Below are 115,343 nucleotides of genomic sequence, written 5' to 3' on the forward strand. Positions count from 1 at the left end.
CCGCTGCCATTGTGCCTCGCGCGGCGCTACGGTCGGGGCATGACCGTGGACCCGCGTGCCGCTCTCGATCGTCTGGTGGCCGCCCTGGAGGCGCACTACACCGCCGTCGTCTCCAAGCACGGTGAGGACGACCCGGCGGTGGACGACGCCTACGACGTCCTCGCGGACGCCTTCGAGGTCTACGACGACGCGCTCGGCACTGTGCACGGCGAGGCGACGCCGTTCTACCTGGCCGAGGAGGACGACGACGACGACCTCGACGAGGACGACCTGGACGACGAGTCGGACGTGGACCTCGACGACGACGAGCTCGCGGACGCCGACGCCTGACGGCCGCTCAGCGCCGGCCGGACTGCTCGGGGTAGCCCACCGCGGGGGCCGTGATCTCGTCGAGGGCCGAGACGATCTCGGGGGGCAGCTCGAGGTCCTCGGCCGCGAGGGCCGCACGCAGCTGCACGGCGGTGCGCGCCCCCACGATCGCGCTCGCCACGCCGGCACGGCCGGTCAGCCACGCGAGCGCCACCTCGAGCGGTGCCCGCTCGAGCCCGGACGCGGCGGTCACGACCGCGTCGACGACGCCCGACGCGTCGGCCGTCAGGTAGGGCTGCACGAACCCCGCCAGGTGCGCGGAGGCGGCGCGCGAGTCGGACGGGATCGTCCGCCGGTACTTGCCCGTGAGGACCCCGCGCCCCAGGGGTGACCAGGCCAGCAGGCCCGCGCCGAGCGCCTCGCACGCCGGCAGCACCTCGCGCTCGACGCCGCGCTGCAGGAGCGAGTACTCCGCCTCCACGGCGGCCAGCCCCGGCTCCGGCTCGAGCAGGGTCGCCACGCGTGCGACCTGCCAGCCGGCGTGGTTGGACAGCCCGACGTAGCGGGCCCGCCCCGTGGCCACGGCGTACCGCAGCGCCGACACGGTCTCCTCGAGCGGCGTGCGGGGGTCGGGAGTCGCGAGCCACAGGTCGACCCGGTCGGTGCGCAGCCGGCGCAGCGAGGCGTCGAGGGAGTCGAGCAACGCACCGCGCGACGCGTCCACGGCGGCCCCCGCCGACGTGCGCCGGACGCCGGCCTTCGTGCACAGCAGCACGTCGTCGCGGTCCACGACGTCCCCCAGCAGCGCGCCGAGCAGCTGCTCCGAGCCGCCGTCCGCGTAGGACGCCGACGTGTCGATCAGCGTGCCGCCCGCGTCGACGAAGTCCCGCAGCTGCTCCGCGGCCTCGTGGTCGTCGGTGTCGCGGCTCCACGTCATGGTCCCGAGGCCGAGCCTGGACACGCGAAGTCCCGTGCTGCCCAGCCGGCGGTGCTCCATGGCGCGCCAGCCTAGTGGTGCCCGCCGCTATCGTTGCGCCTCGTGACGACGGGCATCGGTACGGGCGACGGCATCATCCTCGGGCTCGTGCAGGGCCTCACCGAGTTCCTCCCGGTCTCGTCCAGCGCCCACCTGCGGGTCGTGGGCGAGCTGCTCGGCGCCGGCGACCCCGGTGCCGCGTTCACCGCGATCACCCAGCTCGGCACGGAGACCGCCGTCCTGCTGTACTTCCGCGGGGACATCAGGCGGATCGTCCTGGCGTGGTGGCGGGCGGTGCGTGGCGCGTACGGCACGGACCTGCGGTCCCGGCTCGGCGCGCCCGCCGGCCGGCCCGCGGACCACGACGCGCTCATGGCCTGGTTCATCACCCTCGGCACGCTGCCGATCGTCGTCCTCGGGCTGGCGTTCCAGGACGCCATCGAGAGCCCGTTCCGCAACCTGTGGCTGGTGGCGCTGACCCTCACCGTCTTCGGCCTGGTGCTGGGGTGGGCCGACCACGTCGGGACGAAGCGACGGGGCCTGGAGGAGCTGACGCCCCGGAACGCGGTCGCCTTCGGCTTCTGGCAGGCCCTCGCGCTCGTCCCGGGCGTCTCCCGCTCGGGGGGCACCATCACCGGCGGCCTGCTCATGGGCTACACGCGGGAGGCCGCCGCGCGGTACTCGTTCCTGCTCGCGATCCCCGCGGTGTTCGGCTCGGGGCTCTTCCAGCTCGCCAAGAGCGTCGGCGACTTCGGGCAGGCGGGCACGCCCACGTTCGGTGTGACGCTGGTCGCGACGCTCGTCGCCTTCGTCGTGGGCTACGTCGTGATCATCGCGTTCCTGAAGATCGTCTCCACCTTCAGCTACCGCCCGTTCGTGTACTACCGGATCGGTCTCGCGCTGGTGATCGTGCTGCTCCTGCTGACCGGCGTCCTCGAGCCCGTGTCCGCGCCGGCGAACGCCTGACGCCCCACCACCCGGAGCGGCGGAACTGGAGCCACAGCACGACCGCGGACGCGGCCATGGCGGCCAGGGCGACCGGGTAGCCGTAGCGCCAGCCCAGACCGGTCATGTGCTCGAAGTTCATGCCGAACACGCCCGCGATGAACGTGGGCACGGCGATGATCGCCGCCCACGCCGAGATCCGGCGCATGTCCTCGTTCTGCTGGACCGACACCTGCGCGAGGTGCACGTCGAGCATGTCGGACAGCAGCCCGTCGTCCTGGTCGAGGTGCTGGTCGATGCGTTCCACGGTCGACTCGAGGCGCTCCAGCCAGCGCGGACGGCGGTGGCCCGGCTCGGCGTCGACCAGGCGGTCGACGAGGTCGGGAAGCGCGGTCGCGAGCGGCGTGACGGCCCGCCGCGCCTCGGCGATCTCCCGCTTGAGGTCGTAGACCTGCCCGGCGATCTCGTCCTCGGGCGCGTCGGAGAACACGGCGCGCTCCGTGTAGGCGACCGCGTCGGCCACCGACGACTCGACCTCCGACGCGGCGTCCACGAGCGCGAGGAGCGTCGCTGCGAGGACCGGGTGCCCCGCGTGCGCGGCCCGCTGCTCGTCGTCGACGAGGCGGTGCGCCGCGGCCGCCAGGACTCCGGCGTCACCCTCCTCGAGCATCACGACGACGCGCCCGCCGAGCACGGCCGTGATCCACCCGGTGCGCACGTCACGGGTGTGCTCGACGAACGAGACCGTCGGGACCGTGAACACCACCTCGTCTCCCGTGCCCTGGTCGACGCGTGCGCGTCGCGCGCCGTCGGCGGCCAGGTGCCGCGCCAGCGACTCCGCCGTGTGCCGGCCGACGCCGACGAGGCGGCCTGCCGCGAGCAGCGCGTGCCGGTCGTCGACGACGGCCCACACCGGGCCGTCGACCTGGGCCAGCGCGCCCTGGACGGTGCTCGCGCCGCCGTCCGCCGGGTTCCAGGGGCGCCAGCCCACCGGGTCCTGGGCCCACACGCGCGCTCGCACCTCGTCGGACGGGACGGTGCCCCGGGCGGTGGGCCCTGCGGTCGGGCGCTGTGTCGTCACCTCGCCATTGTGGCCACGGTCACGCGCGCGCCGCCGGTTAGGCTTCCGGACGTGCTCACCTGGCCCGCCCCGTCCATCCCACGACTGCCCGGGACGGGTGGACCGGTCCTCGTCCGCGACACCTCCAGCGGCCGGTTGGTCGAGGCGGCCCCCGGCCCCCGGGCCGGCCTGTACGTCTGCGGCATCACCCCGTACGACGCGACCCACCTCGGCCACGCCGCCACCTACATCGCGTTCGACGTGCTCGTGCGCGCGTGGCGCGACGCCGGCAAGCAGGTGACGTACGCGTCGAACGTCACCGACGTCGACGACCCGCTCCTCGAGCGGGCAGCCGCGACCGGCGTCGACTGGCGCGACCTCGCCGCCGACCAGAGCGCGCTGTACCGGGCCGACATGACGGCCCTCGCGGTCGTGCCGCCCGACGTCTACCGCGGCGTGGTCGAGACGGTCCCGGAGATCGCCGACGCGGTGCGCCGGATGCTCGCGGCGGGCGCCGCCTACACGGTCGACACGCCGGGCACGGTCGGTGACGACGTGTACGCCGACCTCGCGGCCGACCCCGCGTTCGGGACCGTCGCCGGACTGGACGAGGCGACGATGCGGGCGCTGAGCGCCGAGCGCGGTGGCGACCCCGACCGGCCCGGCAAGCGGTCGCCGCTCGACCCGCTGCTCTGGCGCGCCGAACGGGACGGCGAGCCCGCATGGGACGCGCCCGGTCTCGGCACCGGCCGGCCCGGCTGGCACATCGAGTGCGCCGTGATCGCCGCCGACGCCCTCGGCGTGCCGTTCGACGTGCAGGGCGGCGGCTCCGACCTCGTCTTCCCGCATCACGAGTGCAGCGACTCGCACCTGCGCGTCCTCGACGAGGGCGCCGCGGCGCGCGTCCACGTGCACACGGGGATGGTCGGGTACGAGGGGCAGAAGATGAGCAAGTCGCTGGGCAACCTCGTGCTCGTCTCGCGGCTCGTCGCCGACGGGGTCGACCCGATGGCGATCCGGCTGGCCGTGCTCGCCCACCGGTACCGCGACGACTGGGAGTGGACGTCGGCCGACCTCGACGCGGCGCAGCAGCGGCTCGCGACGTGGCGCCGCGCGCTGGCGGGCAACGGGGGACCGGCCGCCGAGGCCGTCCTTGCGGCCGTGCGCGCCGCCGTCGCCGACGACCTCGACACCCCGGCGGCGCTCGCCGCCGTGGACGGCTGGGCGCGCACGGCGCTCGACGGCGGCGTGCCCCTCGAGACCGGGGCACCCGGCGTGGTCGCGCGGACGGTCGACGCGCTGCTCGGCGTGCGCCTCTGACGGCGGGAGCCGCCCGGGGGACCGGCCGCGCGGAGGGTCAGCCGCCGGTGCCCTTGTCGCGGCGCCGCAGGTAGCGCTCGAACTCCTGGGCGATCGCCTCGCCGCTCGCCTCCGGCAGCTCGACGGTGTCCTTCGCCTCCTCGAGCTGGCGCACGTACTCGCCGATCTCGCTGTCGTCGCCCGCGAGCTCGTCGACCCCGTGCTGCCACGCGGCGGCGTCCTCCGGCAGGTCCCCGAGCGCGACCGGCTCGCCCAGCAGGGACTCGATGCGGTGCAGGATCGCGAGCGTCGCCTTCGGGGACGGCGGCGCGGCGACGTAGTGCGGCACGGCCGCCCACAGCGACATCGCCTGCACCCCACGGGCCGCCGCCTCGTGCTGGAGCACCCCGACGATCCCGGTCGGGCCCTCGTACGTGTTCGGCTCGAGACCCAGGAGCTCGCGCACGTCCGGGTCCTCGCTCGTGGTGTTGACCGGGATCGGCCGCGTGTGCGGCACGTCCGCCAGCAGGGCCCCGACCGTCACGACCGTCCGCACGCCCAGGCCCGCCGCGATGTCCAGCAGCTCGCTGCAGTACCGGCGCCAGCGCATCGACGGCTCGATGCCGTGCACGAGGACCACGCGGCGGCCCGTGCGGCGCGTCGTGGTGACCGCCACCGCCGTCGTCGGCCAGGTGATCTCCCGGGTGCCGTCGGGGCCCGGCCCCACGACCGGACGGTTCACCTGGAAGTCGTGGTACTCCTCCGGGTCGAGCTCGTCGACCTGCTCCGCGTCCCACGCGTCGTGCAGGTGCTCGAGGGCTGCCGTCGCGGCGCCGCCGGCGTCGTTCCACCCTTCGAACGCGGCCAGCAGGACGGTCTCGCGCGCCGGCAGGTCGGCTGCGGTGGGCTCGGTCACCCACCCAGCCTAGGCCGCGGCGTCCGCGGCGGTGCGAAGGGGCCGCCGTGCGCGGCGCACCGCGCACACCGCGTCACCCGCACGGCTGCCGTGCGCGGCACCGGCACCCCGGTCCGGAGCAGGGCCCGGGGCCCACACGCACGGGCGGAGCGGGACCGACCTCGTCGACCGGCCGACGGGGGTGCGACGGCCCGTCCGGTTAGCCTGGAGGCCACCCCTCGCGTCCCGCCGGTCGTCGGCGCACGCCCGCACGCCCCGGAGGCACCGCTGACCAGCACCGACCAGATCCCCGCAGCCCTCGCTCCCGCGCTGCCCGCCGGCCTGCCCGACGCGGTGCTGTGGGACATGGACGGAACTCTCGTCGACACCGAGCCGCACTGGTGGGCCGCGGAGATCGAGCTCGTCGAGGCGCACGGCGGGACGTGGACCCGGGCGGACGCCGTCGGGATGGTGGGCAGCGCGATGTCGGTGTGCGCGGCGGCGCTGCAGGAGCGCGGCGTCGCGCTCGGGACGGAGGAGATCGCCCACGCCCTGAACAGCGCGGTCGGCGCGGCGGTGGCCGCCGGCATCCCCTGGCAGCCGGGCGCTCGCGAGCTCGTCGAGGCCCTGCACGCCGCGGGGGTCCCGCAGGCGCTCGTCACGTCCTCGTTCGCGGTGCTGGCGGACCCGTTCGCGACGGCCGTCGGCCTGTTCGACGTCGTCGTGGCCGGCGACCGCGTGCGCCGGCCGAAGCCCGACCCCGAGCCGTACCTGACGGCCGCACGGCAGCTGGGCGTCGACCCTGCCCGCACGGTCGCGGTCGAGGACTCCCGGTCGGGCATCGCGTCCGCCGTGGCGTCGGGCGCGCGCGTCATCGCGGTGCAGACGGCGGCGCCCGTCGCGCCGCCCGCCGGCGTCACGCGCACCGGGTCGCTGGCCGACGTCGACCTCGACGTGCTCGCGCGCGTGGTGGCGGGGGAGACGCTGGACCTGCGCCGCGCGGGCTGACGCGGCGGCTCAGGCGGCCGGTGCCGGGTCGGGCACGACGCCGAGGGCGCGCTCCACGGCACCCGGGGGGATCTCGGGCGGGGTCCCCCCGAACGCCGGGCAACGGTCGCGGAACGCGCACCAGTCGCACAGGCGCGACGTGCGCGTGCGCCACTCGCCCGAGCGCCCGGTGTCCTGGATGCCGGCCCAGATCGAGCGGACGCGCGTCTCGAGCGTGTGCATCTCCGGCTCCGTGGGCTCGTGCGTGACCACGACGCCGTCGCCGAGGTAGGCGAGCTGCAGCCGCTTGGGCAGCACCCCGCGCGTACGCCACACGACGTACGCGTAGAACCGCATCTGGAACAGCGCGCTGCTCTCGTACCCGGCGCGCGGGGACTTGCCCGTCTTGTAGTCGACGACCCGCACCCAGCCGTTCGGCGCGACGTCGACGCGGTCGATGACGCCCCGCAGCCGCGGGCCGTCCTCGAGGTCCACCTCGACGCGCAGCTCGCGCGCCCGCGGCTCGAGGCGGGTCGGGTCCTCGAGCGTGAAGTACGTCGTCAGGAGCCGCTCGGCCGACGCGACCAGCTCCGCGCGCTCCTCCTCGGTCGACAGCAGCGACGCGTACGTCGCGGACGACGCCACCAGCGTCTCCCAGTGCACCGGCACGAGCGCGTGCGCGACCTGCGGCGTGCGCTCGGCGGCCGGCAGCTCGTACAGGGCCTCGAGCACCGCGTGCACGAGCGTGCCGCGCGCCGCCGCGAGCGACGTCGGCTCGGGCAGCCGGTCGACCACGCGGAACCGGAAGAGCAGGGGGCACTGCAGGAAGTCGTTCGCGCGCGACGGCGAGAGACCCGGGACCGACGGCCGGGCGCCCGCGTCCGTGGGTGCACCGGCGACGGGTGCCGCGTCCGGACGGGCGGGAGCGGGGGAGATCTCGATGTCGACGGCCACGTCACGAGGGTAGGTGCCGCCACCGACAGCCCGGCCGCGTACGGGGCCGGACCGTACGCTGGTCGGCGTGAGCACCCCGCGTCCCGCGCGCCCGTCCGGCTGGGTCCTCGGGCACGTCGCCGGGGCACCCGTGGTCCTCGCCCCGAGCTGGCTGCTCGCCGTCCTCGTCCTGACGCTGCTGTTCGCGCCGTCCGTGCAGGCGTCCACGGGCCTGCCGCCCGCGGCCACGTACGCCGTCGCCGGGGTGTTCGTGGTGCTCCTGTTCGGGTCGGTGCTCGTGCACGAGCTGGCGCACGGGCTCGTCGCGCGGGCGCGCGGTCAGCAGCCGCACGCGTTCGTGCTCACGCTGATGGGCGGCCACACGACGTTCGGCGGGCTCGCGCCGACGCCGGCCACCGCGGCCCTGGTCGCGGCCGTCGGCCCGGTCGCGAACCTCGTGCTGGCCGGTGGCTTCCTGCTCGCCGCGAACGCGGCCACGACGGGGTCGGTGCTCGAGGTCCTGCTGTGGGCGGGCGCCGCGGCGAACGGGTTCGTCGGGGCGTTCAACCTCGTGCCCGGCCTGCCGCTGGACGGCGGCCGCATCCTCGAGGCGGCCGTGTGGGCGCTCACGCGCGACCGTCACCGCGGCGCGGTCGTCGCCGGCTGGACCGGTCGTCTCGTCGCGGTCGGCGTGCTCGTCGTCGCCCTCGCGGTGCCGTTCCTGGAGGGCCGGCCGCCGAGCCTCGTCACGGTCGCGTGGTCCGCGCTCCTCGGTGCCTTCCTGTGGTCGGGCGCGTCCGCGGCCGTGCGGGGCGGCCGCACCGGACGCGCGGTCGACGCGCTGACGCTGGGGGCCGTCGGACGCCCCGCCGTGGCGGTCCCCGCGACCGCCTCGCTCGCGGACGCACGCGCCGCGGCCCGGGAGGCGGGGGTCGAGGAGGTCGTCGTCACGGCGCCCGACGGCCGGCCCGCCGCGTACGTCGACCGCGAGGCCGCGGGCCGCGTGCCCGACGCGCTGGCCGGCACCACGACCGTCGCAGCGGTGGCCACGCCGCTGCCCGTCGGCGCGCTCGTCGACGGCACGCTCGCCGGCGAGCCGCTGCTCGCCGCGCTGGGCGCCGCGACGGCGCACGCACCGGTCGTCGCGGCGGTCGTGGACGGGCGCGTCGTCGCGCTCGTGCGCACCGTGGACGTGCTGGCGGCCCTCCGCGTGTGACGTGCACCCCCGGCCGTGCGCGGGGACGTCGCCGCCGCTGCGGCCGCCCGCCGCCGCGTCGGGCCGGGCAGGCACCGGCGCCTAGACTCGCGCCCCGTGACACACGACGACGCGCCCGTGCCCGCCCCGACCGGGGCCGCCCAGCGCCGCGGACCGTTCCGCACCGGTGAGCGCGTCCAGCTCACCGACCCGCGCGGCCGGCTGCACACGATCACGCTCCACCCCGACGGCACCTTCCACACGCACAAGGGGTACTTCCGGCACGAGGAGCTGATCGGCTCTCCCGAGGGCGTCGTCGTGCGCAACACGGCGGGCATCGAGTACCTCGCGCTGCGCCCGCTCCTGTCCGACCACGTCCTGTCCATGCCCCGGGGCGCGGCCGTCGTCTACCCCAAGGACGCCGGCCAGGTCGTCACCATGGGCGACGTCTTCCCGGGCGCGACGGTGGTCGAGGCGGGCGTCGGCTCGGGCGGGCTGACGCTGTCCCTGCTGCGCGCCGTCGGCGACGGCGGGCGCGTGCTGTCCGTCGAGCGCCGCGAGGACTTCGCCGCGATCGCGCGCGGCAACGTCGAGACGTTCTTCGGCGGACCGCACCCGGCGTGGTCGCTGACCATCGGCGACCTCGCCGACGCGCTGCCGACCCTCGCGGACCCCGGCACGGTCGACCGCGTCGTGCTCGACATGCTCGCGCCCTGGGAGAACCTCGACGCCGTGGCCGGCGCGCTCGCGCCCGGCGGCGTCCTCATCTGCTACGTCGCGACGACCACGCAGCTGTCCCGCCTCGCCGAGGACCTGCGCGCGGACGGCCGGTACACCGAGCCCCAGGCGTGGGAGTCGATGGTCCGCGGCTGGCACCTCGAGGGCCTGGCGGTCCGTCCGGAGCACCGCATGATCGGGCACACCGGCTTCCTCCTGACGACCCGGCGGCTCGCGGACGGCGTCGAGCCGCCGCAGCGCCGCCGCCGGCCCGCGAAGGGCAACTACCCGGTGGCCGCCGACGGCGCCCCCGCCGCCGACGAGGCGCTGTGGTCGCCGGAGGCGCTCGGCGAGCGCGAGGTCTCCGACAAGAAGGTGCGGCGCGTGCGGCGCGACCTGCACGTGGCGCCCGAGGACCTGCCCGACGGGCCCGCGACGAGCGCGCCGCGCGGCGCCGCACCGGGGGACCCGGGTGACGCCGCACCGGGGGACCCGTCCGGCGACTGACGCGCCCCGGTGGCAGGCGTCCACCCTCCGGGACGCCGCCGCGCGGGCGTGCCTGCGCGCGGCCGTGGTTGACACCTGCGGTTAGGGTCGACCAACCAGCAGCACAGCGGCGTGCACGGTGGACCGGAACGACGCAGCGCGACGCGGAACGGAGGCCGACATCATGACCGAACCGGCTGCCCCTGGACACGAGCTGCACCGCGAGCTCGCGGTGCTCGCCGCGAAGAACGAGCGACTCAGCGAGGCCCTGGTCGCCGCGCGCGAGCAGATCCTCGAGCTCAAGCGCCAGGTCGACGACCTGGCCAAGCCCCCCGGCACGTACGCGACGTTCCTCGCGGCGCGCACGGACGGCACGGTGGACGTCGTCTCCGCCGGCCGCAAGATGCACGTCGGCGCCAGTCCGACCCTCGACGTGCACCGCCTGCGCCCCGGGCAGGAGGTCATGCTCAACGAGGCGCTCACCGTCGTCGAGGCCGGCGGGTACGAGCAGGTCGGCGAGCTCGTCACGGTCAAGGAGGTCCTCGGCCAGGACCGCGCGCTCGTCGTGGGCCGCGGCGACGAGGAGCGTGTCGTGCGCTTCGCCGGGCAGGTCCGCGACGCGGGCGTCCGGGTCGGGGACGCGCTGACGATCGACTCGCGCAGCGGCTTCGTCTTCGAGGTGATCCCGCGCGCCGAGGTCGAGGAGCTGGTGCTCGAGGAGGTCCCCGACATCGACTACGGGGACATCGGCGGGCTCGGCCCGCAGATCGAGGCGATCCGCGACGCCGTCGAGCTGCCCTTCCTCCACCCCGACCTGTTCCGCGAGCACGGGCTCAAGCCGCCGAAGGGCGTGCTGCTGTACGGCCCGCCCGGCTGCGGCAAGACGCTCATCGCCAAGGCCGTCGCGCACTCGCTGGCCGCCACCGCCGCCGCCGCCCGTGGTGCGGACGTCGCCGACGCGCGCAGCTACTTCCTCAACGTCAAGGGCCCCGAGCTGCTGAACAAGTACGTGGGCGAGACCGAGCGGCACATCCGCCTGATCTTCGCCCGGGCCCGGGAGAAGGCGTCGCAGGGGCACCCCGTGGTCGTCTTCTTCGACGAGATGGAGTCGCTGTTCCGCACGCGCGGCACGGGCGTGTCCAGCGACGTCGAGACGACGATCGTGCCGCAGCTGCTGTCGGAGATCGACGGCGTCGAGCGGCTCGACAACGTCATCGTCATCGGCGCCTCGAACCGCGAGGACATGATCGACCCGGCGATCCTGCGGCCCGGTCGGCTCGACGTGAAGATCAAGATCGAGCGGCCCGACGCCGAGGGCGCGCGCGAGATCTTCGCGAAGTACCTGACCGCCGAGCTGCCGCTGCACCCCGACGACGTCGCTGAGCACGGCGGGTCCGCGGCGGCGGCCGTCGAGGCGATGATCGCCCGGGTCGTCGAGCGCATGTACTCGGAGAGCGACGAGAACCGCTTCCTCGAGGTCACGTACGCCAGCGGCGACAAGGAGGTCCTGTTCTTCAAGGACTTCAACTCCGGCGCGATGATCCAGAACGTCGTCGACCGCGCGAAGAAGACCGCGATCAAGGACCTGCTGTCGACGGGTCAGCGCGGCATCCGCGTCGAGCACCTGCTGACGGCGTGCGTCGACGAGTTCAAGGAGAACGAGGACCTCCCGAACACCACGAACCCCGACGACTGGGCACGCATCTCCGGCAAGAAGGGGGAGCGCATCGTGTTCATCCGCACGATCGTCCAGGGCAAGAAGGGCGTCGACGCGTCGCGCACGATCGAGAACGTCACGAGCACCGGCCAGTACCTCTGACGGCTTCGCCGCGGCCGGGCGTCGCGGGGTCGGCCTAGGGTGGACGGCGTGACCGTGCGCCGCGTGATGGGGATCGAGACCGAGTACGGCGTCCTGCAGCCGGGACGGCCGATGGCGAACCCGATGCTCCTGTCGAGCCACGTCGTCGCCGTCCACGCTGCGGCGCGCGAGTCGGGGCGCGCGCGTGCGCGCTGGGACTACGACGACGAGGACCCGCTGCACGACGCGCGCGGGTTCCACCTGCTGCGCGCGTCGGCCCACCCCTCGATGCTCACCGACACGCCGGCGGTCCCCGCACCGTCGGACGACGGGCCGCAGGAGATGCCGCGCGGCGCCGTCGAGGAGTACGAGGACCCGGGTGCCGCGAACGTCATCCTGACGAACGGCGCGCGGCTGTACGTCGATCACGCCCACCCGGAGTACTCGTCGCCCGAGGTGACGAACCCGCTGGACGCGGTGCGCTGGGACCGCGCCGGAGAGCTCGTCATGCTGCACTCGGTCCGCGCGCTCGCGTCGAACGGTGCGCTGCCCGACGTCGCGCTGTACAAGAACAACGTGGACGGCAAGGGCGCCACGTACGGCATGCACGAGAACTACCTCGTGGACCGTGCGGTGCCGTTCGGGGACCTGGCGGCCCGTGTGACGCCGTTCCTCGTCACGCGCCAGGTCTTCACGGGTGCCGGCCGCGTCGGCCTCGGCCAGCGGGGCGAGACGCCGGGCTTCCAGCTCTCCCAGCGCGCCGACTACATGGAGGCGGAGGTCGGGCTGGAGACGACGCTGCGCCGGCCCATCGTCAACACCCGCGACGAGCCGCACGCCGACCCGAGCCGGTGGCGGCGGCTGCACGTCATCATCGGGGACGCGACCATGCTGGAGGTCGCGACCTACGTCCGGCTGGGCACGACGTCCCTCGTGCTGTGGCTCGTCGAGCAGGCCGAGGCCGGTGCGCTCCCGCGCGACGTGGTCCGCGCCGTCGACCGGCTCGCCCTCCGGGACCCCGTCGGTGCGGTCCACGCGGTCAGCCACGACGTCACGCTGAGCGAGCGGCTGGAGCTGGTGGACGGGCGCCACCTGACGGCCCTCGAGGTGCAGGGCGAGTACCTCGCGGCGGTGCGACGCGCGCTCGAGGCGACGGGTGGCGCCCCCGACGAGCAGACGGCCGACGTCGTCACCCGGTGGGGCTCGCTGCTGGAGCGGCTGGGCACGGACCCGGCGTCGTGCGCGCGCGAGGTCGAGTGGCTGGCCAAGCTGCGCCTGCTCGAGGGCATGCGCCGCCGGGACCGCCTGGCGTGGGACCACCCCCGCCTGGCGGCCGTCGACCTGCAGTGGTCGGACGTGCGGCCGGAGCGCGGCCTGTACCACCGGCTCGTCGGTGCGGGAGCGGTCGAGCTGCTGGTGACGCGCGAGGAGGTCGCCGACGCGGTGCTGCACCCGCCGCGGGACACGCGCGCGTACTTCCGCGGCGAGGCGGTCGCCCGGTACGCCGGGGAGATCTCCGCGGCCAGCTGGGACTCGGTCGTCTTCGACGTCGCCGGAGCCGACACCCTCCAGCGGGTCCCGATGCGCGATCCGCTGCGCGGCACGCACGCGCACGTGGGGGAGCTGCTCGACCGCAGCCCCGACGCGGGCAGCCTGCTCGCGGCCCTGGGCGCCTGACCCGGCCTCACCTCATCGCGGCCACCACCCGGACGGCCTCCCGCGCCTCGCGCACCCGGCGCTCGTAGGTCAGACCCAGCGCGAGCACCGCGGCCCCGCCGAGGCCGAGCAGCACCCAGCCGTCCACGCGCGTCAGCGCGTCCGCGGCGAGCGGCGTGAGCAGCACCGCCGCAGCCGTGAGCGCCGCCGCCGCGCCGAGCAGGAACGGTGCCTGCAGACGACGAACCGCGCCGCCGACGGTCGCCGCGAGCGCCAGGGTCAGCGTCACCGTCGCACGCCACGGAGTCGGGGCGAGCAGGAGCCCGGCGAGCGGCGCCCCCAGCGTGACGGCGACCGGCACCCCGAGCGCCACCCAGGACCCGGTCCCCGCGTCGCGGTGCGCCCGGCGCAGGCCGAGCGCGACCGCGAGCAGCCCGACGAGGACGACGGGCAGCTCGATCGGCTCCGGGCCCCCGCGCAGCGCCGCGGCCGTGCCGGCGGCGGCGGCCACGACGAGCCCCAGGCCCTCGTCGTGCCGGGCACGCCCGCGCAGGGCCACGAGGGCGCCGAGGGCGAGGACGCCCGCCGCGCGGAGCGCGCCGACGTGCGTGGCGTCGACCGCGAGGACGAGCGGCACGACGAGCAGGGCGACGACGGCGGCGCGCCTCCACGGCGCCCGCACGGCGTCACCGGTGCCGAGGTGCAGTGCGGCGGCGACCAGGACCGCGACGAGCAGGGCGGGAACCTCCACGACGAGCGCCCCGGCGGTCGGCGCGCCCAGCGCCGTGCCGACGGCGGCCGTCAGCGCGTCGGCCCACGGCCCGAGGACCGCGACCCCGGCGGCCGCGGCGGCCAGGGTGCGTACGACGAGCGTCGGACCGACGGTCGCCGCCGCACGCGCGTGCGGGGACGGGGCGTCCGTCCCGGCGACCGGCTCACCGGTGGTCCCGGTGCCTGCGCTCGCGCCATGAGACCCCGCACCCTGCGGCTGCCGGGCGAGGTGGGCGAGGGCCAGGAGCAGAACCGCGCCGGCGACCCACGCCACCGGCCGCAGCTCGCCCGCCCGGACGAGCAGCGGGGGCGCCAGGGCGACGACCCCGAGCACGAGCCACCACGCGGGCACGTCGGTGCGCGCCCGTGCGGCGGTCGTCACCGTGACCAGCGCGACGAGCGCGACGGCGGCCGCGGGGACGTCGACCGCCGACGCGGGGACCCACGCCGTGGCGGCCGCCGCGGTGGCCGTGGCGAGAGCCAGGCCGAGGTCCGCGAGCCGGGGCCCCACGGCACGGGCCGCCCCGGGCGGCGCGGGCCGGGGGAGGACGGTGGACGCCCCGCCCGCCGGCACGCGACGCCCCTGCCGGGCCCCGAGGAGCGCGGCCGCGGTGGCGACGGCCGCCGCGGTGCCGAGCCGTGCGGCCCCGGCCGCGGTGCCGCGGTCCGCGGTGGCGAGCGTGGCCAGCAGCGTCGGACCGGCCGTCACGGCGAGCACGGCCCACGGCGCGAGGCGTGCCACGGGACGTCGCGCCGTCGCCGGCCACGTGCGCAGGGCCACGACCGCCCCGGCCACGAGCAGGGCCCCGGCGGCGAGGCCCCAGGGCTCGACCAGCCCGACCAGCCCCGCGCCGTCGGCGGCCCGGAGCCCGGCTGTCCCGTCCGGCGGGCGTACCGCGGACGTGACGGCGCGCCGTGCGGGACCGAGCAGGGCGAGGGTCACGGTGAGCCCGGCGAGCGCGCCGGCCGTCCTCGACGCGTCGGGAGCGGCACCGCGGCGGGCCAGCGCCACCGCGACCCAGGCGAGCGCACCGGCGAGCGCCGTCGTGAGCAGGCCGCGGTCGAGCCACCGCTCCCCGACGTCCAGCGCCGCGGGGAGCACCGCGGTGGGCAGGGTCGCCAGGGCGGCGCCGCCGGCCACGAGAGGCGCTGCCCCACCGGTCCGGCGCCGCAGCCTCAGCGCGCCCACGACCACGAGCGCGAGGCCCGGCGGCACGACGTACGGCTCGAGGAGGACCCCACCGGGAGCGCCGAGCACCACGCACCACGCGGCGGAACCGAGGCCCCACGCCAGCCACCACGCCGACCGGCGGTCGCGGTGTGCGGCCCAGCCGCCGGCCGCCGCAGCGGCGACCGCGAGGGCCGCGGCGGTCGCCGGACGGCCCACGAGCAGGGCACCGAGCACCCCGCACGCGACGACGCACCACCCGGCGAGCTCACCGGCCGTCCGCGCGTGCGGGCCGCCGCGGGCGGTGACCAGGTGCGCGGCGAGGACGGAGGTGGCGCCCACGGCCACCATCGCCAGGACGGTGCCGGCGGGCGGAGGCGCGCCGAGCGCGGTGCGCACGGTCGCGACGGCCAGTGCGGCGACCGGCGCGGCCGCGGCCGCGCCGGCGGTGACGGCGCCGCGGCCGCGGGTCGCCACGTCGGCGAGGAGCGCCACGACGACTGCGCCGGCAGCCGCGGCCGCGAGCAGCGCCCCGACGGTCGCCTCCCCTCCGGTCGACGGTCCGGCCGTCGCCGCCCATGCGGACATCCAGCCGGTCACCGCGACGGCGGCGGCGGTGACGACAGCGGCGTGCCGCTCGGTGCGCGGCGCGGTGCGGCGGCGCGCACGCGCCAGGAGGACGGCGACCACGACGACCGCGGCGAACCCGGCGCCGGGCGCGGGCGGCGTGCCGACGGCGACGGCGAGCGCCGTGCCCGCGAGCAGGCCCAGCCCGCCGGCGGTGGCGGTCGAGGCCGCGGCGGCGGCCGCCGTGCCGCTCCAGCCGCGGGCGTGCACCGCGACGGTGGTCGCGACCGCCAGGGCTGCGGCGAGCCACACGGGCGCACCCGCGCCCGCGACGACCCCGGTGGCCGCGGCCGCGACGACCCCCGCGTGCGCGGTACGCCGCCACGTGGCGGCGCGTGAGCCGAGCAGCACCCAGCCCGCCACGACGACCGCCTCGCCGGCCACGGCGAGCGCGGTCGGTGCGGAGGGCCCGACCCCGGGGGCGGCCGGGCCGAGCAGGAGCACCGGCACGGCCACCGACGCGAGCACGGCGGCGACGGCCCGTCCGGCGGCCGCGCCGCGGGCGACGGGTCCGGCCCGCCGCGCGGCGCGCTGGGCCGGCACGACGGCGGCGCCGAGCGCGGCCACGCCGAGCACGGACGCCGGCACCGACGGCCGCAGGGGGGAGACGAGCGCCACCAGCAGCGCGACGGCCACGGACGCTGCGACCCCGGCGGCCAGGACTGCCGCCGTGAGGGTCGCGGCGCGCGCGGCGCCGCCGACCCGCGGACGGCTCACGGACGGGACGGGCAGGCACGCGGCGCCGAGCACGGCCGCGAGCGCGGCGGCGTGCCAGGTCGCGGCACCGTCGAGGCCCAGAGCCCGGGCGGCCGCCGCGGCGAGCGCCGCGGCCGCGCCCGCACCGGTGGCACCGGCGGCGCCGGCCCACGCCGCTGCGGCGAGGCGAGGTGCGGCGTCCGACCCGGTGGCGCCCGGCGCCGGCCCGTCGGCGCGCGCCTGCAGCACGAGGACGGCGCACGCCGCGGCGAGCACGGCGCCCGCGGTCCACGGCGCGTCGCCGGTCACGCTGCGGACCGCCGCCGCGCCGGCCGCGACCAGGAGCGCCGGCACGGCGGTCGCCACGGCGATGCCCCGCAGCAGCACGACGTCGAGGCGGTGCGCGCGCCACGGCGGGACCGCGCGGGTCAGCGTGAGCACGGCCGCGGCGAGCAGCAGGAGCGCCACGCCCTCGGAACCGTCGGCGCGGCCGAGCCACACGAGGGGTGCGACGGGCAGCAAGGCGGCGGCCGTCACCGTGCCGGCGCGCAGGCGCGCACCGGTGCCCCAGCCGGCGAGCAGGACGGCGCACACCAGCACCGACGCGGTCGCCTGGCCGGGCCCGTCCCCGACGGCGACCACGCCCGTCGCCCGCACCGCCCAGGCGTCCAGCAGCAGCAGCGCGGCCGCGAGGGCGCCGACGGCCTCGGCGCCCTGCGGCAGGCCCCTCCGGCGCAGGACCGTGGCCAGGCCGAAGACGACGAGCGTGCCGGTGCCGACCACGGCGGCACGCGCGCCGAGCGTGAGGACGTCCCACGCGAAGACGAGGAAGGTGACGCTCGCGGCGACGAGGAGTGCCGCGCCGACCACCTGCAGCACCGTCTGCACGCGCCACGGTGCGCGCGTGCGCGGCGGGGCGGCGGACCCCGGCGGTGGGCCGCCCGGCCCCGTCGTCCGGTAGGAGCCGGCCGGCGGCCGCGGGAGGTCGCCCGCCGCGGACCGTGTCACGGGTGCGTGCACCGGTGCGGCGACCGGTGCGACGACCGGTGCGGTCGCCGACGGCGGGGCCCAGGGGTCGTCGCCGGCGCGCACGGGCCGAGCGACGTGCACCGGCACCGGCACCTGCACCGGCACCGGCGCCAGGGGCACCCGCGCCGCGGGCACCGCAGCGGCCGCGTCGGCACCCGCGGCCGCCGGGGCACCGGCCGCGGCGCGCATGGCAGCGATCCGCTCCTCGCGGCGGCGCAGGGCGTCGGCGGCGGCGACGCTGTCGTGCCACAGCAGCGCGGCCTCGGGCACGCCGAGGTCCAGCCCGCAGGCGGTGCAGCGCGCGCCGGGGAGCGTCGTCGCGCAGGCCGGGCAGCGGGTCGTGTCGAGCAGCGTGCGCAGGGTGCGGGCGTAGAGGGCGTCGGTCGGCGCCGATGGGGGCATGCCGCGCATCGTGCCAGTGCGGGGCCCTCGCGCCCGCACCGTCCACAGCCTGCGGCGAGTCCCCCCGTCCGCGTCCGGTCGCTGCGGCCCCCGGGGGGATGGGCCTAGGGTGGGTCACGTGGGCGCGCGGGACGCGCCGGCCCGGAGCTCGGAGGTCACCATGGCTGGTCAGGAACACGTCAGGCGCCGCGAGGACGACGAGCCGATCGACGAGCCGGGCACGCCCGCCCCGACCGCTCCCAGCGCGCAGACCCGCGACGCCGAGGTCGACGCGCTGCTCGAGGAGATCGACGACGTCCTGGAGTCCAACGCCGAGCAGTTCGTGCGCGGGTTCGTGCAGAAGGGCGGTCAGTGAGCGCCGATGACGTCGCACGTCTCGTCCGCGTCCGCTGCGTCCGGCCGGCTGCCGTACGCCTTCACGACCCCCGGCACCTCGTCGTTCGTCGAGTTCCTGTCCGGTCACGCGCCGGAGCTGCTGCCGGGCAACCGGCCGTTGCCCACGGGTGAGATCGCGGTGCCGCACGCCACGACGATCGTCGCCCTGACGTTCGACGGCGGCGTCGTGATGGCAGGTGACCGCCGCGCCACGATGGGCTCGATGATCGCGAGCCGGCACATCGAGAAGGTCTTCCCGGCGGACGAGTTCTCGGCGGTCGGCATCGCGGGCACCGCGGGGCTCGCGATCGAGCTCGTGCGGCTGTTCCAGCTGGAGCTGGAGCACTACGAGAAGATCGAGGGCAGCCTGCTGTCGCTCGACGGCAAGGCGAACCGCCTGGCGACGATGATCCGGGGCAACCTGGGCCTGGCGATGCAGGGGCTGGCCGTCGTGCCGCTGTTCGGCGGCTACGACCTCGACCGCGGCGTCGGCCGGCTGTTCTCCTACGACGTGACGGGCGGGCGCTACGAGGAGCAGGACCACCACGCGGTGGGCTCGGGCTCGGTGTTCGCCCGCGGCTCCCTGAAGAAGCGGTGGCGGCCGGGCCTCGACGCCGCGGGCGCGGTGCGGGTCGCCGTCGAGGCGCTCGTGGACGCGGCCGACGACGACTCGGCCACCGGCGGCCCCGACCGCGTGCGCCGCATCTGGCCGGTCGTCGCCACGGTGACCCAGGCCGGGTACCTGCGCGTCGCGGACGAGGACCTCGCGGCGGTCGCCGAGGGCATCGAGGCGGAGCGCCGCGTCGGCGGGACGGGGGAGGACCACCGATGAGCATGCCGTTCTACGTCTCGCCCGAGCAGCTGATGAAGGACCGCGCGGACTACGCGCGCAAGGGCATCGCGCGCGGGCGGTCGGTCGTGGTCCTGCAGTACGACGACGGCATCGCGTTCGCGACGGAGAACCCGTCGCGCGCGCTGCACAAGATCTCCGAGATCTACGACCGCATCGCGTTCGCCGCCGTGGGCAAGTACAACGAGTTCGAGAACCTGCGTGTGGCGGGCGTGCGCTACGCCGACCTGCGCGGCTACTCCTACGACCGCGTCGACGTCACCGCGCGCGGCCTCGCGAACGCGTACGCGCAGACCCTCGGCACGGTCTTCACCACGGAGTCCAAGCCGCTCGAGGTGGAGCTGGTCGTCGTCGAGGTCGGTCGCGACCCGGCGGGCGACCAGATCTACCGGCTGTCGTACGACGGGTCCGTGACGGACGAGCACGGGTGGGTGGTCATGGGGGGTCAGGCCGACCGCCTGGCGGGGCTGCTGGGTGGCGAGTGGCGCCCGGGGATGACGCTGGCGGAGGTCCTGGGCCTCGCCGTGCGCGTGCTGGGCTCCGCCGGTGACGACGGCGAGCCGCGTGCGCTGGGCGCGGCGCAGCTCGAGGTGGCGGTGCTCGACCGCACCCGTCCGCGGCGCGCGTTCCGTCGCCTGACGGGCGCGCTGCTCGAGGACGTGCTCGGGGCGTCCCCGGCCTGAGCAGGGGGCACCGGCCGTGCTGGGCGGCGCGGTGCGGCGAGGAACGGGAGGCACGCATGGACAGGCGGATCTTCGGTCTGGAGACCGAGTACGGCGTGACGTGCGCGGCGCAGGACGGGCGCGGGCTGTCCGCGGACGAGGTCGCGCGCTACCTGTTCCGCAAGGTCGTCGCGTGGGGCCGGTCCTCGAACGTGTTCCTGCGCAACGGGTCCCGGCTGTACCTCGACGTCGGCTCGCACCCCGAGTACGCGACGGCCGAGTGCGACGACTGGCGCCAGCTCGTCACGCACGACCGCGCGGGCGAGCGGATCCTCGAGGGCCTGGTCGCCGACGCCCAGCAGCGCCTCGAGCACGAGGGCCTGCCCGGGCGGATCCACCTGTTCAAGAACAACACCGACTCCGCCGGGAACTCCTACGGCTGCCACGAGAACTACCTCGTCCGCCGGCAGGGCGACTTCGCGCGCCTGTCGGACGTGCTGGTGCCGTTCCTCATCACGCGGCAGATCCTGACCGGCGCCGGCAAGGTGCTGACGACGCCGCGCGGCGCGGTGTACTGCCTCTCGCAGCGGGCCGACCACATCTGGGAGGCGGTCTCGAGCGCCACGACGCGGTCGCGCCCGATCATCAACACGCGGGACGAGCCGCACGCCGACGCCGAGCACTACCGGCGGCTGCACGTCATCGTCGGCGACTCGTCGATGGCCGAGACGACCACGATGCTCAAGGTGGCGTCGACCGACCTGCTGCTGCGCCTCGTGGAGGCGGGCGTCCCGATGCGGGACATGGCGCTCGAGAACCCCATCCGCGCGATCCGCGAGATCAGCCACGACATGACGGGCCGCCAGGAGATCACGCTCGCGTCGGGGCGCACGGTGACCGCGATCGACCTGCAGGAGGAGTACCTGGCCCGCGTCTCGGAGTTCGTCGACGCGGAGGTGGGGCCGTCGCCGGAGACGAAGCAGGTGCTCGACCTGTGGGAGCGCGGGCTGCGCGCGCTGCGCACGGGCGACCTGTCGCTCGTCGAGCGCGAGCTGGACTGGGTCATCAAGTACCGGATGATCGAGCGGTACCGGGCCAAGCACGGGCTCGAGCTGTCGGACGTGCGCGTGCAGCGCCTCGACCTCGCCTACCACGACATCTCCCGGACCGAGGGGCTCTACAACCTCATGGCCGCGCGCGGGCTCGTCGAGCGCGTGACGACCGACCTCGACGTGTTCGAGGCGACCGCCGTCCCGCCGCAGACGACGCGTGCGAAGCTGCGCGGCGACTTCGTCCGCGCGGCGCAGGACGCGCGCCGGGACTACACGGTCGACTGGGTGCACCTCAAGCTCAACGACCAGGCGCAGCGCACGGTCCTGTGCAAGGACCCGTTCCGCAGCGTCGACGAGCGGGTCGACCGGCTCATCGAGTCGATGTGACGGCCCCGGCGTGACCGGTCGCCGTCGCACGGGCGCCCGGCGGCGCACGACCGGCACGTAAAGTGAGGCCCCGGCACGCCCCCTGCCGGGGTCGCGCCGCCGCGACGCGCCCTGGCGCCGCGGCCCGTGCGGCGAGAGGAACACGACGTGGCGCGAGTGGCGCGTGCACGCCGGGTGGCGGTGCTGGCCGTCCTGGCGCTCCTGCTGGCGGCGTGCACCGGCGCACCCACCGCGGCGGACCCGGAGGTCACCGTGACCGGCGGCCCGGGAGGTTCGCCGACCGTCACGTACCTGACCCCGCTCACGGTCGACTCGACGTACCGCGAGACGGTGTGGCCGGGCACGGGTGCGGCACTCGTCGAGGGTGGGCCCGTGCTCATCGACTTCTGGCTCGAGAACGCCACCGACGCCAGCCTCGTCAAGGAGAGCTACACCACGAGCCCCACCCCCCGCCTGCTCACGGAGGAGGACCTCGGCACGGACCTGTACGAGACCCTGCGCGGGCAGCAGGTCGGGGCGCGCCTGCTGCAGGTCGCTCCCGGCGGGCAGGGCGCCGACTACCCGACGGTGACCGTGCTGGACGTCCTGCCGACGCGCGCGGTGGGGGAGCCGGTCGCGCCCGACCCGGCGCTGCCCGCCGTGACCGTCGCCGCGGACGGGTCGTCCACGCTGACGCCGACCGGGACGCCGCCACCGGCCGACCTGGTCGTGCAGCCGCTCGTGCGGGGGACGGGTCCGCAGGTCGCGCCGGGCGACGTGATCACGGTGCAGTACAGCGGCTTCGCGTGGGAGAGCGGTGAGCTCTTCGACGCCTCGTGGGCGCGCGGTCTGCCGGTGTCCTTCCTGCTCTCCGACGTGCAGGCGTGGGCGGAGGGGCTGGTCGACCAGCCCGCCGGCAGCCAGGTGATGCTGGTCGTGCCACCGAGCTACCCGCTGGGCGTCACGGACGCCGAGGACCTCGCGGGGCAGACGGTGGTCTTCGTCATCGACATCCTCGCCACCGGCAACGCGGCGGAGGCGGCGCGATGAGCCTCGCCCTGCGGGTGATCCCGTGCCTCGACGTGGACGCGGGGCGCGTCGTCAAGGGCGTGAACTTCGCCAACCTGCGCGACGCCGGCGACCCCGTCGAGCTCGCGCGGCGCTACGACGCCGAGGGCGCCGACGAGGTCACGTTCCTCGACGTGTCGGCGTCGTCGTCGGACCGCGAGACGACGTACGACGTGGTGCGCCGTACCGCCGAGGAGGTCTTCGTCCCCCTGACCGTGGGCGGCGGCGTGCGGTCGGCCGACGACGTCGACCGGCTGCTGCGGGCCGGCGCCGACAAGGTCGGCGTCAACACGGCCGCGATCGCGCGCCCGGAGCTCATCACCGAGATCGCGGACCGCTTCGGCTCGCAGGTGCTCGTGCTCTCGGTCGACGCGCGCCGGGTGACGGGCGACGCCCGCACCGCCTCGGGCTACGAGGTCACGACCCACGGCGGGCGTCGCGGCACGGGTCTGGACGCGGTCGACTGGGCGCGGCGGGCGGTCGAGCTGGGCGTCGGCGAGGTGCTGCTGAACTCGATGGACGCGGACGGCACGACCGCGGGCTTCGACCTGGAGATGATCCGCGACGTGCGCGCCGTCGTCCGCGTGCCGCTGATCGCCTCGGGCGGGGCCGGCACCGTCGAGCACTTCGTCGACGTGGCCCGCACGGGCGTGGACGCCGTGCTCGCGGCGAGCGTGTTCCACTTCGGCGCGCTCACGGTGGGGCAGGTCAAGGACGCGCTGCGCGCCGCGGGCGTCGAGGTGCGCTGACCCGCGCGACGGGAGCGGAACCGATCAGGGCCCGCTGAGCAGCTCGCGGACGGCGGCGACGTCGGCCGGGGCGCCCTCGAGGGCCACGTCGGCCGCCTGGAGGCGGCCTGACACGGCGAGGACGAGCTCGCCGACGTCGCCGCGCAGGACGACCGTGCCGTGGCCGGCACGCGGGCGGTGCACGGCCGAGCGCAGGTCGTCCGACCGTACGAGCACCACGCCGGGGCCGAGCCGGCGCAGCCGCACCGGCGCCATGCGCACGAGCTGGCGCCACAGGAGCTCGCGCAGGCCCTCGGGCAGGGCGCGCGGCTCGGCGTGGCCGGCGCCGCGACGCAGGTCCTCGGTGTGGATGAAGTACTCCGAGGCGTTGACGGCGTCACCGGCCCACGCGAGCGGGCTCCACCGGCGCGGCGGCGTCGCGAAGGCGTCGACGAGGCGGAGGTACTCCGTCGGCCCGTCGACGGACGCGGCCAGCCGCTGCGTCGCGGCCTCGGGCCCCTGCGTCGCCGCCGTGCGGACGGCGCCCGCCCCGGCGCGCGGGGCCTTCTCCCGCAGCACGAGGTGCGCGGCGAGGTGGCGCGCCTGCCACCCGTCGCACAGCGTCGGTGCGTCGAAGGCGGTCCCCCGGAGGGTGTCGGCCAGCCATGCGCGCTCGGTCTCGTGCCAGGTCATGCCACGGATCGTGCCACGCGCGAGCCTCCCGGGCCCGGCGCCCCGCACATGAGAGGATCGTGGCAATCCCTTTCCCGCAGGAGTGTGAATCCGTCGTGCCCACGCGCGCCCCATCGACCCCAGCAGCGCTGCAGGGGTCGGCCACCAGGCGATCAGCCGCCCTGATCTGGCGCGGCGTGCGGTCGCAGCCCCGTACCTACCTGCTCGCGGTCGCCACGTCGGCCGTCTTCGGTGCTGCCACCGTCGCCGTCAGCCGCGTCCTCGCCTGGGCGACGGACGCGGTCGTCGTCCCGGCGATCGAGGGGTCGGCGCAGGCCCAGGGCCGCATCTGGGTCGCCGGCGTCGCGCTGGTGATCGTCGCGCTGACCCTCGCGGTCGCGGTGGTGTTCCGCCGGATGTTCGCCGGCATCGGCATCGCCGACATCCAGGCGGACCACCGCCGTGCGGTCACCCGGCAGTACCTGCGGCTGCCCATGACGTGGCACCGGCGCCACCCGACGGGCCAGCTGCTGTCCAACGCGGGCTCGGACGTCGAGGCCGCCACCGGCGTGTTCAACCCGCTGCCGTTCGCGCTCGGCGTGGTGGTGATGATCGGCGTGGCGGCGGCCGCGCTGCTGCGCACCGACGTCTGGCTCGCGGTCGCCGCGCTCGTGGTGCTGCCCCTGGCGGTGGTCGCGAACCTCGTCTTCCAGCGCCGGATGACGCCCGCCATCACGCGCGCGCAGCAGCTGCGCGCCGAGGTCGCCGACATCGCGCACGAGAGCTTCGAGGCCGCCGCGCTGGTCAAGTCGCTCGGCACCGAGGACCGCGAGGAGGCCCGGTTCGCGGACCGCGCGCGGGCACTGCGGGACGCGAACGTGCGCGTCGGCGTCGTCCGAGCCGTGTTCGACCCCGTCATCGACCTGCTGCCGAACATCGGCACGCTCCTCGTCCTGCTGGTCGGGACGCAGCGCGTCGCGGCGGGCGCCATCGGGACGGGTGACGTCGTGGGCGCCGCCTACCTGCTCACCCTGCTCGCGGTGCCGGTGCGTGCGTTCGGCTGGGTGCTCGGCGAGCTGCCGCGTGGGCTCGTCGGGCACGACCGCATCGCCCGCGTCCTCGACGCGCAGGGCATCGCGGTCGACGGGGGCGCGCCGCTGCCCCGCACGGCGGGCGGCGCGCAGGTCCGCCTGCGCGGCGTCACGCTGCGGGTGCCGACGGTCGACGGGGAGACGGAGCTCCTGCACGGCGTCGACCTGGAGGTGGCCTCCGGCCGCACGCTGGCGGTGGTGGGGGCGACGGGGGCCGGCAAGACGACGCTCGTGAGCCTCGTCCCCCGGCTCGCCGACCCGTCGGCGGGCGTGGTGGAGGTGGACGGCCGCGACGTGCGCACCCTGGCGCCCGCCGACCTCGCCGAGCAGGTGGCGTTCGTCAGCCAGTCGACGTTCGTCTTCGAGGACACCGTCCGGGGCAACGTCACGCTCGCCGACGCCGACGACCCCGACGCCCCGTCGGACGACGCGGTGTGGCAGGCGCTGCGCACCGCGCGCGTCGACGACGTCGTGCGCGCGCTGCCCGGCGGCCTGGACGCGCCCCTGGGGGAGCGCGGCGCCAACCTGTCGGGCGGGCAGCGTCAGCGGCTCGCGCTCGCGCGGGCGCTCGTGCGCCGGCCGCGGGTCCTGGTCCTCGACGACGCGACGTCGGCGGTCGACCCGCGCGTGGAGCGCGACATCCTCACGGGTCTGCGGGCCGACGGCGACGCCGCGGTGCCGACGGTCCTGCTGGTCGCGTACCGGATGTCCTCGGTGCTGCTCGCCGACGAGGTGCTCCACCTCGACGCGGGCCGGGTCGTCGACCGGGGCACCCACGACGAGCTGCTCGCGCGGGACCCGGGGTACGCGGCGCTCGCGACGGCGTACCAGCAGGAGTCGGTCCGGCGGGAGCGGGAGCGCGCCGACGCGCGCGCCGTCGAGGAGGACGGCGCTGCGCCGGACGCCATCGAGGTGGCACAGGACGACGACGCGCGGGACGTGCGCACCGGGGGAGGACGACGATGAGCGGAACCGCCGCCGACGGGGGCGTGCGCGCCGACGCCCGCATGGCACCCGCGAGCACGCTGGGCGTCCTCGCGACGCTGCGCCGCGGGGTGCAGGTGTCGCCCGAGATCCTGCAGGGGCTGGTCGGCACGCTCGGGCTGGCGGTGCTCGCGGCCGTCGCGCGCGTGCTCGTGCCGCTCGCCGTGCAGCAGACCGTCGACACGGGCATCCTCGCGCCCGGTGGCGCCGACGTGCCGCGGGTCGCCGCGCTCGTCGGGCTCGCCGCCGCGGGGCTCCTCGTCGGCGCCGCGTGCTCGGCGGGCGTCAACGTGCGCCTGTTCCGGGCGAGCGAGAGCGGGCTGCTGACGCTGCGCACCCGCGCGTTCCGGCACGTCCACGACCTGTCGGTGCTGACGCAGGGCAGCGAGCGGCGCGGGTCGCTGGTGTCCCGGGTGACGTCCGACGTCGACACCATCTCCATGTTCGTGCAGTGGGGCGGCATCATGCTGCTCGTCTCGCTGCTGCAGATCCTCGTGGCGACCGCGCTCATGGCGGTGTACTCCTGGCAGCTCACGGTCCTGGTGTGGCTGTGCTTCGTGCCGCTGCTGATCGTGCTCCCGCGGATGCAGAAGGGCGTCAACGCCCGCTACGGGAACGTGCGCGAGCGGTACGGCGCGATGCTCGGCGCCGTCTCCGAGGCCGTCGTGGGCGCCGAGACCATCCGCGCGTACGGCGTCGCGGCACGCACCCAGCGCAGGATCGACGCGGCGGTGCGGGCGACGCGCGACGCCATGGTGCGGGCGCAGAACCTCGTCGCCGTGGTCTTCTCGTCCGGCGTGCTGGTCGCGAACCTCGCGCTGGCCGCCGTCGTCGCCGTGGGCACGTGGCTCGGGGTGCTCGGGGACATCAGCGTGGGCCGCGTGCTGGCGTTCCTGTTCCTCGTGCAGCTGTTCACCGGACCCGTGCAGATGGCCACCGAGATCCTCAACGAGCTGCAGAACGCGGTCGCCGGGTGGCGGCGCGTCCTCGGCGTGCTCGAGACGCCCGTGGACGTCGCCGACCCGGGCGACTCCGGCCGGCCCAGCCCGCGTGGCCCGGCGACCCTGACGTTCGACGACGTCGGCTACGCGTACCCCGACGGGCCGCCCGTCCTGCGCGACGTCACCCTCGACGTCCCCGCCGGCACGTCGGTCGCCGTGGTGGGGGCCACCGGGTCGGGCAAGACGACCCTCGCCAAGCTCGTCGCCCGGTTCATGGACCCGACGACCGGGGCGGTCCGCCTCGACGGCGTCGACCTGCGGGACGTGCGCGGCGCGGACCTGCGCCGGCGCGTCGTGCTGGTCCCCCAGGAGGGCTTCCTCTTCGACGGCACGCTGGCCGAGAACATCGCGTACGGCCTGCGGGACGAGGACGTCGACGGCGACCCGGTGGCGGACCCCCGCGTGCGCGGCGCCGTCGAGGACCTCGGCCTGCACCCCTGGGTCGACGAGCTGCCGCAGGGCCTCGCGACACCCGTCGGGCAGCGGGGCGAGATGCTGTCGGCGGGGGAGCGTCAGCTCGTCGCGCTCGCCCGCGCCCGCCTCGCGGACGGCGACCTGCTGCTGCTCGACGAGGCGACGTCCGCGGTCGACCCGGTCGCGGAGGTGCGGATCGCGCGCGCGCTGCGTGAGCTCGCCCGCGGTCGCACGACGCTGACGATCGCCCACCGGCTCTCGACCGCGGAGGCCGCCGACCTCGTCGTCGTGGTGCACGCGGGCGAGGTCGTCGAGGTGGGGGAGCACGCGGAGCTCGTCGCGCGGGGCGGGCACTACGCGTCCATGCACGCCGCCTGGGTGGCGCAGACGCGCTGAGCGGCAGCGGCCCGCACGGCCGCCGGCGTGACGCGGTCGCCGCGGACCGCGGGCGGGCGGCGGCCCGCCGCGTGGCAGGATCGTCCGGTGCCCGTCGACGCCACCCCGTCAGCCCCCGGCCCGCGCTCCGGCGCCCTGGACCCTGCCGTCGCCACGCGCCTGCGCCGCGACGCCGCCGGTCTGGTCGCGGCGATCGTGCAGCAGCACGACACGCGTGAGGTGCTGATGCTCGGCTGGATGGACGACGAGGCGCTGCACCGGACCCTCACCACGGGGCGCGTGACCTTCTGGAGCCGCTCGCGCCAGGAGTACTGGCGCAAGGGCGACACGTCGGGGCACGTGCAGCACGTGCGCTCGGTCGACCTCGACTGCGACGGCGACGCCGTGCTGGTGACCGTCGACCAGGTCGGCGCGGCATGCCACACCGGCGCGCGCACCTGCTTCGAGGCGGGCGGTCCGCTGCCCGTCACGCTGCCGCCGGACCCCGCCGGCGCCACGCCGTCCGACCTCGCCGAAGGAGACGTCCCGTGACCCAGCCGTCCGCCCCCGCCGCGCTCCGCGCGACCGCCGCGGACCTGCCCTGGGGCGGGACCTGGCCGTCGCTCGAGGAGTTCCGGGAGCTGGCGCCGACGCGTCGCGTCGTCCCCGTCGTGCGTCGCCTGCTCGCGGACGACGTGACGCCGGTGGGCCTGTACCGCACCCTGGCGGCCGGCCGGCCCGGCACGTTCGTGCTCGAGTCGGCGGAGTCCGACGGCTCGTGGGGCCGCTGGTCCTTCGTGGGCGTGCGGTCGCGTGCGACGCTCTCCGTCCGCGACGGGCGCGCCGAGTGGACGGGCGACGTGCCGGTCGGCGTGCCGACCGACGGGCCGGTGCTCGACGTCCTGGGCCGCACGCTCGACGTGCTGCGCAGCCCGGCGGTCGAGGGGCTTCCCCCGCTGACCGGCGGCCTCGTCGGGGTGCTCGGGTGGGACGTGGTGCGCCAGTGGGAGCCGACGCTGCCCGCGCAGGCGCCCGACGAGCTGGGCGTGCCGGACGTGACGCTCCTGCTCGCGAGCGACCTCGCGGCCGTGGACCACGTCGACGGCTCGGTGTGGCTGGTGGCGAACGCGATCAACTTCGACGCGACGGACGAGCGCGTCGACGAGGCGCACGCCGACGCGGTGGCGCGTCTCGACGCGATGCAGGCGACCCTGCGCCGGCCCGCTCCGCCCGCGACGTCGGTCCTCGACGACTCCGCCGACGAGCCCGAGCTCGAGTTCCGGAGCACGCGCGCGGAGTTCGAGGACGCGGTGCGCCGGGGGCAGGAGGCGATCCGGGACGGCGACGTGTTCCAGGTCGTCCTGTCCCAGCGCCTCGACCTGGACTGCCCGGCGGAGCCGGTCGACGTGTACCGCGTGCTGCGCACGATCAACCCCAGCCCGTACATGTACCTGCTCGCGCTGCAGGACGCCGACGGCCGCGACTTCGCCGTCGTGGGCTCGAGCCCCGAGACGCTGGTCAAGGTGACCGACGGGCACGTCGTGACGTTCCCCATCGCCGGCTCCCGCCCGCGCGGGTCCACGCCCGAGGAGGACCGCGCGCTGCAGGACGAGGTGCTCGCGGACCCCAAGGAGCGCGCCGAGCACATCATGCTCGTCGACCTGTCGCGCAACGACCTGGTCAAGGTCTGCGAGCCGACGAGCGTGGAGGTCGTCGACTTCATGGCGGTCAAGCGCTTCTCGCACATCATGCACATCTGCTCGACGGTCGTCGGACGCCTGCGGGACGGCGCGACGGCCCTCCAGACGCTGGTCGCGACGTTCCCGGCCGGCACGCTGTCGGGGGCGCCGAAGCCGCGGGCGATCGCGCTCATCGACGAGATCGAGCCCGCCCGGCGCGGCGTCTACGGCGGCACGGTGGGGTACTTCGACTTCACCGGGGACATGGACATGGCGATCGCCATCCGCACCGCCCTGATCCGCGACGGCCGCGCGAGCGTCCAGGCGGGCGGCGGGATCGTCGCCGACTCCGTGCCCGCCCTCGAGTACGAGGAGTCGCGCAACAAGGCCGCCGCCGCCGTCCGGGCGGTGCAGGTGGCCGCACGGCTGCGGCGCGACGCGCCGTGACGGCAGGCCCGGAGGGCCGCGGCGCCGCGCCTCGGCGCGGGCGGTGGCTGGCGCTCGTCGTGCTCGCGGCCGCGGCCGTCGCGGCGTCCGCCCTCCCGACCTGGGTCACGGCGCGCGCGGGCACGGCGCTCGAGGGCGACGTGGTGGTCCGCGTGCCGGGCACCGAGGCGGCGCCGGAGGTCCTCGCGGCGGCCGTGGCGCTGCTGGCGTCGGCGGGCGCGCTCGCCCTGGTCGGGCCCGTCGGCCGTCGCGTGGTCGCCGTCGTCACGGCGGCGTGCGGTGCGCTCGTCGTCGCGGCAGCCCTCGCCGTGCTGCGCGACCCCGCGGGCGCGGCGACCGCTGCGGTCGCGGCGCGCACCGGCGTCGAGCCGGTGGCCCCGGACGCCGGGCTCACCGCCGGTCCCGTCGTCACGACGGCCCTGGGTGTCCTCGTGGTGGTGCTCGCCCTGGCGCTCCTGCGCGCGCGCGGAGCCTGGAGGCAGCGCTCGCGCCGGCACGAGGTGCCGCGCACGCCCGCGGCGGGTGCCGCCGCGCCGGGTGCCGCAGCGGGTGGCGCCGGGCCCGACGACGACGACCGCGCCGACTGGGACGCCCTCAGCCGCGGCGACGACCCCTCCTGACACCGATGGCTCCGAACCGACCCGCCCCACTCCTGACCAGCGCGTGCATCCCTGACGACTCGGATAGGGTTGGCGCGAACCGAGCACCGAAGGACGTACCGATGGCCGACCACTCCCTGGCCCACCGCGCGCAGCACCAGGTCCCCACCGAGACCGTGCACCTGCCGCCGACGACCCCGCCCACCAACCACGGCAAGACCGTGGCCGCGTGGACGACGACATGGACGGTCGTGCTCGGCGCGATCGTCGCCGCCCTCGGAGTCGCGTTCGCGGTCGTCTGGCTGTTCTGGGTCGGGGTGGGCGTCATGGTGCTCGGCATCGTCCTGGGCAAGGTCCTGCAGGTGCTGGGCTACGGCCAGGGCGGCGACGCGACGCGTGCGCGCGAGAAGCGCCGCGGCGGTCACTGACCCGACCGGCGGGCGTCTGCCCGCCCGGTCCCTCGCAGGCGCGTCACACCGCGCCTCCTGACGCAGGGAGAGCTGGATGTCGAGCCCGAACGACCCGCGCGACCCGTACGCCCCCGACGACGAGCCCCGCGGGACCGGCCCCGGTGGCGCGGGCGACGCACCGCGCGCGCCGGAGCCGTCGTCCGGCTCCGACGTGCCGCCCTACCCGGCGGGCACCAGCCCCGACGCTCCCTCCGCCCCGGCCTACGGCCAGCCCGCGGGCACCGGCGGCGCGCCGCCGTACGGCGAGCCCCCGGCCTACGGCCAGGCGCCGGCGTACGGCCAGGCCCCGGGCTACGGCGACGCGCAGGGCTACGGGCAGCCACAGGGCTGGGGCGACCCGGCCTCGGCCGGCTCGACGCAGAAGAACGCGCTGGGCATCTGGTCGCTCGTGCTCGGCATCCTCTCGATCGTCCTGTGCTGCGTGGGCTGGCTGCCCGGCATCCCGGCCGTCATCCTCGGGTTCCTCGGCCGTGGCGCCGCGGCACGGGGTGAGGCGACGAACCGCGGGATGGCCCTCGCCGGTCTGATCCTCGGTGCGATCGGCCTGGTCATCGGCCTGTACTTCCTCATCAGCTTCCTGGCCGGCATCTCGCAGTACGGCGGCTGGGGCGGCTTCATGGAGTACCTCGAGGACGAGGTCCAGCGTCAGCAGCAGCTCCAGACGCCCTGACGCTCATGAGCACGGCCACGCACGCCGCCGCCTCCCGCCGTCCGGCGGGGCGCGGCGGCGTGCTGCTCCCGCTGGGCACCGGTGCCCTCGGCCTGGCCGCCGCCGCCCTGCTCGCCGTGCGCTCGCCGTACGAGCCGCTGTCCTACGGGATCTGTCCGTCGGTGCTCCTGCTCGGGGTCAGCTGCCCGGGCTGCGGAGGGCTGCGGGCCACGCACGACCTGCTCACCGGCGACCTCGTCGGTGCCTGGCAGGCGAACCCGCTGTGGGTGGTCGTCGCCCCGCTGCTCCTGGTCGCGTGGGCGGCGTGGACGCGGCGCCGGTGGCGCGGAGCGCCCCCAGCCGCGCCGCCCGCCCAGCTCGCCTGGGTCCTGCTCGTGGCCGTCGTGCTGTTCGGCGTGCTGCGCAACGTGCCCGCGCTCAGCCCGTACCTGGGGCCCGCCCCCCTGCCCTGACCCTCACCCGGCGCCCGCCCGGGCACCCTCTCGGAGGACCACATGTCGCACCCCGCCGATCCCGGTGGCCGCCCCGCGGACGGCCCGTCCTACGGTCACGAGGCCCCGTACGGTCCGCCGCCCGGGCGCGACGAGGCGGGACCGGCGCCCGCGGCGGGCACCGGGGGGACGCCGGCCGACCCGTCCACGGGATCCTCCTCGCCTGCCGGCGCCGCGTACCCGCCTCCCGGTGGCGCGTACCCGCCTCCCGGTGGTGCGTACCCGCCTCCCGGTGGCGCGTACCCGTCCGCCGGTGGTGCGTACCCGGCCCCGGGGGCTGCGTACGGCACGCCGGGCGCCCAGGCCGCCGGCGCGGCGGGGTCGTACGCGCAGCCGTACCCCTACGCGGGCCCCGGCTACTGGCCGCGCAACGACCTCGGCGTGTGGTCGCTCGTCCTGGGCATCGCCGGCCTGGTGCTCGCGTGCGGCTTCTTCACGGGCATCCCCGCCGTGATCGTCGGCATGAACGCGCGCAAGGCGATCGCACGCGGCGAGGCCAACAACGACGGCATGGTCACGGCCGGCATCGTGCTCGGCTGGGTGTCCATCGCGTTCGGGGTGCTCATGGTCGCGCTGTTCCTGCTGTCGTTCATCATCCCGCTCGTCTTCCTCGGCATGACGCTGCCGTGGGCGGCGTCGTCGTCGTACGCCTGGTCGTGAGGCCCGCCCCGGGCGGGCGCCGGGGTCCCACGGACCGGGCCGTGGACGGATGTGGTCCAGCGCACGTCTACGATGGCGCGTTGGCAGCCGGTGCACCCGGGGAGGGCGCGCGGGGGACGGCGGCCCTACCGACAGGGCGAAGGGGATGATCCGCCGATGACCGTGCTGGACGACATCGTCACGGGGGTCCGGGAGGACCTCGCCGCCCGGGAGGCCGCGACCCCGCTCGCCGAGCTGAAGGAGCGGGCCGCGCGGCGCGAGTCCGCGATCCAGTGCGTGAACCGCCTCAAGCTGGACGACGCGGTCACGGTGATCGCCGAGGTCAAGCGGTCCAGCCCCAGCAGGGGCACGCTCGCCACGATCAGCGACCCGGCCGCGCTGGCCGCCGAGTACGCGAAGGGCGGCGCGACCGCGATCTCCGTGCTCACGGAGCAGCGGCGCTTCAACGGCTCGCTCGCCGACCTCGACGCCGTGCGCGCGCGCGTCGACGTGCCGGTGCTGCGCAAGGACTTCGTCGTGACGCCCTACCAGGTGTGGGAGGCGCGCGCCCACGGCGCGGACCTCGTGCTCCTCATCGTCGCGGCGCTCGAGCAGACCGTGCTCGAGTCGCTCGTGGAGCGCGTGCACTCCCTGGGCATGACCGCCCTCGTCGAGGTGCACGACACCGAGGAGGTCGCGCGAGCCGTCGACGCCGGCGCGCAGGTGATCGGCGTGAACGCCCGTGACCTCAAGACGCTCGACGTCGACCGCAACACGTTCGCCCGGGTGGCGCCGGCCATCCCGTCCGACGTGGTGAAGGTGGCCGAGTCGGGCGTGCGCGGGCCGCACGACGTCATGGACTACGCCCGCGCCGGCGCGGACGTCGTGCTCGTGGGCGAGGCGCTGGTGACCGACGACGCGCCGCGGCAGTCCGTCGCGGACCTCGTCGCCGCGGGTGCGCACCCCTCCCTGCGGGCGGTGCGCCAGTGACCGCGACCGGTCGTAGCCAGGTCAGCCGCCGGATGCGCGACGTGCTGCGCAGCGGCGGGACGCTCGGCGCCCACGAGGGACCGTACTTCGGCGACTTCGGCGGCCGCTTCGTGCCCGAGGCGCTGATCGCCGCGCTCGACGAGCTCGACACGGAGTACCACAAGGCGCTCGCCGACCCGACGTTCGCCGACGAGCTCGAGCGGCTGCACCGTACCTACACGGGACGCCCGAACCCGCTCACCGAGGTGCCGCGCTTCGCCCGGCACGTGGGTGAGGGCGTGCGGGTGTTCCTCAAGCGCGAGGACCTCAACCACACGGGCTCGCACAAGATCAACAACGTGCTCGGTCAGGCGCTGCTCGTGAAGCGCATGGGCAAGAAGCGCGTCATCGCGGAGACCGGCGCGGGGCAGCACGGCGTCGCCACGGCGACCGCCTGCGCGCTGCTCGACCTCGAGTGCACCGTGTACATGGGCGAGGAGGACACGCAGCGGCAGGCGCTCAACGTCGCCCGGATGCGACTGCTCGGCGCGACGGTCGTGCCCGTCACGATCGGTTCGCGGACCCTCAAGGACGCGATCAACGAGGCGCTGCGCGACTGGGTCGCGAACGTCGACACGACGCACTACCTGCTCGGGACGGTCACGGGCCCGCACCCGTTCCCCGAGATGGTGCGCGACTTCCACAAGGTCATCGGCGACGAGGCACGCGCCCAGCTCCTCGAGGAGACGGGGCGCCTCCCGGACGCCGTCGCGGCGTGCGTCGGCGGCGGCTCGAACGCGATGGGCATCTTCAACGCGTTCCTCGACGACCCCGAGGTGCGGCTGTTCGGGTTCGAGGCGGGCGGCGAGGGCGTCGCGTCGGGCCGGCACTCGGCGCGGTTCTCGGGCGGCGTGCCGGGCGTGCTCCACGGCGCGCGCAGCTACCTGCTCCAGGACGAGGACGGGCAGACGCTGCCGAGCCACTCCATCTCCGCCGGCCTCGACTACCCGAGCGTCGGCCCGGAGCACGCGTGGCTGCACGACATCGGCCGTGCGCAGTACCGGCCGGTCACCGACGTCGAGGCCATGCAGGCCTTCGAGCTGCTGTGCCGCACCGAGGGGATCATCCCCGCCATCGAGTCGGCGCACGCCCTCGCCGGGGCCATCCAGCTCGGCGCCGAGGCGCGGGAGTGGGGGACCGACGGCCGCGAGGCGGTCGTCCTCGTGAACCTCTCCGGGCGCGGTGACAAGGACGTGGCGACGGCGGCGGCGTGGTTCGGCCTCATCGAGGACGAGCCGGTCCTCAAGGCGGACGAGGGAGAGCAGCTGTGAGCACGACGCAGGTCCGTTCCGCGACGGGCGACCGCCTGGACGCGCTCGCGTCGGGCGCGTCGCCGCGTGCCGCGCTCGTCGGCTACCTGCCCGTCGGCTTCCCGTCCGTGCCCGGCTCGGTCCGCGCGGCGCGCGCGATGGTCGAGGCGGGCGCCGACGTGGTCGAGCTGGGCATGCCGTACACGGACCCCGTCATGGACGGCCCCATCATCCAGCGCGCGGTCGACGCGGCACTCGCCGGCGGCACGCGCGTCCGCGACACGCTGCTGGCGGTCGAGCAGATCGCCGACGCGGGGGCCCCCGTGCTCGTCATGACGTACTGGAACCTCGTGCTGCGCTACGGCGTCGACGCGTACGCGCGCGACCTCGCCGCCGCCGGGGGCGCGGGGCTCATCACGCCCGACCTCATCCCCGACGAGGCGGGCGAGTGGCTCGCCGCCTCCGACGCCCACGGCCTGGACCGCGTCTTCCTCGTCGCACCGAGCTCGACGCCCGAGCGGCTCGCCTCGACCGCCGCGGCGAGCCGCGGCTTCGTGTACGCGGCGTCCACGATGGGGGTCACGGGTGAGCGCGCGACGGTGGGCGACCGTGCGCAGCAGCTCGTGGCCGACACGCGGGCGGGCGGGGCGCAGCGCGTGTGCGTGGGCCTGGGCGTGTCGCGTCCCGAGCAGGCCCGGCAGGTCGCGTCCTACGCGGACGGCGTGATCGTCGGGTCGGCGTTCGTGCGGGCGCTGCTCGAGGCGCCGGACGAGGCGGCGGGGGTCGACGCCCTGCAGGGTGTCGTCGCCGGGCTGGCCGAGGGCGTCCGCTCCGCCGTCAGGTCCGCGCGATGAGCATCCCGGCCGCCGTGCTCGCCGCCGGCATCCCCAGCCCGTCGCAGGCGGTCTGGCACCTGGGCCCGTTCCCGCTGCGTGCGTACGCGTTCGCCATCCTGCTCGGCATCGTCGCGGCCGCGGTCATCACCCGGCGGCGGTGGGCGGAGCGCGGCGGCGACCCGGAGACGGTGCTCGACATCGCCTACTGGGCGGTGCCCTTCGGCATCGTCGGCGGTCGGATCTACCACGTGCTCAGCTCGCCGGACGCGTACTTCGGGCCGGGCGGGGACCCGGTGCGCGCGCTGTTCATCTGGGAGGGCGGGCTCGGCATCTGGGGTGCGGTCGCGTTCGGCGCCGTCGGCGCCTGGATCGGCTGCCGCCGCCACGGCGTGCGGCTCGCGCCCTTCGCGGACGCCCTCGCGCCGGGCCTGCTGGTGGCGCAGGCGATCGGACGCCTGGGCAACTGGTTCAACCAGGAGCTCTTCGGCGGGCCGACGACGCTGCCGTGGGGCCTGCAGATCGACGACGCGCACCTGCCCGCCGGCTTCGAGCCGGGCACGCTGTTCCACCCGACGTTCCTGTACGAGATGCTGTGGAACCTCGCCGCCGCGGCGCTCCTCGTCTGGCTGGACCGCCGGTTCCGGCTCGGGCACGGGCGCGTGTTCTGGCTGTACGTCGCGCTCTACTGCGCGGGCCGGTTGTGGATCGAGATGCTGCGCATCGACCCGGCGGAGACGGTGCTGGGCCTGCGCCTCAACGTCTGGACCTCCGTCGTCGTCGGCGTCGGTGCGCTGGTAGCGTTCGTCGTGGTCGGCCGTCGTCATCCAGGACGTGACACGACCCTCCTGCTGACACCCCCCACGACGCAGGACGACGAGGCGGACGCCTCCACCACGGCCCGGTGACCCGGGCGGTCGGACGCCGTCCCGCCATCATCCGAGGCGGCGCCTCTCGCGCGTGCGCGCGGGTCGTATAGTCGCCTCCACACCGGGCCGACGACGTCCCTGTATTCCCCCCTTTTTCTTGTCGCGATGCCCCGAGCCCGGGGACTGTGAGGACGGTGCTGATGTCCACGTCGCCCGTGAACCCCGGCGCCTCCGCGGCGCCTGCACGGCACGCCCTCTACGACCCCGCCGCCGAGCACGACGCCTGCGGCTTCGCCTGGGTCGCCACCCTGCGCGGCACGCCCGGTCGCGACATCGTCGACGCCGGCCTGACGGCGCTGCTCAACCTCGACCACCGCGGTGCGGTCGGCGCCGAGGAGGACAGCGGAGACGGCGCGGGCATCCTCACGCAGATCCCGGACGCCTTCGTGCGCGACGTGGTCGACGCCGAGCTCCCGCCGGCCGGCCACTACGCGATCGGCATGGCGTTCCTGCCGGTCGAGGAGGCCGAGCAGCACCGCGCGGTGCGCGCGGTCGAGGCCATCGCGGCCGAGGAGAAGCTCGACGTGCTCGCCTGGCGCGAGGTCGTGGTGACCGCGGACCTCGTCGGCCCCACCGCGCGCGCCTCTATGCCCGCGTTCCGTCAGCTCGTGGTGGCGGACCCGTCGCGTGAGCTGTCCGGCATCGACCTGGACCGCCGCACGTACCGCCTGCGCAAGCGCGCGGAGCGCGAGGCCGGCGTGTACTTCGCGTCCCTGTCGGCGCGGACGATCGTCTACAAGGGCATGCTGACCCCCGGCCAGCTCGAGCCCTTCTTCGCCGACCTGTCGGACCCCCGCTACGCGTCGGAGATCGCGCTGGTCCACTCGCGCTTCTCGACCAACACCTTCCCCTCGTGGCCGCTCGCGCAGCCGTTCCGGATGATCGCCCACAACGGGGAGATCAACACGGTCCGCGGGAACCGGAACTGGATGGCGGCCCGGGAGGGCATGCTGGCGTCCGAGGAGCTCGGCGACCTCGCCCCGCTGCTGCCGGTCTGCACGCCGGGCGGCTCGGACTCCGGCAGCTTCGACGAGGTGCTCGAGCTGCTGCACCTCGCCGGCCGCTCCCTGCCGCACGCGATGACGATGATGATCCCGGAGCCGTGGGAGAACCACGCGCAGATGGATCCCGCCACGCGTGCCTTCTTCGAGTACCACTCGACGCTCATGGAGCCGTGGGACGGCCCGGCGGCGATGACCTTCACCGACGGCACGGTGATCGGGTCCATGCAGGACCGCAACGGGCTGCGCCCGGGGCGGTACTGGGTGACGGAGGACGGCCTCGTCGTCTGCGCGTCCGAGGCGGGCGTCCTCGAGCTGGACCCCGCGTCGGTCGTGGCCAAGGGCCGCCTCGAGCCGGGCATCTTCTTCCTCGTCGACACGGGACAGGGCCGGATCGTCGCCGACGCCGAGGTGATGTCCCAGCTGGCCGCCCGCCGGCCGTACGCGCAGTGGCTGCAGGAGAACCTCGTCCGGCTCGAGCAGCTGCCCGAGCGCGAGCACGTGTCGCACTCCAGCGCCTCGGTGCGGCGCCGTCAGCGCGCGTTCGGCTACACCGAGGAGGAGCTCAAGATCCTCCTCGCGCCGATGGCCGCGGCGGGTGCCGAGCCCCTCGGTGCCATGGGCTCGGACACGCCGGTCGCCGTGCTCTCGCAGCGGCCGCGCCTGCTGTTCGACTACTTCACGCAGATGTTCGCCCAGGTGACCAACCCCCCGCTCGACGCGATCCGCGAGGCGCTCGTCACCTCGATCGGCGGCGCGATCGGCCCGGAGCCGAACCTGCTGGCCGACGGCCCCGAGCACGCGCGCAAGCTCGCGCTGCCGTTCCCCGTGCTCGACAACGACCAGCTGGCCAAGGTCGTGCACGTCGCCAAGGAGCCGTCGCTGGGCTTCCGGGCAACCACGATCCGGGGCCTGTACAAGGTCGACGGCGGGGGAGCGGCGCTGGAGCGGCGGCTCGAGGAGATCTTCGCCGAGGTGGACCGGGCGGTCGACGAGGGCGTGAGCTTCCTCGTGCTGTCCGACCGCAACTCGGACGCGGACCTCGCGCCGATCCCGTCGCTGCTGCTCCTGTCGGCGGTGCACCACCACACGCTGCGCCGGCACACGCGCACCCAGATCTCGCTCGTCGTCGAGGCCGGCGACGTCCGCGAGGTCCACCACGTGGCGCTGCTCGTCGGCTACGGCGCGGCGGCCGTGAACCCGTACCTCGCGATGGAGTCGGTCGAGGAGCTCGCGCGCAGCGGCTTCCTGCCCGGGATCGCCCCCGAGAAGGCGGTCGCGCACCTCATCAAGGCGCTGGGCAAGGGCGTCCTGAAGGTCATGTCGAAGATGGGCATCTCGACGATCGCGTCCTACCGCGGCGCGCAGGTGTTCGAGGCGATCGGGCTGTCGCACGCGCTCGTCGACAAGTACTTCACCGGGACGACCAGCCGCCTCGGCGGCATCGGCCTCGACGTCATCGCCGCCGAGGTGGCGGCACGCCACGCGGACGCCTACCCGGCGAGCGGGAACCGCCAGGCGCACCGCCGGCTCGCGGTGGGTGGCGAGTACCAGTGGCGGCGCGGCGGCGAGGAGCACCTGTTCGACCCCGAGACGGTGTTCCGGCTCCAGCACTCCACGCGGACGCGCCAGATGGACGTGTTCCGCCAGTACACGCACCGCGTGGACGAGCAGTCGGAGCGGCTCATGACGCTGCGCGGCCTGCTGCGGTTCAAGGACGGGGTACGCCCCCCGGTGCCGATCGACGAGGTCGAGCCGGTCAGCGAGATCGTGCGGCGCTTCCAGACGGGCGCCATGTCCTACGGCTCCATCTCCGCCGAGGCCCACGAGACCCTCGCGATCGCGATGAACCGGCTCGGCGGCAAGTCGAACACGGGTGAGGGCGGCGAGGACCCGGAGCGTCTGTACGACCCCGAGCGGCGCTCCGCGATCAAGCAGATCGCGTCCGGGCGGTTCGGCGTCACGAGCGAGTACCTCACCAACGCCGACGACATCCAGATCAAGCTCGCCCAGGGCGCCAAGCCCGGCGAGGGCGGCCAGCTGCCGGGCCACAAGGTGTACCCGTGGGTCGCAAAGACCCGGCACTCGACGCCGGGCGTCGGTCTCATCTCGCCGCCGCCGCACCACGACATCTACTCGATCGAGGACCTGGCGCAGCTGATCCACGACGCCAAGAACGCCAACCCGTCGGCGCGCATCCACACCAAGCTCGTCAGCGAGTTCGGCGTCGGCACGATCGCGGCGGGCGTCGCGAAGGCGCACTCGGACGTGGTGCTCATCTCGGGTCACGACGGCGGGACGGGCGCGTCCCCCCTGACGTCGCTCAAGCACGCGGGCACCCCGTGGGAGATCGGCCTCGCCGAGACCCAGCAGACGCTGGTGCTCAACGACCTGCGCGACCGTGTCGTCGTCCAGGTCGACGGCCAGCTGAAGACCGGCCGTGACGTCGTCGTGGGCGCGCTGCTCGGCGCCGAGGAGTTCGGCTTCGCGACGGCGCCGCTCGTCGTCTCGGGCTGCGTCATGATGCGCGTCTGCCACCTCGACACGTGCCCCGTGGGCGTCGCGACGCAGAACCCGGAGCTGCGGGCCCGGTTCACCGGGAAGCCCGAGTTCGTCGTGACCTTCTTCGAGTTCATCGCCCAGGAGGTGCGCGAGATCCTCGCGGAGCTCGGGTTCCGGAGCCTGCGCGAGGCCGTGGGCCACGTCGAGGTGCTCGACACCCGGCAGGCGGTGGACCACTGGAAGGCGGCCGGGCTGGACCTGACGCCGGTGCTCGCGGTGCCGCAGCCGAAGCCCGGCTCGGCGCTGCACCACGTCAAGGACCAGGACCACGGCCTGTCCCGCGCGCTGGACAACCAGCTGATCACCCTGGCCGTCGACGCGCTCGAGCGCGGCGAGCCCGCCCGGATCGACCTGCCCGTGCGCAACGTCAACCGCACGGTCGGCACGATGCTCGGTCACCACGTGACGAAGCGGTACGGCGGTGCCGGGCTGCCCGACGACACGATCGACGTGACCCTGACCGGCTCGGCCGGTCAGTCGTTCGGGGCGTTCCTGCCCGGTGGCATCACGCTGCGGCTCTTCGGCGACGCGAACGACTACGTCGGCAAGGGCCTGTCCGGCGGGCGCATCGTCGTCCGCCCGGACCGCAGCTCGGTCCTCTCGAGCGAGCACAACGTCATCGCCGGCAACGTCATCGGCTACGGCGCGACCCGCGGGGAGATCTTCCTGCGCGGCCTCGTCGGCGAGCGGTTCGGGGTGCGCAACTCCGGGGCCACGCTGGTCGTCGAGGGCGTGGGCGACCACGCGTGCGAGTACATGACCGGCGGGACGGTGGTCGTGCTCGGCCGGACGGGCCGCAACTTCGGCGCCGGCATGTCGGGCGGCACCGCCTACGTGCTCGACCTGCGCCCGGCGCTGGTCAACATCGAGGCGGTCAGCACGGGCGAGCTGTCGCTCTCGCCGCTCGACGACGAGGACGCCGCGCTGGTCGAGCGCCTGCTGCGCGCACATGCCGAGGAGACGGGCTCCCAGGTGGCGGCCCAGCTCCTCGAGGACCCCGCGGGCACGCGGGCGCGGTTCACGCGTCTGCTGCCCACCGAGTACGCACGCGTCCGGACCGCGCTGGCGACGGCCGAGGCCGAGGGCCTCGACCCCGCCGCGCCGGGCGTGTGGGACACGATCCTGGAGGTGGCCCGTGGCTGACCCCCGCGGCTTCCTGAAGGTGCGGGAGCGCGAGCTCCCGCCCAACCGCCCCGTCGAGGTGCGCCTGCGCGACTGGAAGGACGTGCACGCCCACCTCGTCTCCGGCCAGCCGTTCCTGAAGGAGCAGGCGGGCCGGTGCATGGACTGCGGCATCCCGTTCTGCCACAACGGCTGCCCGCTCGGGAACCTCATCCCCGAGTGGAACGACCTGGTGTGGCGGGGGCAGTGGGCGGACGCGATCGACCGCCTGCACGCGACGAACAACTTCCCGGAGTTCACCGGGCGCATCTGCCCGGCCCCGTGCGAGTCGAGCTGCGTGCTCGGCATCAACCAGCCGCCCGTGACGATCAAGAACGTCGAGGTCTCGATCATCGACGAGGCGTTCGCGCGCGGGCTCGTCACGCCGCAGGTGCCGCAGCGCCTCACCGGGCACACGGTCGCCGTCGTCGGGTCCGGCCCGGCGGGCCTCGCAGCCGCCCAGCAGCTCACGCGCGCCGGCCACACCGTCGCGGTGTACGAGCGGGACGACGAGATCGGCGGCCTGCTGCGCTACGGCGTCCCCGACTTCAAGCTCGAGAAGCTCCACATCGACCGCCGCCTGGAGCAGATGCGCGCCGAGGGCACGCGGTTCCGTGCGGGCGTCGAGGTGGGCCGCGACGTGACGTGGGCCCAGCTCCAGGCGCGGTACGACGCGATCGTCGTCGCCACGGGGGCCACCGTGCCGCGCGAGCCGTCCGTGACGGGCCTCGAGCTGGCGGGCGTGCACCCGGCGATGGAGTACCTGCACCAGGCCAACGCGGTCGTGGCCGGCAAGGACGTGCCCGGGCAGATCACCGCCGAGGGCAAGCACGTCATCATCATCGGCGGCGGCGACACCGGCTCCGACTGCCTCGGCACGGCGCTGCGCCAGGGGGCCGCGTCGGTGACGACCCTCGCGATCGGCAAGCGCCCGCCCGAGGAGCGCCCCGCGAGCCAGCCCTGGCCGACCGACCCGGTCGTCTTCGAGGTCTCGTCGTCCCACGAGGAGGGCGGGGAGCGCACGTACCTGGCGTCGACCGTGGGCTTCGTCGGCGGCGAGGGCGACGACGCGGGCCGGGTCCGCCGGCTGCGGGTCGCCACGACCGAGTACCTGCCCGACGGCCGGCGCGTGCCCGCGCCCGGCACCGAGCGGGACATCCCGGCCGACCTCGTGCTCGTCGCGATGGGCTTCACGGGCCCCGAGACCGGTCAGCTCGCGGGTCAGCTCGGCGTCGGCCTGACCGACCGCGGGCTCGTCGCCCGCGACGACGACTTCGCGACCGACGTGCCCGGGGTGTTCGTCGCGGGCGACGCGGGCCGCGGCCAGTCCCTCGTGGTGTGGGCGATCGCGGAGGGCCGCGCCGCGGCCGCCGCGGTCGACGCCTTCCTGTCCGGCTCCTCGGAGCTCCCGGTCCCCGTCACGGCCAGCACCGTGGCGCTGCGGCCCTGACCCCCGTCCCCCTCGTCATCCCGTCCCTCGACCCGACCGGCGCGCGTACCTGCTGGTGCGCGGGCCGTGTCGGGACGTCCGGCCTGTGGCCGGCACCAGGAAAGGCTTAGTCTCGAACTATGCGTAGAGCCAAGATCGTCTGCACCATCGGCCCCGCCACGGAGTCGGCCGAGCAGGTCCAGGCCCTCGTCGACGCGGGGATGGACGTCGCCCGCCTGAACCGCAGCCACGGCGACACCGAGGTGCACAAGCGCGTGTACGACAACGTGCGTGCCGCCGCGAAGGCCTCGGGTCGCTCGGTGGCCGTCCTCGTCGACCTCCAGGGCCCCAAGATCCGCCTCGGCCGGTTCGTCGAGGGCAAGCACGACCTGTCGGTCGGCGACACCTTCGTCATCACCACGGACGACGTCGAGGGCACCAAGGAGCGCGTCTCCACCACGTTCAAGGGTCTGCCGGGCGACGTGAACCCCGGCGACCCCATCCTCATCGACGACGGCAAGGTGCTCGTGCGCGTCACGGCCGTCGAGGGCAACGACGTCATCACGCGCGTCGAGGTCCCGGGCCCGGTCTCGAACAACAAGGGCCTGAACCTCCCGGGCGTCGCCGTCTCCGTGCCCGCCATGAGCGACAAGGACGAGGAGGACCTGCGCTGGGCCCTCAACGTCGGCGCGGACATCATCGCGCTGTCGTTCGTCCGCAGCGCGGCCGACTACGACGACGTGCGCCGGATCATGGAGGAGGAGGGCCGGGTCGTCCCGGTCGTCGCCAAGATCGAGAAGCCGCAGGCCGTCGAGAACCTCACCGAGATCGTCCAGGCGTTCGACGGGATCATGGTCGCCCGCGGCGACCTCGGCGTCGAGCTGCCGCTCGAGCAGGTGCCGCTCGTGCAGAAGCGCGCGGTCGAGCTCGCGCGCCGCAACGCCAAGCCGGTCATCGTCGCCACGCAGGTGCTCGAGTCGATGATCACGAGCCCGCGCCCCACGCGTGCCGAGGCGTCCGACTGCGCGAACGCGGTGCTCGACGGTGCCGACGCGGTCATGCTCTCGGGCGAGACGAGCGTCGGTGACTACCCGATCGAGGCGGTCCGCACGATGGCCCGCATCATCGAGAGCACCGAGGAGCTCGGTCGCGAGCGCATCGCGCCGCTCGGCTCGGTGCCGTCGACGCGCGGTGGCGCGATCACGCGGGCGGCCGCCGAGATCGGCGAGGTCATCGGGGTCAAGTACCTCGTGACGTTCACGCAGTCCGGCGACTCCGCACGTCGCATGTCGCGCCTGCGCTCGTCGATCCCCCTGCTCGCGTTCACGCCCGAGGAGTCGGTGCGCAACCTGCTCTCCCTCTCGTGGGGCGTGCAGACGTACCAGGTGCCCGAGGTCGAGAGCACGGACGTCATGGTCAGCCAGGTGGACCAGACGCTGCGTGCCAACGGCCTCGCCGAGGTGGGCGACTACGTCGTCGTCGTCGCCGGTACGCCGGTGGGCGTCGTCGGGTCGACCAACACGGTCGTCGTCCACAAGATCGGCGACGAGGAGCAGACCCGCACCCGCATCGCCTGACGTCCGACGTCACGACGGCCGCTGCCCCGCCCGGGCGGCGGCCGTCGCGCGTCGCGGGCGGCCGCCGTCACGCGGTTCCGCGCCGCGCCCGTGCCGGTCCGCGGGGCGGCGGCGCGTCCGCACCCCACAGCTCGATGGTGCGCAGCACCCAGAACGCCGCGAAGAGGGCGATCAGCGCCGCCTCCGTGACGAGCACCGCGTGCCGCCACGTGGGCACCGTGGCCCGCAGCGCCACCACGGTGGCGAGCGCCAGCACGAGCGTGACCCCGAGGGCGGAGTACGCGTAGCCCCACCGGGCCGACACCGCCCGGGCCGCGAACCCACGCAGCAGGACGACCGCGGCGGTCGCGAGGAACAGGCCCACCGCGGCGAGGTCGTGGGCGGTCGTGGCGAACCGCTCCGCGTCGAGCAGGAACAGCGATCCGAGCCCCGCCAGCAGCACGCCGGCGGCGACCCGGACCACGTTCTCGAGGCGCGTGCGTGACACCCGTGGCCGGACGGCGAGCCGGACCACGGCCGCCAGGACACCGGCCACGATGAGGGCCCCGATCCCGGTCCGGACGCCGGGCACGACGTCGAGAGCCGCGACCGGCACGCCGGCGCCCCCGCACGTCGGCTCCTGGCTCGTCGGTGTCAGGGCGACGACGAGCGCCAGGGCACCGGCGACGTCGAGGGCGGTGTTCTCCAGCTCCGACGTGTCGCGGTAGGCGAGGAGCACGGCGCCGATCGCGCACAGCCCGCCGACGAGGGCGTCGTGGGCCCCGGTCCAGTAGTACGCGCTGACGGACGTCTGCCAGCACCCCGCGGCCACGGCCTCCAGGGTGACCGCCGCGCCGAGGAGCACCACGAGGGCGACCAGCCCGAGCCGCAGGCTGCGGTAGGTGTCCCGGACCGCACGCCGCTGCGCGGCGACGTCGTCCGGTGCCACGCTGCTCACGTCCTCACCCTGGCACCGGGGGCCGACGCGGGCGCGCCGCGGGGCGACGGCGCCCCGTCCGGGCGGGGCGTCGTCAGTGCGGGCCCACCCGGCGCGCGTGCTCGACCGCCGACGCGATGCCCTCGGTCCACGGGTCGCCGTGCCCGGGCAGCACGACCCCGGCCCCCGTCGCGGCGAGCGCGTCGAGCGACGCGAGCGCCTGCGCGCTGTCCGCCGTGGCGGCGCCCGCCACGATCTGCGGGCCCCGACCGTAGGTGTACGGGTCCAGCGTGACGAGCGCGTCGCCGGAGATCAGCGCGTCGCGGTCGGGCAGGTGCAGGGCGACGTGCCCGAGGGTGTGGCCGGGGGAGAGCACGACGCGCGGCCCGCCCGGCACGGGCAGCGCCTCGTCGGGGCGGATGGGCGTCGTGCCGGTCACGCCCCGCACGCGCCACGCGCCCGCCGCGAGCATGGCCGTGAGCGGCACGAGGCCGAGCGGGTGGCGCACCGGGTACGCGGCGCGCGGGCGCTCGTGCAGGTACCGGTAGGGGTGGGCCGCCAGCGTGGCGTCCTCGGGGTGCACCCAGATCGGCACGCCGAGCCGGCGCTGCGCCGCGGCGGCCGAGCCCGTGTGGTCGAAGTGCGCGTGGGTGAGGACCACGGCCGCGACGTCGTCCGGGCGCCGGCCGAGGGCACGGACGGCGTGACCCAGCAGCGGCCAGGTGTCGGGCAGGCCGGTGTCGACGATCGTCAGGCGCCCGTCGTCACCCTCGACGAGGTAGCAGTTCACGTAGGCGTGCGCGAGCCGGTGGACCCCGGGTGCGACGTCGGTCGTCAGCATGGTGCACCTCCTGGGCGCCACCGTAGGCGGGGCGGGTGGCGCCCGCGCGTCCGCGTCGCGAGCCGGTGCACGTCGTCGACGGGGGAGCGCCGGCCGGTGGCCCGGTGGCGGACCGCGACGCCGCCGCGCGGGCACTAGGCTCGTGCGCACGCAGGCCCCCGTGGCGGAACCGGCAGACGCACTCGACTCAAAATCGAGCGCCGCGAGGCGTGAGGGTTCGAGTCCCTCCGGGGGCACGTGCACGCGCGTGCGGCCGGGGCGGCCGGTGCTCCGCCGGCCCCGGCCGCGCCCTCGCCGGGCCCACGTGACGACGACCACGGCGCCGTACCGGCGGCCCACCCGGAGGGAGCACTACGCTGTGCTCGTGACCACGGACGCCACCCCCGAGCCCACCGAGGACGCCGCTCGCGGCCTGGACCTCCCGACCGGCGAGCCGGCCCCCGCCGCGCCGCGACCGGCCGGCGGTCGACCGGCGCGTCGTGCCGTCGTCGCGGAGGACGAGGCCCTGATCCGGATGGACGTCGTCGAGACGCTCACGGAGGCGGGCTTCGAGGTCGTGGGCGAGGCCGGGGACGGCGAGCGCGCCGTCGAGCTCGCGACCGAGCTGAAGCCGGACGTGGTGGTCATGGACGTCAAGATGCCGGTGCTCGACGGCATCTCCGCCGCGGAGCGCATCGCCAAGGCGCACCTCGCGCCGGTCGTGCTCCTCACGGCCTTCTCGCAGACCGAGCTCGTCGAGCGGGCGCGTGACGCCGGCGCGATGGCGTACGTCGTGAAGCCGTTCAGCCCCGCGGACCTCCTGCCGGCCGTCGAGATCGCGATCTCGCGCTACTCGCAGATCACCGCGCTCGAGTCCGAGGTCGCCGACCTCGCGGAGCGGTTCGAGACCCGCAAGCGCGTGGACCGCGCCAAGGGCCTGCTCATGACGAAGATGGGCCTGACGGAGCCGGAGTCGTTCCGCTGGATCCAGAAGACGTCGATGGACCGCCGCCTGACGATGCGCGAGGTCGCCGACGCCGTGATCGAGCAGGTGGGCGGCGCCTCCTCCTGAGGGGGCCCCGCACCGCGACCGTGGCGAGCCCGGTCGGCACCTCGTGCCGGCCGGGCTCGCGCAGTTGGTCACAAGTCCGCAACGACATCGCGGCGAGACATTGCCATTCACATCGCGGACACAAACCATGAGTACCTTCGCGCCACATCGCCGTGTCCCGCGTCCGGGTCCGGTGGGTGCAGTGCTCACAGAGGGGTACCACGCATGATTCGTAGGACACACGCAGGACGTGCCGTGGCAGTGACCGGCGCGCTCGTTCTCGCGCTCACTGCCTGCTCGGGCGGTACCGACGAGGCCGGCGGCGGTGAGACGACGGACTCCGGCAGCGGAAGCGGTGAGCCGCTGCACATCGGCACCCTCCTCCCCGTCACGGGCTCGCTCGCGCAGCTCGGCCCGCCGGAGATCGCGGGCGTCGACCTCGCCATCGCGGAGATCAACGAGGCCGGCGGCCTGTTCGGCGCCGACGTCGAGGTCACGCACACGGACTCGTCCGACGCGAACAACGCCCCGGTCTCGACGGCCTCGGCGCAGGAGCTCATCTCCGCCGGCGCCTCGGTCGTGATCGGTGCCGCGTCGTCCTCGGTGACGCTCAACGTCGTCGACGACATCACGGGCGCCGGCGTCGTGCAGATCTCGCCGGCCAACACGGCGACGAACCTGTCCGGGTACTCCGACTTCTACTTCCGCACCGCGCCGCCGGACTCCGTCCAGGGCGACGTGCTCGGCAACCTCATCATCTCGGACGGCGCCAGCAACGTCGGCATCCTCGTCTTCAACGACTCCTACGGCACGTCGCTGCGCGACGTGGTCGCGGGCGTCGTGACGGACGCCGGCGGGACGGTGGTCTACGGCGCGGAGGGGCAGGAGTTCGACCCAGCCGAGCAGAACTTCTCGACCATCGTCGGCGACGCGATCGCGTCCAGCCCGGACGCCATCGCGATCCTGGCGTTCACGGACCAGACCCCGCTCGTCGTGCGCGAGCTCGTCGCGCAGGGCTGGGACATGAGCAAGACGTACTTCGTCGACGGCAACCTGCAGAACTTCGGCACCGAGGGCGAGACCGGCTTCCCCGCCGGGACGCTCGAGGGCGCGCAGGGCACCCTGCCGGGTGCGTTCCCGTCGGAGGAGTTCCAGGCCCGGATGCTGGAGGTGGACCCGGAGCTCTCCGAGTACTCCTACGGTCCGGAGTCGTACGACGCGACCATCCTCGCCGCGCTGGCGGCACTCAAGGGCGGCGCGTCCGACGGCGAGACGATCCAGGCGAACCTGGCGGCGGTCTCGGGTGCGGACGGCGGCGAGGAGTGCACCGGGTTCCAGGAGTGCGCCGACCTCATCGAGGCCGGTGAGGACGTGGCGTACCAGGCGGTGTCGGGCGTCGGTCCGTTCAACGAGGCGAACGACCCGTCGTCGGCGTTCATCGGGATCTACAAGTTCGGTGGCGACAACACGTACACGTTCAGCCGCTCGGAGGAGGGCGAGGTCCCCGCGAGCTGATCAGCGGGGCTGACGAGAGGGCCCCCGGGAGCGTCAGCTCCCGGGGGCCCTCTCGTGCGTCGTGCGGTCCGCGCAGGGGCGGCTCGGGGCCCTGGCGGGCCCGTCAGCGCGCGGTGTCGCCGGAGCGAGGCTCGGCCCGCGGCGCGGGCGGCGCCTCCGCGTCCCGCGCCGCGTCGACGTCGGTGGCCAGCGTGCCGAGGTAGAGCTCGATCACCTTGGGGTCGTGCATGAGCTCCCGCCCGCGGCCGGAGTACGCGTTGCGCCCCTGGTCCAGCACGTAGGCGCGGTCGCAGATCTGCAGGGCCCGGCGTGCGTTCTGCTCGACGATGACGACCGACACCCCGGCCTTGTTGATCCGCCGCGTGCGCAGGAACGCCTCGTCCTGCCGGACGGGGGACAGGCCCGCGGAGGGCTCGTCGAGCAGCAGCACCGAGGGCTCCGGCATGAGCGCACGCGCCATGGCCACCATCTGGCGCTCGCCGCCGGACAGCGCGCCGGCGCGCTGCTTGCGCCGCTTCACCAGCTCGGGGAACAGGTGCAGCACGACCTCAAGACGCTCGTGGAACTTCTGGGGCGTCTGGAAGACGCCCATCTGGAGGTTCTCCTCGATGGTCAGGCTGGGGAAGACGTTGTTCGACTGCGGGACGAAGCCGACCCCGCGCCGCACGAGGGCGTCGGCGCGCAGGTTCGTGATGTCGTCGCCCTGCAGGGTCAGGCGCCCCGACCGGATCCCGACGAGGCCGAACAGGGCCTTGAGCAGCGTCGACTTGCCGGCGCCGTTGGGGCCGATGATGCCGACGAGCTCCCCGGGGTGCAGGACGAGGGAGCAGCCCTCGAGGATGTTGACGCCGGGCAGGTAGCCGGCGACGAGGTCGTCGGCGTGCAGGAGCGGCTCCCCGGCCGGGGCGCCGCGGTGCACGACGGGTGCAGTGGTCTCGGTCACGGCTTCTTCTCCTCCGCGTCGGCCTCGGCCTCCGCCTCCGCGTCGATGACGCCGCCCTCCTCGAGCAGCGCGTCGTCACCGAGGTCGGTGTCGTGGTGCGCGCCGAGGTAGGCGTCGATGACGGCCTGATCGGCCATGACGGCCGCGGGCGGCCCCTCCGCGACGACCTGGCCCTGGGCCATGACGACGACCCAGTCCGAGATGTGCCGCACCATGTGCATGTCGTGCTCGACGAACAGCACGGTGGTGCCGGAGTCGCGCAGGTCCGTGATGTGGCCGAGCAGCGACTGCGTCAGGGCCGGGTTCACGCCGGCCATCGGCTCGTCGAGCATGACGAGCGCCGGGTCGGACATGAGCGCACGCGCCATCTCGAGGAGCTTGCGCTGCCCGCCGGACAGCGAGCCGGCGAAGTCGTCCTTCTTGGTGTCGAGCTTGAACCGTTCGAGCAGCGACATCGCCTTGTCCGTGATCGCGCGCTCGCGCGGCGCCCACACCGGCTTGACCAGCGCGGTGAACAGGTTCTCCCCGGGCTGGTCGCGCGCGCCGAGACGCATGTTCTCGAGCACCGTCATGCGCGCGAGCGCCTTCGTCAGCTGGAACGTGCGGACCATCCCCGCGGTGGCGACGCGGGAGGCGGCGACCCCGCTGAGCGGCGTCCCGTCGAACAGCCACGTGCCGGTGTCGGGACGGTCGAAGCCCGTCATGAGGTTGAAGAAGGTGGTCTTGCCGGCGCCGTTCGGGCCGATCAGCGCGGTGATGACGTGTCGCTGGACCTCGAGGTGCTCGACGTCGACGGCGTTGACGCCGCCGAAGCTGCGGCGCACGCCGTCCGCGACGAGCAGGGCGTCCGGCTTGGCGACGCCGGGGGTGCGTGCGACCTGCTGGAGGTCGCTGCGGGCCTGGTCGACCACGTGCTCAGCGGGCATTGATCGCCAGCTCCTTCTTGTCGCCCAGGATCCCCTGGGGGCGGAAGACGATGAGCAGGATGAGCGTGACGCCCACGAGCACCCAGCCGATCTGCTCGACCTGCTGGACCGAGAGCACGTCGCCGACGGCGCCGCGCAGGAAGCCGCGGACGAAGACCAGCGAGCCCCAGAAGAGCAGGGACCCGAGGACCGGCCCGAAGACGGTCGCGGCCCCGCCGAGCAGCAGGATCGTCCAGGTGTTGAACGTGACCGGGCGTCCCAGCGAGTCGGCCTGGACGGAGCTGGCGAGCACGAAGACGACACCGCCGAGGGCGCCGAACACACCGCCGAGCACGAGGGCCTGCAGCTTGTAGGAGTAGACGTTCTTGCCGAGCGCGCGCACGGCGTCCTCGTCCTCGCGGATACCGCGCAGGACACGACCCCACGGGCTGTGCACGAGGCGCCAGACGAGCAGGCAGGCGAGGGCCACCACCAGCCAGCCGACGATGCGCAGCCACCAGCTGTTCGACGCGTTCGTGGAGAGCGTGATCGGCCCGAGCGCCCACCGGTCGTCGGGGAACGGTGACGCGTCCTGGAACGTGCTCTTGAAGCTGTTGCCGGTCAGGCCCTCGGCGCCACCGGTGAGGTCGGTGAGGGCGGTCGAGCGTCCGACCATCCGGACGATCTCGGCGGCCGCGATCGTGACGATGGCCAGGTAGTCGCCGCGCAGCTTGAGCGTCGGGAGCCCGAGCAGGAGCGCGAAGACGATCGCGGCGCCGATCGCCACGAGGAAGGCGAGCCAGAGCGGGGCGCCGGCGATCGTCGAGATCGCGAAGCCGTACGCGCCGAGCAGCATGAAGCCGGCCTGGCCCATGTTGATGAGGCCGGTGAGCCCGAAGTGGATGTTCAGACCGATCGCCGCGAGCGCGTACGCGATCGCGGTCGGCCCGGTCATCTCGGTGAGGACGTTGGTGAGCAGCTGCCCGAAGTCCATGGGGTCGACCTCCCGCTAGCCGATGCGCTCGGCGCGACCGAGGATGCCCTGCGGCCGGATGAGCAGGACGAGGATGAGGATCACGAGCGCGCTCGCGTAACGCATGTCGCTGGGCAGGACGATGGTCGACAGCTCGACGACCAGGCCGATGACGACGGCGCCGACGACGGCACCCAGCGGCGACCCGAGCCCGCCGAGGGTGATGGCGGCGAACATCAGCAGCAGCAGCGTCGACCCGAAGTTGAACCGGGTCGAGTTGAGGTAGAGCGCCAGCAGCACGCCGCCCAGGGAGGCGAGCGCGGCCGACACGACCCACACGCCCCCGATGATCGCCTCGACCTTGATGCCGGTCGCCGCGGCCAGGGCGGGGTTGTCGGACACGGCGCGCGTGGCGCGTCCCAGCCGCGTGCGCGACAGCGTGAGAGCGACGGCGGCGAGCACGACGACCGCGACGCCGACCGACAGCAGGGACTGGCCCGAGATCTGCACGGGGCCGATCTGGATGCGCGCCGAGATGCCGGAGACGATCGGGGCGGGCTGGGCGCCGTACACGAAGAGGAAGAGCGACAGCCCTGCCAGCGCGAGGCCGATCGTCACGATCATCTGCTGCGTGATCCCGACGCCGCGGCGGCGCAGCGGCGCGAAGATCAGCCGGTTGAGCAGCCACCCGACCAGCGCCCCGGCGGTCGTCGCCACCACGATCGCGAGCCACAGCGGCAGGTCCCACCACTGGACCGCCATGAACGCCGTCATGCCGCCCAGGGTGACGAGCTCGCCGTGCGCGAAGTTCGACAGGCCGGTCGTGCCGTAGATGAGGTTCGCGCCCAGCGACGCGAGGGCCAGCAGGATGCCGAACACGAGGCCGGCGAGCACGAGCTGCGCGTAGCGGTTGGTGCCCGGACCGGCACTCGCCTCGGTGCCCTCGCCCGTCTCGTCCGCCGGTGCGGTCCCCGCACCGCCCCCGCCGGGCGACTGCGACGTCCCGCCGTCGGTCGCCGCCGGCGCCGGGCCGCTGTCGCCGCCCTCGGCGCCGGGGGGGACGACCTGGAAGATCCGCCCCGCCGAGCGCCCGAGCACGACCGGGACGGTCGCCGCGTTGGCGGCGGGGTCGCGCAGGACCGTGCCCGCGGGGAGGGTCGACTCGTCGACGGTGACGGTGTAGTCGCCCGCCTCCGTCACCGGGACGGACGCGCGCCCGTCGGCGCCGGTCGTCGCCTCGGCGGTCGCCCCGCCGCCCTCGACGGTCACGGTGACGCCCGCGGCCGGGCCGACGCCCGGCGAGGTCACGGTGACGTTGAGGCACGCGGTGGTGGCGTCGGGCGTGCACGGTGCGGCTGCCGCGCGCGCGGGCGCCGCGACGACGGACGTCGTCAGGGCGAGCACGAGGAGGAGCAGGAGAACTGCCCCTCCGCGCCGCACGGCGACGGTCCGGTCCAGGCATGCGAGTGCTCGCACGGGGACCTCCGTCCTGGGTGGTGGCACGAGCGCTCGGTGCGCTGGAGCAGGTGGTCATGAGCCGGCGCCCGCCGGGTGGCAGGACGATAGGCACGGATTGTGTCCTGTTCATTACGCGGACGCGAGGTCCGGGACGGTATCGGTGCGCGCGTCGCCCGCCCGGAGCACCCCGGGATGGGCGTGTGTCCAGGTCGACGCGGCCGTCGCCCCCGTGGGGCTAGGCACGTGTCCGTCCGGTGGTCCATGATCGGAGGTGGGCCGGGCCCGGGGGAGACCGGCACCGTCCGTCCGATCCGCTCCACCGTCCCCGGGAGGCCCACCGTGCGGCCAGGCATCCAGGTCCGTCCGGCACAGGCGCCGGACCTCGACGCGCTCGTCGACCTCTGCCTCGAGGCGCGTGCGGAGGCCGGTGTCGGCGCCCAGCTCTGCAGCGACGACCGCGGCCGGCTGCGCGAGCAGCTGTCCGCCCTCGGCTCCGTCGAGGGCGGCGCCGTCCTCGTCGCGACGTGCGACGGCGCGCCCGCGGGGCTGCTCCTGTGCCGGCTCATGGGGCCGGGACTGTTCACCGACGCCGCCGTGCTCGCCCTGGAGGCGGTGTTCGTGCGCCCGGAGCTGCGGCGCCGCGGCATCGGGCACGCGCTGCTCGCGGCCGTGACGGCGCTGGCCGACGAGGCCGGCGCCGCCGACGTGTACGCCTCGCCGCTGCCCGGTGCGCGGGGCATGCAGCGCTTCCTGGCCCGTGTCGGCTTCGCCCCCGCGGCGGCGCACCGGCACGTCTCGACCGCCGTGCTGCAGCGCCGGCTCCACCAGGACGCCGGCGCCCTGGTGGGTGCGCGCGGCGCGGCGGCCCGCGGGCTGGAGGACCTGATCGAGCGCCGCCGGCGCGCGCGGGGGCGGGCCGCCGCCGAGCCGCCGGGCGACGTCCGTCAGGCCCGGTCGATGAGCATGCACGTCAGGCGCGCCGTGCAGACGCGCCGGCCGTCCGGGTCCTCGACGACGACCTCGTAGGTCGCGAGCGACCGTCCGCGGTGCAGCGCCGTCGCGCGCCCGGTCACGGTCCCCGACCGCGCGGAGCGGTGGTGGCTCGCGTTGAGCTCGATGCCCACGGCGGAGCGTCCCGGCCCGGCGTGCGCCTGGGCGGCGAGCGAGCCGAGCGTCTCGGCGAGGACGGCGGACGCGCCGCCGTGCAGCAGGCCGTACGGCTGCGTGTTGCCGGCGACCGGCATGGTGCCGGTCGCGCCGTCGGCGTCGACGTGGGTGACCTCGATGCCCATGCGGGCGAGCAGGGTGCCGTCGACGGCCGGCATCGGGAAGTCGGGCGTGACGGAGGCGGGAGCGGGGGAGGCGGCGGCGGGACCGGCGGTGTCGGACATGGCCGATAGGTTGGCACCGTGACCGCTGTGCAGCCACCGACCACCCCCCGCCTCCTCCTCATCGACGGCCACTCCATGGCGTACCGGGCGTTCTTCGCGCTGCCGGTCGACAAGTTCGCGACGTCGACCGGCCAGCCGACCAACGCCGTCTTCGGGTTCACCTCGATGCTGGCGAACCTGCTGCGCGACGAGGAGCCGACGCACGTCGCGGTGGCGTTCGACGCCGGCCGCACCACGTTCCGCACGGAGCGCTACGAGGCGTACAAGGGCAACCGTGACGCGACGCCGGAGCCGTTCCGCGGCCAGGTCGACATCATCAAGCGGCTCCTCGCGACCATGCACGTCCAGGTGCTCGACAAGCCCGGGTTCGAGGCGGACGACATCCTCGCCACGCTGGCGGGCCAGGCGACCGCGGCCGGCATGCACGTCGCGATCTGCTCCGGTGACCGCGACGCCTTCCAGCTGGTCGGGCCGTCGGTCACGGTCCTGTACCCCGTGAAGGGCGTCTCGGAGCTGGCCCGGATGACACCCGAGGCGGTGGAGGCCAAGTACGGCGTCCCGCCCGAGCGGTACCCCGACATCGCGGCGCTCGTCGGGGAGACGAGCGACAACCTGCCCGGCGTCCCGGGCGTCGGGCCGAAGACGGCGGCCAAGTGGGTGACGCAGTACGACGGCCTCGAGGGTGTCGTGGCGCACGCGGACGCCATCGGCGGCAAGGCGGGCGAGTCCCTGCGCGCGCACCTCGCCCAGGTGCAGCTCAACCGCGAGCTCAACCGCCTCCTCGTCGACCTCGAGCTGCCCGTGGGCCCCGAGGACCTCGCCGTGCGGCCGTGGGACCGCCAGGAGCTGCACGCCGTCCTCGACGAGCTCGAGTTCCGGACCCTGCGCGACCGGCTGTTCGCGATGCTGCCCGACGAGGCGCGCGAGGAGCGCGTCGCCACCGCGGCCGCGCTCGACCTCGTCGAGGTGGGTGCCGGCGAGCTGTCGGCGTGGCTGGCGGAGCGCGGCGACGCGCTGCTCGGCCTGGACGTGCGCGGGACCGGGAGCCCGGGACGCGGCGACGCCTGGGGCGTCGCGGTCGCCGACGCGCAGGGGCAGGGGGTCGCGTACGACCTGGCCGAGATCGGCCCCGCGGACGAGCAGGCGCTGGCGGCGTGGCTCGCCGACCCCGCGCGGCCCAAGGCGCTGCACGCGGCCAAGGAGGCGTGGCACGCCCTCGACGGGCGCGGCCTCCCCCTCGCGGGCGTGGCGTTCGACACCGAGCTCGCCGCGTACCTGTGCCAGCCCGACCGGCGCGCGTACGACCTGCCCGACCTCGCGATCGGCTACCTGCACCGGGAGCTGACCGCCGACGACGCCTCGTCCGCGGGCCAGGGCGCGCTCGACCTCGAGGTCGACGGTGCCGACGAGGGCCGCCGGGCCGCGGTCCGTGCCGCAGCGGTGCGCGACCTCGTCGACGTGCTGGCCGAGGAGGTCGCGGACCGGGGAGCCACGGGCCTGCTCAGCGACCTCGAGCTGCCCCTGCAGGCCGTCCTGGCCCGCATGGAGCGCACCGGGATCGCCGTGGACCACGCGTACCTCACCTCGCTCGAGCGCGACTTCGACTCCCAGGTGCAGGCCGCCGCGGCCGACGCGTACGCCGTGATCGGGCGTGAGGTGAACCTCGGGTCGCCGAAGCAGCTGCAGGAGGTCCTGTTCGACCAGCTGGGCATGCCGAGGACGAAGAAGATCAAGACGGGGTACACCACCGACGCGGCCGCGCTCACGGACCTGTTCGCGCGCACCCAGCACCCGTTCCTCGAGCACCTGCTGGCGCACCGGGACGCCATCCGCCTGCGGCAGACGGTCGAGGGTCTGCTGCGCTCGGTCGGCGCCGACGACCGGATCCGGACGACGTTCCAGCAGACGATCGCGGCGACCGGGCGGCTGTCGTCCGCCGACCCCAACCTGCAGAACATCCCGATCCGGACGGAGGCCGGCCGCCAGATCCGCCGCGCCTTCGTGGTGGGCCCCGGCTACGAGACCCTGCTCACCGCGGACTACTCCCAGATCGAGATGCGGATCATGGCGCACCTGTCCGGGGACGAGGGCCTGATCGACGCCTTCCGCTCGGGGGAGGACCTGCACAGCTACGTGGGCTCGCGGGTGTTCGACGTGCCCACCGACGAGGTCACGGCGGCGATGCGGTCGAAGATCAAGGCGATGAGCTACGGCCTCGCGTACGGCCTGTCGTCGTACGGCCTCTCGCAGCAGCTGTCGATCGAGGTCTCCGAGGCGTCGGCCCTCATGGCGGACTACTTCTCCCGGTTCGGGGGCGTCCGCGACTACCTCGGCGGGGTCGTGGACCAGGCGCGCGCGACCGGGTACACGGCGACGATCCTCGGTCGCCGGCGGTACCTGCCGGACCTCACCAGCGACAACCGCCAGCGCCGCGACATGGCCGAGCGCATGGCCCTCAACGCACCCATCCAGGGCAGCGCGGCCGACCTCATCAAGGTCGCCATGCTCGGCGTGGACGGCGAGCTGCGCCGGCGCGGGCTCACGTCCCGGATGCTCCTGCAGGTGCACGACGAGCTCGTCCTCGAGGTCGCCGCGGGGGAGCGCGACGAGGTCGAGGCGCTCGTGCGCGAGCAGATGGGCCGCGCCGGCGACGCCGTGCCCGACGGCCCCCTCGACGTCCCGCTCGACGTGTCGGTGGGCGTCGGGACCAGCTGGCACGAGGCGGGGCACTGACCTGCACCGCGGCTCCCGTCACCGTACCGGGTGACGGGAGTCGCGGTTTCGGGCGACTTTCGGGGATCCCGGTGCCCCGGGTGTCTGGAATGTCAGCCTGATCTGCGCCACAGTTGCGCCTGCGTGGCGACGGAGCCACCACGACCTGCGGAGGTGGCTGTGTCCGAGATCCACCAGGAGACCGACTACCAGCGCGTACAGCGCTCGCCCGAGTTCCAGGACCTACGTCGAAGGTTTCGCCGGTTCGTCTTCCCGATGACCGCGCTGTTCCTCGTCTGGTACTTCGCCTACGTGCTGCTGGCCAACTACGCGCACGACTTCATGAGCCAGCGCGTGGCGGGCAACGTGACCGTCGGCCTGCTGTTCGGGCTCGGCCAGTTCGTCTCCACGTTCGCCATCACGATGATCTACGCCCGGTGGGCGAACAACCGGCAGGACGCGGTCGCGGCCCAGCTGCGTGACGAGATCGAGCTGGGCACCGTCGGCGGCACCGCCGCCGTGCGCGGCGCCGAGGGGAGCCGGGCATGAGCGGCACGGTCCTGGCGGGCGTGCTGCCCGCGGCGACGGCACCGGCCGAGCAGATCGGCGAGCCGGTCGTCAACATCGCGATCTTCGGGGCGTTCGTCCTCGTGACGCTGGTGATCGTCTTCCGCGCCTCGCGGAACAACCGCAGCGCGGCCGACTACTACGCGGCCGGGCGCTCGTTCACCGGACCGCAGAACGGCACCGCGATCGCCGGGGACTACCTGTCCGCGGCGTCGTTCCTCGGCATCTGCGGTGCGATCGCGATCTACGGCTACGACGGCTTCCTGTACTCCATCGGGTTCCTCGTGGCGTGGCTCGTGGCGCTCCTGCTGGTCGCCGAGCTGCTGCGGAACACCGGCCGCTTCACCATGGCCGACGTCCTGTCCTTCCGGCTGCGGCAGCGTCCGGTGCGCATGGCGGCCGCGATCTCGACGCTCGCGGTCGTCTTCTTCTACCTGCTGGCGCAGATGGCCGGCGCCGGCGGTCTCGTGGCCCTGCTCCTCGGCCTCGACACCGCCGCGGCGCAGGGCGTCGTCATCGCGGTCGTCGGCACGCTGATGATCCTCTACGTGCTCGTCGGCGGCATGAAGGGCACCACCTGGGTGCAGATCATCAAGGCGATCCTGCTCATCGTGGGTGCCGGCGTCATGACGGTCTGGGTGCTCGCGCGGTTCGGGTTCAACCTGTCCGAGCTGCTGCAGGGCGCGATCGACGTCGCGGGCGAGGGCGGCGAGACGCTCATCGAGCCGGGACGCCAGTACGGCGCGTCGGCCCTCACACAGCTCAACTTCCTCTCGCTGGCGCTCGCGCTGGTGCTCGGCACGGCGGGCCTGCCGCACGTGCTGATGCGCTTCTACACGGTGCCGTCGGCGAAGGAGGCGCGCCGTTCCGTCGTGTGGGCGATCTGGCTGATCGGCATCTTCTACCTGTTCACGCTCGTGCTGGGGTACGGCGCCGGCGCACTCGTCGGCCCCGAGCGGATCGCGTCCGCCCCGGGCCGTGCGAACTCCGCCGCGCCGCTGCTGGCCTACGAGCTGGGGGGCGTGCTCCTGCTCGGGATCATCTCGGCGGTCGCGTTCGCGACGATCCTCGCCGTGGTCGCCGGCCTGACGATCACGGCGGCGGCGTCGTTCGCGCACGACATCTACGCGTCGGTCATCAAGCGCGGCGAGGTCGAGCCCGACAAGGAGGTGCGCGTCGCGCGCATCACCGTCGTGGCGATCGGCGCCCTGGCGATCCTCGGCGGCATCTTCGCGAACGGCCAGAACGTCGCGTTCCTCGTGGCGCTCGCGTTCGCCGTGGCGGCCTCGGCGAACCTGCCGACGATCATCTACTCGCTGTTCTGGAAGCGGTTCAACACGGCCGGTGCGCTGTGGAGCATGTACGGCGGGCTCGTGTCGTGCCTCGTCCTCATCGCGTTCTCGCCCGTGGTCTCGGGCAAGGTCGACGCCGCGACGGGGGAGAGCCTGTCCATGATCCGCGACACCTCGGTGGACTTCGCGATCTTCCCGCTCGAGAACCCCGGCATCGTGTCGATCCCGCTGGCGTTCCTGCTCGGCATCGTCGGGACGCTGCTGAGCAAGGAGCAGCCCGACCCGGAGAAGTTCGCCGAGATGGAGGTCCGCTCCCTGACCGGCGCCGGTGCGGAGAAGGCGACGCCGCACTGACCGGACCGTGCCGCGCGTCCGCCCGTCCCGCACCCGCGGGGCGGGCGGACGGCCCGCCGGGCGCCCGCCGTGCCCGCGGGTGCGCCCGGCGACGCGACCGGCTCAGCCGGCGGCGGGCAGGTGCGTGACGAAGATCGCGGTCCCGGGGAGCACGCGCCCCCGCACGGGGCCCCAGCCGCCCCAGACCCGCTCGTGGCCCGCCGGCCACTCGGGCTCGACGAGGCGGTCGAGCACGAACCCGGCGCCCACGAGGTCGGCGACGTGGTCGCCGAGCGTGCGGTGGTACTCGGCGTAGAGCACGCGGCCGTCGGCGGCCTGCTCGACGTACGGGCGCCGGTCGAAGTAGGAGCGCGTGGCCGTGAGCCCGCCCGGCCCCGGGTCGTCCGGGAATGCCCACCGCACGGGGTGCGTCACCGAGAACACCCAGCGTCCGCCCGGGCGCAGCACCCGGGCGGCCTCGGCGTGCACCCGGTGCGGGTCGGGCACGAACGGCAGCGCGCCGAACGCGGTGAAGACGACGTCGAACGTGGCGTCGGCGAACGGCAGGGCGCGGGCGTCGGCCTGCACGAGCGGGACACGCCCGCGGCCCGCGCCGGTGGCGGCCGCCCCGGCCGCCAGCATCCCGTGTGAGACGTCGGTCGCGACCGCGTGGGCCCCGGCGGCGGTGAGCCACCGCGTGCCCTGCGCCGCGCCGGCGCCGACCTCGAGCACGCGCGCGCCCGCGACGTCGCCGAGCAGCCGGGCCTGCGACTCGCGCACGCCCTCCGGGCACCACAGCAGGTCGACGTCCCCGAGGAAGTCCCCGTGCTCCGCGAGGTACTCCCCGGCGTTGGCGTCCCACCACCGGCGGGCCGCGCGGCCGCCCTGCTCGTCGGGCACGCGCAGGAAACCCGCGCTGGCCAGCGTGTCGTCGCCCGATTCGTGGTCCACACGTCCAGTCTGTCCGATGCGGAATCCGTACCAGTGCGTAACAACGGCGTGACAACGCACACCTAGCGTTCGCCGGGTCCCGCGAGGCGCGATCGTCGTGCCCGTCAGAGAGGTGGCTGATCAGTGAAGACCAGGTGGCAGATGGTCGCCGGTGCTGTCGTGGTGGGGCTCGCCCTGTCCGCGTGCGCCGCGAGCGACCGTGACTCCGGTGGCGGCGCCACGGACGGAGCGACCGGCGAGGGCCGCAGCACGTTCATCTTCGCGGCGTCGTCCGATCCGGCGTCGCTCGACCCCGCCTTCGCGAACGACGGCGAGTCGTTCCGCGTGGCGCGGCAGATCTTCGAGGGCCTCGTGGGTGTCGAGCCCGGCACGGCCGACCCGGCCCCGCTCCTGGCAGAGTCGTGGGAGGTCAGCGAGGACGGCCTCGAGTACACGTTCGACCTCAAGGAGGGCGTGACCTTCCACGACGGCACGCCGTTCGACGGCGAGGCCGTCTGCGCCAACTTCGAGCGGTGGAACAACCTCACCGGCGTGGCGCAGTCCGAGTCGCTCTCGTACTACTGGCAGAAGGTCAACGGCGGCTTCGCGACCAGCGACGTCGAGTCGCTGAACGGCACGGGCAAGTACGAGTCGTGCGCCGCACCCGACGACGGCACCGCCGTCATCACGCTGCGGAGCCCGTTGCCCGAGCTCGTGGCCGCGCTGTCGCTCCCGTCGTTCTCGATGCAGTCGCCGACGGCGCTCGAGGAGTACGACGCGGACAACGTGACCGGCGAGGGCGACACCCCGGTGCTGCCCGAGTACGCCACGGCGCACCCGACCGGCACCGGCCCGTACGTGTTCGAGTCCTGGAGCCCGGGCGAGGAGGTCGTGCTCACGGCCAACGAGGACTACTGGGGCGAGCAGGGCCAGGTCCGCCGGATCGTCTTCCCGATCATCTCGGACGCGACCGCACGCCGGCAGGCGCTCCAGGCCGGCGACATCGACGGCTACGACCTCGTCGGCCCCGCGGACGTCTCCGCGCTCGAGGAGGCCGGCTTCCAGATCGTCAACCGCGACCCCTTCAACATCCTGTACCTCGGCATGAACCAGGCGAACCCCGACCTGGCGGACGTCAGGGTGCGTCAGGCGATCGCGCACGCGGTCAACAAGGAGGCGCTCGTCGCGCAGACGCTGCCCGAGGGCACCGAGGTCGCGACGAACTTCGTCCCGCCGTCGGTCGTCGGCTGGAACGAGGACGTGGCGACGTACGAGTACGACCCGGACAAGGCGCGCCAGCTGCTCGCCGACGCCGGCAAGTCGGGGCTCACGATCGACTTCAACTACCCGACGAACGTCTCGCGCCCGTACATGCCGACCCCGGAGCAGGTCTTCACCGCCGTCGAGGCCGACCTCGAGGCCGTCGGCATCACCGTGAACCCGGTGCCCGCGCCGTGGAACCCGGAGTACCTCGACACCATCCAGGGCGGCTCCGAGCACGGCCTGCACCTGCTGGGGTGGACCGGCGACTACAACGACACCTACAACTTCATCGGTGTCTTCTTCGGCGGCGCGTCCAACGAGTGGGGCTTCGACAACGCCGAGCTCTTCCAGGCCGTCAACGACGCGCGCTACGTCGCGGACCCCGACGAGCAGCAGACGGCGTACGAGGACGCCAACGCGGCGATCATGGAGTTCCTGCCGGGTGTGCCGCTCGCGCACCCCGTCCCGTCGCTCGCGTTCAAGCCGGACGTGCACGGCTACCCGGCCTCGCCCGTCCAGGACGAGGTCTTCAACGTCGTGACCCTCGGCGACTGAGGAGCGACGGCACCCGATGACCCGACTCGTCCTGCGACGACTCGCCCTGCTCGTCCCGACCCTGTTCGGGTTGTCGATCCTGCTGTTCCTGTGGGTGCGCGCTCTCCCGGGAGGGCCGGCGACGGCTCTCCTGGGGGAGCGCGCCACCCCCGAGGCGGTGGAGCGGATCAACGAGCTCTACGGCTTCGACCGGCCGCTGCCCGAGCAGTACGTCACCTGGCTCGGGCAGCTGCTCCAGGGCAACTTCGGGGCCTCCACGCGGACCGGGCGACCGGTGCTCGAGGAGTTCCTGGCGCGCTTCCCCGCGACGATCGAGCTGTCGCTCGTGGCGCTCCTCGTCGCGGTGGGCGTCGGGATCCCGCTCGGCTACCTCGCGGCCCGGCACCAGGGCCGCACGGTCGACCACGCCGCCGTCGTCATCTCCCTGCTCGGCGTGACGATCCCCGTGTTCTTCCTCGCCTTCCTGCTCAAGTGGCTCTTCGCCGTGCAGCTCGGGTGGTTCCCGTCCTCGGGGCGGCAGGACCCGGCGATGATCGCGACGCACCCGACCGGCTTCTACGTGCTCGACGGCCTGCTGACGCGTGAGTGGGACGCCAGCTGGGACGCGGTCGTCCACCTGCTGCTGCCGGCGGTGGCGCTCGGCTCGATCCCGCTGGCGATCATCGCCCGCATCACCCGTGCGTCGGTGATCGACGTCCAGCACGCCGACTTCGTCCGGACGGCGCGCGCGAAGGGCCTCACGCGCGGGCACCTGCGCGGACGCGTGATCCTGCACAACGCGATGCTGCCGGTGTCGACGACGATCGGCCTGCAGGTCGGGCTGCTGCTGTCGGGCGCGGTGCTCACCGAGACGGTGTTCGCCTACCCCGGCATCGGCAAGTTCCTGTCGGACGCGATCTTCGCGCTCGACTACGCGGTGCTGCAGGGCTTCATCCTGCTCATCGCGATCGTCTACGCGCTGGTCAACCTCGCGGTGGACGTCTCCTACGGACTGATCGACCCGAGGATGAGGGCACGATGAGCGCACCCGAGGTGTACGAGGTCCCCCAGCCGCCGGTCGACGCGGGCGCCGGGCTCGCGGAGGACCGTCGCGCCGGTGAGTCGCTGGGACGCGTGGCGCTGCGACGCCTGGTCCGCAACCCGGGTGCGATCGTGGGCGCGGTCATCGTGGTCGCCTTCGTGCTCGTCGCGCTGCTCGCGCCGCTGCTGGCGCCGTACGCGGCGGGTGAGCTGCCCGGCCGCGCCGAGGTGCGGCCCACGTTCATCCCCGGCCCGTCGGCCGGCCACCCGCTCGGCCTGGACAGGTACGGCGCCGACGTGCTGTCGCAGCTCGTCTGGGGGGCGAGGGCCTCGCTGCTGATCGGGGTGCTGTCCACCCTGCTGGGCCTCGCGGGAGGCATGCTCGTCGGCCTGCTCGCGGGTGCGTTCGGCGGGTGGGTCGACTCGCTCGCCATGCGCTTCGTCGACCTCATGCTCGCCGTGCCGAGCCTGCTCCTGGCGGTGTCCATCGCCGCGGTCGCCGGCCCGACGCCGTCGTCCGTCGTCATCGCGATCGGTGTGGTGCAGGTGCCGGTGTTCGCCCGGCTGCTGCGCGGGTCGATGCTCGCCCAGCGCGGGCAGGACTACGTGCTGGCGGCCCGCTCGCTCGGCCTGTCCCGCCGGACCGTGACGATGAGCCACATCCTGCCCAACAGCGTCTCGCCGGTGATCGTGCAGGCCACCCTGCTGCTCGCGACGGCGGTCATCGAGGCCGCAGCGCTGTCGTTCCTCGGCCTCGGCGGCGGCTCGCCGACCACGGCCGAGTGGGGCCGCATGCTCGTCGCCGCGCAGAACGAGCTGGAGATCGCCCCGCGGCTCGCGTTGTGGCCGGGCATCTGCATCTCCGTGACGGCGCTCGGCTTCACCCTGTTCGGCGAGGCGCTGCGCGAGGCCCTCGACCCGCGTTCGAGGAGGCGCTGACGTGACCACGGCGAGCACGATTCCCGGCACCCCGGCGGGTGACCCCCTGCTGCGCATCCGCGAGCTCGAGGTGACGTTCCGCACCGACGCCGGCCCGGCCGTCGCCGTGCGCGGCGTGTCGTTCGACGTGCACGCGGGCGAGACGGTCGCGGTCGTGGGGGAGTCCGGCTCCGGCAAGTCGACGACCGCCGCGGCCGTGATCGGCCTCCTGGCGGAGAACGGGTCGGTGACCGGAGGGCAGATCCTCCTCGAGGGGCAGGACCTGACGACGCTCGGCCCCGACGCCATGCACCGGCTGCGCGGGACGCGGATCGGGATGGTCCCGCAGGACCCGATGTCCAACCTCAACCCCGTCCGGCGGGTCGGCCACCAGATCGACGAGACGCTCGTCGACAACGGCGTCGTGAGCGGCAGGGACGTCCGTCCGCGCACGCTCGAGCTGCTCGAGGAAGCCGGCCTGCCGGACGCCCGGCGGCGCGCCCAGCAGTACCCGCACGAGTTCTCGGGGGGCATGCGGCAGCGCGCGCTCATCGCCATGGGCCTCGCCGCGCGCCCCCAGCTGCTCATCGCCGACGAACCCACCTCGGCGCTCGACGTGACGGTGCAGCGCACCATCCTCGACGGGCTCACCGACCTCACCGACCGGCTCGGCGTCGCGGTCCTGCTGATCACGCACGACCTGGGGCTGGCCGCCGAGCGCGCCGACCGCATCGTCGTGATGTACCGCGGTGAGGTCGTCGAGCAGGGGCCGGCGCGCGAGCTGCTCGCCGACCCGCAGCACGAGTACACGCGCCGGCTCATCGCCGCCGCGCCGTCGCTGGCCTCCCGCCGGGCGGAGCTGGCTCGCGCGGGTGCCGTCGTGGCGGTGGCGGGGGGCGACGACCTGCTCGCGACGCCGGCCGCGCACGACGCACCGGCGACCGACGCGGAACGCATCGTCGAGGTCGAGCACGTGACCAAGGTGTTCCGCCTGCGCGGCAAGGGGCTGCTGGGGCGGGGCGCCGACTTCACCGCGGTCGACGACGTCAGCCTGGTCGTGCCGCGGGGGCGCACCGTGGCGGTCGTGGGGGAGTCCGGGTCGGGCAAGTCCACGGTCGCGCGCATGATGCTCGGCCTGCTGGAGCCGACCTCGGGCACGATCCGGTTCGACGGGGTCGAGGTCGGTCGCAAGGACCGCGCGGCCGAGGTCGCGTTCCGGCGTCGCGTGCAGCCGATCTTCCAGGACCCGTACGCGTCGCTCGACCCCCTGTTCACGATCTACCGGACGATCGAGGAGCCGCTGCGCGCGCACGGCATCGGCGACGGCGGCTCGCGGCGCGCCCGCGTGCGCGAGCTCATGGAGCAGGTCGCGCTACCGGCGGAGCTGCTGCGCCGGTACCCCGCGGAGCTCTCGGGCGGGCAGCGTCAGCGCGTCGCGATCGCGCGGGCGCTCGCGCTCGAGCCGGAGCTCGTCGTCTGCGACGAGGCCGTGTCCGCGCTCGACGTCATCGTGCAGTCGCAGATCCTGCGCCTGCTCGTGGACCTGCAGGAGCGGCTGGGGCTGTCGTACCTGTTCATCAGCCACGACCTCGCGGTCGTGCGGCAGGTGGCCGACGAGGTGTGCGTCATGCAGGGCGGGCGGCTCGTGGAGCAGGGCTCGGTCGAGGAGGTGTTCGAGAGTCCTCGGACCGAGTACACGCGCACGCTCCTCGACGCCATCCCGGGCCGCGACCTCGACCTCAGCCGGACGGCCTGACCGGCCGCCCCGGGCAGGGTGCGCCCGGTCGGGACCGAGGGCGCAGGCGCCGCGCCGGACGCTCGATAGTCTGGCGACGGCGCGCGCACACGGCGCGCCGTCCACCTGACGAGGAGCTCACCAGCGTGCGAGTCGGACTGCTCACCGGCGGCGGCGACGTCCCCGGCCTCAACGCCGCCATCCGTGCCGTCGTCAAGCGCGGCGAGGGGGAGCACGGGCACACCATCATCGGCTTCCGCAACGGCTGGAAGGGCGTCGTCGACGGCGACGTCATGCCGCTCACGCGCCAGCACATCCGCAACGTGCTGCCGGTGGGCGGGACGCTGCTCGGCACGGCGCGGTACCACCCGCACACCGCCGACGGTGGCCTCGACGCCGCGCTCGCGACGCTCGAGGCGGAGCGCATCGAGGCGCTCATCTGCATCGGTGGCGACGGCACGCTGCACGCGGCGAGCAAGATCGCCGAGGCGGGCGTCAAGATCGTCGGCATCCCGAAGACGATCGACAACGACGTCTGGGCGACGGACGCCTCGATCGGCTTCGACACCGCCGTGAGCATCGCGACGGAGGCGATCGACCGCGTGCACACGACCGCGGAGTCGCACAACCGCGTCATGATCGTCGAGGTCATGGGCCGGCACGCCGGGTGGATCGCCGTGACGTCCGGCATCGCCGGCGGCGCCGAGCTGGTGCTCGCACCCGAGGAGCCGTTCGACATCGACCGCATCGAGCGCTTCCTCAAGCACCGCCACCGCGCCCACGCGAGCTTCTCGATCCTCGTGGTGGCCGAGGGCGCCGTGCCCGCCGAGGGCACGTCCATGCACTACGAGACGCAGGTCGGCCAGTTCGGCGAGATCGTCGCGGGTGCCATCGGCGAGCGGCTCAAGGGCGAGATCGAGCGCCGCACGGGCTTCGACACGCGCGTGACGGTCCTGGGGCACACGCAGCGCGGCGGCACGCCGACCGCGGCCGACCGGATCCTCGCCTCGCGCTTCGGCGTCGCGGCGATCGACGCGATCGACGGGGGCACGAGCAACGTGATGACGGCGGTGCACGGCGAGCGCGTCGAGCTGGTGCCCATCGAGGAGGTCGCCGGCAAGGTGAAGTACGTGCCGCAGGACCTCCTGCACGTCGCGCGGGCGCTGGCCTGACCGCGTCTTTGCCTGTCCCCATGTCCACCGATAAGGTGGACGGCGGTGCCGCGCGCCTTCGTCGGGATGCCCGGGGGAGCGACTCCCCGGAACAGCCGGGCGCAGGGCGTGGTTGACCGTCTCGACACCGCACGCACGTCGCGGTGCCACCCATCCCACGTCCGTACTACTTCCTGTCCGCAACGGAGCCCACCACTACATGAGCATCTCCACCCCCGCGAAGCCCGCCACGCCGCAGGTCGCGGTGAACGACATCGGTTCGGCCGAGGACTTCCTGGCCGCGATCGACGCCACCATCAAGTACTTCAACGACGGTGACATCGTCGAGGGCACGATCGTCAAGGTCGACCGCGACGAGGTCCTCCTCGACATCGGCTACAAGACCGAGGGCGTCATCCCGTCCCGTGAGCTGTCGATCAAGCACGACGTCGACCCCGGCGAGGTCGTCCAGGTCGGCGACCAGGTCGAGGCCCTGGTCCTCCAGAAGGAGGACAAGGAGGGCCGGCTGATCCTGTCCAAGAAGCGGGCGCAGTACGAGCGCGCGTGGGGCACGATCGAGAAGATCAAGGAGGAGGACGGCGTCGTCACCGGCACCGTCATCGAGGTCGTCAAGGGTGGCCTCATCCTCGACATCGGTCTGCGCGGCTTCCTCCCCGCCTCGCTCGTCGAGATGCGCCGTGTCCGCGACCTCCAGCCGTACGTCGGCAAGGAGATCGAGGCGAAGATCATCGAGCTCGACAAGAACCGCAACAACGTCGTGCTGTCGCGTCGTGCGTGGCTCGAGCAGACGCAGTCCGAGGTCCGTTCCACCTTCCTGCAGACGCTGCAGAAGGGTCAGGTGCGGCCCGGTGTCGTCTCGTCGATCGTCAACTTCGGTGCGTTCGTCGACCTGGGCGGCGTGGACGGCCTCGTGCACGTCTCCGAGCTGTCCTGGAAGCACATCGACCACCCGTCCGAGGTCGTCGAGGTCGGCCAGGAGGTCACGGTCGAGGTGCTCGAGGTCGACTTCGACCGTGAGCGCGTCTCCCTGTCGCTGAAGGCGACGCAGGAGGACCCGTGGCAGGCGTTCGCCCGGACGCACGCCATCGGCCAGGTCGTGCCCGGCAAGGTCACGAAGCTCGTCCCGTTCGGTGCGTTCGTGCGCGTCGAGGACGGCATCGAGGGCCTCGTGCACATCTCGGAGCTGGCCGTGCGCCACGTCGAGATCCCGGAGCAGGTCGTGCAGGTCGGCGACGACGTCTTCGTCAAGGTCATCGACATCGACCTGGAGCGTCGCCGGATCTCGCTGTCGCTCAAGCAGGCGAACGAGGGCTTCGACCCCGAGTCGGACGACTTCGACCCCGCGCTGTACGGCATGGCGGCGGAGTACGACGAGCAGGGGAACTACAAGTACCCCGAGGGCTTCGACCCGACCACCAACGAGTGGCTCGAGGGCTTCGAGTCGCAGCGCGAGACGTGGGAGGCCCAGTACGCGGCCGCGCACGAGCGCTGGGAGGCGCACCGCAAGCAGGTGTCCGAGGCGACCCGCGCGGACCTCGAGGCCACGACCGAGGGTGCGTCCAGCTCCTCGTCGTCGACGGCCTCGTCGTCCTCGTCCTCGTCGTCCTCCTCGGCGGGCCCGGTGCCGTCGACCTACTCGTCCTCGACCGAGGAGGCCACCGGCACCCTCGCGTCGGACGAGGCGCTCGCGGCGCTTCGCGAGAAGCTCACGGGCAACTGACGCACGCGGGCTCGCGCCCGCAGGCAGTCACCGACGGCCGGTCACCCCTCGGGGTGGCCGGCCGTCGGCGTTCCCCGGCCCCGACCGGCGCGCGCCTGGCGCTCGCGCGCGGGCACCCGCGGGGTCCACGATGGGCCCGTGCAGCGCATCGGTCTGACGGGTGGCATCGCGGCGGGCAAGTCGGTGGCGGCGCGGCGCCTCGCCGGGCACGGAGCGGTGGTGGTCGACCACGACCTGCTCGCGCGCGAGGCGGTCGCGCCGCGCTCCGCGGGCCTCGCCTCGGTGGTCGAGGCGTTCGGGACCGAGGTGCTGGACGGCGAGGGCGCGCTCGACCGGCCGGCGCTCGCGCGCGTCGTGTTCGCGGACCCGGAGGCGCGCGCCCGGCTCGACGCGATCGTGCACCCGGTCGTGCGGCGGCTCGCCGGCGAGCGTGAGGCCGCGGCTGCGACGGCACACCCGGGCGCCGTCGTCGTGCACGACATCCCGCTGCTGGTCGAGACCGGCCAGGCGGACCGCTTCCACGTGGTCGTCGTCGTGCACGCACCGGCGGTGCTGCGCGTCGAGCGGCTCGTGCGCCTGCGCGGGATGTCCCGCGACGACGCCGAGGCGCGCGTTGCCGCGCAGGCCCGCGACGAGGAACGGCTCGCGGCGGCGGACGTGGTGCTCGACGGCACCGGCGGCGACGCGGACCTCGAGCGCCAGGTGGACGACCTGTGGGAGCGGCTCGCCGCGGAGCGGGCGGCCGAGGAGGCCGGCGAGCACGCCTGAGGACCGTTCGGGCGAACCTCGGCACGGGTGCGTCCCGCCCTGCCTGCCCGGGCGACGCGCCACGGACCTCGGTCCGTCATCCGGGCGGGGGGGCCCACCTGGGCCGACCGGGTGAACGCGGAGCGGGAACGCGCGTGCACGCGCTCCCACGCGTCGATGGAGCGAGTGGCGCACAGCAGCGCCACCGATGGCGGCCGTGGACGGCCGCCGCGGCCGGACGGATCCCCGGAGGGACCATGGCGCTCCAGGCGATGGGCGTGCAGGGCTGGGAGGCGCGCCCGGTGCAGTCGAAGGCGTCGGTGTCGTTGGCGACGGGTGCGCTGACGGCGGCCCAGGTGCTCGACCTCGCGACGCAGGCCGCCGCGGCGGTCGAGGACGCGCAGGGATGGGTGCGGCCGCTGGACCGTGAGGCGAACCGGCTGCGGATGGTCGTGCGCGACCTCACGCGCGAGGACAACGAGCCGGTCCTGCACTTCGACGTCGAGGTGGACCGCGCGGTGGGGCGGGTCACGGCGCGCACGGTCATCCAGAGCTTCGTGCTCAAGCAGTCGGCGATGTCGGGGCTCGTGCCGATGACCAAGCGGAAGATCGCCGGCTTCACCGCGTACCGGGCGTTCATGCAGCGCTACGCGGCGATGGTGTCGGCCGCCGATGCCGGCGCGCACGTGTCCTACAGCGGCGACTGACGGCCGGGCGTACGCCCTGGGCGGACGCCCGGACCCGGACGCCACGTGTGTCGGTGGTCGGTCGTACCGTTGACGTCATGCGCCCCGTGACCGACCTGCAGCGGACCGTCGCGCCGTTCGAGGTGGTGTCGGAGTACACCCCGAGCGGCGACCAGCCCACCGCCATCGCCGAGCTCACCGAGCGCGTGCGCGCGGGCGAGAAGGACGTGGTCCTGCTGGGCGCCACGGGTACCGGCAAGTCGGCCACGACGGCCTGGCTGATCGAGAAGCTCCAGCGGCCGACGCTCGTCATGGCGCCGAACAAGACGCTGGCGGCCCAGCTGGCGACCGAGTTCCGCGAGCTGCTGCCCAACAACGCGGTCGAGTACTTCGTGTCGTACTACGACTACTACCAGCCCGAGGCGTACATCGCGCAGAGCGACACCTACATCGAGAAGGACTCCTCGATCAACGAGGAGGTCGAGCGGCTGCGGCACTCCGCGACGAGCTCGCTGCTCACCCGCCGGGACGTCATCGTGGTCGCGTCCGTGTCCTGCATCTACGGCCTGGGCACGCCGCAGGAGTACGTCGACCGCATGGTCACGCTCAACGTCGGCGACGTGGTCGACCGTGACCGGCTGCTCCGCCAGTTCGTCACGATGCAGTACTCGCGCAACGACATGGCGTTCACGCGCGGCACCTTCCGGGTGCGCGGCGACACCGTCGAGATCATCCCGGTGTACGAGGAGCTCGCGATCCGCATCGAGTTCTTCGGGGACGAGATCGAGGCCATCGCCACGCTGCACCCGCTGACCGGCGACGTCGTGCGGGTCGAGGAGCAGGTGCACGTCTTCCCCGCGACGCACTACGTCGCCGGGCCGGAGCGCATGGAGCGCGCGATCGCCGGGATCGAGCTGGAGCTCGAGGAACGGCTCGCCGAGCTCGAGCGGCAGAACAAGCTCCTCGAGGCGCAGCGGCTGCAGATGAGGACCACGTACGACATCGAGATGATGCGGCAGGTCGGCTCGTGCTCCGGCATCGAGAACTACTCGCGGCACATCGACGGCCGCGCGCCCGGGTCGGCGCCGAACACGCTGCTCGACTACTTCCCCGAGGACTTCCTGCTCGTCATCGACGAGTCGCACGTGACCGTGCCGCAGATCGGTGCGATGTTCGAGGGCGACATGTCGCGCAAGCGGGCCCTCGTGGACCACGGGTTCCGCCTGCCGAGCGCCACGGACAACCGGCCGCTGCGCTGGGAGGAGTTCGTCGACCGGATCGGGCAGACCGTGTACCTGTCGGCGACCCCCGGCAACTACGAGCTGTCCGTGTCCGACGGGTTCGTCGAGCAGATCATCCGTCCGACGGGCCTGATCGACCCCGAGGTCGTCGTCAAGCCGACGCAGGGCCAGATCGACGACCTCCTCGGCGAGATCCGCGACCGGGTGGACAAGAACGAGCGCGTCCTGGTCACCACGCTGACGAAGAAGATGGCCGAGGACCTGACGGACTACCTCCTCGAGAAGGGCGTGCGGGTCCGGTACCTGCACTCGGAGGTCGACACGCTCCGGCGCGTCGAGCTGCTGCGCGAGCTGCGCATGGGTGAGTACGACGTGCTGGTCGGCATCAACCTCCTGCGCGAGGGTCTCGACCTCCCGGAGGTGTCGCTGGTGGCGATCCTCGACGCGGACAAGGAGGGGTTCCTGCGCTCCGGCACCTCGCTCATCCAGACGATCGGGCGCGCCGCCCGCAACGTCTCGGGGCAGGTGCACATGTACGCGGACCGCATCACGGCGGGCATGGCGACCGCGATCGACGAGACCAACCGGCGGCGCGAGCGCCAGGTGGCCTACAACCGCGAGCACGGCATCGACCCGCAGCCGCTGCGCAAGAAGATCAACGACATCACCGACCTGCTGGCCCGCGAGGACGCCGACACCGCCGAGCTCCTGGGCGGCGGCGGGCGCCAGGCGAGCCGCGGCAAGGCGCCGGTCCCCGGGCTGGGCTCGCGGACGGCTCCGACCGACGAGCGCACGCGTCTCGTGGGGGTGGCGGCCGGCGAGCTCGGGGACCTCATCCAGCAGCTCACCGACCAGATGCACGCCGCCGCGGCGGAGCTGCAGTTCGAGCTCGCCGGGCGGCTGCGCGACGAGATCTCCGGGCTCAAGAAGGAGCTGCGGCAGATGCACTCGGCAACCGCCTGACACGACCGGCCTGACACGACAGGGGACGACGACGTGGACCGCAGGATGCAGCTGACCTTCGACGCGCTCGACCCGCGCGCGCTCGGCACGTTCTGGGCCCACGTGCTCGGTTACGTCGAGGAGCCGGCGCCGGACGGCTTCGCCGACTGGGAGGCGGCACTGCGGGCCTGGGGGATGCCGGAGGAGCGGTGGAACGACGGCTACGCCATCGTCGACCCCGCCGGCGCGGGGCCACGGGTCTTCCTCCAGCGCGTACCGGAGGGGAAGTCGGCGAAGAACCGGGTGCACCTCGACGTCGGGCTGCCCGGCGCGGGCCCCCGCGGCGCGGAACCGGACCGGGCCGCCGTGCGCGCCCGGGCGGCGGAGCTCGCCGACCTGGGAGCGCAGGTGGTGCGGGAGTTCGACGAGCCGGGCTCCGGCTACTGGATCGTGCTGCTCGACCCCGAGGGCAACGAGTTCTGCCTGGTCTGAGCACCCCGCGCCCGGCCGCGGCACCCGCCCCGTACGGGCGGTGACGCAGCGCACCCTGCGCCCTCCGCGGCTCCCGGGGGACCGGGGTGGGCCCCGGCACCTATGATGGGCCGCGGAGGGGAGTACTCCCCACGACGTCATCGTCATCACGGTCGCCAGCGTTGCCGGCCCGGTGCGTCGGCTGCGTCGCACGCCTCGGGCCCGCTGGGCCGACGCGTGCGCGGGCGGAAGAGACCTCCGGTCATCCGTCGTACCGATCGAGAGGTCCTGTTGTGGACGTTCCTGTCTGGGTGTGGGCCGTCACCGTCGGCGCCATCGTGCTCATGCTCGCCGTGGACTACGTCGGCCACGTGCGCTCGCCGCACGAGCCGACGCTGCGCGAGTCCGCGTGGTGGTCCGCCGGCTACGTGAGCATCGCCGTGCTGTTCGGCGTGGTGGTGTGGATCGTCGCGGGCGGCACGTACGGCGGTGAGTACTTCGCCGGGTACATCACCGAGAAGAGCCTGTCGATCGACAACCTCTTCGTGTTCGTGCTCATCATGGCGAGCTTCCGCGTCCCGCGGCTCTACCAGCAGAAGGTGCTGCTGATCGGCATCACCATCGCGCTCGTCCTGCGGACGATCTTCATCTTCGTCGGTGCGGCCTTCATCGAGCGGTTCAGCGCGATCTTCTACCTGTTCGGCGCCTTCCTGCTGTACACCGCGTGGGCGCAGATCCGCTCGGGCAGCGAGGAGGAGGGCGACTTCAAGGAGAACGCCGTCCTCCGCCTGACACGGCGCCTGTTCCCGACGACCGACGACTACGTCGGCGACAAGATGATCGTGCGCCGCGACGGCCGCCGGTACATGACGCCGATGCTCATCGTGATGGTCGCGATCGGCACGGCCGACATCATCTTCGCGGTCGACTCGATCCCCGCGATCTTCGGGCTGACGCAGGAGACGTACCTCGTCTTCGCCGCGAACGCGTTCTCGCTGCTCGGGCTGCGCCAGCTGTTCTTCCTCATCGACGGCCTGCTCGACAAGCTCGTCTACCTGTCCTACGGCCTCGGCGCGATCCTCGGGTTCATCGGCATCAAGCTCGTCATCCACGCCCTGCACACGAACGAGCTGCCCTTCATCAACGGCGGCGAGCACGTCACGGCCGTCCCGGAGATCTCCACGCCGGTGTCCCTCGGGTTCATCCTCGTGACGCTGGTCCTGACCACGGTCCTGTCGCTGCGACGGACGCGGCGCGACGCGACCGCGAGCGCTCTGCAGCACGCCTCCGCCCAGGAGGCGCAGCTCGGCGTCCAGCTCGACGGGACCGACGACGCAGCCACGGAGACGGACGACCGCCGGTCGTGACGCACGGGCGGGCCACCCCCTCCGGTGGCCCGTCCCGGCCCCTCGCCGCCCCGACGGGTCAGTCGGCGGCGGCCCAGGGGCCGAGCACGAGCTGCCAGGTGCGCACCTCGGTCGCGGCGACGAGACCCTCGCGCGCGAACGGGTCCTGGCGCAGCAGCGCGCGCACGGCCTCCTCGTCCTGCGCTCGCAGGACGAGGAGGGCGCCGGCCGCGGCGTCGTCGGCGAACGGTCCCGAGCCGAGCAGCGCGCCGGCGTCGGCCAGCCCGGCGAGCCACGCGCGGTGCTCGGGGCGCACCGCGTCGCGCACGTCCGTGCGGTCGTCGTAGGTGTAGCGGACGGCGAAGAGCGTCATGGCGTCATCCTGCCGCAGGTGACGACCGCCACGGAGGCGGGCCCGCCCGGCGGTCCGGCCGCGCGGCGGTGGCAGAGTGGACGCATGACCTCCACGACGGGCGGTGGCCGGTGACCCGGTCCCTGCGCACGCTGCTGACCGACGACCTGCTCGCGCGCGTGCACGGCCGCGCCGACGCGCACGACCGGGACAACACGTTCCCGCACGACGACCTCGCCGACCTCGTCGCGGCGGGCTACCTCACCGCGTTCGTCCCCGAGCGCCTCGGCGGTGCGGGCCTCACGCTCGAGGAGGTCGCACGCGAGCAGGCGCGTCTCGCCGCCGCGGCGCCCGCCACGGCGCTGGCCGTCAACATGCACCTCGTCGTCACCGGTCTCGCGGCGGTCCTCGTCGCCCGCGGGGACGACTCCGTGGAGCACGTGCTGCGCGACGCCGCCGCGGGCGAGGTGTTCGCGTTCGGCAACTCGGAGGCCGGCAACGACCTCGTCATGTTCGGCTCGCGGACGCGGGCCGAGCGGACGCAGGACGGCGGGTACCGGTACTACGGCACGAAGATCTTCACGTCCCTGTCGCCCGTGTGGACGCGCCTGGCGACGTTCGGGCTCGACGACGCCGACCCGGACGACCCCCGCCTCGTGCACGGCGTCGTCTCCCGCGCCGACGGCGGCGTCACGACGAAGGACGACTGGGACACGCTCGGCATGCGCGCCACGCAGTCCGCGACGACGGTGCTCGACGGCGCGTACGCACCCGCCGACCGGGTGCACCGTCGCCTGCCCGTCGGACCGAGCGCCGACCCGTTCATCTTCGCGCTGTTCGCCGTGTTCGAGGTCCTCCTCGCCGCGGTGTACACCGGGATCGGGCGCCGGGCCCTCGAGCTGGGCGTGCAGCACGCGCGGCGCCGGACGTCGTTCAAGCACGGCGGCCGCAGCTACGCGCAGGACCCCGACATCCGCTGGAAGGTCGCCGATGCGGCCCTCGCGCAGGACGGCGCGGAGCTCCAGGTGTTCGCCCTCGCGCGCGACGTCGACGAGCAGGCCGACCACGGCGTGCGGTGGTTCGCGCAGCTCGTCGGCCTCAAGGTGCGCGCGACGGAGACGGCGCGCGACGTGGTGGACCTCGCGCTGCGGGTGTCCGGCGGCGGCGCGTACTTCACGGGGAGCGAGCTGGCACGCCTCTACCGGGACGTGCTGGCCGGCATCTACCACCCGTCGGACGACGAGTCGGCGCACGCGACCGTCGCGGCGTCGGTCCTGGGACCGCTCGAGGGCTGACCGCGGGCGGCGCCGACGGCCGGTCACCACCCCCGCGCGCGCCACTCGGTGAGGTGCGGGCGCTCGGCGCCGAGGGTGGTGTCCCGCCCGTGCCCGGGGTACACCCACGTGGCGTCGTCGAAGCGGTCGAACACCCGCGCGACGACGTCGTCCATCAGCTGGGCGAACCGGTCCGGGTCCCCTCCCGTCGCCCCCACGCCGCCCGGGAAGAGGCTGTCGCCCGTGAACAGGTGCACGCGGCCGGGGACGGCGTCGGGGGCGGTGACGCGATCCGGCTCGCGCAGGGCGAGCGCGACGGATCCCGGCGTGTGCCCCCGCAGCGCGACGACCTCGAGCACCAGGTGACCGAGCGTGAGGGTGTCGCCGTCCACGAGCCGGCGGCGGACCGGGCGGCCCACGGCGTCGGCGATCGCGTCGGCGTCGTCGGCGCCCGCGGCGAGCGTCGCGCCGGTCACGGCCTCCACCGAGGCCAGGGCGCCGACGTGGTCGGCGTGGCGGTGCGTCGTGAGCAGGACGTCGAGCCGCGCCGAGCCGGAACCCTCGCGGACGAGCGCGAGCAGCCGGTCGGGGTCGGCGGCCGCGTCGAGGAGCAGCTGCGCGCCCGAGCGCCGGCACGTCACGAGGTAGCCGTTGTTGTCGGACGGCCCGACGGCGACCTTGCGGATCTCGGCGTCGTCCAGCACGCGCACCGCCGTCGGCCCGCCGACCCGCACGTCCCCGGTGTAGGTCACGTCGCATCCTCCCGACCGGCCGTGGCCGGCTCCGCTCGCCGCCCCGCGGCGCGCCGCTGGGCGAGGTCGTGGCTGTGCGCGGCCCGCACGAGCGCGAGGTGCGACAGCGCCTGCGGGACGTTGCCGAGCATCCTGCCGGTCGCCGGGTCGTACTGCTCGGCCAGCAGGCCCAGCTCGCCCCCGAGCGGGACGAGCGCGTCGAGGACGGCCGTCGCGCCCGCGAGGTCGTCGGCGCGGGCGAGGGCGTCGGCGAGCCAGAACGAGCACGCGAGGAACGGCGCCTCGGCGCCCGCGAGCCCGTCGTCCGTCCGGTCCGTGCGGTAGCGCAGCACGAGGCCCGGCGCGACCTCGAGCTCGGCGCGCACGGCGGCGATCGTGGCGAGCACGCGCGGGTCCTGTGCGGGCAGGAAGCCGACCTGCGGGAGCTGCAGGAGCGACGCGTCGGTGTGCCGGGCGCCGTAGTGCTGAACGAACGTCCCGAGCTCGGCGGACCACCCGTGCTCGAGCACCTCGGCGTGGATCTCGTCCCGCGTGGCGCGCCACCGCTCGAGGGGCGCGTCCAGCCCGTGGGTCTCCGCCGCGCGCACCGCACGGTCGACCGCGGCCCACGCCATGACCTTCGAGTGCGTGAAGTGGCGCGGCTCGCCGCGGACCTCCCAGATGCCGCGGTCGGGCTCCCTCCAGTCGGCCACCAGCGCCTCCACGAGGTGGCACTGGAGCGACCACGAGTCGTCCGTCTCCGCGAGGCCCGCCACGCGCGCCGTCGCGAGCGCGCTCATCACCTCACCCAGGACGTCGTGCTGCACCTGCCCGACCGCGGCGTTCCCGACCCGCACCGGCCGTGAGCCCGCGTACCCGGGCAGGTGGTCGAGCGTCAGCTCCGGCAGGCGTCGACTGCCGTCGAGCCGGTACATGATCTGCAGGTCGCGAGGGTCTCCCGCGACCGCGCGCATGAGCCAGTCGCGCCACTCCGTCGCCTCCTCCCGGAACCCCTGCTCGATCAGCGCCTCGAGCGTGAGCGCCGCGTCGCGGAGCCAGCAGAACCGGTAGTCCCAGTTCCGTGCGCCGCCGGGGGACTCCGGGAGGGACGTCGTGGCCGCGGCCACGATGCCGCCCGTCGTCGCGTCGGTGAGCATCCGCAGGACCAGGAGCGAGCGGACGACCGCCTCCCGGTACGGGCCGGCGTAGGCGCAGTCGCGCGCCCACAGGCCCCAGGCGATGGCCGTGGAGTCGACGCGGTCCTCGATCGTCAGCCGCGGCGGGACCTCCGCCCACGACGGGATCCAGGTGAGCGCCAGCTCGAGGTGCTCCCCGGCGGCCAGCACGACCTCGTCGCGGTGGTGCCGGTCGACCGCGTGGGGGAGCCGGTCGCCACGCAGGACGAGCGAGTCGGGCCCCGCGAGCGCCCGGATCGTGTCGTTGCCCTCGGGGTCCCGCTCGTGCCGGACCCAGGGCTCCACGGACCCGTAGCCGAGGCGGACGGTCCACTCGTGCGCGACCACGACCTCGCCCTGCGTGCACACCACGCGACGGACGAGGTCGGCGCGACCGTCGCCGAGCGGCATCGCGTCCGTCACCACGGCCGTGCCCGAGGGGGAGCGGTAGGTCGTCTCGAGCACGAACGAGTCGCCGCGCCAGCGTCGGGTCACCTCGGTCGCGTCGGGCACCGTGAGCAACCACCGCCCGTGATCGGGCGTGCCGAGCAGCGCGGCGAAGCAGGCGTCGGAGTCGAAGCGCGGCAGGCACAACCAGTCGACCGACCCGTGCAGGGACACGAGCGCGGCGGTGTGGCCGTCGCCGATGACCGCGTAGTCACCGATGGGGGACTGACCGGGCAGCAGGCGGGCCGGGGCGGGCGGGGTGGTCATCGCGTCCAGCATGGTGGGCGCCCGTCCCGGACGCGCGCCGGTCCGCGTCCGCCGGTGTTCCCCTCCGGCGAGTGACGTCGAACACGTGTGCGATTGTCGGTCGCCGCACGTAGACTCGTCCGCTGTGAACGATCGCCTCGTGGTCCGCGGTGCCCGGGAGCACAACCTGCGCAACGTCGACCTCGACCTGCCCCGGGACGCCCTCATCGCGTTCACGGGTCTGTCGGGGTCAGGCAAGTCGTCGCTCGCCTTCGACACGATCTTCGCCGAGGGGCAGCGCCGCTACGTCGAGTCGCTGTCGGCGTACGCGCGCCAGTTCCTCGGGCAGATGGACAAGCCGGACGTCGACTTCATCGAGGGCCTCTCGCCCGCCGTGTCGATCGACCAGAAGTCGACCAACCGCAACCCGCGGTCGACCGTCGGCACGATCACCGAGGTGTACGACTACCTGCGCCTGCTGTTCGCGCGCGCCGGCACGCAGCACTGCCCGGTGTGCGGCGAGCGCGTGACGGCGCAGACGCCGCAGCAGATCGTCGACCGGCTCCTCGAGCTGCCCGACGGCACGCGCTACCAGGTGCTCGCGCCGGTCGTCCGGGGCCGCAAGGGGGAGTACGCCGAGCTGTTCCGCGAGCTGCAGGGCAAGGGCTTCTCGCGCGCCCGCGTCGACGGTGAGGTCGTCCAGCTCGCCACGCCGCCGACGCTGGAGAAGAAGCTCAAGCACGACATCGAGGTCGTGGTGGACCGCCTCGTCTCGCGCGAGGGGGTGCAGCGCCGGCTCACGGACTCCGTGGAGACCGCGCTGCTGCTCGCCGGCGGCCTGCTCGTCATCGAGCTCGTGGACGCCGACGCGGACGACCCGGAGCGCGAGCGCCGGTTCTCCGAGAAGCGGGCGTGCCCCAACGACCACGTGCTCACGCTCGACGAGATCGAGCCGCGGACGTTCTCGTTCAACGCGCCCTACGGCGCCTGCCCGGAGTGCACGGGCATCGGCTCGCGGCTCGAGGTCGACCCCGACCTCGTGATCCCCGACGACGAGCTCTCGCTCGGCCAGGGCGCCGTCGCGCCGTGGTCGCAGGTGTCGTCGGAGTACTTCACGCGGGTGCTGACGGCCCTCGCGCAGGACATGGGCTTCTCGATGGACACGCCCTGGCGTGCGCTGCCCAAGCGCGCGAAGGACGCGGTGCTGCACGGCGAGAACCACGAGGTCAAGGTCCGCTACCGCAACAGGTGGGGGCGCGAGCGGACCTACTCCACGGGCTTCGAAGGCGTCCTGACGTTCCTCGAGCGCCGCCACTCGGAGACCGAGTCCGAGTGGAGCAAGGAGAAGTACGAGGCCTACATGCGCGAGGTCCCGTGCCCGGTCTGCAAGGGCGCGCGACTCAAGCCCGAGGTGCTCGCCGTGAAGGTCGGCGGACGGTCCATCGCCGAGGTCTGCGACCTGCCGATCAACGAGGCGCGCACGTTCCTCGACCAGCTCGAGCTCGGCGAGCGCGAGCGTGCCATCGCGGCGCAGGTCCTCAAGGAGATCCAGGCACGCCTGGGCTTCCTCCTGGACGTCGGTCTGGACTACCTGTCGCTGATGCGGCCCGCGGGGACGCTGTCGGGCGGCGAGGCCCAGCGCATCCGGCTCGCGACGCAGATCGGGTCGGGGCTCGTCGGCGTGCTCTACGTCCTCGACGAGCCGTCGATCGGGCTGCACCAGCGCGACAACCGCCGGCTGATCGACACCCTGACGCGCCTGCGCGACCTCGGCAACACCCTCATCGTCGTCGAGCACGACGAGGACACCATCCGCACGGCCGACTGGATCGTCGACATCGGCCCCGGGGCGGGCGAGCACGGCGGGCACGTCGTGCACTCCGGCGACCTGCAGGGCCTGCTCGACTCGCGGGAGTCCGTGACCGGTGCGTACCTGTCGGGCCGGCGCTCGATCGGCACGCCGGCCACGCGCCGGCCGGTCGACCCCGAGCGCGTCGTCACGGTCGTCGGCGCCCGCGAGCACAACCTGCGCGGTGTCGACGTGTCGTTCCCGCTCGGCATCCTCACGGCCGTGACCGGGGTGTCCGGGTCGGGCAAGTCGACGCTCGTGAACTCGATCCTCTACACGGTGATGGCGAACGAGCTCAACGGCGCGCGCCAGGTCGCCGGCCGGCACCGGCGCGTCACCGGCCTCGAGCACCTGGACAAGGTCGTGCACGTCGACCAGGGGCCGATCGGCCGCACGCCGCGGTCCAACCCCGCGACGTACACGGGCGTGTGGGACCACGTCCGCCGCCTGTTCGCGGAGACGTCCGAGGCCAAGGTGCGCGGCTACACGCCCGGCCGGTTCTCGTTCAACGTCAAGGGCGGCCGGTGCGAGGCGTGCTCGGGCGACGGCACGCTCAAGATCGAGATGAACTTCCTGCCCGACGTCTACGTGCCGTGCGAGGTGTGCCACGGCGCGCGGTACAACCGCGAGACGCTCGAGGTGCACTTCAAGGGCAAGACGGTCGCGGACGTGCTCGACATGCCGATCGCCGAGGCGGCGGAGTTCTTCGCCGCCGTGCCGGCGATCTCCCGGCACCTGCGCACGCTCGTCGACGTGGGCCTGGGCTACGTCCGGCTCGGGCAGCCGGCGCCCACGCTGTCGGGCGGCGAGGCGCAGCGCGTCAAGCTGGCGGCCGAGCTGCAGCGACGCTCCACCGGTCGCACGGTGTACGTCCTCGACGAGCCGACCACGGGGCTGCACTTCGAGGACATCCGCAAGCTCCTCGGCGTGCTGCAGACCCTCGTCGACAAGGGGAACTCGGTCATCGTGATCGAGCACAACCTCGACGTCATCAAGAACGCCGACTGGGTCATCGACATGGGCCCCGAGGGCGGCAACGGCGGCGGGACGGTGGTGGCCGAGGGGACGCCCGAGCACGTCGCGGGCGTCGAGGCGAGCCACACGGGCCGGTTCCTCGCCGACGTGCTCGACGCGGAACGGGAGCCGGTCGGCGCCAGCGCGTGAGCCGCGGGGGCGGCGACCGGTGGACGTCGGGACCGGCGTCAGGCGTCCGCGGCGCCGCGGGTGAGCGGCGCGGGCTCCCGACGCACGGGGAAGTTCACCGAGCGCGCGACGAAGCAGTGCTCGTGCGCCGCGCGGTGGACCTCGGCGAGAACCGGGTCGGACACGGGCGTGCCGTCGGGGAGCGTCGTCCCCGCCAGCACGCGCACCTGGGGCCGCAGCACGACCTCGGTGAACTGGCCGTGCCCGGCCGCCTCGACGCGCATGACGCCCGTCGGGTGGTCGACGTAGCCCGCGACCACGACGCCGCGCTGTGCCGCGAGGTGCAGGAACCACAGCATGTGGCACTGCGCGAGGGCACCCACCAGCAGCTCCTCCGGCGACCAGCGTGCCGGGTCGCCCCGGAAGGCCGGGTCGGACGACCCGGCGAGCACGTGCTTGCCGGGGGCGGACAGCTCGTGGTCGCGCCCGTACGACGTGTACGTGGCGGTGCCCGCGTCGCCGGCGCCCGTCCACCGCAGGTCGACCGTGTACGTGTGCATCGGCGGCATGCGGCCACCCTACGAGCGGGGGGTCCGGCGGCGGGGTGTGTCGGTCGGGCGAACTAGGCTCGAACCCATGGCCGATCCCGCCACCTACCGTCCCGCGCCGGGGGAGATCCCCGACGCCCCCGGGGTCTACCGCTTCCGCGACGAGCACGGCCGCGTCATCTACGTCGGCAAGGCCAAGAGCCTGCGCAACCGGCTGAACAGCTACTTCCAGCACATCGCGCACCTGCACCCGCGCACGCAGCAGATGGTGACGACGGCGGCGTCGGTGCAGTGGACCGTGGTCGGCACCGAGGTCGAGGCGCTCGCCCTCGAGTACTCCTGGATCAAGGAGTTCGACCCCCGGTTCAACGTCAAGTACCGCGACGACAAGTCGTACCCGTACCTCGCCGTCACGATGGCCGACGAGGTGCCGCGCGTGCAGGTCATGCGCGGCGCCAAGCGTGCGGGCACGCGGTACTTCGGGCCGTACGCGCACGCGTGGGCCATCCGCGAGACCGTCGACCTGCTGCTGCGCGTCTTCCCGGTCCGCACGTGCTCGGCCGGTGTGTTCAGGCGGGCGCGGCAGCAGGGGCGCCCCTGCCTGCTCGGCTACATCGACAAGTGCTCGGCGCCGTGCGTCGGGCGCATCTCGGCGGAGGACCACCAGCAGCTCGCGCGGGACTTCTGCGACTTCATGGCCGGTGACACGGCACGCTTCACGCGCCGGCTCACGCAGCGGATGAAGGAGGCGGCGGCCGAGCTCGACTTCGAGCGGGCGGCACGCCTGCGCGACGACGTGGCGACGCTCGAGAAGGCGACCGAGCGCAATGCGGTCGTGCTCCCGGACGGCACCGACGCCGACCTCTTCGCGATGGCCGGGGACGAGCTGGAGGCCGCCGTCCAGGTCTTCCACGTGCGGGGTGGCCGGATCCGCGGCCAGCGCGGCTGGGTCGTCGAGAAGGTCGAGGACCTCGACGACGCGGCGCTCGTGGAGCACCTCCTGCAGCAGGTGTACGGCGGCGAGGACACGGCCGGGGGCGCCGCGACGGGCGCCGTCCCGCGCGAGGTCCTCGTGCCGGTGCTGCCGACGAACCTCGAGCAGATGCAGACGTGGCTGACCGGCCTGCGCGGCAGCCGCGTGCAGGTCCGCGTCGCGCAGCGCGGCGACAAGGCGGAGCTCGCGCGCACCGTGCTGCGCAACGCCGAGCACGCGCTCGCGCTGCACCGCACCCGCCGCGCGGGCGACCTCACGACGCGCAGCCAGGCGCTGCGGGAGATCCAGGAGGCGCTCGACCTGCCCACCGCGCCGCTGCGGATCGAGTGCTACGACGTCTCGCACAACCAGGGCACGTACCAGTCGGCGTCCATGGTGGTCTTCGAGGACGGGCTCGCCCGCAAGAGCGAGTACCGGCTGTTCAGCGTGCGGGGCCCGGACGGCCAGGGCGCGCGGGACGACACCGCGGCGATGCACGAGGTCATCACGCGCCGCTTCCGGCGCTACCTCGCGGAGCGCTCGCAGCTGGGGGACCCGGACCTCGGTGACGGCGAGGAGGACGACGGCCCGCGCAGCGGCGAGGTCGACGCGACCACGGGGCGGGCGGCACGGTTCGCGTACCCGCCGAACCTGGTCGTCGTCGACGGCGGTCCGCCGCAGGTGGCCGCCGCCGCCGCGGCGCTGGCGGAGCTGGGCGTGGACGACGTCGCGCTGTGCGGACTGGCGAAGCGCCTGGAGGAGGTCTGGGTGCCGGGGGAGGAGTACCCCGTGATCCTCCAGCGCAGCTCCGAGGGCCTGTACATGCTGCAGCGGGTGCGCGACGAGGCGCACCGCTTCGCCATCTCGGCGCACCGCAAGCGGCGCAGCAAGGGCATGACGGTCTCCGTGCTCGACGACGTCCCCGGCCTCGGCCCGGCGCGCAAGGCCGCGCTGCTGCGCCACTTCGGGTCGGTGAAGCGCCTGCGGGCCGCGTCGGCGGAGGAGATCGCCACGGTGCCCGGCATGGGCGCGCGCACGGCGGAGGCCGTGGTGGCGGCGCTCGGGGGACGCGAGCCGGCGCCCGAGGCGGTACCGGAGCAGATGACGGAGCCGATCGCGGAGCAGATGACGGAGCCGGTGACGGGGCCGATGACGGAGCCGATGACGGGGCCGATGCCCGCGCAGCCGACGGAACCGGTGCACGCGGCGGCGCCCGGCGGCGGGTCCCCGGAGGCGCACGGCCCACGGACTGGCATCCTGGGCGCATGAGCGAGCCGTCGCCCATCACCGTCCCCTCCGGCATCCCCGCGCTCGAGGCCGCGGCCGAGGCCCCGATCCTGGACCGGGCGCAGGTCCTGATCATCACCGGCATGTCCGGTGCCGGGCGCACCCGTGCCGCCGCGGTCCTCGAGGACCTCGGCTGGTACGTCGTCGACAACCTCCCCGCGCAGATGCTGACGCACCTCGTCGGGATGCTCACGAGCGGTCCCGTCGGGTCGGGCGCCCGGCGGCTCGCCGCCGTCATCGACGTCCGCGGCCGCGAGTACTTCGCCGCACTCACCGGCGTGCTCGAGCAGCTGCGCGGCGCCGGCGTCGAGGTGCGCGTGCTGTTCCTCGACTCGTCCGACGAGGTCCTCGTGCGCCGCTTCGACCAGGTGCGCCGCCCGCACCCGTTGCAGGGCGAGGGACGCATCCTCGACGGCATCGCGCTCGAGCGGTCCCTGGTCGAGGAGCTGCGCGAGCAGGCCGACGTCGTCATCGACACCTCGGAGCTCAACGTCCACGACCTCGCGCGCGAGGTCCGCGCGGCCGTGAGCAGCCCCGGCGAGGACGTGCTGCGGGTGTCGATCCTGTCGTTCGGCTTCAAGTACGGCCTGCCGCTCGACGCGGACCACGTCGTCGACGTGCGCTTCCTGTCGAACCCGTACTGGATCACCGAGCTGCGCCACCTCTCCGGGCGCGACGCGCCCGTGCGGGACTACGTGCTCGGGCTCCCCGGTGCCACCACGTTCGTCGAGCGGTACGCCGACGCGCTGGAACCCGTGCTGGCGGGGTACCTGCACGAGGAGAAGCGGTACGTCACCATCGCCGTCGGGTGCACCGGGGGCAAGCACCGCTCGGTCGCCATCAGCGAGGCGCTGGGCGCGCGCCTGCGCGAGCGCGGCCACCGGGTGCAGGTGACCGCCCGCGACCTGGGCAAGGAGTGACGGAGACGTCGCCGGTCCGGCCGCACGACCCCGTGCGGCCGGCCGTCGTGGCGCTCGGGGGCGGTCACGGGCTGTCCGCGTCGCTCTCCGCGCTGCGCCTCATGACCGACCGCATCACCGCCATCGTCACGGTCGCGGACGACGGCGGGTCGTCCGGGCGGCTGCGCGAGGAGCTCGACGTGCTGCCGCCGGGCGACCTGCGCATGGCGCTGTCCGCGCTGACCGACGACTCGGACTGGGGCCGCACGTGGCGGGACCTCCTGCAGCACCGGTTCACGTCGGACGGTCCCCTCGACCGGCACTCCGTCGGGAACCTGCTGATCGTCGCGCTGTGGGAGATCCTCGGGGACGCGGTGGAGGGCCTGGACCTGGTGGGCCGGCTCCTCGGCGCGCGCGGGCGGGTCCTGCCGATGGCGTCGGTGCCGCTGCGCATCGAGGCGGACGTGCGGCGCCCGGGCGGTGCGATCGACGTCGTGGTGGGGCAGAGCGAGGTGGCGCGCACGGTCGACGTCATCGAGCAGATCCGGCTGGACCCGCCCGCGCCGCCGGCGTGCCCGGAGGCCGTCGAGGCCGTGCGTGCGGCCGACTGGGTGGTCCTCGGCCCGGGCTCCTGGTACACGTCCGTGCTGCCCCACCTGCTGGTCCCGGAGCTGCGTCGGGCCCTGCTCGAGACGACGGCGCGCATCGTCGTGATCCTCAACCTCACGCCGGAGGAGGGGGAGACCGCCGGCATGCGTCCGGGTGACCACCTCGACGTGCTGCGGGCGCACGCGCCGGAGCTGCCGTTGCACGCCGTGGTCGCGGACCCGGCGTCGGTGGACGACGTGTCGAGCCTCGCGGTCCGGTGCGGCGAGCTCGGGGCGCAGCTCCTCGTGCGGCAGGTCAGCCGCGGCGACCAGCGGGCGGTGCACGACCCGCTGCGCCTGGCGGCCGCCCTGCGGGACGTCGTCGAGGGCTACCTGGGGGACGTGGGGACGCGTGCCTCCGGGTGACGCACGCGACCTCGGCGGCGCAGCGGGAGGCGACCACGGACATGTGTCCGGCAATGGCAGGATGACCGCATGGCGTTGACGGCACAGGTGAAGGACGAGCTCGCCCGCCTCAAGGTGGACAAGATCTCGTGCCGCAAGGCGGAGATCTCCGCGACCCTCCGCTTCGCCGGTGGCCTCCACATCATCTCCGGGCGCATCGTCATCGAGGCGGAGCTCGACACGGGCATCGCCGCCCGTCGCCTGCGGCAGGCGATCGCGGAGGTCTACGGGCACGAGAGCGACATCATCGTGGTCTCCGGTGGCGGCCTGCGCCGCGGCAGCCGGTACGTCGTGCGCGTCGTGAAGGAGGGCGAGTCCCTCGCCCGCCAGACGGGTCTGCTCGACAACCGCGGTCGCCCGGTGCGAGGCCTGCCGCCGCAGGTCGTCTCGGCGGGCACGGGTGAGGCCGAGGCCGCGTGGCGGGGCGCCTTCCTGGCCCACGGCTCCCTGACCGAGCCCGGGCGGTCGTCGGCGCTCGAGGTGACGTGCCCCGGCCCCGAGGCGGCGCTCGCGCTCGTCGGCGCGGCCCGCCGCATCGGGATCACCGCGAAGGCCAGGGACGTGCGCGGGGTCGACCGCGTCGTGATCCGCGACGGCGACGCCATCGGCGCGATGCTGGCGCGTCTGGGTGCGCACGACACGATGCTGCTCTGGGAGGAGCGCCGCGTCCGGCGCGAGGTGCGCGGCACCGCCAACCGGCTGGCGAACTTCGACGACGCCAACCTGCGGCGCTCCGCACGGGCCGCCGTGGCGGCGGGCGCCCGCGTCGAGCGCGCGTTCGAGATCCTCGGCGACGACCTGCCCGACCACCTGCGGCACGCGGGCGAGCTGCGGCTCGCGCACAAGGAGGCGTCGCTGGAGGAGCTGGGCAAGCTCGCGGACCCGCCCCTGACCAAGGACGCGGTCGCCGGTCGCATCCGACGCCTCCTCGCGACGGCCGACCGCCGGGCCGTGGAGCTCGGCATCCCCGACACCGAGGCCGGCCTCAGCCCCGACCTGCTCGACCTCTGACGCGTCCGCGGGGCGGGTCCGGGGGCGCCGGTGCACGTTCCGCGGTCCGTCCAGCATGCGAACGGGTGCCGGGGGCGGACCAACGTCATGGGCGGGACCTGAGCACCGGGGTATAGGCTCGGGTCATCCGATCGCAACGCGCGCGCAACACGCTGGGCAACGTCCCGGCGCCGCTGCGGGCCGACGACCGGGACGCACAGCGGCGTGCGTGACCGACACCAACTGTGTGCGCCGGGTTCAGCTCGGCGCGTGCCGAGGAGGGCAAGTGACCATCAAGGTCGGCATCAACGGCTTCGGCCGCATCGGGCGCAACTTCTACCGCGCCATCGTGGCTTCGGGGGCCGACATCGAGATCGTCGGGGTGAACGACCTGACGGACAACAAGACCCTCGCCCACCTGCTCAAGTACGACACCGTCCTCGGCCGCTTCCCGCTGAGCGTGGACTTCGACGACGAGAACATCATCGTCGACGGCAAGGCCATCCGGGCGCTCGCCGAGCGCAACCCGGCGGACCTGCCCTGGGGCGAGCTGGGTGCCGACATCGTCATCGAGTCGACCGGCTTCTTCACGGACGCCACGAAGGCCCGGGCGCACATCGACGCCGGCGCGAAGAAGGTCATCATCTCGGCCCCGGCCAAGAACGAGGACGGCACCTTCGTCGTCGGCGTGAACCACGAGCAGTACGACGCGGCGACGCAGCACATCATCTCCAACGCGTCGTGCACGACCAACTGCCTCGCGCCGCTCGCCAAGGCCCTCAACGACTCGATCGGCATCGAGCGCGGCCTCATGACGACGATCCACGCGTACACGGGCGACCAGAACCTGCAGGACGGGCCGCACAAGGACCTGCGCCGTGCCCGCGCCGCCGCCCAGAACATCGTCCCGACGTCGACGGGTGCCGCCAAGGCCGTGTCGCTCGTCCTGCCCGAGCTCAAGGGCAAGCTCGACGGCTACGCGCTGCGCGTGCCGACGATCACCGGCTCCGCCACGGACCTCACCTTCACCGCCTCGCGCGAGGTGACCGTGGACGAGGTCAACGCCGCGGTCAAGGCCGCCGCCGACGGTCCGCTGAAGGGCGTCCTGGAGTACGTCGAGGACGAGATCGTGTCCTCGGACATCGTCACGGACCCGCACCAGAGCATCTTCGACTCGAAGCTCACCAAGGTCTCGGGCGACCTCGTGAAGGTCGTCGCCTGGTACGACAACGAGTGGGGCTACTCGAACTCCCTCGTCAAGCTCACCGAGTACGTGGGCGAGCGTCTCTCCTGACGACGCGCCCGTAGGCAGTCCATGCGTCCGCGTGCGCCGAGGCCACCGGCCCGGCGCACGCGGACGCTGCTGTGTCCGGGGCCGTCCGCCCCGACCCCCGGCCGTCGCCGGGGCACCGCACCTGGCCGCCGGCACCGCCCGGCGGCAGCGAGGTAGGAGACCATGAAGACCATCGACGACCTGGGCGACCTGCGCGGCAAGCGCGTGCTCGTCCGCTCGGACTTCAACGTGCCGCTCGACGGCACGACCATCACCGACGACGGCCGCATCCGTGCGGCGCTGCCGACCCTGCAGGCGCTGCTCGCCAAGGGCGCTCGCGTCGTCGTCGTGGCGCACCTCGGCCGCCCCAAGGGCGCTCCCGACCCGAAGTACTCGCTGGCGCCCGTCGCGGAGCGTCTCGGCGAGCTGCTGGGCCAGCCCGTGGCCCTCGCCGAGGACCTCGTGGGCGAGTCCGCGAAGGCGACCGTGGCGGGGCTCGAGGACGGCCAGATCGCGCTGCTCGAGAACGTGCGCTTCGACGCCCGCGAGACGTCGAAGGACGAGGCCGAGCGCGGCGCGCTGGCGGACGAGCTGGCGTCGCTGGTCGACGCCTACGTCTCCGACGGCTTCGGCGTCGTGCACCGCAAGCAGGCGTCGGTCTACGACGTCGCGCAGCGCCTGCCGCACGCGGTCGGCCAGCTGGTGCTCAAGGAGGTCGAGTCGCTGCGCAAGGCGACCGACGACCCGGCGCGTCCCTACGTCGTCGTCCTCGGCGGCTCCAAGGTGTCGGACAAGCTGGGCGTCATCGAGAACCTGATCGGCAAGGCCGACCGCCTGCTCATCGGCGGCGGCATGCTGTTCACGTTCCTCGCGGCGCAGGGCCGCTCGGTCGGCACGAGCCTCCTCGAGGAGGACCAGGTCGAGACGGTGAAGGGCTACCTCGCGACGGCCGCCGAGCGCGGCGTCGAGATCGTCCTGCCCGTCGACGTCGTCGTGGCACCTCGGTTCGCGGCCGACGCGCCGGCGACGGTCGTCCCCGCCGACGCGATCCCGGACGACCAGATGGGCCTGGACATCGGCCCCGAGAGCGCCGCGCTCTTCGCGTCGAAGATCGTCGACGCCAAGACCGTCGTCTGGAACGGCCCCGCCGGCGTGTTCGAGTTCGAGGCGTTCGCCGCCGGCACGCGTGCCGTCGCGCAGGCGCTGGTCGACGCGGGCCGCAACGGCGGCTTCACGATCGTCGGGGGCGGCGACTCCGCCGCGGCCGTGCGCACGCTCGGCTTCGACGAGGCCGACTTCGGCCACATCTCCACCGGCGGCGGCGCGTCGCTGGAGTTCCTCGAGGGCAAGACCCTCCCGGGCATCGCAGTGCTGGAGGACTGACCCGTGGCGCAGAGCCGTACCCCGCTGATGGCGGGCAACTGGAAGATGAACCTGGACCACCACCAGGCCACGCACACCGTGCAGAAGCTCGCGTGGACGCTCAAGGACGCGAAGCACGACTACGCGTCGGTCGAGGTCGCGGTGCTCCCGCCGTACACCGACCTGCGCAGCGTGCAGACGCTCGTCGACGCGGACAAGCTCGAGCTCGTCTACGGCGCGCAGGACGTGTCGGCCCACGAGTCCGGTGCGTACACCGGCGAGATCTCGCCGCTGTTCCTCACCAAGCTCGGCTGCACGTACGTGGCCGTCGGCCACTCCGAGCGCCGGCAGTACCACCACGAGGACGACGCCCTGGTGAACGCCAAGGTGAGGTCGGCGCTGTCCGCGGGCCTCGTGCCCATCCTGTGCGTGGGGGAGCCGCTCGAGGTGCGCAAGGCGGGCGAGCACGTGCCGCACACGCTCGCGCAGCTCGACGGCGCGCTCCAGGGCCTGACGGCCGAGCAGGTCGCCGGCCTCGTCGTCGCGTACGAGCCCGTCTGGGCGATCGGGACGGGCGAGACCGCCACGCCGGAGGACGCCCAGGAGCTGTGCGGGGCGATCCGCGTGCGTGTCGGTGAGCTCTACGACCAGGCGACCGCCGACGCGGTGCGCGTGCTCTACGGCGGCTCGGTGAAGTCGTCCAACGTGGCGTCGATCATGGCGAAGCCCGACGTCGACGGCGCCCTGGTCGGTGGTGCGAGCCTCGACCCCGAGGAGTTCGCGAAGATCGTCCGTTTCCGCTCCCACCAGGTCGGCTGACCGCTCGACCCACGTGCGCGCGTCCCGACGCGTGCCGGCGACGCGGGGTGGTGCTGGCTCGCACCGCCCCGCGTCGCCTACCCTGTACCGCGGTCGTCGTGCCGCCGCCACCCGGCGGCGCGGCCCGCGCCATGACCGCCGAGCTGAGGAAGCCCACCGACGTGACTGCCCTGCGAATCTCTCTCCAGGTGCTGCTGGTGCTCACCAGCCTCCTGCTGGTCCCCCTCGTGCTGCTGCACAAGGGCAAGGGCGGCGGACTCTCCGACATGTTCGGCGGCGGCATCACGGCCGGCGCGGGCTCGTCCGGCGTGGCCGAGCGCAACCTGAACCGCATCACGGTGGCGGTCGCCCTCGTGTGGACGGTCATGATCGTCCTGCTCGGGCTCATCGAGAAGTTCGCGGACTGAGAGGCATCGGCGATGGCGAGCGGGAGCGCGATCAGAGGGTCCCGCGTCGGCGCGGGACCCATGGGCGAGGCGGAGCGCGGCGACGCCGCTCCGCGCGTGTGGATCTCGTACTGGTGCGGCAACGGCCACGAGACCCGGCCGAGCTTCGCGGAGGAGGCAGCCGCGGACGCACCCGAGACGTGGGACTGCCCGCGCTGCGGCTTCCCCGCGGGTCAGGACCCGGCGAACCCGCCGGCGCCGATCAAGAACGAGCCCTACAAGACGCACCTCGCCTACGTGAAGGAGCGCCGCAGCGACGAGGACGGCGCTGCCCTCCTGGACGAGGCGCTCGCCGCACTGCGCGCCCGCCGCGGCCGGCGCTGACCGGCTCGCCGCTCACGTCCTGACGCCGACGCCCCGGCACCCGTGCTCCATCCGGAGCGGGTGCCGGGGCGTCGCGCCGTGTGCGGGGCCGGCGGGGGACGTCTCAGCGCACGCGGAGCAGTGCGAACCCGTCGTGGCCCTTGACGCCCACCGTCTGGAGCGCGGTCGCGTCGACCCGGGGATCGCGCGCCACGGCGGTCATGAACGAGCGGACACCGTGCACACGGTCGTCGGGGTGCGCGCTGTCCACGACCGTGCCCCGCCGGACGACGTTGTCGACGACGATGAGCGCACCGGGGCGGGACAGCGTGATCGCGCGGTCCACGTACGTGGCGAGCTGCTGCTTGTCCGCGTCGACGAACACGAGGTCGAACGGCTCGCCGTCGTCGGCGACCAGCGCGTCGAGCGACTCGGCGGCCGGGCCCACGCGGAGCTCGACGCGGTCACCGACGCCGGCGGCGTCCAGCGACGTGCGCGCGACCGCGGCGTGCGGCTCGCTGAGCTCGAGCGTGACGACGACACCGTCCGGGGGCAGCGCCTGAGCGAGCCACCACGTGCTGTACCCGCCGAGGGTGCCGATCTCGAGCACCCGACGCGCGCCGACGGCGGCGGCCAGGAGCTGGAGGAACCGGCCCTGGCTGGGCGCGACGGCGATGTCCGGCAGTCCTGCCGCCGCCGCGGCGGCGGCCACGGCGGCCGCGGCCGGCGGCTCCTCGACGACCGCGGCCAGGTAGTCGTCGACCCGGGCCCACAGCGCCTCCGGGGCCGGATCGGCGTCGGACGACGTCGGGCTCGCCGCGGGGGCTCCGGCGCCGCCTGCCGTCGCGTCGGCTGCCGGCAGGTCCTGTGCGGCGGTGACGTCCAGGAGCCACAGCGTGCGCTCGGTGCCCACGGCGCCGGCGGCGGGCGTGTCCGCGACGTCGCCGCCGGCGACCGCCCGTGCGACCGCCGCGGCCTTCTCCGCGCCCGCCGCCACGAGCCACACCTCGCGGGCGGACCTGATCACCGGGAACGTCAGGGAGACGCGCTCCGGCGGAGGCTTGGGGGAGTCGTGCTCCGCGACGACGAGGTCGTGGTGCTCGTGCAGGGTCTGCTTGCCGGGGAACAGCGAGGCGACGTGGCCGTCCGGGCCCACGCCGAGGAGCAGGACGTCGGGCACCGGCGCGCGCAGGCCCTCCGGCGCGTGCGTCGTCAGCTCGGCGCGGTAGGCGCGTGCGGCCGCGTCGGCGTCCGGCACGGCGTCGGACCGGGGTGGGACCGGGTGCACGTTGGCGGCCGGGAGGGCGTCGCCCAGCGCGTCGATCAGCGCCTCGCGCGCCTGCGTCTCGTTGCGCTCCGGGTCGCCCGCGGGCAGGAACCGCTCGTCCCCCCACCACAGGTGGACCTGGGACCAGTCGACGGCGTCGCGCGCGGGGCTCGTCGCGACCGCGCGCAGGGTGGCCGTCCCGACCGTGCCACCGGTGAGCACGAGGTGCAGCGGCGCGCGGTGGGACTGCAGGTCGACCAGACGCGTGAGGAGCCGCGCGGCGGTGGCCGCCGCGAGCACCTCCGCATCCGGGTGGACGACGATCTCGGGGGCGGCGTGCGGGCTCACGGCGGCATCCTTCCGGTGGCGGCGGGGACGACGTGCCGCGGGGGCGTGCACCGGCTCGGTGCACGCCCCCGGGGCGACGCCGGTCAGGCGTCGATGCGGGCGAGCCCGTTCTGCAGGACCTCGCCGTACACCTCGTCGGCGTCGAGGCGTCGCAGCTCCTCGACCAGGCACTCGCGCAGCTGACGGATCGGCAGCGCGATGCGGTGCTCCGGCTGGTCGGGCTGGCGCAGCGCGGCGGTCTTGCCGTCGGGCCGGTCGAGCACGATGTCGCCCGACGCCCGCTGCAGCCGCACCTGCGTGATCGCCGGCGCGCCGGGCACCCGCTCGATCTCGACCGGGCAGCGCAGCGCCTCCGCCAGCCACGCCGCCATGAGGTCGACCGACGGGTGCGTGCTCTCGCCGACGACGACCGCGCGCTGCACGGGCTGGAACGGCGGCTGGTCGAGCGTCGCGGCGATGAGCCCGCGCCACAGGGTCGCGCGCGTCCAGGCGAGGTCGGTGTCGCCGTCGGCGTACACCGCGGCGAGACGCCGGAGGGTCGCGCCGGGGTCGTCGCACTGGCTCGCGTCGGTGATGCGCCGCTGGGCCATGCGGCCGAACGGGTGCTCCGAGGGGTTCTCGGGGACGTCGTGCGGCCACCAGGCCACGATCGGCGCGTCGGGCAGGAGCAGCGGCATGACGAGCGTGTCGAGGTGCGACAGCACGTCGCCGGACGCGCGCAGGACGACGACCTCGCTGGCACCGGCGTCGCCACCGAGACGGATCTGCGCGTCCAGCACGGCAGACCGCTCGTCCGGGCGCTCGACCAGGACGACGATCCGGCACGGGTGCTCGTGGCTCGCCTCGTTGGCCGCCTCGATCGCCTCCTCCGGGTCGTTCGGGCCGACGTCGATGATGAGCGTCAGCACCCGCCCGAGCGCGACGGCGCCGCCCTCCTCGCGCTCCTGCAGGAGGCGCTTGTTGATGTCCCGGGTCGTCGTGTCCGGCATGTCGATGATCACGGCAGCCTCCAGGCGCGCCCGTCGCGGGCCATCATCTCGTCGGCCGAGGCCGGGCCCCACGTGCCGGCGCGGTACTCGTCGGGGGCCCCGTGCGCGGCCCAGTACTCCGTGATCGGGTCGAGGATCTCCCAGGAGCGCTCGACCTCCTCGTGCTGGGGGAACAGCGGCGGGTCGCCGAGCAGGACGTCGAGGATGAGGCGCTCGTACGCCTCGGGGGACGACTCGGTGAAGGCGTGGCCGTAGCCGAAGTCCATCGTGACGTCGCGGACCTCCATCTGCGTGCCCGGCACCTTCGCCCCGAACCGCAGCGTCACGCCCTCGTCCGGCTGGACGCGGATGACGAGCGCGTTCTTCCCGAGCTCCTCGGTCGCGGTGGACTCGAAGGGCAGGTGTGGCGCGCGCTTGAAGACGACCGCGATCTCCGTGACCCGCCGGCCCAGACGCTTGCCCGTCCGGAGGTAGAACGGCACGCCGGCCCAGCGGCGCGTGTCGATGTCGACGCGGATCGCGGCGTACGTCTCGGTCGTCGAGTCGGGGTTGAAGCCCTCCTCCTCGGCGTAGCCGATGACCTTCTCGCCGCCCTGCCACCCCGCCGTGTACTGGCCGCGCGCGGTGTGCTTGCCGAGGTCGCGCGGGAGGCGCACCGCCGACAGGACCTTCGTCTTCTCGGCGCGCAGGGCCGCGGCGTCGAACGACACCGGCTCCTCCATCGCCGTGAGCGCGAGCAGCTGGAGCAGGTGGTTCTGGATGACGTCGCGCGCCGCGCCGATCCCGTCGTAGTACCCGGCGCGGCCACCGATGCCGATGTCCTCCGCCATGGTGATCTGCACGTGGTCGACGTAGTTGCCGTTCCAGATCGGCTCGAACAGCTGGTTCGCGAACCGCAGCGCGAGCAGGTTCTGGACCGTCTCCTTGCCGAGGTAGTGGTCGATCCGGAAGATGTCGTCCGGCCGGAACACCGAGGACACGATGTCGTTGAGCTCGCGCGCCGACTTCAGGTCGTGCCCGAAGGGCTTCTCGATCACGACGCGCCGCCAGGTGCCCTCGCGCGGCTGCGACAGGCCGGAGCGCGCGAGCTGCTTGCAGACGACCGGGAACGAGCTCGGCGGCACCGACAGGTAGAACGCGTGGTTGCCGCCCGTGCCGCGGGAGACGTCGAGGTCCTCGACGGTCTCGCGCAGGCGGTCGAACGCGTCGTCGTCGTCGAACGTGCCCTGGACGAAGCGGATGCCCTCGGCCAGCTGCCGCCAGGTCGCCTCCCGGAACGGGGTGCGGGCGTACTGCTTGACGGCGTCGTGCACGACCTGCTCGAAGTCCTGCGTCGCCCAGTCGCGCCGGGCGAACCCGGTGAGCGCGAAGCCGGGGGGAAGCAGACCGCGGTTGGTGAGGTCGTACACCGCCGGCATGAGCTTCTTGCGCGCCAGGTCGCCCGTGACGCCGAAGATGACGAGGCCGCTGGGCCCGGCGATGCGGGGCAGCCGGCGGTCGCGCGGGTCGCGGAGCGGGTTGCGGCCCTCCGCGACGGTGGCGGGGCTCACCGGTCGGCACCCGCGGTGGGGGCGTCCCGCAGGCCGTTCTCCACCGTCTCGAGCAGCTCGGTCCACGACGCCTCGAACTTCTCCAGGCCCTCGACCTCGAGGTGCTCGGTGACCTCGTCGACCGAGATGCCGAGCGCCTCGAGCCGGTCGAGGAGCGCCGCGGACGCCTCCTGCAGGCCCGTGACCGTGTCGCCGCGCAGCACGCCGTGGTCCTCGACCGCGTCCAGCGTCTTGCCGGGCATGGTGTTGACCGAGCCGGCGACGACGAGGTCCTCGACGTACAGCGTGTCGGGGTAGCGCGGGTCCTTGACCCCCGTCGACGCCCAGAGCGGACGCTGCGGCCGGGCACCGGCGGCCGCGAGGGCGCCCCAGCGCTCGCCCGCGACCACGTCCTGGTACACCCCGTACGCGAGGCGGGCGTTGGCGAGGGCGGCCTTGCCGCGCAGCTCGTCCGCCTCGGCGGTGCCGATGGCGTCCAGGCGCGGGTCGATCGCGGCGTCGACGCGCGAGACGAAGAAGGAGGCGACCGAGCCGATCGGAGCCAGGTCGAGCCCGGCCGCGCGTGCCCGCTCCAGGCCCTCGACGAACGCGTCGAGCACGGCGTGGTACCGCTGCAGCGAGAAGATCAGCGTGACGTTGACGCTGATGCCCTCGGCCAGGGCGGCCGCGATGGCGGGCAGGCCCTCGACGGTCGCGGGGATCTTGATGAACAGGTTCGGGCGGTCGATCGTGGACCAGAGCGTGCGTGCCGACGCGAGCGTGCCCTCGGTGTCGCGCGCGAGACGCGGGTCGACCTCGATGGACACGCGTCCGTCGACGCCCTGCGTGGCGTCGTGCACGGGGCGCAGGACGTCGCACGCCTCGCGCACGTCGTCCGTCGTGATCTGCACGACCGCCTCGTCGACGGACGCGCCCGCGGCCGCGAGCTCGGCGAGCTGCTCGTCGTAGGCGTTCCCCTTGGTGAGGGCGCTCGCGAAGATCGTCGGGTTGGTGGTCACGCCGACGACGCCGCGCTCGACCAGCCTCGCCAGCTCGCCGGTCCGGAGCAGCTCCCTCGAGAGGTCGTCGAGCCAGACGGCCACGCCGGCGTCGTGCAGCTGGTGCAGCGGGGTGGAGCTTGTCATGGTCGTTTCCCCTTCGTCCCCCGACGGGTGCGTGCATGGTGGTGCGGCGGGCCGCTCGAGGCGGCCCGCCGCACCGGGTGTCAGGCGGGCAGGTCGCCCGTGCCGGACTGGTTCGACGCCCCGGAGGTGTCGGCCGGGCCCTGGTCGCCGCGAGCGGCGGCGAGCGACTCGTGGGCCGCCGCGACGACCGCCTCGGACGTCAGCCCGAACTCGCGGTACAGGGTCTGGTATTCCGCCGACGCGCCGTAGTGCTCGAGCGAGACGGACCGGCCGGCGTCGCCGACGATCTTGTACCACGACATCGCGATGCCCGCCTCGACGGAGACGCGCGCGCGCACGGACGACGGCAGGACCGACTCGCGGTACTCGTCGTCCTGCTCGGCGAACCACTCCAGGCAGGGGGCCGAGACGACGCGCGTGGCGACGCCGGCCTCCTCGAGCACGGTGCGCGCCTCGACGGCGATCTGCACCTCGGAGCCCGTGGCGATCAGCACCACGTTGGGCGTGCCGGTGGACGCGTCCAGCAGCACGTACGCACCGCGGGCGACGCCCTCAGCGGGGCCGAAGCCCTGCTCGCCACGCGGGAACGTCGGGACGTTCTGCCGCGTGAGCACGAGCGCCGCGGGGCCGTCCGTGCGCTCGAGCGCGGCCTTCCACGCCTGTGCCGTCTCGTTCGCGTCGGCGGGGCGCACGACGGCGAGGCCCGGGATCGCGCGCACGGCGGTGAGGTGCTCGACGGGCTGGTGCGTCGGGCCGTCCTCACCGAGGCCGATGGAGTCGTGCGTCCACACGTAGGTGACGTTGACGCCCATGAGCGCCGCGAGGCGCACGGCGCCGCGCATGTAGTCCGAGAACGTGAAGAACGTGCCGCCGTAGGGCCGCGTCAGGCCGTGCAGGCGGATGCCCGACAGGATCGCCCCCATCGCGTGCTCGCGGATGCCGAAGTGCAGCGTGCGGCCGTACTGGTCGCCCGCGAACTCGTGCGTCGAGCGCTTGGCGGGGAGGAAGGACGGCTCGCCCTTCATCGTCGTGTTGTTGGAGCCCGCGAGGTCGGCCGAGCCGCCCCACAGCTCGGGCAGCACGGGCGCGAGCGCGGCGAGCACCTCGCCCGACGCCGCGCGGGTCGCGACGGCCTTGCCGGCCGGGAAGGTCGGCAGCACGTCGGCCCAGCCCTCGGGGAGCTCGTCGGCGCGCAGCCGGTCGAGCAGCGCCTTGCGCTCCGGGTTGGCCGACGCCCACGCGTCGAACTTCTCCTGCCAGACGGCGCGCTCCTGCGCGGCCCGGTCGGCGAGGGCCCGCGTGTGGGCGATCACCTCGGGGGCGACGTCGAACGACTTCTCCGGGTCGAAGCCGAGCAGCTCCTTCAGGCCGCGCACGGCGTCGCCGCCGAGCTTCGAGCCGTGCGAGGAGTGGTCGTCGGTCTTGCCCGGCGTCGGCCACGCGATGAGCGTGCGCACGCGGATGAACGAGGGCTTGTCCGTGACGGCCTTCGCGGCCTCGATCGCCGCGTGCAGCGCGTCGACGTCCTCGCGGTACTCGCCGCCGGCCGTCCAGTCCACGGACTGCACGTGCCAGCCGTACGCCTCGTAGCGCGCGGCGACGTCCTCGGTGAAGGCGATCTCGGTGTCGCCCTCGATCGAGATGTGGTTGTCGTCCCACAGGACGACGAGGTTGCCGAGCTCCTGCGTGCCGGCGAGCGAGCTCGCCTCGCTCGTCACGCCCTCCTGCAGGTCGCCGTCGGAGGCGATGACGTAGACGTGGTGGTCGAACGGGCTCTCGCCCGGTGCCGCGTCGGGGTCGAGCAGGCCGCGCTCGCGACGGGCCGCCATGGCGAACCCGACGGCCGAGGCGAGGCCCTGGCCGAGCGGTCCGGTGGTGATCTCGACGCCGCTGGTGTGGCGGAACTCGGGGTGGCCGGGGGTCTTCGAGCCCCACGTGCGCAGGGCGGCGAGGTCCTCGAGCTCGAGCCCGAAGCCACCCAGGTACAGCTGGATGTACTGCGTCAGGCTGGAGTGCCCGGCGGACAGGACGAACCTGTCGCGACCGAGCCAGTGCGGGTCGGTCGGGTCGTGCCGCATGACGTCGTGGTAGAGCAGGTAGGCCACCGGGGCGAGGCTGATCGCCGTGCCCGGGTGTCCGTTGCCGACCTTCTCCACCGCGTCCGCGGCGAGGACCCGGACGGTGTCCACCGCCCGCAGGTCCAGGGCGGACCAGCCCACGGTCGAGGCCAGGGGAGCCTTCGCGTTCACCACACCTCATTCCCGCCCCGCGCGTGCGGGACGTCGCTGTCGAGCGTGACCCGGGCGCGAGCCGACGAGGCGGCGTCCGGGGTGTGCGGCCCGTCACGTCGTCGGACGGGCTCGTGCGCGTCGAGCCTATAGCGCACGGGCTGACCTGCGCGCGGGGGGTCCAATCGGACAGGCAAACGCTTTCCAGCACGGTCGGGCGGGTGCCTGCGACGCATCTCACGCCCCCGCGCGGGTGCCGCGGTCCGACCGCTCGCCCCCGTGCGGTGCAGGAGCCGTAGCATGACGGTGACCGTGCCACCTCGCTCCCGAACGGACACCCCTGCGCGTGCGCCCCTCCAGCCCGTCCCTCGATGCGAGCACCGCCGACGCCCCCGGGGCGCACGACGGAGCCGCGGAGCGGGTGGCGGACGACGCGCGGACGGTCGGCGGGCCGCCGCCGACGGGGCTGGCGGCGCGTCTGCGGTGGGCGGTCGGGCCCTACGTCGCGCTGACGAAGCCGCGGGTCATCGAGCTGCTGCTCGTCACCACCATCCCCACGATGTTCCTCGCGGCCGGCGGCTTCCCGCCCCTCGGGCTCGTCGTGGCGACGCTGGTGGGCGGCGCGGGCGCGGCCGGGGCCGCGAACACGCTCAACCAGTACCTCGACCGCGACATCGACGCGGTGATGAACCGCACCCGCCGGCGGCCGATCGTGACCGGACGCGTGTCGCCGCGCGCCGCGCTGGTGTTCGGCAACGTGCTCGGCGCCGTCTCGCTCGCGTGGCTGTGGTTCGCGGTCAACCCGGCGTCCGCCCTGTTCACGGGTGCGGCCATCGCGATCTACGTCGTCGGCTACACGATGATCCTCAAGCGCCGCACGCCGCAGAACATCGTGTGGGGCGGCGCGGCCGGGTGCATGCCCGTCGTCATCGGCTGGTCGGCCGTCACGGGCGGCGTGTCCTGGTCGGCCCTGCTCCTGTTCGGGGTCGTCTTCTTCTGGACCCCGCCGCACTACTGGCCGCTGTCGATGAAGTTCCGGCGCGACTACGCCGCCGCGGGCGTGCCGATGCTCCCCGTGGTGGCCGCCGACACGCGCGTGGCGTGGGAGATGATCGCCTACACCGTCGCGATGATCGCCTGCTCGCTGCTGCTCGTCCCGGTCGCGGGCATGACCTGGGTGTACGCCGTCGTCGCCGCCGCCCTGGGTCTGTGGTTCCTGTGGAGCTGCGTGCAGCTCCTGCGCCGGGCGCAGGACCCGCAGCGCGGCCCGCTCAAGGCGATGTCCGTCTTCCACGGCTCGATCACGTACCTGACGCTGCTGTCGGTCGCGATCGCGGTGGACGTCTTCCTCCCGCTGTGACGCGCACGCCGTGGCCGGCGACGCGCTGAGCGCGGCCCTCGAGGGCTACCTGGCGCACCTGACGGTCGAGCGCGGCCTCGCGCCGCACACGCTCGCCGCGTACCGGCGCGACCTGACGCGGTACGTCGAGCACCTCCGGTCGGCCGGACGCGCGACGCCCGGTGAGATCACCGAGCGCGACGTCGAGGACTACGTGCTCGTGCTCCGCACCGGCTCCGACGGGCGCGCGGTGCTGTCGCCCGCGTCGGCCGCCCGCAGCGTGGTCGCCCTGCGCGGGTGGCACCGGTTCCTCGCCCTGGACGGCCTCGCCCCGACCGACGCCGCGGCGCAGGTGCGCCCGCCCGCGCAGCCCAAGCGGCTGCCGAAGGCCATCTCCGTCGAGGCGGTCGGCCGGCTGATCGACGCCGCCGGCATCGGCGACGGACCGGTCCCGCTGCGCGACCGCGCGCTGCTCGAGCTCGTCTACTCCACGGGCGCCCGGATCTCCGAGGCGGTCGGCCTCGACGTCGACGACCTCGAGCTGGCGCCCGACCGCGCGGCCGTGCGCCTGCTGGGCAAGGGGTCCAAGGAGCGCGTCGTGCCGGTCGGCTCGTTCGCCGCCGAGGCGGTCGAGGCGTACCTGGTGCGCGCCCGGCCCGCGCTCGCCGCCGGTGGCCGCGGGACCGCAGCCGTCTTCCTCAACACGCGCGGCGCGCGCCTGAGCCGTCAGTCGGCGTGGGCGGTGCTCCGCACGGCCGCCGAGCGCGCCGGCCTCGACGGTGCCGAGCACGTGTCGCCCCACACGCTGCGCCACTCGTTCGCGACGCACCTGCTGGCGGGCGGCGCGGACGTGCGCGTCGTGCAGGAGCTGCTGGGGCACGCGTCCGTGACGACGACGCAGGTCTACACGCTCGTGACGCCGGACACGCTGCGGGAGGTCTACGCGGCGAGCCACCCGCGCGCGCGGTGACGTCCACCACGCCCCGGCGTGGCACGGAGGGTCGTCGCCGCGCGCGCCTCCGGCTCCGGTAGGTTTGCCCGCGAGGTGAGCCCGGACCGGGCCCGGGGAGCAAGGTGAGCCGATGAGCCAGGAGACGACCGAGCAGCAGCGGGACGCCGTGGGGCGTCCGCTGCCCCACTTCGCGGTCCCGGCGCCGCTCGCGTCGCACGGCCCCGCGCGCGTCATCGCGATGTGCAACCAGAAGGGCGGCGTCGGCAAGACGACGACGACCATCAACCTGGCCGCGGCGCTCGCCGAGTACGGCCGCCGCGTGCTGATCGTCGACTTCGACCCGCAGGGCGCCGCCTCGGTCGGCCTGGGGATCAGCCCGCACGAGCTGGACCGCACGGTCTACAACCTGCTGATGGAGCGGGACGCCGACATCCACGAGATGATCCGGCCGACCTCCGTCGACGGCCTGGACCTGCTGCCCGCCAACATCGACCTGTCCGCGGCCGAGGTGCAGCTGGTCGGCGAGGTCGCCCGCGAGTCCGTGCTCAGCCGGGTCCTGCGGCCCGTGCTGGACGAGTACGACGTCGTGCTCGTCGACTGCCAGCCGTCCCTCGGTCTGCTGACCGTGAACGCGCTGACCGCGGCGCACGGCGTGCTCATCCCGCTCGAGTGCGAGTTCTTCGCCCTGCGCGGGGTCGCGCTGCTCGTCGAGACCATCGAGAAGGTCCGCGACCGGCTGAACCCGCGGCTCGAGGTCGACGGCATCCTCGCCACGATGTACGACTCGCGCACGCTGCACGCGCGTGAGGTCGTGGCGCGCGTGCACGAGGCGTTCGGCGACACCCTGCTGCACACGATCATCGGCCGCACCGTGAAGTTCCCGGACGCGACCGTCGCCGCCGAGCCGATCACCGTGTACGCGCCGACGCACGCCGGTGCCGCGGCGTACCGCCAGCTCGCGCGCGAGCTCGTGGCGCGTGGCGACGCCGCCTGACGGCGCGGCCGTCACCGACCAGGGGGCGCCGGACGGCGCGACGACCGCCGACGCACCGGGTAGGGCGCCGGGTGGCGCCGCGCCCGCCGGCACGCACGGCTTCGAGGTGCACCTCGACGTCTTCAGCGGACCGTTCGACCTGCTGCTGGGGCTGATCGCCAAGCACAAGCTCGACATCACGGAGATCGCCCTCGCGCAGGTCACGGACGAGTTCATCGCCCACATCCGGACGGGAGAGCGGGCGGCGGCCGCGGGTGGGCGGGACTGGGACCTGTCGCAGGCGAGCGAGTTCCTCGTGGTCGCGGCGACCCTCCTGGACCTCAAGGCGGCGCGGCTGCTGCCGTCCGCCCAGGTCGAGGACGCCGAGGACCTCGAGCTGCTCGAGGCCCGCGACCTGCTGTTCGCACGGCTGCTGCAGTACCGGGCGTACAAGGTGGTCGCCGCGGACCTCGCCACGCGGCTGGACGCGGAGGCGCGCCGGTACGGGCGGTCGGTGCAGCTGGAGCCGCAGCTCGCCGCGCTGCTGCCCGAGCTCGTGTGGCAGATGGGCCCCGAGCGGCTCGCCGAGCTGGCGGCCCGGGCGCTCGCGCCCCGGCCGGCACCACCGGGCGTCGACCTCAGCCACCTGCACGCGCCGGCGGTCAGCGTCCGCGAGCAGGCGGCCGTGCTGGTCGACCGCCTGCGGCACCAGGGTGCGACGACGTTCCGCACGCTCACCGCCGACGCCGGCGAGCCGGTCGTCGTGGTCGTGCGGTTCCTCGCGCTGCTGGAGCTGTTCCGCGAGGGAGTGGTGGCGTTCGACCAGGTCGCGCCGCTCGGCGAGCTCACGGTGCGGTGGACGGGGAGCGCGGAGGGTGACGTCGCGGTGTCGGACGACTTCGACCGGACCGCGGGGGAGGTGCCCGACGACGCGCCCGCGGCGGCGGTGACCGAGGCGGACGTGGCGGCGATCGCGGGCGCGGCGCGCGGCGACGAGGAGGACGGATGAGCGAGCAGCAGGTGCGGGCCGACGGCAACGGTGCCGACGCGCAGGGTCCCGGGGGCGCCGTCGACGGCGCCGACGACCCGGACGCGCTGGCGTTCGACGTCGAGGCGCTGCCCGGTGGCGCGCTCGCGGCCCTGGAGGCGGTGCTCATGGTCGCGGACGAGCCGATCCCGGCCGTGCGGCTCGCGACGGCGCTGGCGCTGCCGACCGAGCGCGTCGAGGCGCTGCTCGACGAGCTCGCCGCGGAGTACCGCGGCGAGCGCGGCGGGCGCGTCCGCGGCTTCGAGCTGCGGCGGGCCGGGGCGGGGTGGCGGGTCTACTCCGCGCCCGCGTACGGCGACGTCGTCGGGCGCTTCGTCGTGGACGGGCAGACGGCCCGGCTCACGCAGGCGGCGCTGGAGACGCTGGCGGTGGTCGCGTACCGGCAGCCGGTGACGCGCGGGCAGGTCTCCGCGGTGCGCGGGGTCAACGTGGACGGCGTCATGCGCACGCTCACGACCCGGGGACTGGTCGCCGAGGTGGGCACGGAACCGGCGAGCGGTGCGGTCCTCTACGGGACCACGGGATACTTCTTGGAGCGGATGGGCCTGTCGGACCTCGACGAGCTGCCCCCGCTGGCGCCGTACCTGCCCGACATCGACGGGCTCGACGGCGTCGACACGGCTGAAGGACGGGAGAGCAGACGATGAGTGGCGGAGGTCGCGGGCACCGCGGACGCGGGGGTGCGCCTGCGGGTGCGAGCGGAGGCGGCGCGCGGGGCGGCCGCGGAGGACAGGGCGGCGGACGGCCGGGCGCCGGACGCGGCGGAGCGGCGGGCGGCGCGGCACGACGGCCGCAGCGGCGTCCCACGCCGGAGCCGGTCGACGTGCACGACCCCGACGGCGTGCGCCTGCAGAAGGTGCTCGCCACGGCGGGTCTCGGGTCGCGGCGCGCGTGCGAGGAGCTGATCGCGTCCGGGCGCGTGACGGTCGACGACCAGGTCGTCACGGAGCTGGGCGTGCGCGTCAGCCCGACCAGCGCGGTGATCCACGTCGACGGCATGCGCGTGCAGCTGGACTCGGCGATGGTGACGCTCGCGCTGAACAAGCCGAAGGGCGTCGTCTCCACGATGCACGACCCGGAGGGCCGCCCCAGCGTCGCCCAGTACGTCCAGGACCGTACGGAGCGGCTCTTCCACGTGGGCCGGCTCGACGCCGACAGCGAGGGCCTGCTCCTGCTCACGAACGACGGCGACCTGGCGAACCGCCTGTCGCACCCGTCGCACGGCGTGCCCAAGACCTACCTGGTGGAGCTCGAGGGCCGCGTGACGGCCGCGCTGGGCAACCGCATGCGGGCGGGCATCGAGCTCGAGGACGGCACCGTCACGGTCGACGACTTCAAGGTCGTCCAGACCACGCCGCAGGCGAGCCTCGTCGAGGTCGTCCTGCACGAGGGCCGCAACCGCGTGGTCCGGCGCATGTTCGACGAGGTCGGCCACCCCGTGACCCGCCTCGTGCGCACCAAGATCGGACCCATCCGCCTGGGCGACCTGCGCCCCGGGCGCACGCGCGTGCTCTCGCGCACGGAGGTGGGGTCGCTCATGACGTCGGTGGGCATGTGAGCATCGCCACCACCGGGCCGGTGCGGGTGGTCGGCACGGGCCTGCTGGGCACGTCGGTCGGGCTCGCCCTGACGCAGCACGGCGTGCCCGTGCAGCTCGCGGACCCGTCGCGCACGGCTCTCGCGCTCGCCCGGGACGTCGGGGCCGGGCAGCCCGTGACGCCGGGCGACGCCGAGCCGGTGCTCGTCGTCGTCGCGGCTCCGCCCGACGTGACGGCCGACGCCGTGCGCGACGCGCTCGCGGCGCACCCCGACGCGGTCGTGACGGACGTCGCGAGCGTGAAGGGCTACGTGCTCTCCGAGCTGCGCGCGTGGGGTGCGGACCTGACGCGGTACGTCGGCTCGCACCCGATGGCCGGGCGCGAGCGGTCGGGACCGTCGGCGGCCGTGCCGGACCTGTTCCTCGGCCGGCCGTGGGTGATCGCGGACTCGGGGGCGTCCTCGGACGCGGCGCTCCTCGCGGTGCGCCACCTGGCGGTCGACCTCGGCGCCGTGCCCGTCGGCATGGACGCGCACGAGCACGACGCCGCGGTGGCGGTCGTCTCCCACGTGCCGCAGATCGCGTCGAGCCTGGTCGCGGCGCGCCTGCGCGGGCTCGGCGACGCGGCGCTGGGGCTCGCCGGGCAGGGCCTGCGCGACGTCACGCGCCTCGCCGCGTCGGACCCGGCGCTGTGGACGTCGATCCTCGCTGCGAACGCCGACGCGGTCCACGGCGTCCTGGCCGGGCTGCGCGACGACCTGGATGTGCTGCTCGGTGCGCTGGCGCTCGCCGCGAAGGCCGACGGACCGGAGCAGGTCGAGCTCGGCGCGCTCGCGGCGATCGCCCGCGCCATCGCGGACGGCAACGCCGGCGTCGCCCGCGTGCCGGGCAAGCACGGCGGCGCCACCAAGCACTACGCGGTGGTCACGGTGCTGGTCCCGGACCGGCCCGGCGAGCTCGCCCGCCTGTTCGGCGACGTGGGCGCCGCGGACGTCAACATCGAGGACCTGAGCCTCGAGCACGCCGCCGGCCGGCCGGTCGGCATGGCGGCGATCTCGGTGCTGCCGGCGCGCGCCGAGCACCTGGAGGCCGAGCTGACCGCTCGGGGATGGAGGCTGGTGAGTTGAGCACCGTCGTGGCGGTGGACGGCCCGTCCGGGTCGGGCAAGTCGAGCGTGTCGAAGGAGGTGGCGCGCCGGCTCGGGCTGGCGTACCTCGACACGGGGGCGATGTACCGGGCGGCGACCTGGTGGTGCCTCGACCAGGGCGTGCCGCTCGCCGACGCGCGGGCCGTCGCGGACGCCGTCCGCGGGCTGCCGCTGGAGATGGGCGTCGACCCGGACGACCCGACCGTGCGCGTCGGTGGGACGGACGTCACCGCGGACATCCGCGAGACCCGCATCTCCGCCGCCGTCAGCGCCGTCGCGACGAACCTCGACGCGCGCGCCGAGCTCGGACGCCGGCAGCGCGCCGCGATCGATGCCGAGCGCACCGCCGGCTGGTCGGGCGGGCGCGGCGTGGTCGCCGAGGGCCGCGACATCACCACCGTGGTCGCGCCGGACGCGGACGTGCGCGTCCTGCTGACCGCGAGCGAGGAGGCCCGGCTCGCCCGCCGCGCGCGCGAGCTGCACGGCACCGCGGACGCGGCCGCCGTCGCCGCGACGCGGGACCAGGTCGTGCGCCGTGACGCCGACGACTCGACCGTCGTGCAGTTCCAGGTCGCGGCCGACGGGGTCGTGACGGTCGACTCGTCGCACCTGGACCTGCCCGGCACCGTGCAGGCGGTGCTCGACGTCGTCCAGCGGGCGCTCGCGGCCCGCCGGTGAGCGCCGGGCGGGAGGTTCCGGGGGCGCCGACCCAGGTGCCGGGGTGGGCCCGCGCGATCGGGCGCGCCCTCGTGCACGGCGTGTGGGACACGCAGGTCGTCGGGGCGGACCGCGTGCCGGCGGACGGCCCGCTGCTGATCGCCGCGAACCACGTCTCTCTCGCCGACGGGCCGCTGCTCGTCGGCGCGGCCCCGCGGCCGCTGCACGTGCTCGTGAAGCAGGAGATGTTCCACGGTCCGGTCGGCCGCGTGCTGCGCGGCGCCGGGCAGATCCCGGTCGACCGCGGCATGGGGCGGCCGGCGCTGCAGAGCGCGCTCGCCGTGCTGCGCCGCGGCGGCGCCGTGGGGATCTTCCCCGAGGGCAACCGTGGGCGCGGGTCGGTCGAGGACGCGCGGGCCGGGATCGCGTGGCTCGCCGTGCACTCGGGTGCGCCGGTCGTGCCCGCGGCGATCCTGGGCACGCGCCGCACGGGGGAGCCGCTCGGGCACCTGCCGGGGCTGCGGCGCCGCCTCGTCGTCGAGTTCGGCGAGCCGCTCGACCTCGCGGCGGACGGCGTGAGCCGGCGCGAGAGCGTCGCGCTCGGCGCCCAGCGGGTCCGCACGGCGCTCGCGGCGCTCGTCGCCGGGACGTCGGCGCGCACGGGCATCACCCTGCCCGGCGACGACGTGCGGGCACCGTCGGCCTGAGGTCGGCACGGGACCGCGCCCCGGCGCTGCCGACAGCGCCGCGCGGGCGGTGCCTGCCCGCCGCGCCGACGCGTCCGCGCGGCCGGGACGACCGGTGGCGGTGGCCGCGCGCCGGACGGGGGAGAATGGGCGCATGACCCAGCCGGACCCCGCCCTGCCCGCGCCCGCCGCCGACCCCGACGACGCCGCGGTGGTGGACGTGAGCGCCGACTCCGACGTGGCCGCCGGGCTCGACGCCGACGCGACCGTGGACGACGCCGCGCGCGAGCGCGCCCTGCGCGCGGGCCTCGAGGAGTACGAGCTCGCCGACGAGGACCTCGCCCTGCTCGAGGGCGACGCCGACGGCGACCTCGACGACGACGCCCGGGCACCCCTGCCGGTGCTGGCCGTCGTGGGGCGCCCGAACGTCGGCAAGTCGACGCTCGTCAACCGCATCCTCGGCCGCCGCGAGGCCGTCGTCGAGGACAACCCGGGCGTCACCCGCGACCGCGTGAGCTACCCCGCGGAGTGGTCGGGCCGCCGCTTCATGCTCGTCGACACCGGCGGCTGGGAGGTCGACGTCGCGGGCATCGACGCGCGCGTCGCCCAGCAGGCCGAGGTGGCCATCTCGCTCGCGGACGCCGTGCTGTTCGTCGTCGACGCGACGGTCGGGTCCACCGACACCGACGAGCAGGTCGTGCGCCTGCTGCGCCGGTCGGGCAAGCCCGTCGTGCTCGTCGCGAACAAGGTCGACGGCCCGGCCGTCGAGGCCGACGCCGCGACGCTCTGGAGCCTCGGGCTGGGGGAGCCGCACCCGATCTCGGCGCTGCACGGCCGCGGCACGGGCGACCTGCTCGACGCCGCCATGGACGCGCTGCCGACCGAGTCGGCCCACGGCGTCGCGCTGCCCGACGGCCCGCGTCGCGTCGCGCTCGTCGGCCGGCCGAACGTCGGCAAGTCGTCCCTGCTCAACAAGGTGGTCGGGTCCGAGCGCGTCGTCGTCGACGAGACCGCCGGCACGACCCGCGACCCGGTGGACGAGCTCGTCGCGCTCGGCGGCAAGCCGTGGGTGTTCGTCGACACCGCGGGCATCCGCCGCCGCGTGCACCAGACGTCCGGCGCCGACTTCTACGCGTCGCTGCGCACGCAGGCCGCGATCGAGAAGGCCGAGGTCGCGGTCGTGCTCGTCGACGCGTCGGCACCCATGACCGAGCAGGACATCCGGATCGTCCAGCAGGTCATCGACGCCGGGCGCGCGCTCGTCGTCGCCTACAACAAGTGGGACCTCATGGACGAGGACCGCCGCCCGTACCTCGAGCGCGAGATCGAGCAGCAGCTCGTGCAGGTGCAGTGGGCGCCGCGCGTCAACGTCTCCGCGCGGACGGGGTGGCACACCGACCGCCTGGTGCCGGCGCTCGAGCGCTCGCTCGAGTCGTGGGACACCCGCATCCCGACGGGACGCCTCAACGCGTTCCTCGGCGAGCTCGTCGCGGCGCACCCGCACCCGCTGCGCGGTGGCAAGCAGCCGCGCATCCTGTTCGCCACGCAGGCGTCGACGCGGCCGCCGCGGTTCGTCATCTTCGCGACCGGCTTCCTCGAGCCGCCGTACCGCCGGTTCATCGAGCGTCGCCTGCGCGAGACGTTCGGGTTCGAGGGGTCGCCCATCTCGATCTCGGTCCGCGTGCGGGAGAAGCGACGCCGATGACCGACGGGCGGGGCGGGCAGCCTGCCGCGGCTCGGCCGCACGGGGACCAGCCGGACGGGGGTCAGCCGGACGGTCAGGCGGCCGACGCGGTGGTGGCGGCGGGGCACGCGACCGTGCACCTGCTGCTGCGCCTGGGACTGCCGCGCGACCCGCGCGCGACCCGCCACCTCGGCACCTTCCTCGCCGTCACCGCGGCGACGGTGCTCGTCACCCGGGCCCTGCTGGCCGCGTCGGGGTACCCGCAGCTCGGCGGCGGCGACCTGCACGTCGCGCACGTGCTGTGGGGCGGTCTGCTCATGGCCGTCGCGTTCCTGCTGCTGCTCTCGTTCCTCGGGCCCGTGCTGCGCCCGATCGGTGCGGTGCTCGGCGGCATCGGCTTCGGCCTGTTCGTCGACGAGGTCGGCAAGTTCGTCACCAGCGACAACGACTACTTCTACGAGCCGACCGCGGCGATCATCTACGCGACCGTCGTGGCGCTCGGGCTCGTCGTCGAGTGGCTGCACGGCCGGCGTCCGCGCGACCCGCGTGAGGCCCTCGCCGGCGCGGTGGACGAGGCCGTCGCCGGCGTGGCCGGCGGCTTCACGCACGACGCGCGCAACCGGGCGCGGACGCTGCTCGAGGAGGCCGGCGACGTGCGCGGTGCGGCCGAGACGGCCGCGCTGCTCCGCGCGGTGCCCGAGGACGACGACGAGCTGCCCGACCCCGTGGGTGCGGTCGCACGGGGGACGGTGCGCGTCCTGCACGCCCTGGTGCGCGCCCGGTTGGTGCCGTGGGTCGCCGTGCTCCTGCTCGTCAGTGCCGCGGTCGTCACCATCACGCGCGGCCTGCTGCGGTGGGGCGACCTCGGCGGGCTCTGGTGGGTCGCGGCGGGCGTCGTGGTCAGCGGCGTGGTCGGCGTGCTGCTCGCCGTCATGGGGCTGCTGCGCGTCGGGCGCGACGCGGTCGACGGGTACCGCTGGTTCCGCCGCTCGGGGCTCGTCAGCCTGCTCGTGACGCAGTTCTTCCTGTTCCGGCTGTCGGAGTGGGACGCGAGCTGGGGGCTGCTGGTCGACCTGCTCGTGCTGGGCGTCGTCAGCGCCGAGCTGGCGGTGCTGCGCCGGGCGCAGGAGGAGCGTGACGACGCGCGTGCGGACGAGGCGGACGCCGCCGCCGGGGCGGGGTCGGAGCAGCCCCGGACCGTGCGGTAGAGTTCTCGACGGCCCTTACGGGGGCCATCGGGCTGTGGCGCAGCTTGGTAGCGCACTTGACTGGGGGTCAAGGGGTCGCAGGTTCAAATCCTGTCAGCCCGACAGGTTCATGCAGGTCAGAGGCCCGCACCGCTTCGGCGGGGCGGGCCTTTGAGCGTCCGGGGCGCGGTCGGGGAGCCGAAGTCCGCTCTGGGCGGCCATCGATCTCAGCAGCACGCCGTGGACGCCGCGACGAGGCCCCAGCAGAGTGGCCGTCGCCAGCTCATGGCACCGGCGTGCCCAGCGTCGCGAGGTACAGGCACGCCTCGTCGACGCCGTCGACGGACAGGGCGTCATGCACCTCGTCGTCGACGAAGCCGCCGAAGGGGCATGACGCCAGGCCCACTGCCGCACACGCGAGGACGACGTTCTGCATCACGTGGCCTGCCTCGAGGAGCGCGAACCGGTAGCCGCGCTCGCCGTACTTGATGCGCGACCGGCCGAACAGTGCGGTGACGACGAGGACGACGGGCGCGGTCGCCGCGGCCTCCGGCACGAAGACGGTGCGACGCACCGCGTCGGGGTCGCGGTCACCCGGCAGCCGCTCGAGCGCGTGGTGCTGGACGTCGTAGTGGTAGATGCCCGGGGTGGGGGCGGTGCCGGCGAGGACCGCGACGTACAGCTCCAGCGGGTAGAGACCTCCACCGGAGGGGACCGACCGGAACGGCCGGCGATCGGGGTGCTCGCCGTAGGCGTGGTGCAGCACCGTGGACAGGCTCGCGAGCGTCACGGGCTCGGACGAGTACGCCCGCACGGAGCGCCGCCCGTCCATGACCGCGAGCACACCGGGGCCACCGGTGCGGGCCGGCGGCGGCAGCGGCGTCACGGCTCCCGCTGCATACGTCTTGCGTCCGTGCGCCATCGCGTGGCGCACCGGTGCGCTCAGCCCTGCGCCGTCGGCGGTGCGGGTGACCTTGCTGTTCTCGTGGAACAGCTCGGCCGGCGACTCGTGGTATGTCGCGTCCAACGTGCCCAGCTCGCGGGGCCAGGTGCTGGTCATCGTGCCTCCGTGTCAGGGGAACGGGTGTGGCATGAGCTGGAGGGGGCCGCCGTCCGCGCGCGCCGCCCGCGCCCCCGTCCGCCACGCCCCCGCGCCGAACCAGAGGGGAAGGGCCTGCGGGACGACCACGCGGGTGACGACGAGCCCGACCTGCGCCACGTCCGGTGGCGTCAGGTCGGTCGCGAATGCCTCGAGTCCCCGGGCGGCCAGGCGTGCCACGTACCAGTCCACCGTCGCTGCCGGGTCGAGGCCCTGGGGACCGCCGAGGTCGAGCGGACGACGCGTGCCGCCACCCAGGAGAGGACCGAGGAGGTGCCGATGTGCCCGGTCGATCGGCCACATGACGTGGTCCTCGGTGGAGACGACGCCCGCGAGGTCGACCTCCTTCGACGAGCGGCGGGCCGCCATGGCGCGGACCCAGGGGATGCACTGCGCGAGCTCCTCCAGGGCGGAGCGTGCGGCGTCCTGTGCGGTGACACCGGCGGCCGTGGCGACCACCGGCCCGTCGTCGAAGTCGCCGGGCACCGTCGTCCACGCGAGGACGACCGGGACCCCGACGTCCCCGGTGAGGTCGACGAGCGTCGGCGTGAAGGCCGACGCGGCGAAGAGGTCCAGGCAGCGGACCAGACGAGGGTCGTCGGCCCCGCGGGGGTCCAGGACGGGGAGTGCCTCCTGCTGTGCCCACGCACGCATCGCTGCGTCGCGTTCGACGACCTCCGACAGCCCGGCGGCGATCGCCTCGGCGTGCGTGTTCCCGCACGCAAGGCCGTTGGTCGTCTGCTGCATGAGCGGGCGGGCGCCCGCGGGCTCCACGCGTGCCATGAACACGGCGCACGCGGGCAGCCACCGTGCCGCACCATCGCCGAGCCGCCGCCCGGGGTACCACGCCACAGGCGTCCGGTCGGTGTAGCGCGCGTAGGGGAAGCCGGGGCGCTCGTACTGTTCCTCGTCGTACAGCACGAGGTCCGCGGGCGTCACGACGTCCTGCCCCAGCTCCGCCGCCGTCGCGACATGCAGGTCCCCGTACGGCACCAGGCGGCATGCGTAGCGCTCGACCGCCTCTCCGACCGCCGCGGCGGCCGCGCGCTCGCGGTCGACCGACGTCGACCCGTTGACGGAGCCGAAGCTCTCCACGCCGTACGCCGCCGTGTCGGCGAGCTCGCTGCCGAAGCCGAAGACCTGCGGGGAGTCGGGGTCGACGGGGCTCTCGTAGAGGACCCGGATGATCCCGGCCGACTGGTCGACCAGGCGACGGCCGACGTCGAGCGTGACTCTCGGGGGCGTCGCAGGACCCGGCCGGAGGTCGAGGACGGGCGCGGGGATCACGGCCGTGCCTCGTCGGCGGTGAGGTCCCAGATCTTCGTCTGCGGGCGGTACCGCTGCGGCCCGCACACCGAGCACCGGGGCAGTCGCAGCACCTCGTGCAGGGCAGTACCGGCCACGAGGGGACGCAGGGACAGGAATGCCCCGAAGGTGCGGGGTCGTGCGGCCCGCGTCAGGGCGAGCACCACCTCACCCGCCGCCACGGCCGCGACGGTCAGGGCGAGGTGGACCGGAGCCGAGGCGAGCGGCCGGCGGTTCGAGGCGACGTACTCGCCGTGGGCGTCATCGAGCAGCGACGCATTCGCCGCGAGGCGCAGTCGGAAGCACTCGTGGCACGCCGTGACCCGAGGGACCACGAACGGCCCTACCGTCCCGTGGTCGGGCCCCAGGGTCGCCGGAAGCCAACGCAGGCCGCGGGTGACGCACGCGCGGTTGACGCGGTCGAGCGTCGACGCGTCCGGCACGTCGGAGGCGAGCACCACGAGGTCCGGCGGCGTCCCGTCGAGCGGCACGCCGTCCGGCGCCTCGCCGCGGCTCACCGCCCCCACGCCCGCGAGCGTCAGGGCCGCGCCCAGCGCATCGGCGACCATGCCGCGCCCGATGAGTGCGACCGTCGCACCGGAGAGCCGGTCCTGTGCGATCGCGCCGCCGGGCTCGAGGGAGGCCAGGTAGCGCCTTTGCGGCGCCAGCCCGTCCTCCGCAGCCGCGTCGCCGTCGCGCTCCTCGTCGAGCAGCTGGTGTGCCGCGAGGACCTGCAGCGCACCGACGAGCACGTCGGGCGCGACGTGCGGCAGCTCGGCCTGGAGCTCGGGGAGCGTGCGCCTGCCGTCGAGCTTCGGCAGCAGGTCGGGCAGCAGCTCCTCCACCGTCCGGCCTTGCAGAGCGACGGCCGTCGCGCCGCCGCGCAGCAGCAGCGTCCCGTCCGTGCGCGAGCCCTGCAGGTCGCCACGGAGGCGTGGCCGAGCGGGGAGGCCGTCCGCCGCCTCGACTCCGGTGTCCATCAGTGTGACGAGCTGCTGCTGGAGCAGCCGCCCGGGCGCTCATCAGGGCGAGAGGCGGTGAAGCGCTCCCGGTAGATCTTGACCGCCCTCTCGGCGGCGTCGACCTCCTCAGGCTGCAGGGCGCGGGCGCTGAGGTCCAGCACGAGCAACCCTCGGTCGTCTTCCTTCGACGTACTCATGGCGTCCTCGTTCTCGTAGGCGGGCCGACCGGCCGTCGGTGGCATCACCGGCGGCCGGCCGGGTGGCTTACCTCTCAACGGTCTCGCCGACGAGCTTCGACGACGAGGAAGAGCAGTTGCCGATGATGTTGCAGCCGCTGTTGGAGGCCCGGAGGTCCTCCAGCTGGCGGTACACGTTCACCGCCACCGAAGCGGCGACGGTCTCCTCGAGGCCGCGCTGCTGCACAGCGGTCAGCTTGAGCTCGCGGAGCGAGAAGATGGCGTCTTCACTCATGTCGTGCCTCTCCCTTCGGACGATGGTCTGGACGTGTGCACGCGACAGGCCGGAGGCCCGCGTGGCGGGTGGTGGTACGCGTCGTCGTGCCGGACGCCGGTCATCTCCGAGCGACCTCGCGCAGGTCCACCAGGTCCACCTGAAGAGCACGCAGATCCGCTTCCAGGGTCGCGAGGGCGTCGTCGACGACGGCGGTCAGGGCCGCGTCCGTGAGGAGGCGGTGGCACAGATGACACTGGTCGACGACCCCCTCGGCGAGCAGGTCGCGCCCGAGGGCCTCGTGCACGAACGGGAGGAAGAACGTCGGGCCGAGCTGGTCGAGCACCTGCAACAGGAAGGAGTCGTCCGCTCGCGCCAGGACCGTGCCGATGGTCTCGACCCGCACGTTGCCCATCAGCAAGGGGGGCGTGAAGCCACCCGGCGAGCAGCAGGGGTAGACGTCACCCTCGGCGGTCACGGCGACGCGTGTGAAGTAGGCGTGGCAGGAGCCGACGGGCGATACCGCCGCGGGGAGGTCGTCCCGGCTGACGGCCACTGCTCCGCGACCGACCGGGATGCACGGCATGGCCACGACGTCGACACGGTCGGCGAGAGGACCGAGCAGCGCTGCCGCGTCCGCGACGTCGAACGCGCGCGTGCGCACCACGTTCACCCGCACCTCCAGGCCCAGCCCGAGCGCCGCGGCCACGGCGGTCCGCAGCCTGGCGCCCGTGGTGAACTCGAGGTGGAACTCGCTGACGCTGACGGTGAGCGCGGTGAGCCCGGCATCGACCAGCGGCCCGAGGGTCGCGTGTGCGGTGCGCGCGCTCACGCCCCAGTACCCGTTGGTCGTGACGTTGGCGCCCAGCCCGAGCTCGTGGGCGAGCGCGACGACGCGGACCAGGGCGCGTGCGAACAGCATCGGTTCCCCACCGGACAGGCCGATCTCGGCGAACCGTCCGGTCGCTGCCGCGTCGCGTACGTGCTCCAGGAGCTCGTCGGCGCCCATGCCCGCAGGCTTGCGCGCCTCGGACTCGTTGAAGCAGTGGCGACACCGGAAGTTGCACTTCTCGGAGAGCACAAAGCCGAGCACCCGTGCGTCCATCGCGGTTCCCCCCCGCAGCCATCGGGCGTGAACTGTGCCCGATATGACCCAGATCCATGGTTCTCGCGTGTGATACGTCGGTCAACGCGCGTGGGCGGGTGAGAAATCGGCGCGGGACACGGACCACGCCCGCCCGGCGCTGCCGCGGCGGGAGGCGCGGGAAGGGACCCGGGCCGGGCCGGGCCGGGTCGCGACAGCGGTGTCCGGGACGGGGGTCGCGTCCGGTGCTCGGGAACCCGATGCGGTCGAGGTGTGTTGCCACGGGTCGGTCGCTGCGCGATTCTGTTGAGCAGCGGGGGAGTCCCTGCAGCCCACCCAGGGCCGAGCGAGCCGCTCGTGGACGGCAGAGCTGCCGTCGTGGCGGCCGATGCGGCCAGATCGCCGAGCAGGCGCTCGGTCACCGCACCGGTCAGTCGCGGTGCAGCACCGTCTCCACGGCTCGGATTCGCGCAGCATGGAGCCCCTGCGGCGCAGCGGGGACGAGCTCCTCCGAGGGGTCGAGCGTCCCGTCGACCACGGCGGCGAATCCTGGCCCGAGACGGTGCACCAGGAGAAGCGCAGC

The 115,343-nt window shown here is 74.4% G+C and carries 98 protein-coding genes and 2 tRNA genes; 71 read left to right on the forward strand and 29 right to left on the reverse strand.

The window, feature by feature from the left end; genetic code table 11:
• The first annotated feature begins 39 nt into the window (after nt 1–39).
• The gene (locus E5225_RS07625; protein ID WP_135973774.1) at nt 40–330 is read left to right on the forward strand and encodes a primosomal protein; all 291 of its coding nucleotides are present in this window, start codon (nt 40–42) and stop codon (nt 328–330) included.
• 7 nt (nt 331–337) lie between these two features.
• Here E5225_RS07625 and E5225_RS07630 read toward each other — a convergent pair whose 3' ends face one another.
• On the reverse strand, nt 338–1,306 hold the full coding sequence (locus E5225_RS07630) for an aldo/keto reductase (protein WP_135973775.1): 969 nt from the start codon (nt 1,304–1,306) through the stop codon (nt 338–340).
• 42 nt (nt 1,307–1,348) lie between these two features.
• On the opposite strand from E5225_RS07630, the gene E5225_RS07635 reads away from it, so the two are divergent.
• Nucleotides 1,349–2,251: an undecaprenyl-diphosphate phosphatase gene (locus tag E5225_RS07635; protein ID WP_135973776.1), complete on the forward strand. Its 903-nt coding sequence runs from the start codon at nt 1,349–1,351 to the stop codon at nt 2,249–2,251.
• On the opposite strand, the gene E5225_RS07640 is transcribed toward E5225_RS07635, so the two are convergent.
• Nucleotides 2,145–3,311, reverse strand: coding sequence for a CorA family divalent cation transporter (locus E5225_RS07640; protein ID WP_135973777.1), 1,167 nt, complete (start codon nt 3,309–3,311; stop codon nt 2,145–2,147). The genes E5225_RS07635 and E5225_RS07640 overlap by 107 nt on opposite strands.
• 51 nt (nt 3,312–3,362) lie before the next feature.
• Between E5225_RS07640 and mshC the strand changes: the two genes are divergently transcribed.
• Nucleotides 3,363–4,610, forward strand: a complete 1,248-nt coding sequence (mshC, locus tag E5225_RS07645; protein ID WP_135973778.1) for a cysteine--1-D-myo-inosityl 2-amino-2-deoxy-alpha-D-glucopyranoside ligase — start codon at nt 3,363–3,365, stop codon at nt 4,608–4,610.
• 37 nt (nt 4,611–4,647) lie between these two features.
• Here mshC and E5225_RS07650 read toward each other — a convergent pair whose 3' ends face one another.
• Nucleotides 4,648–5,505 carry a PAC2 family protein gene (locus E5225_RS07650; protein ID WP_135973779.1) on the reverse strand — a complete coding sequence of 286 codons (858 nt, stop codon included), beginning with the start codon at nt 5,503–5,505 and terminating at the stop codon, nt 4,648–4,650.
• 333 nt (nt 5,506–5,838) lie between these two features.
• Between E5225_RS07650 and E5225_RS07655 the strand changes: the two genes are divergently transcribed.
• Nucleotides 5,839–6,492 (forward strand): HAD family hydrolase, encoded by a 654-nt coding sequence (locus E5225_RS07655; protein WP_341765661.1) that lies wholly within the window; start codon nt 5,839–5,841, stop codon nt 6,490–6,492.
• Between the two features lie 9 nt (nt 6,493–6,501).
• Here the strand turns inward: E5225_RS07655 and E5225_RS07660 are convergent, their stop codons facing one another.
• The gene (locus E5225_RS07660) at nt 6,502–7,425 is read right to left on the reverse strand and encodes a RecB family exonuclease (RefSeq protein ID WP_279536551.1); all 924 of its coding nucleotides are present in this window, start codon (nt 7,423–7,425) and stop codon (nt 6,502–6,504) included.
• A 67-nt stretch (nt 7,426–7,492) separates the two neighbouring features.
• On the opposite strand from E5225_RS07660, the gene E5225_RS07665 reads away from it, so the two are divergent.
• The 4 genes from E5225_RS07665 (at nt 7,493) to dop (ending at nt 13,277) form a co-directional block, all read left to right on the forward strand.
• Entirely contained in the window at nt 7,493–8,620 is a 1,128-nt protein-coding gene (locus tag E5225_RS07665; RefSeq protein WP_135973781.1) for a site-2 protease family protein, read from the forward strand.
• A gap of 117 nt (nt 8,621–8,737) precedes the next feature.
• Entirely contained in the window at nt 8,738–9,823 is a 1,086-nt protein-coding gene (locus E5225_RS07670; protein WP_166435971.1) for a tRNA (adenine-N1)-methyltransferase, read from the forward strand.
• A 163-nt stretch (nt 9,824–9,986) separates the two neighbouring features.
• Nucleotides 9,987–11,621: a proteasome ATPase gene (gene arc, locus E5225_RS07675; protein ID WP_135973783.1), complete on the forward strand. Its 1,635-nt coding sequence runs from the start codon at nt 9,987–9,989 to the stop codon at nt 11,619–11,621.
• A gap of 48 nt (nt 11,622–11,669) precedes the next feature.
• Complete coding sequence (gene dop / locus E5225_RS07680) at nt 11,670–13,277, forward strand: depupylase/deamidase Dop (RefSeq protein ID WP_135973784.1); 1,608 nt, start codon at nt 11,670–11,672, stop codon at nt 13,275–13,277.
• Nucleotides 13,278–13,284: 7 nt separating this feature from the next.
• Here the strand turns inward: dop and E5225_RS17505 are convergent, their stop codons facing one another.
• Nucleotides 13,285–17,949 carry an SCO7613 C-terminal domain-containing membrane protein gene (locus tag E5225_RS17505; protein WP_167306016.1) on the reverse strand — a complete coding sequence of 1,555 codons (4,665 nt, stop codon included), beginning with the start codon at nt 17,947–17,949 and terminating at the stop codon, nt 13,285–13,287.
• Between the two features lie 160 nt (nt 17,950–18,109).
• Between E5225_RS17505 and E5225_RS07690 the strand changes: the two genes are divergently transcribed.
• The 6 genes from E5225_RS07690 (at nt 18,110) to hisF (ending at nt 23,071) form a co-directional block, all read left to right on the forward strand.
• Nucleotides 18,110–18,304, forward strand: a complete 195-nt coding sequence (locus E5225_RS07690) for a ubiquitin-like protein Pup (RefSeq protein ID WP_135971728.1) — start codon at nt 18,110–18,112, stop codon at nt 18,302–18,304.
• 6 nt (nt 18,305–18,310) lie between these two features.
• Nucleotides 18,311–19,156 (forward strand): proteasome subunit beta, encoded by an 846-nt coding sequence (gene prcB, locus E5225_RS07695; protein WP_135971729.1) that lies wholly within the window; start codon nt 18,311–18,313, stop codon nt 19,154–19,156.
• On the forward strand, nt 19,153–19,857 hold the full coding sequence (gene prcA, locus E5225_RS07700) for a proteasome subunit alpha (RefSeq protein WP_135971730.1): 705 nt from the start codon (nt 19,153–19,155) through the stop codon (nt 19,855–19,857). Before prcB ends, prcA begins: the two co-directional genes overlap by 4 nt.
• Nucleotides 19,858–19,913: 56 nt before the next feature.
• A complete protein-coding gene (gene pafA, locus E5225_RS07705) occupies nt 19,914–21,275 on the forward strand; it encodes a Pup--protein ligase (protein WP_135971731.1) in 1,362 nt (453 codons plus the stop codon).
• Between the two features lie 156 nt (nt 21,276–21,431).
• A complete protein-coding gene (locus E5225_RS07710) occupies nt 21,432–22,304 on the forward strand; it encodes an FKBP-type peptidyl-prolyl cis-trans isomerase (RefSeq protein WP_244243690.1) in 873 nt (290 codons plus the stop codon).
• Nucleotides 22,301–23,071 carry an imidazole glycerol phosphate synthase subunit HisF gene (hisF, locus tag E5225_RS07715; protein ID WP_135971732.1) on the forward strand — a complete coding sequence of 257 codons (771 nt, stop codon included), beginning with the start codon at nt 22,301–22,303 and terminating at the stop codon, nt 23,069–23,071. The genes E5225_RS07710 and hisF overlap by 4 nt, the downstream gene beginning before the upstream one ends.
• A 24-nt stretch (nt 23,072–23,095) precedes the next feature.
• Here the strand turns inward: hisF and E5225_RS07720 are convergent, their stop codons facing one another.
• On the reverse strand, nt 23,096–23,743 hold the full coding sequence (locus E5225_RS07720; protein ID WP_135971733.1) for a TIGR03085 family metal-binding protein: 648 nt from the start codon (nt 23,741–23,743) through the stop codon (nt 23,096–23,098).
• 176 nt (nt 23,744–23,919) lie between these two features.
• Here E5225_RS07720 and E5225_RS07725 point away from each other — a divergent pair, with 176 nt between their 5' ends.
• From E5225_RS07725 to pyk, 16 genes are all read left to right on the forward strand, one after another.
• Nucleotides 23,920–25,779, forward strand: coding sequence for an ABC transporter ATP-binding protein (locus E5225_RS07725; RefSeq protein WP_243737997.1), 1,860 nt, complete (start codon nt 23,920–23,922; stop codon nt 25,777–25,779).
• A complete protein-coding gene (locus E5225_RS07730; protein ID WP_135971735.1) occupies nt 25,776–27,608 on the forward strand; it encodes an ABC transporter ATP-binding protein in 1,833 nt (610 codons plus the stop codon). Before E5225_RS07725 ends, E5225_RS07730 begins: the two co-directional genes overlap by 4 nt.
• 87 nt (nt 27,609–27,695) lie before the next feature.
• Nucleotides 27,696–28,139 (forward strand): phosphoribosyl-AMP cyclohydrolase, encoded by a 444-nt coding sequence (gene hisI / locus E5225_RS07735; protein ID WP_135971736.1) that lies wholly within the window; start codon nt 27,696–27,698, stop codon nt 28,137–28,139.
• Nucleotides 28,136–29,713 carry an anthranilate synthase component I gene (locus E5225_RS07740; protein WP_243737998.1) on the forward strand — a complete coding sequence of 526 codons (1,578 nt, stop codon included), beginning with the start codon at nt 28,136–28,138 and terminating at the stop codon, nt 29,711–29,713. The genes hisI and E5225_RS07740 overlap by 4 nt, the downstream gene beginning before the upstream one ends.
• Entirely contained in the window at nt 29,710–30,333 is a 624-nt protein-coding gene (locus E5225_RS07745) for a Trp biosynthesis-associated membrane protein (protein ID WP_135971738.1), read from the forward strand. Before E5225_RS07740 ends, E5225_RS07745 begins: the two co-directional genes overlap by 4 nt.
• A gap of 101 nt (nt 30,334–30,434) precedes the next feature.
• A complete protein-coding gene (locus E5225_RS07750) occupies nt 30,435–30,740 on the forward strand; it encodes an HGxxPAAW family protein (RefSeq protein ID WP_135971739.1) in 306 nt (101 codons plus the stop codon).
• Nucleotides 30,741–30,816: 76 nt separating this feature from the next.
• On the forward strand, nt 30,817–31,452 hold the full coding sequence (locus tag E5225_RS07755; RefSeq protein WP_135971740.1) for a DUF4190 domain-containing protein: 636 nt from the start codon (nt 30,817–30,819) through the stop codon (nt 31,450–31,452).
• A gap of 5 nt (nt 31,453–31,457) precedes the next feature.
• Nucleotides 31,458–31,904 (forward strand): DUF2752 domain-containing protein, encoded by a 447-nt coding sequence (locus E5225_RS07760; RefSeq protein ID WP_135971741.1) that lies wholly within the window; start codon nt 31,458–31,460, stop codon nt 31,902–31,904.
• 42 nt (nt 31,905–31,946) lie between these two features.
• Entirely contained in the window at nt 31,947–32,603 is a 657-nt protein-coding gene (locus tag E5225_RS07765; RefSeq protein ID WP_135971742.1) for a DUF4190 domain-containing protein, read from the forward strand.
• Nucleotides 32,604–32,759: 156 nt separating this feature from the next.
• The gene (gene trpC, locus E5225_RS07770) at nt 32,760–33,572 is read left to right on the forward strand and encodes an indole-3-glycerol phosphate synthase TrpC (RefSeq protein ID WP_135971743.1); all 813 of its coding nucleotides are present in this window, start codon (nt 32,760–32,762) and stop codon (nt 33,570–33,572) included.
• Between the two features lie 32 nt (nt 33,573–33,604).
• Nucleotides 33,605–34,882, forward strand: a complete 1,278-nt coding sequence (gene trpB, locus E5225_RS07775) for a tryptophan synthase subunit beta (protein ID WP_135971839.1) — start codon at nt 33,605–33,607, stop codon at nt 34,880–34,882.
• Nucleotides 34,879–35,715 carry a tryptophan synthase subunit alpha gene (gene trpA / locus E5225_RS07780; protein ID WP_135971744.1) on the forward strand — a complete coding sequence of 279 codons (837 nt, stop codon included), beginning with the start codon at nt 34,879–34,881 and terminating at the stop codon, nt 35,713–35,715. Before trpB ends, trpA begins: the two co-directional genes overlap by 4 nt.
• Nucleotides 35,712–36,602, forward strand: a complete 891-nt coding sequence (gene lgt, locus E5225_RS07785) for a prolipoprotein diacylglyceryl transferase (RefSeq protein ID WP_135971745.1) — start codon at nt 35,712–35,714, stop codon at nt 36,600–36,602. The genes trpA and lgt overlap by 4 nt, the downstream gene beginning before the upstream one ends.
• A gap of 161 nt (nt 36,603–36,763) precedes the next feature.
• Nucleotides 36,764–41,329 carry a glutamate synthase large subunit gene (gene gltB / locus E5225_RS07790; RefSeq protein WP_135971746.1) on the forward strand — a complete coding sequence of 1,522 codons (4,566 nt, stop codon included), beginning with the start codon at nt 36,764–36,766 and terminating at the stop codon, nt 41,327–41,329.
• On the forward strand, nt 41,322–42,797 hold the full coding sequence (locus E5225_RS07795) for a glutamate synthase subunit beta (RefSeq protein ID WP_135971747.1): 1,476 nt from the start codon (nt 41,322–41,324) through the stop codon (nt 42,795–42,797). Before gltB ends, E5225_RS07795 begins: the two co-directional genes overlap by 8 nt.
• Nucleotides 42,798–42,916: 119 nt before the next feature.
• Complete coding sequence (gene pyk / locus E5225_RS07800; protein WP_135971748.1) at nt 42,917–44,353, forward strand: pyruvate kinase; 1,437 nt, start codon at nt 42,917–42,919, stop codon at nt 44,351–44,353.
• A gap of 67 nt (nt 44,354–44,420) precedes the next feature.
• Here the strand turns inward: pyk and E5225_RS07805 are convergent, their stop codons facing one another.
• Both E5225_RS07805 and E5225_RS07810 read right to left on the reverse strand, forming a co-directional pair.
• Nucleotides 44,421–45,290 (reverse strand): hypothetical protein, encoded by an 870-nt coding sequence (locus E5225_RS07805; RefSeq protein ID WP_135971749.1) that lies wholly within the window; start codon nt 45,288–45,290, stop codon nt 44,421–44,423.
• A gap of 73 nt (nt 45,291–45,363) precedes the next feature.
• Nucleotides 45,364–46,110 carry an MBL fold metallo-hydrolase gene (locus tag E5225_RS07810; protein ID WP_135971750.1) on the reverse strand — a complete coding sequence of 249 codons (747 nt, stop codon included), beginning with the start codon at nt 46,108–46,110 and terminating at the stop codon, nt 45,364–45,366.
• Between the two features lie 154 nt (nt 46,111–46,264).
• Here E5225_RS07810 and E5225_RS07815 point away from each other — a divergent pair.
• The 3 genes from E5225_RS07815 to E5225_RS07825 all read left to right on the forward strand — a co-directional run bounded on the left by E5225_RS07815 (nt 46,265) and on the right by E5225_RS07825 (nt 48,655).
• Nucleotides 46,265–46,346: transfer RNA gene (locus tag E5225_RS07815), tRNA-Leu, on the forward strand.
• 128 nt (nt 46,347–46,474) lie between these two features.
• Nucleotides 46,475–47,161, forward strand: coding sequence for an ANTAR domain-containing response regulator (locus tag E5225_RS07820; RefSeq protein ID WP_135971751.1), 687 nt, complete (start codon nt 46,475–46,477; stop codon nt 47,159–47,161).
• Nucleotides 47,162–47,365: 204 nt separating this feature from the next.
• Nucleotides 47,366–48,655, forward strand: coding sequence for an ABC transporter substrate-binding protein (locus E5225_RS07825; RefSeq protein ID WP_135971752.1), 1,290 nt, complete (start codon nt 47,366–47,368; stop codon nt 48,653–48,655).
• Between the two features lie 103 nt (nt 48,656–48,758).
• Here E5225_RS07825 and E5225_RS07830 read toward each other — a convergent pair whose 3' ends face one another.
• From E5225_RS07830 to E5225_RS07845, 4 genes are read right to left on the reverse strand one after another with little or no spacing between them, the layout of a single operon-like run.
• The gene (locus E5225_RS07830) at nt 48,759–49,598 is read right to left on the reverse strand and encodes an ABC transporter ATP-binding protein (RefSeq protein ID WP_135971753.1); all 840 of its coding nucleotides are present in this window, start codon (nt 49,596–49,598) and stop codon (nt 48,759–48,761) included.
• Entirely contained in the window at nt 49,595–50,524 is a 930-nt protein-coding gene (locus E5225_RS07835) for an ABC transporter ATP-binding protein (RefSeq protein ID WP_135971754.1), read from the reverse strand. The genes E5225_RS07830 and E5225_RS07835 overlap by 4 nt, the downstream gene beginning before the upstream one ends.
• Nucleotides 50,514–51,497, reverse strand: coding sequence for a branched-chain amino acid ABC transporter permease (locus E5225_RS07840; RefSeq protein ID WP_135971755.1), 984 nt, complete (start codon nt 51,495–51,497; stop codon nt 50,514–50,516). Before E5225_RS07840 ends, E5225_RS07835 begins: the two co-directional genes overlap by 11 nt.
• Before the next feature lie 15 nt (nt 51,498–51,512).
• Nucleotides 51,513–52,952: a branched-chain amino acid ABC transporter permease gene (locus tag E5225_RS07845; protein WP_243737999.1), complete on the reverse strand. Its 1,440-nt coding sequence runs from the start codon at nt 52,950–52,952 to the stop codon at nt 51,513–51,515.
• Nucleotides 52,953–53,273: 321 nt separating this feature from the next.
• Between E5225_RS07845 and E5225_RS07850 the strand changes: the two genes are divergently transcribed.
• On the forward strand, nt 53,274–53,960 hold the full coding sequence (locus E5225_RS07850; RefSeq protein ID WP_135971757.1) for a GNAT family N-acetyltransferase: 687 nt from the start codon (nt 53,274–53,276) through the stop codon (nt 53,958–53,960).
• On the opposite strand, the gene E5225_RS07855 is transcribed toward E5225_RS07850, so the two are convergent.
• Nucleotides 53,879–54,325, reverse strand: a complete 447-nt coding sequence (locus tag E5225_RS07855; RefSeq protein ID WP_135971758.1) for a PaaI family thioesterase — start codon at nt 54,323–54,325, stop codon at nt 53,879–53,881. The two genes, E5225_RS07850 and E5225_RS07855, sit on opposite strands and share 82 nt — an antisense overlap.
• A 75-nt stretch (nt 54,326–54,400) precedes the next feature.
• On the opposite strand from E5225_RS07855, the gene polA reads away from it, so the two are divergent.
• From polA to E5225_RS07870, 3 genes are all read left to right on the forward strand, one after another.
• Nucleotides 54,401–57,058 (forward strand): DNA polymerase I, encoded by a 2,658-nt coding sequence (polA, locus tag E5225_RS07860; RefSeq protein WP_243738014.1) that lies wholly within the window; start codon nt 54,401–54,403, stop codon nt 57,056–57,058.
• A 159-nt stretch (nt 57,059–57,217) separates the two neighbouring features.
• Nucleotides 57,218–57,586 carry a DUF485 domain-containing protein gene (locus tag E5225_RS07865; RefSeq protein ID WP_135971760.1) on the forward strand — a complete coding sequence of 123 codons (369 nt, stop codon included), beginning with the start codon at nt 57,218–57,220 and terminating at the stop codon, nt 57,584–57,586.
• Nucleotides 57,583–59,250: a solute symporter family protein gene (locus E5225_RS07870; RefSeq protein WP_135971761.1), complete on the forward strand. Its 1,668-nt coding sequence runs from the start codon at nt 57,583–57,585 to the stop codon at nt 59,248–59,250. Before E5225_RS07865 ends, E5225_RS07870 begins: the two co-directional genes overlap by 4 nt.
• A 102-nt stretch (nt 59,251–59,352) precedes the next feature.
• Here the strand turns inward: E5225_RS07870 and E5225_RS07875 are convergent, their stop codons facing one another.
• Nucleotides 59,353–60,180 carry a class I SAM-dependent methyltransferase gene (locus tag E5225_RS07875; protein ID WP_135971762.1) on the reverse strand — a complete coding sequence of 276 codons (828 nt, stop codon included), beginning with the start codon at nt 60,178–60,180 and terminating at the stop codon, nt 59,353–59,355.
• Nucleotides 60,181–60,321: 141 nt separating this feature from the next.
• Here E5225_RS07875 and E5225_RS07880 point away from each other — a divergent pair, with 141 nt between their 5' ends.
• From E5225_RS07880 to E5225_RS07930, 11 genes are all read left to right on the forward strand, one after another.
• Entirely contained in the window at nt 60,322–61,977 is a 1,656-nt protein-coding gene (locus E5225_RS07880; RefSeq protein ID WP_135971840.1) for an ABC transporter substrate-binding protein, read from the forward strand.
• A gap of 16 nt (nt 61,978–61,993) precedes the next feature.
• Nucleotides 61,994–62,998 carry an ABC transporter permease gene (locus tag E5225_RS07885; RefSeq protein WP_135971763.1) on the forward strand — a complete coding sequence of 335 codons (1,005 nt, stop codon included), beginning with the start codon at nt 61,994–61,996 and terminating at the stop codon, nt 62,996–62,998.
• Entirely contained in the window at nt 62,995–63,936 is a 942-nt protein-coding gene (locus E5225_RS07890; RefSeq protein WP_135971764.1) for an ABC transporter permease, read from the forward strand. Before E5225_RS07885 ends, E5225_RS07890 begins: the two co-directional genes overlap by 4 nt.
• A gap of 1 nt (nt 63,937) precedes the next feature.
• Nucleotides 63,938–65,671, forward strand: coding sequence for an ABC transporter ATP-binding protein (locus E5225_RS07895; protein ID WP_135971765.1), 1,734 nt, complete (start codon nt 63,938–63,940; stop codon nt 65,669–65,671).
• Between the two features lie 125 nt (nt 65,672–65,796).
• On the forward strand, nt 65,797–66,822 hold the full coding sequence (locus E5225_RS07900; RefSeq protein WP_135971766.1) for a 6-phosphofructokinase: 1,026 nt from the start codon (nt 65,797–65,799) through the stop codon (nt 66,820–66,822).
• A gap of 199 nt (nt 66,823–67,021) precedes the next feature.
• Nucleotides 67,022–68,542: a 30S ribosomal protein S1 gene (gene rpsA / locus E5225_RS07905; RefSeq protein WP_135971767.1), complete on the forward strand. Its 1,521-nt coding sequence runs from the start codon at nt 67,022–67,024 to the stop codon at nt 68,540–68,542.
• Nucleotides 68,543–68,680: 138 nt separating this feature from the next.
• Nucleotides 68,681–69,310, forward strand: coding sequence for a dephospho-CoA kinase (gene coaE / locus E5225_RS07910; RefSeq protein WP_135971768.1), 630 nt, complete (start codon nt 68,681–68,683; stop codon nt 69,308–69,310).
• A 236-nt stretch (nt 69,311–69,546) separates the two neighbouring features.
• A complete protein-coding gene (locus E5225_RS07915; RefSeq protein WP_135971769.1) occupies nt 69,547–69,996 on the forward strand; it encodes a hypothetical protein in 450 nt (149 codons plus the stop codon).
• 77 nt (nt 69,997–70,073) lie between these two features.
• Entirely contained in the window at nt 70,074–72,179 is a 2,106-nt protein-coding gene (gene uvrB, locus E5225_RS07920; protein WP_135971770.1) for an excinuclease ABC subunit UvrB, read from the forward strand.
• Between the two features lie 33 nt (nt 72,180–72,212).
• The gene (locus tag E5225_RS07925; RefSeq protein WP_135971771.1) at nt 72,213–72,650 is read left to right on the forward strand and encodes a VOC family protein; all 438 of its coding nucleotides are present in this window, start codon (nt 72,213–72,215) and stop codon (nt 72,648–72,650) included.
• Nucleotides 72,651–72,922: 272 nt separating this feature from the next.
• Nucleotides 72,923–73,996 (forward strand): TerC family protein, encoded by a 1,074-nt coding sequence (locus E5225_RS07930; RefSeq protein WP_135971772.1) that lies wholly within the window; start codon nt 72,923–72,925, stop codon nt 73,994–73,996.
• Between the two features lie 58 nt (nt 73,997–74,054).
• On the opposite strand, the gene E5225_RS07935 is transcribed toward E5225_RS07930, so the two are convergent.
• Nucleotides 74,055–74,348, reverse strand: coding sequence for a YciI family protein (locus tag E5225_RS07935; RefSeq protein WP_135971773.1), 294 nt, complete (start codon nt 74,346–74,348; stop codon nt 74,055–74,057).
• Nucleotides 74,349–74,458: 110 nt separating this feature from the next.
• On the opposite strand from E5225_RS07935, the gene E5225_RS07940 reads away from it, so the two are divergent.
• The gene (locus E5225_RS07940) at nt 74,459–75,622 is read left to right on the forward strand and encodes an acyl-CoA dehydrogenase family protein (protein ID WP_135971774.1); all 1,164 of its coding nucleotides are present in this window, start codon (nt 74,459–74,461) and stop codon (nt 75,620–75,622) included.
• Between the two features lie 23 nt (nt 75,623–75,645).
• On the opposite strand, the gene E5225_RS07945 is transcribed toward E5225_RS07940, so the two are convergent.
• Nucleotides 75,646–76,353, reverse strand: a complete 708-nt coding sequence (locus E5225_RS07945; protein ID WP_135971775.1) for an MBL fold metallo-hydrolase — start codon at nt 76,351–76,353, stop codon at nt 75,646–75,648.
• Complete coding sequence (locus E5225_RS07950; RefSeq protein WP_135971776.1) at nt 76,350–78,221, reverse strand: glycoside hydrolase family 15 protein; 1,872 nt, start codon at nt 78,219–78,221, stop codon at nt 76,350–76,352. The genes E5225_RS07945 and E5225_RS07950 overlap by 4 nt, the downstream gene beginning before the upstream one ends.
• 124 nt (nt 78,222–78,345) lie before the next feature.
• Here E5225_RS07950 and uvrA point away from each other — a divergent pair, with 124 nt between their 5' ends.
• The gene (uvrA, locus tag E5225_RS07955; protein WP_135971777.1) at nt 78,346–81,213 is read left to right on the forward strand and encodes an excinuclease ABC subunit UvrA; all 2,868 of its coding nucleotides are present in this window, start codon (nt 78,346–78,348) and stop codon (nt 81,211–81,213) included.
• Between the two features lie 38 nt (nt 81,214–81,251).
• Here the strand turns inward: uvrA and E5225_RS07960 are convergent, their stop codons facing one another.
• Nucleotides 81,252–81,761, reverse strand: a complete 510-nt coding sequence (locus tag E5225_RS07960) for an OsmC family protein (RefSeq protein ID WP_135971778.1) — start codon at nt 81,759–81,761, stop codon at nt 81,252–81,254.
• A gap of 67 nt (nt 81,762–81,828) precedes the next feature.
• Here E5225_RS07960 and uvrC point away from each other — a divergent pair, with 67 nt between their 5' ends.
• The 9 genes from uvrC to E5225_RS08005 all read left to right on the forward strand — a co-directional run bounded on the left by uvrC (nt 81,829) and on the right by E5225_RS08005 (nt 91,165).
• Entirely contained in the window at nt 81,829–83,982 is a 2,154-nt protein-coding gene (uvrC, locus tag E5225_RS07965; protein ID WP_243738000.1) for an excinuclease ABC subunit UvrC, read from the forward strand.
• A complete protein-coding gene (gene rapZ, locus E5225_RS07970; RefSeq protein WP_135971779.1) occupies nt 83,979–84,920 on the forward strand; it encodes an RNase adapter RapZ in 942 nt (313 codons plus the stop codon). The genes uvrC and rapZ overlap by 4 nt, the downstream gene beginning before the upstream one ends.
• On the forward strand, nt 84,917–85,912 hold the full coding sequence (locus E5225_RS07975) for a gluconeogenesis factor YvcK family protein (protein WP_166435849.1): 996 nt from the start codon (nt 84,917–84,919) through the stop codon (nt 85,910–85,912). The genes rapZ and E5225_RS07975 overlap by 4 nt, the downstream gene beginning before the upstream one ends.
• A gap of 69 nt (nt 85,913–85,981) precedes the next feature.
• Nucleotides 85,982–86,962: a DNA-binding protein WhiA gene (whiA, locus tag E5225_RS07980; protein WP_135971780.1), complete on the forward strand. Its 981-nt coding sequence runs from the start codon at nt 85,982–85,984 to the stop codon at nt 86,960–86,962.
• A 265-nt stretch (nt 86,963–87,227) separates the two neighbouring features.
• The gene (gene gap, locus E5225_RS07985; RefSeq protein WP_135971781.1) at nt 87,228–88,235 is read left to right on the forward strand and encodes a type I glyceraldehyde-3-phosphate dehydrogenase; all 1,008 of its coding nucleotides are present in this window, start codon (nt 87,228–87,230) and stop codon (nt 88,233–88,235) included.
• Between the two features lie 162 nt (nt 88,236–88,397).
• The gene (locus tag E5225_RS07990) at nt 88,398–89,597 is read left to right on the forward strand and encodes a phosphoglycerate kinase (protein WP_135971782.1); all 1,200 of its coding nucleotides are present in this window, start codon (nt 88,398–88,400) and stop codon (nt 89,595–89,597) included.
• 3 nt (nt 89,598–89,600) lie between these two features.
• Nucleotides 89,601–90,395, forward strand: coding sequence for a triose-phosphate isomerase (tpiA, locus tag E5225_RS07995; RefSeq protein WP_135971783.1), 795 nt, complete (start codon nt 89,601–89,603; stop codon nt 90,393–90,395).
• Between the two features lie 161 nt (nt 90,396–90,556).
• Complete coding sequence (gene secG / locus E5225_RS08000; protein WP_135971784.1) at nt 90,557–90,802, forward strand: preprotein translocase subunit SecG; 246 nt, start codon at nt 90,557–90,559, stop codon at nt 90,800–90,802.
• Nucleotides 90,803–90,814: 12 nt separating this feature from the next.
• Complete coding sequence (locus E5225_RS08005; protein WP_135971785.1) at nt 90,815–91,165, forward strand: RNA polymerase-binding protein RbpA; 351 nt, start codon at nt 90,815–90,817, stop codon at nt 91,163–91,165.
• Between the two features lie 103 nt (nt 91,166–91,268).
• Here the strand turns inward: E5225_RS08005 and pgl are convergent, their stop codons facing one another.
• The 5 genes from pgl to tkt form a co-directional block, all read right to left on the reverse strand.
• On the reverse strand, nt 91,269–92,759 hold the full coding sequence (gene pgl / locus E5225_RS18205) for a 6-phosphogluconolactonase (protein ID WP_135971786.1): 1,491 nt from the start codon (nt 92,757–92,759) through the stop codon (nt 91,269–91,271).
• Nucleotides 92,760–92,842: 83 nt separating this feature from the next.
• Entirely contained in the window at nt 92,843–93,760 is a 918-nt protein-coding gene (opcA, locus tag E5225_RS08015; RefSeq protein WP_135971787.1) for a glucose-6-phosphate dehydrogenase assembly protein OpcA, read from the reverse strand.
• Nucleotides 93,757–95,298: a glucose-6-phosphate dehydrogenase gene (zwf, locus tag E5225_RS08020; RefSeq protein WP_135971788.1), complete on the reverse strand. Its 1,542-nt coding sequence runs from the start codon at nt 95,296–95,298 to the stop codon at nt 93,757–93,759. The genes opcA and zwf overlap by 4 nt, the downstream gene beginning before the upstream one ends.
• Nucleotides 95,295–96,422 carry a transaldolase gene (gene tal, locus E5225_RS08025; RefSeq protein ID WP_135971789.1) on the reverse strand — a complete coding sequence of 376 codons (1,128 nt, stop codon included), beginning with the start codon at nt 96,420–96,422 and terminating at the stop codon, nt 95,295–95,297. The genes zwf and tal overlap by 4 nt, the downstream gene beginning before the upstream one ends.
• An 80-nt stretch (nt 96,423–96,502) precedes the next feature.
• Nucleotides 96,503–98,671, reverse strand: coding sequence for a transketolase (gene tkt / locus E5225_RS08030; protein WP_135971790.1), 2,169 nt, complete (start codon nt 98,669–98,671; stop codon nt 96,503–96,505).
• A 445-nt stretch (nt 98,672–99,116) separates the two neighbouring features.
• On the opposite strand from tkt, the gene E5225_RS08035 reads away from it, so the two are divergent.
• The 12 genes from E5225_RS08035 to E5225_RS08090 all read left to right on the forward strand — a co-directional run bounded on the left by E5225_RS08035 (nt 99,117) and on the right by E5225_RS08090 (nt 109,983).
• Nucleotides 99,117–100,010: a heme o synthase gene (locus E5225_RS08035; RefSeq protein WP_243738017.1), complete on the forward strand. Its 894-nt coding sequence runs from the start codon at nt 99,117–99,119 to the stop codon at nt 100,008–100,010.
• A 10-nt stretch (nt 100,011–100,020) separates the two neighbouring features.
• Nucleotides 100,021–100,959, forward strand: a complete 939-nt coding sequence (locus E5225_RS08040) for a site-specific tyrosine recombinase XerD (protein ID WP_208012425.1) — start codon at nt 100,021–100,023, stop codon at nt 100,957–100,959.
• A gap of 112 nt (nt 100,960–101,071) precedes the next feature.
• On the forward strand, nt 101,072–101,935 hold the full coding sequence (locus E5225_RS08045; protein WP_135971792.1) for a ParA family protein: 864 nt from the start codon (nt 101,072–101,074) through the stop codon (nt 101,933–101,935).
• Nucleotides 101,919–102,923 carry a segregation and condensation protein A gene (locus tag E5225_RS08050; RefSeq protein ID WP_135971793.1) on the forward strand — a complete coding sequence of 335 codons (1,005 nt, stop codon included), beginning with the start codon at nt 101,919–101,921 and terminating at the stop codon, nt 102,921–102,923. The genes E5225_RS08045 and E5225_RS08050 overlap by 17 nt, the downstream gene beginning before the upstream one ends.
• A complete protein-coding gene (gene scpB / locus E5225_RS08055) occupies nt 102,920–103,609 on the forward strand; it encodes an SMC-Scp complex subunit ScpB (protein WP_135971794.1) in 690 nt (229 codons plus the stop codon). The genes E5225_RS08050 and scpB overlap by 4 nt, the downstream gene beginning before the upstream one ends.
• Nucleotides 103,606–104,520 carry a pseudouridine synthase gene (locus E5225_RS08060; protein ID WP_135971795.1) on the forward strand — a complete coding sequence of 305 codons (915 nt, stop codon included), beginning with the start codon at nt 103,606–103,608 and terminating at the stop codon, nt 104,518–104,520. The genes scpB and E5225_RS08060 overlap by 4 nt, the downstream gene beginning before the upstream one ends.
• Complete coding sequence (locus E5225_RS08065) at nt 104,517–105,626, forward strand: prephenate dehydrogenase (RefSeq protein ID WP_135971796.1); 1,110 nt, start codon at nt 104,517–104,519, stop codon at nt 105,624–105,626. Before E5225_RS08060 ends, E5225_RS08065 begins: the two co-directional genes overlap by 4 nt.
• On the forward strand, nt 105,608–106,324 hold the full coding sequence (gene cmk, locus E5225_RS08070; protein ID WP_135971797.1) for a (d)CMP kinase: 717 nt from the start codon (nt 105,608–105,610) through the stop codon (nt 106,322–106,324). The genes E5225_RS08065 and cmk overlap by 19 nt, the downstream gene beginning before the upstream one ends.
• Nucleotides 106,321–107,010, forward strand: coding sequence for a lysophospholipid acyltransferase family protein (locus E5225_RS08075; protein WP_135971798.1), 690 nt, complete (start codon nt 106,321–106,323; stop codon nt 107,008–107,010). The genes cmk and E5225_RS08075 overlap by 4 nt, the downstream gene beginning before the upstream one ends.
• A 133-nt stretch (nt 107,011–107,143) precedes the next feature.
• Nucleotides 107,144–108,694 (forward strand): ribosome biogenesis GTPase Der, encoded by a 1,551-nt coding sequence (gene der, locus E5225_RS08080; RefSeq protein ID WP_166435850.1) that lies wholly within the window; start codon nt 107,144–107,146, stop codon nt 108,692–108,694.
• Nucleotides 108,691–109,881 carry a hypothetical protein gene (locus E5225_RS08085; RefSeq protein ID WP_243738002.1) on the forward strand — a complete coding sequence of 397 codons (1,191 nt, stop codon included), beginning with the start codon at nt 108,691–108,693 and terminating at the stop codon, nt 109,879–109,881. The genes der and E5225_RS08085 overlap by 4 nt, the downstream gene beginning before the upstream one ends.
• Before the next feature lie 28 nt (nt 109,882–109,909).
• Nucleotides 109,910–109,983: transfer RNA gene (locus E5225_RS08090), tRNA-Pro, on the forward strand.
• Nucleotides 109,984–110,143: 160 nt separating this feature from the next.
• Here the strand turns inward: E5225_RS08090 and E5225_RS08095 are convergent.
• The 6 genes from E5225_RS08095 to E5225_RS08120 all read right to left on the reverse strand — a co-directional run bounded on the left by E5225_RS08095 (nt 110,144) and on the right by E5225_RS08120 (nt 114,781).
• Nucleotides 110,144–110,920, reverse strand: coding sequence for a SagB/ThcOx family dehydrogenase (locus E5225_RS08095; protein WP_135971799.1), 777 nt, complete (start codon nt 110,918–110,920; stop codon nt 110,144–110,146).
• Between the two features lie 12 nt (nt 110,921–110,932).
• The gene (locus E5225_RS08100) at nt 110,933–112,246 is read right to left on the reverse strand and encodes a YcaO-like family protein (RefSeq protein ID WP_166435851.1); all 1,314 of its coding nucleotides are present in this window, start codon (nt 112,244–112,246) and stop codon (nt 110,933–110,935) included.
• Nucleotides 112,243–113,244, reverse strand: coding sequence for a TOMM precursor leader peptide-binding protein (locus E5225_RS08105; RefSeq protein WP_135971801.1), 1,002 nt, complete (start codon nt 113,242–113,244; stop codon nt 112,243–112,245). The genes E5225_RS08100 and E5225_RS08105 overlap by 4 nt, the downstream gene beginning before the upstream one ends.
• Entirely contained in the window at nt 113,244–113,423 is a 180-nt protein-coding gene (locus tag E5225_RS08110) for a hypothetical protein (protein ID WP_135971802.1), read from the reverse strand. Before E5225_RS08110 ends, E5225_RS08105 begins: the two co-directional genes overlap by 1 nt.
• 67 nt (nt 113,424–113,490) lie before the next feature.
• The gene (locus E5225_RS08115) at nt 113,491–113,697 is read right to left on the reverse strand and encodes a hypothetical protein (protein ID WP_135971803.1); all 207 of its coding nucleotides are present in this window, start codon (nt 113,695–113,697) and stop codon (nt 113,491–113,493) included.
• Nucleotides 113,698–113,797: 100 nt separating this feature from the next.
• Nucleotides 113,798–114,781 carry a radical SAM protein gene (locus E5225_RS08120; protein ID WP_135971804.1) on the reverse strand — a complete coding sequence of 328 codons (984 nt, stop codon included), beginning with the start codon at nt 114,779–114,781 and terminating at the stop codon, nt 113,798–113,800.
• Nucleotides 114,782–115,343 lie beyond the last annotated feature (562 nt).

Source organism: Cellulomonas shaoxiangyii (assembly GCF_004798685.1).
In the GTDB taxonomy this organism is placed as follows: domain Bacteria; phylum Actinomycetota; class Actinomycetes; order Actinomycetales; family Cellulomonadaceae; genus Cellulomonas; species Cellulomonas shaoxiangyii.

What these genes read in the sequence shown, in the direction of transcription:
- E5225_RS07625 (WP_135973774.1), top strand. Translation starts at nt 40, where the DNA reads ATGACCGTGGACCCGCGTGCCGCTCTCGATCGTCTGGTGGCCGCCCTG.
- E5225_RS07630 (WP_135973775.1), bottom strand. Translation starts at nt 1,306, where the DNA reads ATGGAGCACCGCCGGCTGGGCAGCACGGGACTTCGCGTGTCCAGGCTC.
- arc (WP_135973783.1), top strand. Translation starts at nt 9,987, where the DNA reads ATGACCGAACCGGCTGCCCCTGGACACGAGCTGCACCGCGAGCTCGCG.
- E5225_RS17505 (WP_167306016.1), bottom strand. Translation starts at nt 17,949, where the DNA reads ATGCCCCCATCGGCGCCGACCGACGCCCTCTACGCCCGCACCCTGCGC.
- E5225_RS07690 (WP_135971728.1), top strand. Translation starts at nt 18,110, where the DNA reads ATGGCTGGTCAGGAACACGTCAGGCGCCGCGAGGACGACGAGCCGATC.
- prcB (WP_135971729.1), top strand. Translation starts at nt 18,311, where the DNA reads ATGACGTCGCACGTCTCGTCCGCGTCCGCTGCGTCCGGCCGGCTGCCG.
- prcA (WP_135971730.1), top strand. Translation starts at nt 19,153, where the DNA reads ATGAGCATGCCGTTCTACGTCTCGCCCGAGCAGCTGATGAAGGACCGC.
- pafA (WP_135971731.1), top strand. Translation starts at nt 19,914, where the DNA reads ATGGACAGGCGGATCTTCGGTCTGGAGACCGAGTACGGCGTGACGTGC.
- hisF (WP_135971732.1), top strand. Translation starts at nt 22,301, where the DNA reads ATGAGCCTCGCCCTGCGGGTGATCCCGTGCCTCGACGTGGACGCGGGG.
- E5225_RS07720 (WP_135971733.1), bottom strand. Translation starts at nt 23,743, where the DNA reads ATGACCTGGCACGAGACCGAGCGCGCATGGCTGGCCGACACCCTCCGG.
- E5225_RS07730 (WP_135971735.1), top strand. Translation starts at nt 25,776, where the DNA reads ATGAGCGGAACCGCCGCCGACGGGGGCGTGCGCGCCGACGCCCGCATG.
- E5225_RS07750 (WP_135971739.1), top strand. Translation starts at nt 30,435, where the DNA reads ATGGCCGACCACTCCCTGGCCCACCGCGCGCAGCACCAGGTCCCCACC.
- E5225_RS07755 (WP_135971740.1), top strand. Translation starts at nt 30,817, where the DNA reads ATGTCGAGCCCGAACGACCCGCGCGACCCGTACGCCCCCGACGACGAG.
- E5225_RS07760 (WP_135971741.1), top strand. Translation starts at nt 31,458, where the DNA reads ATGAGCACGGCCACGCACGCCGCCGCCTCCCGCCGTCCGGCGGGGCGC.
- E5225_RS07765 (WP_135971742.1), top strand. Translation starts at nt 31,947, where the DNA reads ATGTCGCACCCCGCCGATCCCGGTGGCCGCCCCGCGGACGGCCCGTCC.
- trpC (WP_135971743.1), top strand. Translation starts at nt 32,760, where the DNA reads ATGACCGTGCTGGACGACATCGTCACGGGGGTCCGGGAGGACCTCGCC.
- trpB (WP_135971839.1), top strand. Translation starts at nt 33,605, where the DNA reads ATGCGCGACGTGCTGCGCAGCGGCGGGACGCTCGGCGCCCACGAGGGA.
- lgt (WP_135971745.1), top strand. Translation starts at nt 35,712, where the DNA reads ATGAGCATCCCGGCCGCCGTGCTCGCCGCCGGCATCCCCAGCCCGTCG.
- gltB (WP_135971746.1), top strand. Translation starts at nt 36,764, where the DNA reads ATGTCCACGTCGCCCGTGAACCCCGGCGCCTCCGCGGCGCCTGCACGG.
- pyk (WP_135971748.1), top strand. Translation starts at nt 42,917, where the DNA reads ATGCGTAGAGCCAAGATCGTCTGCACCATCGGCCCCGCCACGGAGTCG.
- E5225_RS07810 (WP_135971750.1), bottom strand. Translation starts at nt 46,110, where the DNA reads ATGCTGACGACCGACGTCGCACCCGGGGTCCACCGGCTCGCGCACGCC.
- E5225_RS07825 (WP_135971752.1), top strand. Translation starts at nt 47,366, where the DNA reads ATGATTCGTAGGACACACGCAGGACGTGCCGTGGCAGTGACCGGCGCG.
- E5225_RS07835 (WP_135971754.1), bottom strand. Translation starts at nt 50,524, where the DNA reads ATGCCCGCTGAGCACGTGGTCGACCAGGCCCGCAGCGACCTCCAGCAG.
- E5225_RS07840 (WP_135971755.1), bottom strand. Translation starts at nt 51,497, where the DNA reads ATGGACTTCGGGCAGCTGCTCACCAACGTCCTCACCGAGATGACCGGG.
- E5225_RS07855 (WP_135971758.1), bottom strand. Translation starts at nt 54,325, where the DNA reads ATGTCCGACACCGCCGGTCCCGCCGCCGCCTCCCCCGCTCCCGCCTCC.
- polA (WP_243738014.1), top strand. Translation starts at nt 54,401, where the DNA reads ATGGCGTACCGGGCGTTCTTCGCGCTGCCGGTCGACAAGTTCGCGACG.
- E5225_RS07870 (WP_135971761.1), top strand. Translation starts at nt 57,583, where the DNA reads ATGAGCGGCACGGTCCTGGCGGGCGTGCTGCCCGCGGCGACGGCACCG.
- E5225_RS07880 (WP_135971840.1), top strand. Translation starts at nt 60,322, where the DNA reads ATGGTCGCCGGTGCTGTCGTGGTGGGGCTCGCCCTGTCCGCGTGCGCC.
- E5225_RS07885 (WP_135971763.1), top strand. Translation starts at nt 61,994, where the DNA reads ATGACCCGACTCGTCCTGCGACGACTCGCCCTGCTCGTCCCGACCCTG.
- E5225_RS07890 (WP_135971764.1), top strand. Translation starts at nt 62,995, where the DNA reads ATGAGCGCACCCGAGGTGTACGAGGTCCCCCAGCCGCCGGTCGACGCG.
- rpsA (WP_135971767.1), top strand. Translation starts at nt 67,022, where the DNA reads ATGAGCATCTCCACCCCCGCGAAGCCCGCCACGCCGCAGGTCGCGGTG.
- E5225_RS07915 (WP_135971769.1), top strand. Translation starts at nt 69,547, where the DNA reads ATGGCGCTCCAGGCGATGGGCGTGCAGGGCTGGGAGGCGCGCCCGGTG.
- uvrB (WP_135971770.1), top strand. Translation starts at nt 70,074, where the DNA reads ATGCGCCCCGTGACCGACCTGCAGCGGACCGTCGCGCCGTTCGAGGTG.
- E5225_RS07935 (WP_135971773.1), bottom strand. Translation starts at nt 74,348, where the DNA reads ATGACGCTCTTCGCCGTCCGCTACACCTACGACGACCGCACGGACGTG.
- E5225_RS07950 (WP_135971776.1), bottom strand. Translation starts at nt 78,221, where the DNA reads ATGACCACCCCGCCCGCCCCGGCCCGCCTGCTGCCCGGTCAGTCCCCC.
- E5225_RS07960 (WP_135971778.1), bottom strand. Translation starts at nt 81,761, where the DNA reads ATGCCGCCGATGCACACGTACACGGTCGACCTGCGGTGGACGGGCGCC.
- uvrC (WP_243738000.1), top strand. Translation starts at nt 81,829, where the DNA reads ATGGCCGATCCCGCCACCTACCGTCCCGCGCCGGGGGAGATCCCCGAC.
- rapZ (WP_135971779.1), top strand. Translation starts at nt 83,979, where the DNA reads ATGAGCGAGCCGTCGCCCATCACCGTCCCCTCCGGCATCCCCGCGCTC.
- whiA (WP_135971780.1), top strand. Translation starts at nt 85,982, where the DNA reads ATGGCGTTGACGGCACAGGTGAAGGACGAGCTCGCCCGCCTCAAGGTG.
- E5225_RS07990 (WP_135971782.1), top strand. Translation starts at nt 88,398, where the DNA reads ATGAAGACCATCGACGACCTGGGCGACCTGCGCGGCAAGCGCGTGCTC.
- E5225_RS08005 (WP_135971785.1), top strand. Translation starts at nt 90,815, where the DNA reads ATGGCGAGCGGGAGCGCGATCAGAGGGTCCCGCGTCGGCGCGGGACCC.
- tal (WP_135971789.1), bottom strand. Translation starts at nt 96,422, where the DNA reads ATGACAAGCTCCACCCCGCTGCACCAGCTGCACGACGCCGGCGTGGCC.
- E5225_RS08045 (WP_135971792.1), top strand. Translation starts at nt 101,072, where the DNA reads ATGAGCCAGGAGACGACCGAGCAGCAGCGGGACGCCGTGGGGCGTCCG.
- scpB (WP_135971794.1), top strand. Translation starts at nt 102,920, where the DNA reads ATGAGCGAGCAGCAGGTGCGGGCCGACGGCAACGGTGCCGACGCGCAG.
- E5225_RS08060 (WP_135971795.1), top strand. Translation starts at nt 103,606, where the DNA reads ATGAGTGGCGGAGGTCGCGGGCACCGCGGACGCGGGGGTGCGCCTGCG.
- cmk (WP_135971797.1), top strand. Translation starts at nt 105,608, where the DNA reads ATGGAGGCTGGTGAGTTGAGCACCGTCGTGGCGGTGGACGGCCCGTCC.
- der (WP_166435850.1), top strand. Translation starts at nt 107,144, where the DNA reads ATGACCCAGCCGGACCCCGCCCTGCCCGCGCCCGCCGCCGACCCCGAC.
- E5225_RS08085 (WP_243738002.1), top strand. Translation starts at nt 108,691, where the DNA reads ATGACCGACGGGCGGGGCGGGCAGCCTGCCGCGGCTCGGCCGCACGGG.
- E5225_RS08095 (WP_135971799.1), bottom strand. Translation starts at nt 110,920, where the DNA reads ATGACCAGCACCTGGCCCCGCGAGCTGGGCACGTTGGACGCGACATAC.
- E5225_RS08105 (WP_135971801.1), bottom strand. Translation starts at nt 113,244, where the DNA reads ATGGACACCGGAGTCGAGGCGGCGGACGGCCTCCCCGCTCGGCCACGC.
- E5225_RS08110 (WP_135971802.1), bottom strand. Translation starts at nt 113,423, where the DNA reads ATGAGTACGTCGAAGGAAGACGACCGAGGGTTGCTCGTGCTGGACCTC.
- E5225_RS08115 (WP_135971803.1), bottom strand. Translation starts at nt 113,697, where the DNA reads ATGAGTGAAGACGCCATCTTCTCGCTCCGCGAGCTCAAGCTGACCGCT.
- E5225_RS08120 (WP_135971804.1), bottom strand. Translation starts at nt 114,781, where the DNA reads ATGGACGCACGGGTGCTCGGCTTTGTGCTCTCCGAGAAGTGCAACTTC.